Annotated in this window: 120 protein-coding genes and 1 pseudogene; 81 read left to right on the top strand and 40 right to left on the bottom strand. The window is 52.9% G+C overall.

Annotated features, from left to right (window positions below; translation table 11 throughout):
• Positions 1-79 precede the first annotated feature (79 nt).
• The gene (locus tag IV433_RS14735; RefSeq protein ID WP_195814763.1) at positions 80-2,413 is read right to left on the bottom strand and encodes a Tex family protein; all 2,334 of its coding nucleotides are present in this window, start codon (positions 2,411-2,413) and stop codon (positions 80-82) included.
• A 119-nt stretch (positions 2,414-2,532) separates the two neighbouring features.
• Positions 2,533-3,006 carry a transcription elongation factor GreB gene (gene greB / locus IV433_RS14730; RefSeq protein WP_165060991.1) on the bottom strand — a complete coding sequence of 158 codons (474 nt, stop codon included), beginning with the start codon at positions 3,004-3,006 and terminating at the stop codon, positions 2,533-2,535.
• A 272-nt stretch (positions 3,007-3,278) separates the two neighbouring features.
• Here greB and IV433_RS26475 point away from each other — a divergent pair.
• From IV433_RS26475 to envZ, 5 genes and pseudogenes are all read left to right on the top strand, one after another.
• Positions 3,279-7,863 (top strand): annotated as a pseudogene (locus IV433_RS26475) (MG2 domain-containing protein); the annotation flags it as partial.
• Positions 7,854-9,296: an alpha-2-macroglobulin family protein gene (locus IV433_RS26470; RefSeq protein ID WP_452597698.1), complete on the top strand. Its 1,443-nt coding sequence runs from the start codon at positions 7,854-7,856 to the stop codon at positions 9,294-9,296. The pseudogene IV433_RS26475 and the gene IV433_RS26470, both read left to right, overlap by 10 nt.
• A 58-nt stretch (positions 9,297-9,354) precedes the next feature.
• Entirely contained in the window at positions 9,355-11,724 is a 2,370-nt protein-coding gene (pbpC, locus tag IV433_RS14720; RefSeq protein ID WP_195814761.1) for a penicillin-binding protein 1C, read from the top strand.
• A 224-nt stretch (positions 11,725-11,948) separates the two neighbouring features.
• Positions 11,949-12,668 carry an osmolarity response regulator transcription factor OmpR gene (gene ompR, locus IV433_RS14715; protein ID WP_009635740.1) on the top strand — a complete coding sequence of 240 codons (720 nt, stop codon included), beginning with the start codon at positions 11,949-11,951 and terminating at the stop codon, positions 12,666-12,668.
• Positions 12,665-14,026, top strand: a complete 1,362-nt coding sequence (gene envZ / locus IV433_RS14710; protein WP_195814760.1) for a two-component system sensor histidine kinase EnvZ — start codon at positions 12,665-12,667, stop codon at positions 14,024-14,026. Before ompR ends, envZ begins: the two co-directional genes overlap by 4 nt.
• A gap of 605 nt (positions 14,027-14,631) precedes the next feature.
• Here envZ and IV433_RS14705 read toward each other — a convergent pair.
• The 7 genes from IV433_RS14705 to IV433_RS14675 all read right to left on the bottom strand — a co-directional run bounded on the left by IV433_RS14705 (position 14,632) and on the right by IV433_RS14675 (position 21,582).
• Positions 14,632-15,111, bottom strand: coding sequence for a PIN domain-containing protein (locus tag IV433_RS14705; protein ID WP_195814759.1), 480 nt, complete (start codon positions 15,109-15,111; stop codon positions 14,632-14,634).
• Positions 15,108-15,320 carry a FitA-like ribbon-helix-helix domain-containing protein gene (locus IV433_RS14700; RefSeq protein WP_195814758.1) on the bottom strand — a complete coding sequence of 71 codons (213 nt, stop codon included), beginning with the start codon at positions 15,318-15,320 and terminating at the stop codon, positions 15,108-15,110. Before IV433_RS14700 ends, IV433_RS14705 begins: the two co-directional genes overlap by 4 nt.
• Positions 15,321-15,432: 112 nt before the next feature.
• Entirely contained in the window at positions 15,433-17,055 is a 1,623-nt protein-coding gene (gene pckA, locus IV433_RS14695) for a phosphoenolpyruvate carboxykinase (ATP) (RefSeq protein ID WP_195814757.1), read from the bottom strand.
• Between the two features lie 239 nt (positions 17,056-17,294).
• Complete coding sequence (gene hslO, locus IV433_RS14690) at positions 17,295-18,179, bottom strand: Hsp33 family molecular chaperone HslO (RefSeq protein WP_152327523.1); 885 nt, start codon at positions 18,177-18,179, stop codon at positions 17,295-17,297.
• A gap of 21 nt (positions 18,180-18,200) precedes the next feature.
• A complete protein-coding gene (gene hslR, locus IV433_RS14685; RefSeq protein ID WP_195814756.1) occupies positions 18,201-18,605 on the bottom strand; it encodes a ribosome-associated heat shock protein Hsp15 in 405 nt (134 codons plus the stop codon).
• 24 nt (positions 18,606-18,629) lie between these two features.
• A complete protein-coding gene (gene yrfG / locus IV433_RS14680) occupies positions 18,630-19,319 on the bottom strand; it encodes a GMP/IMP nucleotidase (RefSeq protein ID WP_195814755.1) in 690 nt (229 codons plus the stop codon).
• Between the two features lie 121 nt (positions 19,320-19,440).
• On the bottom strand, positions 19,441-21,582 hold the full coding sequence (locus tag IV433_RS14675; RefSeq protein WP_195814754.1) for an intracellular growth attenuator family protein: 2,142 nt from the start codon (positions 21,580-21,582) through the stop codon (positions 19,441-19,443).
• Between the two features lie 442 nt (positions 21,583-22,024).
• On the opposite strand from IV433_RS14675, the gene nudE reads away from it, so the two are divergent.
• Positions 22,025-22,582: an ADP compounds hydrolase NudE gene (gene nudE, locus IV433_RS14670; protein WP_104923641.1), complete on the top strand. Its 558-nt coding sequence runs from the start codon at positions 22,025-22,027 to the stop codon at positions 22,580-22,582.
• Between the two features lie 97 nt (positions 22,583-22,679).
• Here nudE and mrcA read toward each other — a convergent pair whose 3' ends face one another.
• The gene (gene mrcA, locus IV433_RS14665) at positions 22,680-25,238 is read right to left on the bottom strand and encodes a peptidoglycan glycosyltransferase/peptidoglycan DD-transpeptidase MrcA (RefSeq protein ID WP_195814753.1); all 2,559 of its coding nucleotides are present in this window, start codon (positions 25,236-25,238) and stop codon (positions 22,680-22,682) included.
• 121 nt (positions 25,239-25,359) lie between these two features.
• On the opposite strand from mrcA, the gene pilM reads away from it, so the two are divergent.
• The 11 genes from pilM (at position 25,360) to trpS (ending at position 35,401) form a co-directional block, all read left to right on the top strand.
• Positions 25,360-26,199: a pilus assembly protein PilM gene (gene pilM / locus IV433_RS14660; RefSeq protein ID WP_195814752.1), complete on the top strand. Its 840-nt coding sequence runs from the start codon at positions 25,360-25,362 to the stop codon at positions 26,197-26,199.
• Positions 26,199-26,762 carry a PilN domain-containing protein gene (locus tag IV433_RS14655; protein ID WP_195814751.1) on the top strand — a complete coding sequence of 188 codons (564 nt, stop codon included), beginning with the start codon at positions 26,199-26,201 and terminating at the stop codon, positions 26,760-26,762. The genes pilM and IV433_RS14655 overlap by 1 nt, the downstream gene beginning before the upstream one ends.
• Positions 26,759-27,616, top strand: coding sequence for a DUF2531 family protein (locus IV433_RS14650; RefSeq protein WP_229893405.1), 858 nt, complete (start codon positions 26,759-26,761; stop codon positions 27,614-27,616). Before IV433_RS14655 ends, IV433_RS14650 begins: the two co-directional genes overlap by 4 nt.
• Positions 27,616-28,872: a DNA uptake porin HofQ gene (gene hofQ, locus IV433_RS14645; RefSeq protein WP_195814750.1), complete on the top strand. Its 1,257-nt coding sequence runs from the start codon at positions 27,616-27,618 to the stop codon at positions 28,870-28,872. The genes IV433_RS14650 and hofQ overlap by 1 nt, the downstream gene beginning before the upstream one ends.
• A 348-nt stretch (positions 28,873-29,220) precedes the next feature.
• Positions 29,221-29,742: a shikimate kinase AroK gene (aroK, locus tag IV433_RS14640; RefSeq protein ID WP_104923635.1), complete on the top strand. Its 522-nt coding sequence runs from the start codon at positions 29,221-29,223 to the stop codon at positions 29,740-29,742.
• Positions 29,743-29,798: 56 nt separating this feature from the next.
• On the top strand, positions 29,799-30,881 hold the full coding sequence (aroB, locus tag IV433_RS14635; RefSeq protein ID WP_195814749.1) for a 3-dehydroquinate synthase: 1,083 nt from the start codon (positions 29,799-29,801) through the stop codon (positions 30,879-30,881).
• Positions 30,882-31,010: 129 nt separating this feature from the next.
• Positions 31,011-32,069, top strand: a complete 1,059-nt coding sequence (locus IV433_RS14630; protein WP_195814748.1) for an SPOR domain-containing protein — start codon at positions 31,011-31,013, stop codon at positions 32,067-32,069.
• Between the two features lie 80 nt (positions 32,070-32,149).
• On the top strand, positions 32,150-32,965 hold the full coding sequence (gene dam / locus IV433_RS14625) for an adenine-specific DNA-methyltransferase (RefSeq protein ID WP_152327512.1): 816 nt from the start codon (positions 32,150-32,152) through the stop codon (positions 32,963-32,965).
• Positions 32,966-33,014: 49 nt separating this feature from the next.
• Positions 33,015-33,692, top strand: a complete 678-nt coding sequence (gene rpe / locus IV433_RS14620) for a ribulose-phosphate 3-epimerase (protein WP_152327511.1) — start codon at positions 33,015-33,017, stop codon at positions 33,690-33,692.
• Positions 33,685-34,383 (top strand): phosphoglycolate phosphatase, encoded by a 699-nt coding sequence (locus tag IV433_RS14615; RefSeq protein ID WP_195814747.1) that lies wholly within the window; start codon positions 33,685-33,687, stop codon positions 34,381-34,383. Before rpe ends, IV433_RS14615 begins: the two co-directional genes overlap by 8 nt.
• 1 nt (position 34,384) lies before the next feature.
• Positions 34,385-35,401, top strand: coding sequence for a tryptophan--tRNA ligase (trpS, locus tag IV433_RS14610; protein ID WP_152327509.1), 1,017 nt, complete (start codon positions 34,385-34,387; stop codon positions 35,399-35,401).
• An 81-nt stretch (positions 35,402-35,482) separates the two neighbouring features.
• Here trpS and IV433_RS14605 read toward each other — a convergent pair whose 3' ends face one another.
• The 5 genes from IV433_RS14605 to nirB form a co-directional block, all read right to left on the bottom strand.
• Positions 35,483-37,201 carry a ShlB/FhaC/HecB family hemolysin secretion/activation protein gene (locus IV433_RS14605; RefSeq protein WP_370530264.1) on the bottom strand — a complete coding sequence of 573 codons (1,719 nt, stop codon included), beginning with the start codon at positions 37,199-37,201 and terminating at the stop codon, positions 35,483-35,485.
• 88 nt (positions 37,202-37,289) lie between these two features.
• Positions 37,290-38,453, bottom strand: a complete 1,164-nt coding sequence (locus IV433_RS14600) for a collagen-like triple helix repeat-containing protein (protein WP_195814745.1) — start codon at positions 38,451-38,453, stop codon at positions 37,290-37,292.
• Between the two features lie 239 nt (positions 38,454-38,692).
• Entirely contained in the window at positions 38,693-40,075 is a 1,383-nt protein-coding gene (gene cysG, locus IV433_RS14595) for a siroheme synthase CysG (protein ID WP_195814744.1), read from the bottom strand.
• A 60-nt stretch (positions 40,076-40,135) separates the two neighbouring features.
• Positions 40,136-40,486 carry a nitrite reductase small subunit NirD gene (nirD, locus tag IV433_RS14590; RefSeq protein ID WP_195814743.1) on the bottom strand — a complete coding sequence of 117 codons (351 nt, stop codon included), beginning with the start codon at positions 40,484-40,486 and terminating at the stop codon, positions 40,136-40,138.
• Entirely contained in the window at positions 40,483-43,035 is a 2,553-nt protein-coding gene (gene nirB, locus IV433_RS14585; protein ID WP_195814742.1) for a nitrite reductase large subunit NirB, read from the bottom strand. Before nirB ends, nirD begins: the two co-directional genes overlap by 4 nt.
• 211 nt (positions 43,036-43,246) lie before the next feature.
• On the opposite strand from nirB, the gene IV433_RS14580 reads away from it, so the two are divergent.
• The 8 genes from IV433_RS14580 (at position 43,247) to argD (ending at position 51,268) form a co-directional block, all read left to right on the top strand.
• Positions 43,247-44,530, top strand: coding sequence for a cytosine deaminase (locus IV433_RS14580; RefSeq protein WP_195814741.1), 1,284 nt, complete (start codon positions 43,247-43,249; stop codon positions 44,528-44,530).
• Positions 44,531-44,675: 145 nt separating this feature from the next.
• Complete coding sequence (gene ppiA / locus IV433_RS14575) at positions 44,676-45,242, top strand: peptidylprolyl isomerase A (protein WP_152327502.1); 567 nt, start codon at positions 44,676-44,678, stop codon at positions 45,240-45,242.
• Positions 45,243-45,382: 140 nt separating this feature from the next.
• Positions 45,383-46,906, top strand: coding sequence for a helicase HerA-like domain-containing protein (locus tag IV433_RS14570; RefSeq protein ID WP_195814740.1), 1,524 nt, complete (start codon positions 45,383-45,385; stop codon positions 46,904-46,906).
• 242 nt (positions 46,907-47,148) lie between these two features.
• Positions 47,149-48,354 carry an aldose 1-epimerase family protein gene (locus IV433_RS14565; protein WP_195814739.1) on the top strand — a complete coding sequence of 402 codons (1,206 nt, stop codon included), beginning with the start codon at positions 47,149-47,151 and terminating at the stop codon, positions 48,352-48,354.
• A gap of 96 nt (positions 48,355-48,450) precedes the next feature.
• Positions 48,451-48,621, top strand: a complete 171-nt coding sequence (locus tag IV433_RS14560) for a YhfG family protein (RefSeq protein ID WP_152327499.1) — start codon at positions 48,451-48,453, stop codon at positions 48,619-48,621.
• Entirely contained in the window at positions 48,611-49,213 is a 603-nt protein-coding gene (locus IV433_RS14555) for a putative adenosine monophosphate-protein transferase Fic (RefSeq protein WP_195814738.1), read from the top strand. Before IV433_RS14560 ends, IV433_RS14555 begins: the two co-directional genes overlap by 11 nt.
• A gap of 91 nt (positions 49,214-49,304) precedes the next feature.
• Complete coding sequence (locus IV433_RS14550) at positions 49,305-49,880, top strand: aminodeoxychorismate synthase component II (protein ID WP_195814737.1); 576 nt, start codon at positions 49,305-49,307, stop codon at positions 49,878-49,880.
• A gap of 167 nt (positions 49,881-50,047) precedes the next feature.
• Positions 50,048-51,268, top strand: a complete 1,221-nt coding sequence (gene argD / locus IV433_RS14545; protein WP_195814736.1) for a bifunctional acetylornithine/succinyldiaminopimelate transaminase — start codon at positions 50,048-50,050, stop codon at positions 51,266-51,268.
• Positions 51,269-52,148: 880 nt separating this feature from the next.
• Here the strand turns inward: argD and IV433_RS14540 are convergent.
• Both IV433_RS14540 and crp read right to left on the bottom strand, forming a co-directional pair.
• On the bottom strand, positions 52,149-54,224 hold the full coding sequence (locus IV433_RS14540) for a YccS/YhfK family putative transporter (protein ID WP_195814735.1): 2,076 nt from the start codon (positions 54,222-54,224) through the stop codon (positions 52,149-52,151).
• Between the two features lie 61 nt (positions 54,225-54,285).
• Complete coding sequence (gene crp, locus IV433_RS14535) at positions 54,286-54,918, bottom strand: cAMP-activated global transcriptional regulator CRP (protein WP_013573634.1); 633 nt, start codon at positions 54,916-54,918, stop codon at positions 54,286-54,288.
• Between the two features lie 362 nt (positions 54,919-55,280).
• Between crp and IV433_RS14530 the strand changes: the two genes are divergently transcribed.
• On the top strand, positions 55,281-55,688 hold the full coding sequence (locus tag IV433_RS14530; protein ID WP_195814734.1) for an OsmC family protein: 408 nt from the start codon (positions 55,281-55,283) through the stop codon (positions 55,686-55,688).
• Between the two features lies 1 nt (position 55,689).
• Here the strand turns inward: IV433_RS14530 and IV433_RS14525 are convergent, their stop codons facing one another.
• Positions 55,690-56,601 carry a LysR substrate-binding domain-containing protein gene (locus IV433_RS14525; RefSeq protein ID WP_195814733.1) on the bottom strand — a complete coding sequence of 304 codons (912 nt, stop codon included), beginning with the start codon at positions 56,599-56,601 and terminating at the stop codon, positions 55,690-55,692.
• Positions 56,602-56,805: 204 nt separating this feature from the next.
• Here IV433_RS14525 and IV433_RS14520 point away from each other — a divergent pair, with 204 nt between their 5' ends.
• Together IV433_RS14520 and IV433_RS14515 are read left to right on the top strand one after the other, a co-directional pair.
• Positions 56,806-57,996 carry an MFS transporter gene (locus IV433_RS14520; RefSeq protein WP_195814732.1) on the top strand — a complete coding sequence of 397 codons (1,191 nt, stop codon included), beginning with the start codon at positions 56,806-56,808 and terminating at the stop codon, positions 57,994-57,996.
• Between the two features lie 15 nt (positions 57,997-58,011).
• Entirely contained in the window at positions 58,012-59,196 is a 1,185-nt protein-coding gene (locus tag IV433_RS14515; RefSeq protein WP_195814731.1) for an amidohydrolase, read from the top strand.
• A 6-nt stretch (positions 59,197-59,202) separates the two neighbouring features.
• Here the strand turns inward: IV433_RS14515 and IV433_RS14510 are convergent, their stop codons facing one another.
• From IV433_RS14510 to yiaK, 9 genes are all read right to left on the bottom strand, one after another.
• Positions 59,203-60,072, bottom strand: coding sequence for a phosphoribulokinase (locus IV433_RS14510; protein WP_104923613.1), 870 nt, complete (start codon positions 60,070-60,072; stop codon positions 59,203-59,205).
• A gap of 137 nt (positions 60,073-60,209) precedes the next feature.
• Positions 60,210-60,911: an L-ribulose-5-phosphate 4-epimerase gene (araD, locus tag IV433_RS14505; RefSeq protein ID WP_195814730.1), complete on the bottom strand. Its 702-nt coding sequence runs from the start codon at positions 60,909-60,911 to the stop codon at positions 60,210-60,212.
• Positions 60,905-61,765: an L-ribulose-5-phosphate 3-epimerase gene (locus IV433_RS14500; protein WP_195814729.1), complete on the bottom strand. Its 861-nt coding sequence runs from the start codon at positions 61,763-61,765 to the stop codon at positions 60,905-60,907. The genes araD and IV433_RS14500 overlap by 7 nt, the downstream gene beginning before the upstream one ends.
• Positions 61,762-62,421: a 3-keto-L-gulonate-6-phosphate decarboxylase UlaD gene (ulaD, locus tag IV433_RS14495; RefSeq protein WP_195814728.1), complete on the bottom strand. Its 660-nt coding sequence runs from the start codon at positions 62,419-62,421 to the stop codon at positions 61,762-61,764. Before ulaD ends, IV433_RS14500 begins: the two co-directional genes overlap by 4 nt.
• A complete protein-coding gene (locus IV433_RS14490) occupies positions 62,414-63,943 on the bottom strand; it encodes an FGGY-family carbohydrate kinase (protein ID WP_195814727.1) in 1,530 nt (509 codons plus the stop codon). The genes ulaD and IV433_RS14490 overlap by 8 nt, the downstream gene beginning before the upstream one ends.
• A 9-nt stretch (positions 63,944-63,952) precedes the next feature.
• On the bottom strand, positions 63,953-65,290 hold the full coding sequence (locus tag IV433_RS14485; protein WP_195814726.1) for an MFS transporter: 1,338 nt from the start codon (positions 65,288-65,290) through the stop codon (positions 63,953-63,955).
• A 108-nt stretch (positions 65,291-65,398) separates the two neighbouring features.
• Positions 65,399-66,373, bottom strand: a complete 975-nt coding sequence (locus IV433_RS14480; protein ID WP_195814725.1) for a DUF4862 family protein — start codon at positions 66,371-66,373, stop codon at positions 65,399-65,401.
• Positions 66,374-66,425: 52 nt separating this feature from the next.
• Positions 66,426-66,893, bottom strand: a complete 468-nt coding sequence (locus tag IV433_RS14475; RefSeq protein ID WP_195814724.1) for a YhcH/YjgK/YiaL family protein — start codon at positions 66,891-66,893, stop codon at positions 66,426-66,428.
• Between the two features lie 11 nt (positions 66,894-66,904).
• Positions 66,905-67,903: a 3-dehydro-L-gulonate 2-dehydrogenase gene (gene yiaK, locus IV433_RS14470; RefSeq protein WP_195814723.1), complete on the bottom strand. Its 999-nt coding sequence runs from the start codon at positions 67,901-67,903 to the stop codon at positions 66,905-66,907.
• A gap of 300 nt (positions 67,904-68,203) precedes the next feature.
• Between yiaK and IV433_RS14465 the strand changes: the two genes are divergently transcribed.
• Positions 68,204-69,010: an IclR family transcriptional regulator gene (locus IV433_RS14465; protein WP_195814722.1), complete on the top strand. Its 807-nt coding sequence runs from the start codon at positions 68,204-68,206 to the stop codon at positions 69,008-69,010.
• 2 nt (positions 69,011-69,012) lie between these two features.
• On the opposite strand, the gene IV433_RS14460 is transcribed toward IV433_RS14465, so the two are convergent.
• Together IV433_RS14460 and IV433_RS14455 are read right to left on the bottom strand one after the other, a co-directional pair.
• A complete protein-coding gene (locus tag IV433_RS14460) occupies positions 69,013-69,258 on the bottom strand; it encodes a YheU family protein (protein ID WP_195814721.1) in 246 nt (81 codons plus the stop codon).
• Entirely contained in the window at positions 69,255-70,283 is a 1,029-nt protein-coding gene (locus IV433_RS14455) for a hydrolase (RefSeq protein WP_195814720.1), read from the bottom strand. Before IV433_RS14455 ends, IV433_RS14460 begins: the two co-directional genes overlap by 4 nt.
• A gap of 100 nt (positions 70,284-70,383) precedes the next feature.
• Between IV433_RS14455 and IV433_RS14450 the strand changes: the two genes are divergently transcribed.
• Positions 70,384-70,986 carry a LysE family translocator gene (locus tag IV433_RS14450; RefSeq protein ID WP_195814719.1) on the top strand — a complete coding sequence of 201 codons (603 nt, stop codon included), beginning with the start codon at positions 70,384-70,386 and terminating at the stop codon, positions 70,984-70,986.
• Between the two features lie 51 nt (positions 70,987-71,037).
• On the opposite strand, the gene IV433_RS14445 is transcribed toward IV433_RS14450, so the two are convergent.
• From IV433_RS14445 to IV433_RS14435, 3 genes are all read right to left on the bottom strand, one after another.
• On the bottom strand, positions 71,038-72,090 hold the full coding sequence (locus IV433_RS14445) for a 5-bromo-4-chloroindolyl phosphate hydrolysis family protein (RefSeq protein ID WP_195814718.1): 1,053 nt from the start codon (positions 72,088-72,090) through the stop codon (positions 71,038-71,040).
• Positions 72,087-73,253: a toxic anion resistance protein gene (locus IV433_RS14440; protein WP_370530263.1), complete on the bottom strand. Its 1,167-nt coding sequence runs from the start codon at positions 73,251-73,253 to the stop codon at positions 72,087-72,089. The genes IV433_RS14445 and IV433_RS14440 overlap by 4 nt, the downstream gene beginning before the upstream one ends.
• Positions 73,254-73,404: 151 nt before the next feature.
• Positions 73,405-75,324 (bottom strand): ABC transporter ATP-binding protein, encoded by a 1,920-nt coding sequence (locus tag IV433_RS14435; RefSeq protein ID WP_195814717.1) that lies wholly within the window; start codon positions 75,322-75,324, stop codon positions 73,405-73,407.
• 129 nt (positions 75,325-75,453) lie between these two features.
• On the opposite strand from IV433_RS14435, the gene kefG reads away from it, so the two are divergent.
• The 4 genes from kefG to slyD all read left to right on the top strand — a co-directional run bounded on the left by kefG (position 75,454) and on the right by slyD (position 78,904).
• The gene (kefG, locus tag IV433_RS14430) at positions 75,454-76,008 is read left to right on the top strand and encodes a glutathione-regulated potassium-efflux system ancillary protein KefG (protein WP_195814716.1); all 555 of its coding nucleotides are present in this window, start codon (positions 75,454-75,456) and stop codon (positions 76,006-76,008) included.
• A complete protein-coding gene (gene kefB, locus IV433_RS14425; protein WP_195814715.1) occupies positions 76,008-77,816 on the top strand; it encodes a glutathione-regulated potassium-efflux system protein KefB in 1,809 nt (602 codons plus the stop codon). Before kefG ends, kefB begins: the two co-directional genes overlap by 1 nt.
• A 78-nt stretch (positions 77,817-77,894) precedes the next feature.
• The gene (locus IV433_RS14420; RefSeq protein WP_104923594.1) at positions 77,895-78,098 is read left to right on the top strand and encodes a YheV family putative zinc ribbon protein; all 204 of its coding nucleotides are present in this window, start codon (positions 77,895-77,897) and stop codon (positions 78,096-78,098) included.
• A gap of 200 nt (positions 78,099-78,298) precedes the next feature.
• Entirely contained in the window at positions 78,299-78,904 is a 606-nt protein-coding gene (slyD, locus tag IV433_RS14415) for a peptidylprolyl isomerase (RefSeq protein WP_195814714.1), read from the top strand.
• A 73-nt stretch (positions 78,905-78,977) separates the two neighbouring features.
• Here slyD and IV433_RS14410 read toward each other — a convergent pair whose 3' ends face one another.
• Positions 78,978-79,196, bottom strand: a complete 219-nt coding sequence (locus IV433_RS14410; RefSeq protein ID WP_112288598.1) for a protein SlyX — start codon at positions 79,194-79,196, stop codon at positions 78,978-78,980.
• A gap of 291 nt (positions 79,197-79,487) precedes the next feature.
• On the opposite strand from IV433_RS14410, the gene fkpA reads away from it, so the two are divergent.
• From fkpA to bfr, 11 genes are all read left to right on the top strand, one after another.
• The gene (gene fkpA / locus IV433_RS14405; protein WP_195814713.1) at positions 79,488-80,339 is read left to right on the top strand and encodes an FKBP-type peptidyl-prolyl cis-trans isomerase; all 852 of its coding nucleotides are present in this window, start codon (positions 79,488-79,490) and stop codon (positions 80,337-80,339) included.
• 264 nt (positions 80,340-80,603) lie between these two features.
• Complete coding sequence (locus tag IV433_RS14400) at positions 80,604-81,326, top strand: helix-turn-helix transcriptional regulator (protein WP_165061123.1); 723 nt, start codon at positions 80,604-80,606, stop codon at positions 81,324-81,326.
• Complete coding sequence (gene tusD, locus IV433_RS14395; protein WP_195814712.1) at positions 81,323-81,715, top strand: sulfurtransferase complex subunit TusD; 393 nt, start codon at positions 81,323-81,325, stop codon at positions 81,713-81,715. The genes IV433_RS14400 and tusD overlap by 4 nt, the downstream gene beginning before the upstream one ends.
• A 22-nt stretch (positions 81,716-81,737) precedes the next feature.
• Positions 81,738-82,097 (top strand): sulfurtransferase complex subunit TusC, encoded by a 360-nt coding sequence (tusC, locus tag IV433_RS14390; protein WP_195814711.1) that lies wholly within the window; start codon positions 81,738-81,740, stop codon positions 82,095-82,097.
• 13 nt (positions 82,098-82,110) lie between these two features.
• Positions 82,111-82,398, top strand: a complete 288-nt coding sequence (tusB, locus tag IV433_RS14385; protein ID WP_195814710.1) for a sulfurtransferase complex subunit TusB — start codon at positions 82,111-82,113, stop codon at positions 82,396-82,398.
• A 143-nt stretch (positions 82,399-82,541) separates the two neighbouring features.
• Positions 82,542-82,916 (top strand): 30S ribosomal protein S12, encoded by a 375-nt coding sequence (gene rpsL, locus IV433_RS14380; RefSeq protein ID WP_013573668.1) that lies wholly within the window; start codon positions 82,542-82,544, stop codon positions 82,914-82,916.
• A gap of 96 nt (positions 82,917-83,012) precedes the next feature.
• On the top strand, positions 83,013-83,483 hold the full coding sequence (gene rpsG / locus IV433_RS14375; RefSeq protein ID WP_005969574.1) for a 30S ribosomal protein S7: 471 nt from the start codon (positions 83,013-83,015) through the stop codon (positions 83,481-83,483).
• Between the two features lie 96 nt (positions 83,484-83,579).
• Positions 83,580-85,694: an elongation factor G gene (gene fusA / locus IV433_RS14370; protein ID WP_195814709.1), complete on the top strand. Its 2,115-nt coding sequence runs from the start codon at positions 83,580-83,582 to the stop codon at positions 85,692-85,694.
• A 71-nt stretch (positions 85,695-85,765) separates the two neighbouring features.
• Positions 85,766-86,950: an elongation factor Tu gene (gene tuf, locus IV433_RS14365; protein WP_165061132.1), complete on the top strand. Its 1,185-nt coding sequence runs from the start codon at positions 85,766-85,768 to the stop codon at positions 86,948-86,950.
• 146 nt (positions 86,951-87,096) lie between these two features.
• Positions 87,097-87,291 carry a bacterioferritin-associated ferredoxin gene (gene bfd, locus IV433_RS14360; protein ID WP_195814708.1) on the top strand — a complete coding sequence of 65 codons (195 nt, stop codon included), beginning with the start codon at positions 87,097-87,099 and terminating at the stop codon, positions 87,289-87,291.
• An 85-nt stretch (positions 87,292-87,376) separates the two neighbouring features.
• On the top strand, positions 87,377-87,856 hold the full coding sequence (bfr, locus tag IV433_RS14355; RefSeq protein WP_101080138.1) for a bacterioferritin: 480 nt from the start codon (positions 87,377-87,379) through the stop codon (positions 87,854-87,856).
• 9 nt (positions 87,857-87,865) lie between these two features.
• Here bfr and IV433_RS14350 read toward each other — a convergent pair whose 3' ends face one another.
• A complete protein-coding gene (locus tag IV433_RS14350; protein ID WP_195814707.1) occupies positions 87,866-88,363 on the bottom strand; it encodes a prepilin peptidase in 498 nt (165 codons plus the stop codon).
• Between the two features lie 752 nt (positions 88,364-89,115).
• Here IV433_RS14350 and rpsJ point away from each other — a divergent pair.
• The 31 genes from rpsJ (at position 89,116) to IV433_RS14195 (ending at position 104,043) form a co-directional block, all read left to right on the top strand.
• Positions 89,116-89,427, top strand: coding sequence for a 30S ribosomal protein S10 (rpsJ, locus tag IV433_RS14345; RefSeq protein WP_009639175.1), 312 nt, complete (start codon positions 89,116-89,118; stop codon positions 89,425-89,427).
• 33 nt (positions 89,428-89,460) lie between these two features.
• Positions 89,461-90,090, top strand: a complete 630-nt coding sequence (rplC, locus tag IV433_RS14340; protein ID WP_013573687.1) for a 50S ribosomal protein L3 — start codon at positions 89,461-89,463, stop codon at positions 90,088-90,090.
• 16 nt (positions 90,091-90,106) lie between these two features.
• A complete protein-coding gene (rplD, locus tag IV433_RS14335) occupies positions 90,107-90,712 on the top strand; it encodes a 50S ribosomal protein L4 (RefSeq protein ID WP_013573688.1) in 606 nt (201 codons plus the stop codon).
• On the top strand, positions 90,709-91,011 hold the full coding sequence (rplW, locus tag IV433_RS14330; protein WP_013573689.1) for a 50S ribosomal protein L23: 303 nt from the start codon (positions 90,709-90,711) through the stop codon (positions 91,009-91,011). The genes rplD and rplW overlap by 4 nt, the downstream gene beginning before the upstream one ends.
• An 18-nt stretch (positions 91,012-91,029) precedes the next feature.
• Complete coding sequence (gene rplB / locus IV433_RS14325) at positions 91,030-91,854, top strand: 50S ribosomal protein L2 (protein ID WP_152327227.1); 825 nt, start codon at positions 91,030-91,032, stop codon at positions 91,852-91,854.
• A 14-nt stretch (positions 91,855-91,868) separates the two neighbouring features.
• Positions 91,869-92,147 (top strand): 30S ribosomal protein S19, encoded by a 279-nt coding sequence (gene rpsS, locus IV433_RS14320; protein WP_004929772.1) that lies wholly within the window; start codon positions 91,869-91,871, stop codon positions 92,145-92,147.
• A gap of 14 nt (positions 92,148-92,161) precedes the next feature.
• Positions 92,162-92,494: a 50S ribosomal protein L22 gene (gene rplV / locus IV433_RS14315; protein WP_004391423.1), complete on the top strand. Its 333-nt coding sequence runs from the start codon at positions 92,162-92,164 to the stop codon at positions 92,492-92,494.
• 17 nt (positions 92,495-92,511) lie between these two features.
• Positions 92,512-93,210: a 30S ribosomal protein S3 gene (gene rpsC / locus IV433_RS14310; protein WP_004956187.1), complete on the top strand. Its 699-nt coding sequence runs from the start codon at positions 92,512-92,514 to the stop codon at positions 93,208-93,210.
• A gap of 12 nt (positions 93,211-93,222) precedes the next feature.
• A complete protein-coding gene (gene rplP / locus IV433_RS14305) occupies positions 93,223-93,633 on the top strand; it encodes a 50S ribosomal protein L16 (RefSeq protein WP_009639183.1) in 411 nt (136 codons plus the stop codon).
• Positions 93,633-93,824, top strand: coding sequence for a 50S ribosomal protein L29 (gene rpmC / locus IV433_RS14300; protein WP_013573692.1), 192 nt, complete (start codon positions 93,633-93,635; stop codon positions 93,822-93,824). The genes rplP and rpmC overlap by 1 nt, the downstream gene beginning before the upstream one ends.
• Complete coding sequence (rpsQ, locus tag IV433_RS14295; protein ID WP_014333604.1) at positions 93,824-94,078, top strand: 30S ribosomal protein S17; 255 nt, start codon at positions 93,824-93,826, stop codon at positions 94,076-94,078. The genes rpmC and rpsQ overlap by 1 nt, the downstream gene beginning before the upstream one ends.
• Positions 94,079-94,248: 170 nt before the next feature.
• On the top strand, positions 94,249-94,620 hold the full coding sequence (rplN, locus tag IV433_RS14290) for a 50S ribosomal protein L14 (protein ID WP_008457164.1): 372 nt from the start codon (positions 94,249-94,251) through the stop codon (positions 94,618-94,620).
• Positions 94,621-94,630: 10 nt separating this feature from the next.
• A complete protein-coding gene (gene rplX / locus IV433_RS14285; RefSeq protein ID WP_013573694.1) occupies positions 94,631-94,945 on the top strand; it encodes a 50S ribosomal protein L24 in 315 nt (104 codons plus the stop codon).
• A gap of 14 nt (positions 94,946-94,959) precedes the next feature.
• Positions 94,960-95,499, top strand: a complete 540-nt coding sequence (gene rplE / locus IV433_RS14280; protein WP_013573695.1) for a 50S ribosomal protein L5 — start codon at positions 94,960-94,962, stop codon at positions 95,497-95,499.
• Between the two features lie 13 nt (positions 95,500-95,512).
• Positions 95,513-95,818 carry a 30S ribosomal protein S14 gene (gene rpsN / locus IV433_RS14275; protein WP_013573696.1) on the top strand — a complete coding sequence of 102 codons (306 nt, stop codon included), beginning with the start codon at positions 95,513-95,515 and terminating at the stop codon, positions 95,816-95,818.
• A gap of 33 nt (positions 95,819-95,851) precedes the next feature.
• Entirely contained in the window at positions 95,852-96,244 is a 393-nt protein-coding gene (gene rpsH, locus IV433_RS14270; protein WP_104923581.1) for a 30S ribosomal protein S8, read from the top strand.
• A 13-nt stretch (positions 96,245-96,257) separates the two neighbouring features.
• Positions 96,258-96,791 (top strand): 50S ribosomal protein L6, encoded by a 534-nt coding sequence (gene rplF, locus IV433_RS14265; RefSeq protein ID WP_013573698.1) that lies wholly within the window; start codon positions 96,258-96,260, stop codon positions 96,789-96,791.
• 9 nt (positions 96,792-96,800) lie between these two features.
• Positions 96,801-97,154: a 50S ribosomal protein L18 gene (rplR, locus tag IV433_RS14260; RefSeq protein ID WP_013573699.1), complete on the top strand. Its 354-nt coding sequence runs from the start codon at positions 96,801-96,803 to the stop codon at positions 97,152-97,154.
• A 14-nt stretch (positions 97,155-97,168) separates the two neighbouring features.
• On the top strand, positions 97,169-97,669 hold the full coding sequence (gene rpsE / locus IV433_RS14255; protein ID WP_101080135.1) for a 30S ribosomal protein S5: 501 nt from the start codon (positions 97,169-97,171) through the stop codon (positions 97,667-97,669).
• 6 nt (positions 97,670-97,675) lie between these two features.
• Positions 97,676-97,855, top strand: a complete 180-nt coding sequence (gene rpmD / locus IV433_RS14250) for a 50S ribosomal protein L30 (protein ID WP_101080134.1) — start codon at positions 97,676-97,678, stop codon at positions 97,853-97,855.
• Between the two features lie 3 nt (positions 97,856-97,858).
• Positions 97,859-98,293 carry a 50S ribosomal protein L15 gene (gene rplO / locus IV433_RS14245; RefSeq protein WP_013573702.1) on the top strand — a complete coding sequence of 145 codons (435 nt, stop codon included), beginning with the start codon at positions 97,859-97,861 and terminating at the stop codon, positions 98,291-98,293.
• 7 nt (positions 98,294-98,300) lie between these two features.
• Complete coding sequence (secY, locus tag IV433_RS14240) at positions 98,301-99,632, top strand: preprotein translocase subunit SecY (RefSeq protein ID WP_195814706.1); 1,332 nt, start codon at positions 98,301-98,303, stop codon at positions 99,630-99,632.
• A 33-nt stretch (positions 99,633-99,665) separates the two neighbouring features.
• Positions 99,666-99,782 (top strand): 50S ribosomal protein L36, encoded by a 117-nt coding sequence (gene rpmJ / locus IV433_RS14235; protein ID WP_012768118.1) that lies wholly within the window; start codon positions 99,666-99,668, stop codon positions 99,780-99,782.
• Positions 99,783-99,930: 148 nt separating this feature from the next.
• Positions 99,931-100,287 carry a 30S ribosomal protein S13 gene (rpsM, locus tag IV433_RS14230; RefSeq protein WP_013573704.1) on the top strand — a complete coding sequence of 119 codons (357 nt, stop codon included), beginning with the start codon at positions 99,931-99,933 and terminating at the stop codon, positions 100,285-100,287.
• A gap of 17 nt (positions 100,288-100,304) precedes the next feature.
• Complete coding sequence (rpsK, locus tag IV433_RS14225) at positions 100,305-100,694, top strand: 30S ribosomal protein S11 (protein ID WP_004929731.1); 390 nt, start codon at positions 100,305-100,307, stop codon at positions 100,692-100,694.
• 32 nt (positions 100,695-100,726) lie between these two features.
• Positions 100,727-101,347 (top strand): 30S ribosomal protein S4, encoded by a 621-nt coding sequence (gene rpsD / locus IV433_RS14220; protein ID WP_095923750.1) that lies wholly within the window; start codon positions 100,727-100,729, stop codon positions 101,345-101,347.
• A 25-nt stretch (positions 101,348-101,372) separates the two neighbouring features.
• Positions 101,373-102,362, top strand: coding sequence for a DNA-directed RNA polymerase subunit alpha (locus IV433_RS14215; RefSeq protein ID WP_002919219.1), 990 nt, complete (start codon positions 101,373-101,375; stop codon positions 102,360-102,362).
• A gap of 40 nt (positions 102,363-102,402) precedes the next feature.
• Positions 102,403-102,792, top strand: a complete 390-nt coding sequence (gene rplQ / locus IV433_RS14210; protein WP_034793661.1) for a 50S ribosomal protein L17 — start codon at positions 102,403-102,405, stop codon at positions 102,790-102,792.
• A gap of 162 nt (positions 102,793-102,954) precedes the next feature.
• A complete protein-coding gene (locus IV433_RS14205; RefSeq protein ID WP_195814705.1) occupies positions 102,955-103,323 on the top strand; it encodes a DnaJ family domain-containing protein in 369 nt (122 codons plus the stop codon).
• Between the two features lie 2 nt (positions 103,324-103,325).
• Positions 103,326-103,742, top strand: a complete 417-nt coding sequence (zntR, locus tag IV433_RS14200) for a Zn(2+)-responsive transcriptional regulator (protein ID WP_195814704.1) — start codon at positions 103,326-103,328, stop codon at positions 103,740-103,742.
• Between the two features lie 100 nt (positions 103,743-103,842).
• Entirely contained in the window at positions 103,843-104,043 is a 201-nt protein-coding gene (locus IV433_RS14195) for an alternative ribosome-rescue factor A (protein WP_195814996.1), read from the top strand.
• A gap of 30 nt (positions 104,044-104,073) precedes the next feature.
• On the opposite strand, the gene mscL is transcribed toward IV433_RS14195, so the two are convergent.
• The 5 genes from mscL to def all read right to left on the bottom strand — a co-directional run bounded on the left by mscL (position 104,074) and on the right by def (position 108,889).
• On the bottom strand, positions 104,074-104,490 hold the full coding sequence (gene mscL / locus IV433_RS14190; RefSeq protein ID WP_101080130.1) for a large-conductance mechanosensitive channel protein MscL: 417 nt from the start codon (positions 104,488-104,490) through the stop codon (positions 104,074-104,076).
• A gap of 124 nt (positions 104,491-104,614) precedes the next feature.
• Positions 104,615-105,991, bottom strand: a complete 1,377-nt coding sequence (gene trkA / locus IV433_RS14185) for a Trk system potassium transporter TrkA (RefSeq protein ID WP_101080129.1) — start codon at positions 105,989-105,991, stop codon at positions 104,615-104,617.
• Positions 105,992-106,051: 60 nt separating this feature from the next.
• Positions 106,052-107,341, bottom strand: coding sequence for a 16S rRNA (cytosine(967)-C(5))-methyltransferase RsmB (gene rsmB, locus IV433_RS14180; RefSeq protein ID WP_195814703.1), 1,290 nt, complete (start codon positions 107,339-107,341; stop codon positions 106,052-106,054).
• Positions 107,342-107,415: 74 nt separating this feature from the next.
• Positions 107,416-108,375 carry a methionyl-tRNA formyltransferase gene (gene fmt, locus IV433_RS14175; protein WP_195814995.1) on the bottom strand — a complete coding sequence of 320 codons (960 nt, stop codon included), beginning with the start codon at positions 108,373-108,375 and terminating at the stop codon, positions 107,416-107,418.
• Between the two features lies 1 nt (position 108,376).
• The gene (def, locus tag IV433_RS14170; RefSeq protein WP_101080126.1) at positions 108,377-108,889 is read right to left on the bottom strand and encodes a peptide deformylase; all 513 of its coding nucleotides are present in this window, start codon (positions 108,887-108,889) and stop codon (positions 108,377-108,379) included.
• A gap of 128 nt (positions 108,890-109,017) precedes the next feature.
• On the opposite strand from def, the gene dprA reads away from it, so the two are divergent.
• From dprA to aroE, 5 genes are read left to right on the top strand one after another with little or no spacing between them, the layout of a single operon-like run.
• A complete protein-coding gene (gene dprA / locus IV433_RS14165; RefSeq protein WP_195814702.1) occupies positions 109,018-110,187 on the top strand; it encodes a DNA-protecting protein DprA in 1,170 nt (389 codons plus the stop codon).
• Positions 110,159-110,632 (top strand): DUF494 family protein, encoded by a 474-nt coding sequence (locus tag IV433_RS14160; protein WP_195814701.1) that lies wholly within the window; start codon positions 110,159-110,161, stop codon positions 110,630-110,632. The genes dprA and IV433_RS14160 overlap by 29 nt, the downstream gene beginning before the upstream one ends.
• Positions 110,633-110,656: 24 nt before the next feature.
• A complete protein-coding gene (locus IV433_RS14155; RefSeq protein WP_195814700.1) occupies positions 110,657-111,217 on the top strand; it encodes a DNA topoisomerase family protein in 561 nt (186 codons plus the stop codon).
• Positions 111,210-111,779 (top strand): L-threonylcarbamoyladenylate synthase type 1 TsaC, encoded by a 570-nt coding sequence (tsaC, locus tag IV433_RS14150; RefSeq protein ID WP_195814699.1) that lies wholly within the window; start codon positions 111,210-111,212, stop codon positions 111,777-111,779. Before IV433_RS14155 ends, tsaC begins: the two co-directional genes overlap by 8 nt.
• 12 nt (positions 111,780-111,791) lie before the next feature.
• A complete protein-coding gene (gene aroE, locus IV433_RS14145) occupies positions 111,792-112,610 on the top strand; it encodes a shikimate dehydrogenase (RefSeq protein ID WP_195814698.1) in 819 nt (272 codons plus the stop codon).
• A 49-nt stretch (positions 112,611-112,659) separates the two neighbouring features.
• Here aroE and IV433_RS14140 read toward each other — a convergent pair whose 3' ends face one another.
• Positions 112,660-113,199 carry a gamma carbonic anhydrase family protein gene (locus IV433_RS14140; protein ID WP_195814697.1) on the bottom strand — a complete coding sequence of 180 codons (540 nt, stop codon included), beginning with the start codon at positions 113,197-113,199 and terminating at the stop codon, positions 112,660-112,662.
• Between the last annotated feature and the right edge of the window lie 542 nt (positions 113,200-113,741).

Here is a 113,741-nt window from a genome sequence, read left to right as displayed (position 1 = left end):
TAAAAAGTGTCGAAAAAAAATACATAAAAAAAGCCGCTGGTTATCAGCGGCTTTCGTTTGAAAGGTGAAAAGGGAAAAATTAGCGTTTTTTACCCATCGCGGCGGCCAGTGCATCGGCCATCGCATTATTCCCGGCCGGAGCGGAATTACGTCCCGCCGGTTTATTTGCCGCAGGACGTTTTTGCGCATCACGGTTATTGCCTGCCGCCGGTGCAGAGGAGCGCCGTGCAGGGGCTTCACCCGGTTGTTCGTCCAGACGCATGGTCAGGGCGATACGTTTACGCTGTAAATCAACTTCCATCACTTTGACTTTAACGATATCGCCGGCTTTCACCACGGTGTGCGGATCTTCGACGAATTTGTTCGCCAGTGAAGAAATGTGTACCAGTCCGTCCTGATGAACGCCGATATCCACGAACGCACCGAAGTTGGTGACGTTAGTGACCGAACCTTCGAGGATCATGCCCGGCATCAGGTCATTCATGGTTTCCACGCCATCGGCAAAGGTCGCGGTTTTGAACTCAGGACGCGGATCGTGCCCCGGTTTTTCCAGCTCTTTGATGATGTCGGTAACGGTCGGCACACCGAATTTGTCGTCGGTGAATTCGCTGGCTTTCAGGCCGCGCAGCGCGTTGGAATCGCCCATCAGCTCTTTCAGCGCCAGCTGTGTGGCGGCCAGAATGCGTTCGACGACCGGATAGGTTTCCGGGTGAACCGTTGAGGCATCGAGCGGGTTATCGCCATGGTTGATGCGCAGGAAGCCCGCGCACTGTTCGAAGGCTTTTGGCCCCAGACGGCTCACTTTTAGCAGCTGTTCGCGGTTGCGGAACTGCCCGTTTTCGTCTCGCCAGTTCACGATATTCTGCGCCATCATGCGGGTCAGGCCTGCAACGCGGGTCAGCAGCGGAACCGATGCGGTGTTCAGATCCACACCCACGGCGTTCACGCAGTCTTCGACCACGGCATCGAGTTTTTTCGCCAGTAAGCTCTGACTGACGTCGTGCTGGTACTGACCGACACCGATGGATTTCGGATCGATTTTCACCAGCTCGGCCAGCGGATCCTGCAAACGACGGGCAATGGAGACCGCACCGCGAATCGATACGTCCAGATCCGGGAATTCCAGCGCGGCCAGTTCGGAAGCGGAATAGACGGACGCGCCTGCCTCACTGACGATCACTTTCTGCGCAATCACTTTCGGGAATTGTTTTTGCAGATCAAGGAAGAAACGTTCGGTCTCGCGGGAAGCGGTACCGTTGCCGATCGCCACCAGCTCAACGTTATGTTTGATGCACAGCGCGGCAACCTGCTGCGCCGCTTTCGCCGCCTGACCGGTGTGGGGATAAACCGTATCGATATCCACCAGTTTGCCAGTGTTATCCACAACGGCGACTTTTACGCCGGTACGCAGACCCGGATCGAGGCCCATGGTAGCGCGCATTCCGGCCGGTGCGGCCATCAGCAAATCATGCATGTTGCGGGCGAAAACGTTAATCGCTTCGTCTTCAGCGCGTTCACGCACGGTGCCCATCAGCTCGGTTTCGAGATGCAGCAGTACTTTGATGCGCCACGTCCAGTTCACCACCGCGCGACGCCAGACGTCGGCAGGAGCGTTGTTCAGACGCAGGCCCAGATGATCGATAATCAGCTGTTCGGCGTAGCTTTCTTTTGGCGGTTCATCGTGTTGCGGATCGGCATTCAGCGCCAGTTGCAGCACGCCTTCGTTGCGGCCGCGGAACATCGCCAGCGCGCGGTGCGAAGGCACCTGAGAAATGGGTTCATGGTGATCGAAATAATCGCGGAATTTCGCGCCTTCCTGCTCTTTGCCATCGACCATACGGGAAGTCAGATGCGCATTTTTCCACAGGTAATCACGGACTTTCGCCAGCAGAGACGCATCTTCGGCAAAGCGTTCCATCAGAATGTAGCGTGCGCCATCGAGCGCGGCTTTGGTATCGGCGACGCCTTTTTCGGCATCGACAAATTTAGCGGCAGTGGTTTCCGGCTCGTTCTGCGGTTCATTCCACAGCAGATCGGCCAGCGGCTCAAGGCCTGCTTCAATCGCTATCTGCCCGCGCGTACGGCGTTTGGGTTTAAACGGCAGATAAAGGTCTTCCAGCTCAGTTTTGCTCAGCGTGGTGCTAATTGCTTTAGCCAGATCGTCGCTCAGTTTGCCCTGTTCTTCGATAGATTTGAGAATGGTCTGGCGGCGGTCTTCCAGCTCACGCAGATACCCCAGACGTGTGTCTAACTGACGCAACTGGGTATCATCCAACCCACCGGTGACTTCCTTACGATACCGCGCAATAAAGGGCACGGTATTACCTTCATCCAGCAGACGCACCACGGAAGCAACCTGCTCCGGGCGAACCTGCAATTCACTTGCGATAATGCGGCTCAGTTGATCATTCATAGGTCTGGTATCAGTTTTTCGTTAGTGAGTGACGTAAATACAGGGCACCGTTATACGATTTGAAGGCTGAAAATGCCAGCCGTCGGGACGATGTGCCTCACGTTTTGGGCGTTATCTGATTATTTGCCGTAGTCGATTTCATTGACGTACCAGGTCGCATCGCCGACCGGCGTGGTGACCACCAGACTGTCGCCGACTTCCTTTTTCAGCAGCGCGCGCGCCATCGGGGAGTCGATAGAAATGTAGTCTTTACGGCCAAAGATTTCGTCATAACCGACGATGCGAAAGCGCTTGATATCGCCGTCGTCATTTTCCACTTCCACCCACGCGCCGAAGAACACTTTGCCGTCCTGCTGCGGTGAATAATCGACAATGCGCAGTTGTTCCAGGCATTTGGTCAGATAGCGGATGCGGCGGTCGATTTCGCGCAGACGTTTTTTGTTGTACTGATAATCGGCATTTTCACTGCGGTCACCCAGACTGGCGGCCCAGGTCACCTTTTTGGTAACTTCCGGACGCTCTTCTCGCCACAGAAAATCCAGCTCAGTTTTGAGCTTGTCGTAGCCTTCGCGGGTAATCAGTTTGGTCTTCATGTTACCTGTCGCCTTCCACACAGTTATCTTCCAAAATCCTTCGCCATTGTTTCACACAATTGCGCCGCTGACAGTGCAGAAATTGGTCGAAAAAACTGTCGGGCTGCTACGCTTTATATGATGGCTTTTTAGTCGGATAGTTATTATCCTTCGCCGCGCTTCTTGCGAATTTTATATTCCGTAACACATTTCGCAATATTCTGAATTTCAAAATATTTTTCTTAAATATCACTTCAGATTATGGGTCATAGGGATTAGGGGTACAGCTACAAATGGATTTACTCAGATTCTTACTTCGTTTGCCTTTTACATTGATAAAAGGCGTCCTTCGCGCGCTGGCTTTTATTTCAGGTCTGCTCGGGCGCGTCATTAAACCTGTTGTCGGCAATATCGACTGGCGTGCGCCGGTCTGGTGGACGGCAATGTCCGGCTGGCTGAAGCGCGGATTTACGCACATGGAAAGCGGCGTCGATAGACACCCGAAAGCCATCAGTCTGGCTATTCTGGTGTTGCTGTGCGCGGCAGGTGCGGGCGTTTACGGCTGGCACTGGTGGTTAAACCGTCCGCAGCCGATCGAACCGGCACCGATGGTGTATCAGGAAACCAGCGTGCGGGTCAGTAACCCGGAAGTGATTAATTATGCCGCGCAAAAAATTGCGCCTCAGCAGGCCATTTTTAATTTTAGAAATTCAGCTGCGCCGCTGACGGATGTCGGCAAAATCGTCGAAAAAGGCATCTCGCTGAAACCGGCAACCGAAGGTGAATGGAAATGGATCAGCGGTTTTACGCTGGTCTTCACGCCAAAAAATCCGCTGCCGATGGGCACAAAATACGAAGTGAGTTTTACGCCTGACGTACTGCTCGCGCCGCAAATCAAACTGGCGACCACGCGTTATGAATTCACAGCGCCGGCCTTCGACTATCAGTCCGGGACCGCCGAGTATTATCAGGACCCGCAGGATCCGCAAAAACGCAGCGCGATTTTCAACGTCAAATTCAATGCGCCGGTGGATGTGGCCAGTTTTGAGAAACAAATCTCTCTGGGCCTGAGCGAAGGGAAAGCCAAAACGGAATCCAAACTCAATTATTCCGTGGTCTACGACCAGAAAAAACTCAACGCCTGGGTGCATTCCGAACCGCTGAAATCGCTCGATCACGGCGGTTCTGTTCATATGACGATAGGCGAGGGCGTGAAGGCGTCGGTGGCATCAAACGCAACCACGCAGGCGCGTAACGTCTGGGTTTCCGTGCCAACGCTTTACAGCCTGGCCGTGAGTGACGCCAGCGCGCAGGTGGTCGATACCGACGGCGCGAAAGGTCAGCGTGCGCTGATCATCGGGTTCAGCGATGCGGTGAAAGATAAAGATATCCGCCGCGCGGTAAAAGTCTGGTTGTTACCGCAGCACGATCCGAACGATTCAGACGCCGCTGCCGGCCCGGATGATTACGCCAGCTGGAATGTGGACAGTGTCGAAAATAACGTGCTGGCGCAATCCACCCCGCTGAATATTCAGCTGAACGAAGCCGAAAGCGACTATCAGCCGCAGTTCAGTTTCCGCTTCGATGCGCCCGCGCACCGCGCCATGCTGGTGGAAATCGACAATGTGCTGACATCTTCCGGCGGCTATAAAATGCCGGAAAAAGTCTACCGCATTGTTGAAGTTCCGGATTATCCAAAGTCTCTGCAATTTATGTCGCAGGGTTCGCTGCTGTCGGTGAACGGTGACAAACAAATCAGTGTGGCCGCGCGTAACGTGCCGGGAATGCGTCTGGACATCAAACGCGTTATCCCAAGCCAGCTGCAACACATCGTGTCATTTAAAAGCCGTGAATATTCGTCGGCGGAATTTAACCGTCTGAATGACGAGTATTTTACCGAACATTTCAAATACCAGACGGCGGTGAATAACGACAAACCGGGTGAAGTGAATTATCAGGGCGTCGATCTTTCCCGTTATCTGTCCACCGATCCGAGTTCGCATCGCGGCGTATTCCTGCTGACGCTGTCGGAATGGGATCCGAAGAAGAAAGAAGAAAAACCGGCGACCGATGACGACGGTTATCAGTATCAGGATGACGATCAGAGCGGAGACGAAGCGCCGGTCGGCGATTCCCGCTTTGTGGTGGTCACCGATCTGGGGATTATTGCCAAGCGTTCGCAGGATAAAACCCGCGACGTATTTGTTCAGTCGATTCACAGCGGTACGCCGGTCAGCAACGCCAAAGTGTCGGTTATCGCGAAAAACGGCGTCACGCTGCTGACGCAAACCACCGGCGCTGACGGGCATGTGCGTTTCCCGGCGCTGGATGTTTACACCAGCGAGCGGCAACCGGTGATGTTCCTGGTCGAAAAAGAGGGTGATGTTTCGTTCCTGCCTGCCGACCGGAATAACGACCGCGGCCTCGACTTCTCGCGGTTCGACGTGGATGGCGAAGAAACCCCGAACGACCCGCGCACGCTGAGCAGCTATCTGTTCTCCGATCGCGGCGTTTATCGTCCGGGCGACACTTTCAATATCGGTCTGATCACCCGCGCCGCCGACTGGAGTATGGGCCTGGCCGGTGTTCCGGTGCGCGCTGAAATTCATGACCCGCGCGATAAGCTGATGAGCACAGTTCCGCTGACGCTCGGTGCCAGCGGTTTCAACGAGCTGAGTTATACCACCGACGACAATTCACCGACCGGCGAATGGAACGTTTATCTGTATCTGATCGGCAAAGACAACGAGTCTTCCGTGCTGCTGGGCCACACCTCAGTTAACGTGAAAGAGTTCGAGCCGGATCAGCTGAAAGTGAAACTGCAACTGACGCCGGAACGTAAGCAGGGCTGGGTGAAACCGACGGAATTGCAGGCCAATATCGACGTACAAAACCTGTTTGGTACGCCAGCGCAGGATCGCCGTGTGACGTCGAAACTGACGCTGCGCCCGATGTATCCGAGCTTCGACGCGTTCCCGGACTATGCGTTTTACGAGAATCGCCAGAACAGCGACGGGTTTGAAACCAATCTGGAAGACCGCACGACTGACGAAAAAGGCACGGCGAATATTCCGCTGGATCTGAAATCTTATGCCGATGCGACGTATCAGCTGCAACTGCTGTCAGAAGCCTTTGTGGCCGGTGGCGGGCGTTCAGTCTCTGCGACCGCGCGGGTTCTGGTTTCGCCGTACGATTATCTGATCGGCGTGAAACCGGACGGCGACTTGGGGTACATCAACCGCGGCGCGGTTCGTCATCTGAACGTGATTGCCGTTGATCCGACCCTGAAACAAATTGCCCTGCCTGCGCTGAAAGTGGCGCTGATTGAACAGAAATACATTTCGGTTCTGACTAAGCAGGATTCCGGCGTTTATAAATATCAGTCGAAAATGAAGGAAGTGCAGCTTTCGGAACAACCGCTTTCGCTCACCGCGCAGGGCAACGACCTGACGCTGGCGACCGACAAACCGGGGGATTTCGTGCTGGTAGTAGAAGACGCACAGGGCAAAGTGCTTAACCGCATTGCATACACCGTCGCAGGCAACGCCAACCTCAGCCGTTCGCTGGATCGCAACGCCGAGCTGAAGCTGAAACTCAATCAGGCGGAATATCAGCCGGGTGAGGAAATCGAGGTTTCCATCAACGCGCCTTATACCGGTAGCGGGCTGATCACCATCGAGAAAGACAAAGTTTACAGCTGGCAGTGGTTCCACACGGATACCACCAGTTCCGTGCAGAAAATCCGCGTGCCTGCCGGAATGGAAGGCAACGGTTACATCAACGTGCAGTTTGTGCGTGATGTGAATTCCAATGAAATCTTCATGAGCCCGCTGAGTTATGGCGTGATGCCGTTTAAAATCAGCACCAAAGCGCGCCAGAACTATTTGGAAGTGGATGCGCCGGAAGTCATCAAACCGGGTGAAAACCTGGCGATGACCGTCATGACCGATGGCCCGCAGCAGGTTGCGCTGTTTGCCGTGGACGAAGGTATTTTGCAGGTGGCGCGTTATCGCCTGAAAGATCCGCTGGAGTATTTCTTCCGCAAGCGCGAGCTGGGCGTGGAAAGTTCGCAAATTCTCGACCTGATCCTGCCGGAGTTCAGCAAGCTGATGCAACTGGCGGCAGCGCCGGGCGGTGACGGCGGTGAAGGGCTGGATCTGAACGTCAATCCGTTCAAACGCAAACGCGACAAACCGGTGGCGTACTGGTCGGGTATTACCGAAGTGAACGGCGAGAAGCAGTTTGATTATCAGGTGCCGGATTACTTCAACGGTAAAATCCGTGTGATGGCGATTTCCGTCACACCGGAAAAAATTGGCAAAGCGCAAACCTCGGCGACCGTGCGCGATAACTTCATCATGACGCCAAACGTGCCCGCAATGGTCGCGCCGGGCGATGAGTTTGATGTCAGCGTCGGCGTGAGCAATAACCTCGAAGGGCTGAACGGCAAGAGCGTGGCCATCGCCGTGCATCTGGCGGTGCCGCCGCAGCTGGAAGTGGTCGGTAAAGCGGATCAGAACCTGTCGCTGGCTGAAAAACGTGAAGGCGTGATTAATTTCCGCCTGCGCGCCAAAGCCGTGCCAGGCGATGCGCCGCTGGTCTTTGAAGCAACGTATGCCGATAAAACCAGCCGCCGCACCATCAGCACATCGGTTCGCCCGGCCATGCCATTCCGCACGCAGTCAGTGATGGGGCGCATGAGCGGCAGCAGCCAGACGGTCGATAATCTGCGTCAGATGTTTGATGCCTATGCGGTGCGCAAAGCTGCGGTTTCCAACTCACCGCTGGTGCTGACCAACGGGCTTTCACAGTATCTGGCGGATTATCCGTATTACTGTTCAGAGCAGATTGTCAGCCGTTCGATTCCGATGATCCTTGAAGGTCAGCATCCGGAAATGAAAGGTTCGCTGAGTCAGGCGGAGACCAGCAAAAAACTGAAAGACATGCTGGCGATCCTGCGTTCACGTCAGAACGACAGTGGCGCGATTGGCCTGTGGCGTTCATCGCCGCAAACCGATCCGTTCGTCACGCCTTACGTGGTGCAATATCTGCTGGAAGCCAAAGCCGCGGGCGTTGCGTTACCGGCCGGTATGCTCGATGAAGCCAATGCGGCACTGCGCGAGCTGGCGGCAAATCAGAGTGATGATTTGTACACACTGCGTCTGCGTGCCTGGGCGGTTTATCTGCTGACGCGTCAGGGCGAAATCACCACCAGTTCGCTGGCGTCGGTGCAGGACACGTTGCAACAACGCTATCCGGACACCTGGAAAACCGATCTCAGCGCGCTGTATCTGGCATCGTCCTACCGCATGCTGAAAATGGATGATGAAGCCAATACCCTGTTGCAGCCTACGTGGAAGCAGCTGAGTAAGGCGTATGACAAAGCCTGGTGGACGCAGAGTTACTTTGATCCTCTGGTTCAGGACGCGACGCGTTTGTATCTCATCACGCGCCACTTCCCGGAAAAAGTGTCAGCCATTCCGCCGCAGGTGCTGGAGAACATGGTCAGATCGCTGAAAGAGGAACGTTACACCACCTATTCTTCGGCAATGAGCATTCTGGCGCTGGAGAGTTATTCCGCACAGGTCGCGGCGCAGGCCACGGCACCGGACGCGCTGAAAATCACGCAGATCAGCAAAACCAAAAATGTTGAACCGCAGCTGATTTCCAGCGTTCAGGGGCTGTTTGCGAAAGCCAATTTCACCGCCGATGCGAAGGCATTGCGCGTGGAGAATGGTAACGACGCACCGGCGTGGTACGTGGTGACACAGGCCGGTTTTGACCTCGCCGCGCCGAAGAAAGCCATTTCGCGCGGGCTGGAAATTACCCGTGATTACACCGATGAACAGGGTAAACCGGTCACGCAAATTACGCTGGGGCAGAAAATTAACGTACACCTGAAAATCCGCGCCAATTCGAAAGAAGGGCAGGACAATCTGGCGATTGTCGATTTACTGCCGGGCGGATTTGAAGTGGTACAGCAAACGGCACCGGAACCGGAATCTGACAGCAGCGATGAAAACAGCGATGCAGAGGCTTCCGCATCCTGGCAGTCACCGCTGGCAGCCTCCGGCTCGACGTGGGCGCCGGATTACAGCGACATTCGCGAAGACCGCGTGGTGATTTACGGCAGCGCCAGCACCGATGTGCAGGAGTTTGTGTATCAGATCAAAGCCACCAACACCGGCAGTTTCATCATCCCGCCGGCGTATGGCGAAGCGATGTATGACCGCGAAGTTCAGGCGCTGTCCGTCAGTGATCAAAAACTGGTGGTCGTCCCGGCAGACGAAACGGCTGTTGTTAAAAAATAATAGACCGCAGACTACGCCCCGCTGTTTTGGCGGGGCGTAACTGACGCTGAGTAGCAAGATGAACACCTTTCCTCTTTTTTTCAAAACAGCCAAACGCCTTTTGCAAAATATCGCCATGGCGGGTTTTTTACTGGCGCTGCTGCTTCTGGCGTGCCGCCTTTGGCCGCATCCGCCGCTTTCTCAGGGGCAACCTTTTTCATCCGTTTATTATGACCGGCAGGGTACGCTGATGCGCATCACGCTGGCGAATGACGATCGTTATCGCGTGTGGACGCCGCTGGAACAGGTTTCGCCGCTGGCGGTAAAAGGCCTGCTGCTGCACGAAGATCGCTGGTTTTACATCAATCCGGGTTTTAATCCGTTCAGCCTGATGCGGGGTTTCTGGCGCAGTTATGTGGCGGGTGGAAAAATGCAGGGCGGTTCGACCATCACCATGCAACTGGCGCGGATGCACTGGCATCTCAATACCCGAACGCCGTCGGGCAAAATCATGCAGGTTTTACGCGCGATCCAGCTGGAACTGAGTTATTCCAAACACGATATCCTCGAAGCCTATCTGAACTACGCGCCTTATGGCCGCAACATTGAAAGCATCGGCGCGGCCAGCCTGATTTATTTCGATAAAGCCCCGAAAGACCTGACATTGCCGGAAGCGCTGACGCTGGCCGTTTTGCCGCAATCTCCCAGTTACCGCATCGACGCCAAAACCGGCGTGCTGGGGACGGCACTGACGCAGGCGCGTAACCGGCTGTTTAGCCGCTGGCAGGCTCATTACGCGACCGACAGCAGCCAGATTTCACTGTTCAAACTGCCGCTGGCGCTGCGTCAGCCGGAGCAGATGCCGTACATCGCCCCGCACTTTATCGAGCAGCTTCGCCAGCAAAATCAGCAGCTGGTTCAGACCGATAACCGCGTGGATACCACGCTGGACGCCGGTTTGCAGCGGTTGATCGAGCGGCAGGTCAACGCCTTTATCACCCGCAATGAAAGCCGCGGGATCCACAATGCCGCCGCTCTGCTGGTGGATACCCGCGACATGGGCGTGCGGGCGCTGGTGGGATCGGCGGATTATTACAACCGTGAAATTCAGGGGCAGGTGAACGGCACGAATGCCAAACGTTCGCCGGGCTCGGCGCTTAAACCTTTTATTTACGCGCTGGGCATGGAGCAAGGCGTGTTGCATCCGATGACCATCCTGAAAGATGTGCCTTCGGCGTTCGGGGCTTATGCGCCGGAGAACTTTGACCGCCGTTTTCTCGGACCGGTGACGGCGACCGACGCCCTGAACTTCAGCCGCAATATTCCGGCGGTTTACGTCGCGTCACAGCTGCGACAGCCGACGTTCTACCAGTTTCTGCGGTTGTCCGGCATCGCGGATATGTCGAGCGAAAACCACTATGGCCTCTCGCTGGTGCTGGGCGGCGGTGAAGTGACGATGCAGGAACTGGCAAAACTGTATGCGCTGCTGGCTAACCGCGGCGTGCTGCAACCGCTGCGGATGCAAAAGAGCGATCCGGCTGTCACGACGCCGGTCAGATTGCTCAGTGAGGAGGCCAGCTTTATGACGCTGGACATGCTGCGTCAGCACCGTCGCCCTGGTGATACGCTGGCTCAGCAACCTTCCTCGTTGCCGGTTTACTGGAAAACCGGCACCTCGTGGGGGTTCCGCGATGCCTGGAGCGTGGGGATTTTCGGGCCGTACGTTCTGGTGGTCTGGGAAGGTAATTTCGACAGCAAAGGCAATAACGTCTTTGTGGGCGCGGAAGCCGCTGCGCCGCTGTTCTTCAATATCATCGACAGCATAAACGCCAGCTATCCCGCTTTGCAGGAGCCCCGGCATTCGTTCCCGAAACAGTTAAAACGGGTCGACATCTGTCTCGCCAGCGGAGATTTACCGACGCCGTGGTGCCAGCAAAAAGGCAAAACCTGGTTTATTCCCGGAAAATCACCGATCAAGGTCGATACGGTTTATCGCCCGGTCAGGCTGGATAAGCTGACCGGTGAAGTCGCGTGCCCGCCTTATGAAGAAAACGAAACCCGCACGGAAGTGTTCGAGTTCTGGCCGTCAGATCTGGCCAATGTGTTCGCTCAGGCGGGGCTGCCAAAGCGTAAACCGCCGGTGAACCGCTGTAAAGATGAGGGCGTGGAGGTCAGCGGAAATCCGCCGCGCATTACGTCTCCGCTCAAAAATACGGTCTACACCCTGCGGCAATCGCAGCAAGGGCGCGACAGGATTTCGTTTAACGCGGTGACGGATGCGGACAGCAAAACGGTCTACTGGTTTGTCGATGATATTTACCTCGGCAGTTCCGCCAGTAAATCGGCCATCGACTGGCGGCCTATCAACAACGGGCAATATCGAATTCGCGCCGTCGATGATCATGGCCGCGCCGACAGCCGGTTAATCAGTATTGAGATTTTGAATTAGTTCATAGGGGGATTGCAGATGCATTCATTTGGTTACTCAGCGGCGACATACCGTAACAAACCAGTCTTAGGACGGAGAAGATTCCTCTGATATTGTTGATAAATTAGGAAATCCATAATCATTGTTACAATTTCGTCTAGAATATATACCATTAAATGCTGTCTGTTTTAGCCAGTATTTCTAACAATACAAGCTTCAGGCATTCACGCCTTTGGGAGAGTTACATGCAAGAAAATCACAAGATTCTGGTGGTCGATGACGACATGCGCCTGCGCGCACTTTTGGAGCGTTATCTGACTGAACAGGGCTTCCAGGTGCGTAGCGTTGCCAATGCTGAACAGATGGACCGTTTGCTGACCCGTGAGTCTTTCCACCTGATGGTTCTGGATTTGATGTTGCCTGGCGAAGATGGTTTGTCTATCTGCCGCCGCCTGCGCAGCCAGAGTAACCCGATGCCGATCATTATGGTCACGGCAAAAGGCGAAGAAGTTGACCGTATCGTGGGCCTCGAAATTGGTGCCGACGACTATATTCCTAAGCCGTTTAACCCGCGTGAATTGCTGGCCCGTATCCGTGCGGTGCTGCGTCGTCAGGCGAACGAACTGCCGGGCGCGCCTTCTCAGGAAGAGGCCGTGATTTCCTTCGGTAAGTTCAAGCTGAACCTCGGTACCCGCGAGATGTTCCGTGAAGATGAGCCTATGCCGCTGACCAGCGGTGAATTCGCCGTACTTAAAGCGCTTGTGAGCCATCCGCGTGAGCCGCTGTCCCGTGACAAGCTGATGAATCTGGCACGTGGTCGCGAATACAGTGCGATGGAGCGTTCTATCGATGTGCAGATTTCCCGTCTGCGTCGCATGGTAGAAGAAGATCCGGCGCATCCGCGTTATATCCAGACCGTCTGGGGCCTGGGCTACGTATTTGTGCCGGACGGCAGTAAGGCATGAGACGAATACGCTTTTCACCGCGTAGCTCGTTTGCCCGAACACTGTTATTAATCGTCACCTTGCTGTTCGTCAGCCTGGTGACGACCTATCTGGTGGTGCTGAACTTCGCCATTCTGCCAAGCTTGCAGCAGTTCAATAAAGTCCTGGCGTATGAAGTCCGTATGCTGATGACTGACCGGCTGCAACTGGAAGATGGCACGTTGCTGGCTGTGCCGCCTGCGTTTCGTCGCGAGATTTACCGCGAACTGGGCATTTCGCTTTACACCAACTCTGCGGCTGAGGAGAGCGGTCTGCGCTGGGCGCAGCACTACGAATTTCTCAGCCAGCAGATGGCGCAACAGCTTGGTGGCCCGACGGATGTGCGCGTTGAGGTCAACAAAAATACCCCGGTTGTGTGGCTGAAAACCTGGTTGTCGCCTGACATCTGGGTACGCGTTCCTCTTACCGAAATCCATCAGGGCGATTTCTCGCCGCTGTTCCGCTATACGCTGGCGATTATGTTGCTGGCCATTGGTGGCGCGTGGCTGTTTATCCGCATCCAGAACCGACCCCTTGTCGAACTGGAGCATGCGGCTTTGCAGGTCGGGAAAGGTATTATTCCGCCGCCATTGCGGGAATACGGTGCTTCCGAAGTGCGTTCCGTGACGCGTGCCTTTAACCAGATGGCTGCCGGTGTGAAGTTGCTGGCCGATGACCGTACGCTGCTGATGGCCGGTGTAAGCCATGACCTGCGTACGCCGCTGACGCGTATCCGCTTAGCGACAGAAATGATGAGTGATGGTGACGGTTATCTCGCCGAGTCGATAAATAAAGACATCGAAGAGTGCAACGCCATCATCGAACAGTTCATTGATTATCTGCGCACGGGGCAGGAGATGCCGACGGAGATCACCGATCTCAACGGTATTTTGGGTGAAGTAATTGCCACCGAAAGCGGCTACGAGCGTGAAATTGATTCCGATCTGGCCGACGGTGAATTGCTGGTGAATGCGCATCCGTTGTCCATCAAACGCGCCGTAGTGAATATGGTGGTGAACGCCGCCCGTTACGGTAATGGCTGGATCAAAGTCAGCAGCGGACGTGAACTGCAGCGCGCGTGGTTCCAGGTAGAAGATGATGGCCCGGGGATCGAGCCGGACCAGCTTAAACATCTGTTCCAGCCGTTCGTGCGTGGCGAAAGTGCCCGTACTACCAGTGGAACCGGCCTGGGGCTGGCGATTGTGCAGCGTATTATTGATGCACATTCCGGGACTCTGGATATCGGCCGCAGTGACCGCGGTGGATTGAGGATCAGGGCGTATCTACCATTATCGGTGGAGATGCTGCAGAAAGCTGCCGTAACCGTTACGGGTTCTTAAATTGGAAGAGTGAAGGTTTCGGTTTTTCACGTAAGGTGATCGCTTAACGCGCTGCGCCGAAACCGACAAGAGAGGGCCAGGACGGCCCCTCTCTTGACTCTCCCCGTTTTTTTACAACCCCGCTGTCGCTGGGTCGATGGACGTGTTCTGGTACTTCTGCTGGTGGCGCAAATTCTGGCACTTCGTGCTCCCTTCACTCGGTCTTCGAGCCTTGGGTCTCGAAGCCGCTCCGTTCAGCAGAATTTTGAGCGCGCCATATCACCATTTAAAAAACGGTCTGAGTAGAGCTTTCGAATTACATAGTCATTGGCCGCTTTCAGAAAGCTTGCCGAACGAAGCGTTTCGAGACCCATGGCTCGAAACCGAGTAAGGGGACCGCGCAGCGGCAAGATTTCGCGGCAATAGCTGGATTTTCTGAAACATAGCCCGCGAGCGACAGCGCGCATTGAAAAGACGCGAGAGATCCAAGAGAGGCCCGTCCTGGCCTCTTTTGGGCGGTTTCGGCGCTGTGAGTCAGGCGATCACCGTACGTGAGAAACCGAAATTTTCACCATACTGTAAAAGCTTCAGGTATAGCGTAAGCGTTACGAAACGCCTGCCCGCCTTTAACTCTTCCGACTCATCACATAATACTCCGCGGCTTCCTCCCGCCATCTTGGGGTCTCCGTCACATCCCACGGATTAACCAGCGTAATGCCGGTATGCGCAAACCTGTCACCGTGGTCTGTCGCCAGGCTGGCGTGATGTTGCAGGCAAATCGTTGCCAGTTGCGTCTCGCGTTCAGTCATCGCCACGTTCGCCTGTTTTGATAAAGCCGCTACGCGCGGGTAATGCAGCGCGCTGGCGGCGTCAAAGGACAACAGGCGGCCCTCAAAATCCTGATTCAGCATGCCGAGCAACGCGTCGGCGAGCCCGGTTTTCGGGGCATCTTCGGGTAAATTTTCCACCCAGAAAAAGAGTTCGGCGACCGTGAGGCTGGTCAGGTAAAGCTGAGCGGCGTCCTGCGCATCCAGCCACTGAAGAACGGCTTTCTGTGGTTTGGGGCTGATCATCTCAAGGATGATGGCGGTATTGAGAATAATCATTTGGGCGGCAGCTCCAGCGGTGGCGTATTCAGCGCAGCAAAACGCTGGCGGAGATGGCTGCCGAGGCCAAAATCAGGGGGCGTGCTGGTCAGTGCCTGCTTCAGAATTAAACGCGCCTCCTCTTCCATTGAATGGCCTTTTTTGGCGGCGGCGATGCGCAGCAATTCCTTCACTTCGTCGTCCAGATTGCGGACAGTCAGGGTAGCCATGTGAAATTCCTGTGAGAGCAGTGCAAGCATTGCTGTCATTCTGGAATGTGACCGAAAGGGATGCAATAAAAAAGGCGCGGAAGCCCGCGCCTGAGAAAGCAGAGATTATCGCTTAACGGTGCGGGCCTGCGCTCACCAGCGCTGCGCCTGCCGGAGTGTCCGTATATTTATCAAAGTTATCGATAAACAGCTGGGCCAGGTGTTCGGCTTTTTCCTGCCACTGCTCGCGGCTGCCGTAAGTATTACGCGGATCCAGAATATGGCTGTCGACGCCCGGCAGTTCGGTTGGCACTGCCAGATTGAACAATGGCAGCGTGAAGGTTTCGGCGTCGTCGATAGTCCCGTTCAGAATCGCATCGATGATGGCGCGGGTGTTTTTCAGGGAAATACGTTTGCCCGTACCATTCCAGCCGGTGTTGACCAGATAGGCCTGTGCGCCCGCTGCTTCCATGCGTTTTACCAGCACTTCGGAATATTGCGTCGGATGCAGCATCAGGAACGCAGCGCCAAAGCAGGCAGAAAACGTCGGCGTTGGTTCATTGACACCACGTTCGGTGCCCGCCAGTTTCGCCGTAAAGCCGGAGAGGAAATGGTATTGCGTCTGGGATGCGGTCAGCCGTGAAACGGGCGGTAATACGCCAAACGCATCAGCCGTCAGGAAAATGACTTTACTGGCGTGCCCGGCTTTCGATACCGGTTTCACAATGTTCTGAATGTGATAGAGCGGGTAGGAAACGCGGGTATTCTCGGTTTTGCTGTTGTCATCAAAATCGATTTTGCCGTCGGCGCTGACCACCACGTTTTCCAGAAGTGCATCGCGTTTGATAGCACCAAAAATTTCCGGTTCCGCTTCCTTGCTCAGTTTGATGGTTTTGGCGTAGCAGCCACCTTCGAAGTTGAAGACGCCGTCGTCGTCCCAGCCATGTTCGTCATCACCAATAAGTTTACGTTTTGGATCGGTGGATAACGTGGTTTTACCTGTGCCGGAAAGGCCAAAGAAGACGGCCACATCACCTTTTTCACCCACGTTGGCAGAGCAGTGCATCGACGCAATCCCCTGCAAAGGCAACAGGTAATTCATGACGGCAAACATGCCTTTCTTCATTTCGCCGCCGTACCAGGATCCGCCGATAAGCTGGATGCGTTCGGTCAGGTTGAAAGCGATGAAGTTTTCCGAGTTCAGGCCCTGTTTCTGCCAGTCAGGATTGGTGCATTTCGCGCCGTTCATCACGATAAAGTCAGGCTCGAAGCCTTCCAGTTCGCTGTCCGTTGGACGGATAAACATGTTTTTGACGAAATGCGCCTGCCAGGCCACTTCCGTAATGAAGCGGACTTTCAGGCGGGAGTTGGCGTTCGCGCCGCAGAATGCGTCGACGATAAACAGGCGTTTTCCTGAAAGCTGATGGCTGACCAGCGATTTCAGTGAAGCCCAGACTTCCTGAGAAAGCGGTTTATTATCGTTCTTTCCTTTGCCCTGATCGGCCCACCACAGCGTGTCGCGGGTGGTGTCATCGCGGACAATGTATTTATCTTTCGGCGAGCGGCCGGTAAAAATACCGGTATCGACATTCACTGCGCCCAGCTCTGTCACCTGCCCGCGTTCAAAGCCTTCCAGACCGGGCGCTGTCTCTTCTTTGAAAAGAAGTTCGTAATCAGGGTTATAGACGATTTCGCTGTTCTGATGGATCCCGTAACGGGCGAGTGTTTCGGCGGTGACCCCGATAGTGGTAGGCATTTCCCTGCTCCTTGGCCTGAATTTGAAACCCCAAAGCCTGACGCATTAGGGATAAACTAGTTGTAATTGTAGGTATTTATCGCTTTTGAACCGCGATAGAACTCAAAGAATAACGGGAGATGTGAATATTTTTCCATAATTGTGATGAAAAACTCGAAATATGTGCAACGTTGGTTATATATAAGCAATAAAAAAGGGACTTTTCGGTGAAAAGTCCCTCAGATCGCGTGGGTTAACAATCAATGAATATGATCATTTCCCGGATGAACGTCGCCGTCCGCTTTCAGGGTAGCCAGATCCATTGCGTCAAACTCGTAGTCTGAGCCGCAATAATCACAGTGCATTTCGATTTTCCCGTCAGCTTCCAGCATTTCCAGAATTTCTTCATCAGGCAGCGTCAGCAGGGCGCCGGCGCAGCGTTCGCGCGAGCAGGTGCAGCGGAAACAAACGTCCTGCGGCTCATACAGGGTGACTTCTTCCTGATGATAAAGACGATAAAGCACTTCGTTGGCCGGCAGGGTGAACAGCTCTTCTGCTTTGATCGTGGTAGTCAGCTGAGCAAGATGGCTGAATTCTTCCGGATCAGTATCTTCGGCTGGCAGCACCTGCAACAGCATGCCGCCTGCGGCTGGCTGGCCTTCAATTTCACCGGTACGGATGAAAATTCGGGTCGGCAGCTGTTCGGACTGCATGAAGTAGTTTTCCAGACACTCCGCCAGATTTTCGCCTTCCAGGCCGACGACGCCCTGATAGCGCTCGCCCACGCTTGGGGAAATGGTGATCACCATGTAGCCGTTGCCAATCATCTCTTTCAGCGAGCTGCCTTCAGCGATATCACCTTGCAGGCGCGCAATACCGCGGAGTTCCTGACGATTGTTCCCGTTGATCACCGCCAGTTTCAGCGGACCATCGCCTTGCAGCTGAACGGTAATGTCGCCGTCAAATTTCAGCGTGGCAGTCAGCAGGCTGGTAGCAACCAGCATCTCGCCCAGAAGATTACGGACTTCTGCCGGGTAATCGTGACCGGCAACGATCTGCTGGAAGGTTTCATTGAGCGCGACCAGTTCACCGCGAACGGCGTGGTTGTTGAACAGGTAACGGTGCAGTTGGTCATGATTGGACATAGTTTTCTCTCTCAGTGGCGATCACTCTTGATCGCCATATTTAAATTTGATCAGGTTGCGGCGTTCCTTTTTATCCGGACGTCTGTCCGGATGCGGCATCGCATTCATTTTCCGCGCTTCCGAGATTTTCTCCCGGCTGACGATGCTCGCGTCGGTTTCCTGATAAAGCGTCTGCGCTTCTTCCGCACTGCGGCGCTGAGTCGTCAGCCCCAGCACAATGATCGTTTTGGTGTCATTTCCCTGACGAAGGGTGATTTCGGCATTCAGTTCCATCAGCTTGCTGGGTTTTCCCCGCTGGCCGTTGTAATGCACTTTACCGCCGTCAATCATCTCGCGTGCCAGCGCGCGGGTCTTATAAAAACGAGCCGCCCAAAGCCATTTATCGAGACGTACTGCATTATCGTTTTCTTCCGTTTTGCCTTTCATTTTTCTCCCCTGAACGTGCCGGTATTACCTGGCCGGGCCTGCCACGGGGTCAATCGAAGGCAACAGGCTGCGGAAGTCATTAATCGAGGGATAATCCTGAAATGACTTGTCTGCCATGGTGGAATCCGGATTTTCTATACCCAGACAATAGCGGATACCGAAGGTTTTTGCCGCATTCAGGATAGGTTCGCCGTCGTCGACAAATAATGTTCTCTCAGGATTAAAACCGGTCTGCTGTTGCACCGCGGACCACAACCGCTGATCTTCCTTCGGATAACCAAATGTGTGGGTGGAAAGTAATAAATCAAGGTGCTGATCCAGACCGGTATGTTCAATTTTAACCGAAAGGCTGTGCGGATGCGCATTGGTCAGCAAAATGGTCTGGCGTCCGGATTGTCGCAAATGGGTCAGAAAAGGCACCGTATCGTCGCGTAAACGCGCATTTTTGCCGATGTTAGTGGTCATCTGGTAGATATCAAGATCTAACCGTTCGCTCCAGTAATCAAAGCAATACCAGTTCATGGTGTGCTGAACGGCGAGGTATTCGTCATGAATAATCTGGCGCGCATTCTCCAGCGGAATGGCGCGTTGCTGGCTGAGCGCCAGCGGCACATCCTGCAACCAGAACTGGCTGTCGAAAGCCAGATCCAGCAGCGTACCGTCCATATCAAGTAAAACGGTGTCGATGTTGTTCCAGTCAAAATCAGGGGGCATGACAACTCCATGTCCTGGCGCTGGATGCAAATCGGGCGGCGCAGGAACGAATGATGAAAAGCAGGGAAGGGCGTCAGGGTAACATAATCACTCACGGTGGCGCAGTGCCACCGTGTGTTTTTTAGCCGGGATTATGGACCGGCATCGGCATCAGCGTGGGGTGAAAGCAAGAGTTGTAATATTGCTGAATGTCGTCGATACGGCGTTTATCTTTCACGAAGCGGCGGACAAACAGCAGGGTATTCACCAGCAGGATCCCGATGAGCAGGAACAGCAGTAAACTGGTGCCCAGATAGCGCCATAGCGTCGAAATATCCGGCTCGCTGTGCAGTGAAATATGGCGGGTACCGTTGGCATCAATACTGATACTGGTAATCACGCCCTGCGCGCTGAACGGTGTATGCAGCAGCAGTGACGAGAGATGTTGCAGCTGTTTCCACTGATCCTGCGCCGGATTTCCGGACAATCCGGCTGGCGGCACCGGCATTTCAATAAGCTGATGTCCTTCATCATTGCTGATCAAAAAGCCTCCCGGCGGCGGGCTGTTCAGGCTGTCAGCGGCGCGGCGGGTTTCCTGAATGAAGAACGAAGACGTTGCGTTGTTAACCAGCTCACTCAGCGACTGCGCGCTGACCGGGCGCAGCAGGACATTAATCCCCTGCAAAGAACCAGCTTTCGCGCGTTTGACTAATGCGTTCCAGTTACTGGAGTTACCCAGATTGACCAGCGCATTTTTCAGACGCACACAGTCATTGCTCTTGCCGCATAGCGTTTCGGTTTTCAGAACGATATCCGCGAAATCATCGAGCAGGATCATGCCGGATTTTTCAATGGCGGTCGCCAGTTGCGGGTTGATGTTCTGCTCCGGGCTTTCCCCCGGATGCATCTGGTTATTGACCGTGGTCTGCAACGCGGTAGCGGCATCAATAATTTCGGACTGCGGAACCGGTAACGGCGTTGCGGTATTCCAGTAAATCCCTGAGCAGTCAAAAGGCATATAACCGGAGGCTGTCCGGCTGGCGGACGGCGGCACATAGCACATGCCGGTTCCCTGAACTTTCAGGGTATCGCCGACGCGCAATGCGGTTTTTTCCAGTTCCTGCACGCTGTTGACCTGAGAACTTTGTGCGCCCTGAAGCCACGCGACGCTGAGCTTTAAAGGCAATCCGAGCGGGACATAAACCAGTAAAACCAGCAGCAGGAGGAAAGCGCAGGTTGCCAGCACCAGATTTTTACCCCAAAGCTGGAGCGGGAATTTTTTCACTTCTTCATGCAACGACAGATAGCTTCCCTGACGGACAACCTGGCTGTTCATATACACTTCGACGTCGGTCGGTTGCCCTAAGTCACGGCCGATATAAGGCTGCCAGTGCGGCGGATAAATCAGATCGACTGCGCCCAGTGAAATATTACTGATATCGCCCTGCTTGGATTCACCAAACAGACCCCAGCGTTTAGGTAAACCGCGCAGGCAGTGGATTTCCTTGCGGTTTTTACCTAAACGTTCGGACACCAGCCGCCAGATGACCCATGCCACCAGACAGGCAGAAAGCGTCAATAACCAGGGCAGCAACATGACCGGGCTTTGCAGCGTGATAAATAACAGAAGAAGCGCGCCGGAGATAGCGAGCGCTTCTTTCACGCCGTTCGAACGGGTCAGCGCGTGCTCTTCCCGCGTTTCCCTGCGCACTTTCACCAGCTCGATATGTTCGCTTTCTTCATGACGAATCGAGGCATTTTGCGGCTGTGAGGGGATAACGGCAGAAACCGGCGCAGGGCCTTCGTAAACGTGATCGGCCAGCGTGTGACCGTTGAGTGAGATCACCAGCGGCATGGTTTGGGTTTTGATCAGCTCGACCTGATTTTCCTGGGCAATATACTGCTCCCAGAAAGGCGGAAGATGGATTTCAGTGGCGTCGAGAAAATAACGCCACTTGTTGGGATCTTCGCTGGCGACGCCATAGCGCGTGATCGCCCGCGTCAGGCTGTAGACGTTTTCACTTTTGGTGGTCAGCGTGAGTTTATCGCGCAGGATAATCAGATTGTTGCGATGAGTGATCGGCGTCTGGCCGAGCCCTTCATTCTGACGAAGATAGCGTTCGACGGCGTCACGCTCTTTCTGTGAAAGTTTCCGCTGGCTGGGTGTGGGGAATCGCACGACGGACTCGTCGCGTTGGCGACGACGCATTACAAGCCAAAAATAAGACCCTGTGGCAATGATTGCGATACACAACAAAACCAGTGTCACGACTACTGTGCTCATCCGATCCCCGTTCAGACGTGGGTGACTTACGTCAACTCTGTGAAAGTATTATACATAAACGAAATGCACATTCTGCGCGCGGCGGCCTTTTTGATAGGAATTTTATTATTATTTGCCTGAATGGTGTGCACAAAAACACCAATGTAAAGGATACCGGTAATTGTGAAGTTCAGGGTATCGGTATAATCCTATTTTGATGTGGGTGTGTTTTTGTTAAAGCAAAAGTGTGACACCGGTAAGTCAACGCGTCTTTTTTAAACCGGACAGGCGTACTTTTTAAACAAAAATTCTTGCTAAAGGGATCGGCGGCACGGATGTTATTCTGTAAATATTGCGATTCTGGCCCGCATTAACGCACAATGACTTCTGCAAGCGGCTTTTTAATCGTAAAACGAACCCATTAGAACGCCTCTGGTCAGGTGAATAATAAGCTGGGGATGAAATGACACAACACCTGCAAAAACCGAAAATCCTGAAGGTGGAAACCGTTGCCCGTTCGCGTTTGTTCACCATTGAATCCGTCGAACTGGCTTTCAGCAATGGCGCCGAGCGCGTCTATGAGCGCATGCGCCCTTCTGAACGCGAAGCGGTGATGATTATCCCGGTCATTGACGATGAGCTGGTGCTTATCCACGAATATGCCGTGGGGATCGAAAGTTACGAATTGGGATTTCCGAAAGGGCTCATTGATGCCGGTGAAGGCGTGCTTGAAGCGGCGAACCGCGAACTGATGGAAGAGGTGGGCTTTGGCGCGCGGCACTTTGATGTGCTGGCAAAACTGACCATGGCTCCGTCGTATTTCTCAAGCCGCATGAATATCGTCATCGCCAAAGATTTGTATCTGCAAAGCCTGGAAGGTGATGAGCCTGAACCTTTGCCGCAAACCCGCTGGCCGGTTTCGCGCATGATGGAACTGCTGCAACATCCTGATTTTTGCGAGGCACGTAACGTCAGTGCGCTATTCCTCGCGCATGATTTCCTGACGCGTAACGCACGCTAGACGGGAACCACATCCAAAAAAAAGCCGGTCGTGCATTATGCAGACCGGCTTTTTATTATCCGGCGGTTTGCACCGGACAACTTATTCTTTCACGCCATCAGAACAGTTCGTGTTCCTGACCATTATCCATAATGGTTGTCCCGACCTCATGAACCGCATGTTCAGTCGGCTGCGTTCCGTCGATGAAGTATTCCGGACGGCTGTTACCGCCGCCGTCGGACAACTTACCGGTGCTCTTATCGATGGTGACCGTGACAATGCCCGGAGGCGGCGTCTGCGGTTGTTCAGGTACGCCTTCCAGCACGGATTTCATGTAATCATCCCACGCTGGCTGGGCGCTCTTCGCACCACCTTCATAGCCTGAAATCTGATCCGGGATCGCACCAGAAGCCGTTGTGCGGCCTAAATCACGGCGATGATCGTCAAAACCAATCCAGACAGACGTTACTACTTCAGGGCCGCCGTATCCGGAGAACCAGGCATCTTTCGAGCTGTTGGTCGTACCGGTTTTGCCGCCAATATCATGACGTTTCAGGTCACGTCCTGCGCGCCAGCCTGTTCCCATCCAGCCCGGTTCCCCGAAGATGTTGGAGTTCAGGGCGTCGCTGATCAGGAATGACAACGGTGCGCTGATTACGTGTGGTGCGTATTGCTGCGCGGCATCAACCTGCGGCGAGTTCGGCGGAACCTGTTCCAGCTGCGGCGTGGGTACGCTGGCATTGTTGTTCGACGTAGACGTTGCCACGTTTTCAACATTGTCGTCCGACAGCACGGCAGATTTCTGCGTTTCGCCGTAAATCACCGGAATATTACAGGTGCGGCAGGCAATTTTCGGTTTCGCTTCAAACTGTACCTGACCGGATTCATCCACGATTTTGGTGATGAAATACGGATCAACCAGGAAGCCGCCGTTGGTCAGCGTCGCATAACCACGCACAACCTGGAGCGGGGTGAATGAAGCTGAGCCCAGCGCCAGTGATTCGGAGTGAACGATGTTCGCTGCCGGGAAGCCGAAACGTTGCAGATATTCTGCCGCGTAATCCACGCCCATCGCACGCATCGCACGCACCATCACCACGTTCTTGGATTCGCCCAGACCCTGACGTAAACGGATCGGGCCGTAATACGTAGGCGGTGAGTTTTTCGGACGCCAGTCCGTGCCCGCACCGGCATCCCAGCGGGTAATCGGCATGTCATTGAGGATAGTTGCCAGTGTCAGGCCCTTATCCATCGCGGCGGTATACAGGAACGGCTTGATGTTCGAACCGAGCTGACGCACCGCCTGATTAGCACGGTTAAATTTGCTCTGGTTGAAGTCAAAACCGCCGACCAGCGCTTCAATCGCACCGTCCGTTGAGTTCAGGGAAACAATGGCCGAGTTGACGTCAGGAACCTGCGCCAGCCACCAGACATCGCCCACTTTACGCACCCAAACCTGCTGGCCGGGCTGAACCACGTCGGCAACGCGTTTCGGCGTCGGGCCCTGCGCGGTGTCGCTGCGATAAGGACGCGCCCAGCGCATGCCGCTAAATGGCAGGCTGATCACGGCACGATTCGACATCGTGGCAGTGGCCTGAGCGTCATCCGTTGCCGTGATAACCGCCGGGAACAGCGGGCCATAAACCGGCAGCGTTTTCAGAGACTGAACAATCTTGTTCTCGTCCCACGCGGGCTCACCGACTTTCCACAACTGATTTGACGGGCCGCGGTAACCATGGCGCATGTCGTAGTTCATCACGTTGGTGCGCAAAGCTTCCTGCGCGGCCAGCTGCGTTTTTTTGGTGATGGTGGTGTAGACCATATAACCGTCGTTATAAGCGTTGTCGCCATAACGTTTCACCATCTCCTGACGAACCATTTCAGTCAGATACGGCGCGGAGAATTCAATGTGCGGAGCATGATAGTTCGCCACCAGCGGCTCTGCGCGTGCCTGATCGTACTGCGCCTGCGTAATGTATTTCTCATCAAGCATACGGGCCAGCACGGTATTGCGGCGGGCCAGAGAACGGTCATGGGAATAAAGCGGGTTGAAGGTTGACGGCGCTTTAGGCAGACCGGCAATCACCGCCATTTCACTGAGCGTCAGCTGATCGACGTTTTTACCGAAGTAAACCTGCGCTGCGGCACCGACGCCATAGGCGCGATAACCGAGGTAGATTTTGTTCAGATACAGCTCAAGGATTTCATCTTTGGACATCATCTGTTCGATACGGATGGCCAGAAAAGCTTCCTTGATTTTACGGGTCAGCGTGCGTTCAGGGCTGAGGAAGAAGTTACGGGCTAACTGCTGAGTAATCGTACTCGCGCCCTGTGAGGCGTGACCAGACACCAGCGCAACGGAAGCCGCACGGAAAATACCGATCGGGTCCACGCCGTGGTGTTCATAGAAACGACTGTCTTCTGTTGCGATAAACGCATGCACCATCTCCGGTGGGATCTGGTCAAGTTTCAGTGGGATACGGCGCTTTTCACCGTACTGGGCGATCAAATCACCTTCAGCACTGAAAACCTGCATCGGTGTTTGCAAGCGCACGTCTTTAAGCGTGGCGACGTCGGGAAGCTGAGGCTCGATATATTTATACAAACCGAAGATCGAGGCCGCTCCCAGCAAAATGCAACACACTGCAAGAATCAATAAATACTTTACGAACTTCACCTGAGATTTCCCATTAAGTGTCAATTGGGCAGTTTATAAACAACCGCGCGGTAGTATAAAGGCAAGCCAGCAACATGGATACGTTCTTTTATTTACCTGACAATATGGAGATTGGACGAAAATGCGACTACAAGCATGGCAGGTAGGTCTGGATATTCAAGCCGGTTTTGCCCGTGCGATTGCCGTTCAGCGGCGGCGGCATGGCTGGCAATTACGTCACTGGTGGCAACATCCCTTGCCCGATTTCACATTGCGGGAGGGGATATTACATGAGACCGCGCCGCTGATCGCCATTTTATCGTGCTGGCGAAAAACTCTGCCGGCGTTGATTTCGTTGCGAATAAGTCTTCCGGCACAACGGATTATGCAACAGCGGCTGGCCGTGCCGGACAGCCGTTTACGCGAACCCGCCCGCAGTGCATTTATCTTTGCCAGTGCCGCAAAGCAGTTCCCGCTGAGCATGGAACACCTGGTGATGGATTACCGCGCAGACCCTCATGGCGATAATCAGATCGTGGTGACGGCGGCCCGGCAGCAGGAAATTGAACAGTGGATGGCCTGCATGGCTCAGGCGCGTCTGTTTCCCGATACCATTGAGCTCGCACCCTGTGCGCTGCACGTTGCCGCGCATGCCGCCGGGCTTCCGGGCGATGCGTTGCTCGTCCATCCGATGGACGACGCTTTTCTGTGGGCTTCTCCGCACAGCCTGCCTTTTCAGTTTGGCCTGTTTTCTCACGGAGAAATTGAAACTGAATCCTCCCTGTTAGAAAAAGTACGTGCTCAATATCGCGCAGCCTCATTGTGCAGCCGTGAGGTGTTTTTCAGTGGTGAATCACCGCAACTACTGGTGCAGAACTGGTCGCCACTGAGTGCCATCGGTCAGCTCTCTGCGCCGCTTCCGGCCAACCCGGGTGCATTTGCTCCCGCCGTCGGGCTGGCGCTCAGGCAGGCAGATTACTGATGCTGCAAGTTAACTTCATGCCGTGGCGCAAATTGCGCCGTCAGCGTCTTTTGCGCTACTGGCTCAGGTTTTTCGTTTGCGTACCCGTCTGTGTGATGTGCGGCGTTTTTGGCCTGTCGCTTTTTATCCTTCAGGAGCGAACCCTGTTGCAGATGCATATATCTGCACTGACTTCCTGCGCGCAAAAACTGTCGGTTCAGCAACGCCGCGTGACCTCGGCGCTGGCTGAGCACAAAGTCATCGCCGAAAAACGTGCCGCGAGCCAGCAGCGCAGACAGGCCAGCCTGAACGATTTGCAACTTCTGGTGCTCCTGTCGGCGCAGATCCCGGCGGAAGTCTGGCTAAGCGAGCTGACTGAACATCAGGGGCAACTGACGTTAAAAGGAGAGGGGCGTTTTTATCACGACATTCTGGCCTTCAGCGAAGCGCTGACCTCCAGCCCGTTGCTGAGGGATGTTCATCTGTCGAACGTTGAGCAACAACCTGATCATGCGCTGAGTTTTGTGCTGACAACCCGTTTTCAGCCGCAGAATGCTGCGCCGGTTGATGGGGCGTTGCCATGATGACGACATTCTCCGCGCGCCTTGAACCGCTGATGGAAAAACCGGGCTGGCAACGTCTTGCGGCACTGGCAGGATGCGCACTGGTGCCCGTTCTGATATGTTATCAGTTTTTGCTCCGGGGCTTATGGCTGGAGCAAACAGAATTAAAGCAGCAAACCGAAGCGCAGCAACTGACGGTTTCGCGGGCGCAGATGGCATTATTACGCACTCCGGCGCTGGACAGTCTTGAGCCTTCGCTAAAGGAAAATACGCCGGAGCAAAAGCAAAGTTTGCCGCTAGAGCAGCAATTTTCGCAGCCGCTAAAAGATGCGCAGGCCACGCTGATCCGCTGGCAGCCTGCGGCAGAAATGTCAGCAGCGCCACAGGGAGAATTGCAGCTCAAATTATCCTTCAGCAGCCTGATAAATTTTCTGTCAGCACTCCAGCAGCAGCCGGAACAGCCCGCATTCAGTGAACTGATTTTGCAATCTGCCGGAAGTGAAATGACGGCGTCCGTTTTACTGACACAAACGACGGGTCTGGAATCTCTTCCTGAAAATGCAATCACTGCGGTAACACAGCGTGATCCGTTCGCGGCGGCCGTTTCATCGTCCTGCACAACAGCCGTTCAACCGCTTTTGTGGCGGTTCAGCGGTATCTCTTATGCCGGTGAGCAGCTTTCCGGCTGGCTGCTTTCGCCGGAGGGGCGATGGACCCGTATTGAAACGGGTACACAGCTCGGCACGCCTGCGTGGACCATCCACAATCTGGACAGCTCACACGCTGAGCTCAGCATGGCGGATCCTCGCTGTGGCGAGCAGCGGCAGACTCTTTGGCTTGGCAAAAACACGAATTCTCCAGGGAAAGGAAATTAATGAAAAACATCCGTTATCTCTTCGCAGCCTTAATACTCTGCTTCAGTGGGGTGAAAGCGGCAACGCTGCCACCGGTTTCACTCGAATTCCAGGCCTCCCCGGTTGCGATGGTATTGGAGGCACTTGCGGAAACGCGGGAGTTAAATCTGGTGATAGCGCCGGGTGTCGACAGCCAGATCAGCGTGAAGCTGAAAAATGTCCCCTGGCAGCAGGCGCTGGATATCATTTTGCAAATGAGCCATCTCACCAGCCAGCTGCAGGGGAACGTTTTGCTGGTGTCACCGGTTATCGACCCGCTATTGCAACAGCAGCAGCGTCAGGACGCCGCGGAGCAAATGGCGCAGCAAAGCCCCGTTCTCAGCCTGACGGTGCCGCTGAAATATGCCGATGCAAAAGAAGTTTCGCTCAGCCTGAACGCGCAAAAAGGCTCGCTGCTTTCGGCCAAAGGCAGCGCCACCGCCGATCCCCGCACCAACACACTTTTATTACGTGATACCCGCGAAGCGCTGGATGTTGCAGAGCCTTGGGTCAGGGAGATGGATTTGCCGCTTCAGCAGGTACAGCTGGCTGCGCATATTGTCACGATGAACAGCGAGAGCCTGCGTGAATTAGGCATTCGCTGGGGATTCAACGGTGAGGAAGCCATCACCAAAGCGGTACGCGTCAATAATTTCAGCATGGGGCTGCCGGTGGAGAACCCGATGTTTGCCGCAGGTTTTAATCTGGCGCACATCAGCGGCCGGATTCTGGATCTGGAACTCACGGCGCTTGAGCAGGAAGATAAGGTGGATATCATCGCCAGCCCGCGCCTGCTGACCGCGCACATGCAAACCGCGAGCATCAAGCAGGGCACCGAAATTCCGTATCAGGTTTCAAGCGGCGCCAGCGGCAGTACTTCGGTTGAATTTAAAGAGGCGGTGCTCGGCATGGAAGTGACACCGAAAATTCTGCGCGACGGGCGTATCGAGCTGGCGCTGCAAATCAGCCAAAATATGCCGGGGCGAAGCATCAAACAGGCCGAAGGTGAAGCGCTGGCTATAGATAAGCAGGAAATTAAAACGCAGGTGACAGTGAGAGACGGGGAAACCCTCGTGCTTGGCGGGATTTTTCAGCGCAAAAACCAAAAAACAGACACAAAAGTGCCGGTGCTGGGTGACATTCCCGTCGTCGGTTCCTTGTTCAAACACCAGTACACGAATGAACAGCGCCGCGAGTTGGTGATTTTCATCACTCCGACCTTAATCCGCACCCAATAAACGGGTATTCTGACTTAACTGAAATTGCACAATAACGTTGAGCGCATGCAACTTTTTGTGTCGTGAGAGACTTCTGAGTTTGACGCTGCGGTCGATTTAGCTTACAAGGGTTACCGAATTGAGCACCGTGATCTTTTTATTACGACAGACACGCCGATAAAAACGTACGGTTTCCCTCCTGCGGCGTGCAAAGTGATTTATTCGGTTGCCAAACTACCAAGAGTGTTGAGATAATTTTTTTCTGATCTCGCACTATATCGCTCATGAGGTTTCAGTTTAGGTCCCGCCGCTAATTTGATTGGCGGGGCGGGTTATCATCAACGAATTGTCTTAGTAATACCGAAAAACATGGCAGAGAAACGCAATATCTTTCTGGTTGGGCCTATGGGTGCCGGCAAAAGCACTATTGGTCGACAGTTAGCTCAGCAACTCAATATGGAGTTTTTCGACTCCGATCACGAAATTGAGCGACGTACCGGAGCTGATGTGGGCTGGGTATTTGATTTAGAAGGCGAAGACGGATTCCGCGACCGCGAAGAAAAAGTGATCAACGAACTGACAGAAAAACAGGGCATTGTTCTGGCAACTGGTGGGGGTTCCGTTAAATCACGTGAAACCCGTAACCGTTTGTCAGCGCGTGGCGTTGTCGTCTATCTTGAAACTACCATCGAAAAACAACTGGCGCGTACACAACGCGACAAAAAACGTCCATTATTACAAGTGAGTGCTCCGCCACGTGAAGTGCTTGAAGCACTGGCGAAGGAACGCAATCCTTTGTATGAAGAGATTGCCGACGTCACTATTCGTACCGATGATCAAAGCGCCAAAGTCGTTGCTAACCAGATTATTAACATGCTGGAAAGTAACTGATTATTGGTTCCAATCATTGCCTGAGGGTGTCAGCTAAAAAGGTTACAAAGCACGACATGGAGAGGATTACCGTAACGTTAGGGGAGCGTAGCTACCCCATTACGATTGCTGCCGGATTGTTCCACGATCCGGCTTCTTTTATGCCGGTAAAGGCAGGCGATCAGGTCATGATAGTGACCAATGAAACGCTTGCTCCTCTCTATCTGGACGCTATCCGTTCAGTTCTGGAGCAGGCAGGCGTTCGTGTTGATCAGGTGATACTGCCTGATGGTGAACAATACAAATCCCTGACTGTTCTGAATGACGTGTTTTCCGCGCTGCTCGAAAAGCCGCACGGACGTGATATCACGCTTGTCGCCCTTGGTGGCGGCGTAGTCGGTGATTTAACCGGCTTCGCTGCTGCCAGTTATCAACGCGGTGTGCGCTTTATTCAGGTGCCAACCACGTTGCTGTCTCAGGTTGATTCTTCCGTCGGCGGTAAAACGGCGGTAAACCATCCACTCGGAAAAAACATGATCGGCGCGTTTTATCAACCTGCGTCGGTGGTGGTTGATCTCGACTGTCTGCGAACGCTGCCTGCCCGTGAAATGTCATCGGGTCTCGCGGAAGTTATCAAATACGGCATTATTTTGGATGCCGATTTCTTTGTCTGGCTTGAAGACAACATGGACGCATTACTGGCGCTGGATATGAACGCGCTGGCTTATTGCATCCGTCGTTGCTGCGAGCTGAAAGCTGAGGTTGTGGCTGCCGATGAACGCGAAAACGGCATGCGCGCCTTACTGAATCTGGGCCATACTTATGGCCATGCTATTGAAGCAGAAATGGGTTATGGCAACTGGCTGCACGGCGAAGCCGTCGCGGCAGGTATGGTGATGGCGTGTTATACCGCGCATCGCCTCGGGCAATTTAGCCTGGGGGATATCGCCCGGGTCAAAGCGTTGTTAACCCGCGCGGGATTACCGGTTGCAGGCCCGCAGGTCATGGAAGCGCAGTCTTATCTGCCGCACATGATGCGTGATAAGAAAGTACTGGCTGGCGAGCTGCGTCTGGTTTTACCTAAAGCAATTGGTCAGTCTGAAGTGCGCTCCGGCGTATCGCATGAAATGGTGCTGGCTTCGATTGAAGATTGCCGTTAAGACTGCGGCCATGATTTTGGCCAGATAACGACCGATTTTACCAATGCCCAGCAAAGCTTTATTTTTTAGTCAGGATAGTTGCTCCGCGTAAAACCTGTTTCGGGTTTTTAGCCGGGTTGGAGGTTTTAGATGGATGATTTAACACCGGAAGACGATCTCAAACCAGACACCAGCGATCGCCGCCCACCGCGCGCGCGCAAACCGTCTCCTTCCATTCCAAAGGTTCCTGTTAATCGTCAGTACGTGATGATCGGCATTGGTATTGTGGTGCTGGTATTGCTGATTGTCGGCATAGGTTCCGCCATGAAGTCGCCAACGACTACCCCATCCGCGCAGCAGAACAACGGGCCTAAAGACATCAATCTTGCGGGCAACGACCTTGCCGGCAACAATGCGGCCGCTCCGGCTCAGCCTTCGGCGCAAGCTCAGGCGAATACGGCGCAGGCGGCTAACGGCCAGCAACCTCAGAGCATTGGCTTACCGCCAGTTTCTTCCACACCGACTGAAGCGCAGCCTCTGCCAGATACCGGGCAGAAAGAGCGTGTCGATCTGCCAGGCGATATGGGCGATGCCTTATCTTCCCAGCAGAATCAGGTGGATGGCGTAGCGCAGGGCAGCATGACGCCCGGTGCCCAGTCACTGACCTCTTTACCGACAGCACCGGCAACGGTGAACGGTTCGGCGCGGACTCAGATGCCTGCGGCCTCTCAGCCAGCAGCAACGCATACCCGTCCGGCACAACCTGCGCGTAATTCTCAACCTGCTCATAGCGCGAAACCGGCTGAACACAAACCGTCGGCAACGGCGTCGCAGACCGCGAAGTCTCAGCCTCAGGCGACGAAATCTCCTGCGACACATCCGTCAGCAGCACCGGCTGTCTCTGCCCCTGTTGTTGCTTCCGGCAGCGCATCGGCGATTAAGTCTGCTCCGGGTTCGCACTTTACCCTGCAATTAAGCGGCGCTTCTCAGTCCAGCACGTTGAACGCGTTTGCAAGACAGCAGGGTCTGAAAAATTATCTGGTTTATCAGACAGCCCGCGACGGGAAGCCGTGGTTTGTGCTGGTCAGTGGTAATTATGCCTCTTCCGCAGAGGCTAAACGTGCCATTTCCAGCTTGCCTGCGGAAGTTCAGGCGAAAAAACCGTGGGTCAAACCTGTACATCAGGTACAGCAAGACCTGAAAAAATGAATCTGATCTCAACGCGATTTGCTGTCTAAAAACAGGATACAATCCGCGGCTGTGAATTGTATAAGTAGCTAACTGACGGCATGAAGAAGAACCGCGCGTTTTTGAAGTGGGCTGGCGGCAAATACCCGCTGATTGATGACATCAGACGTCATCTTCCAGCGGGAGATTGTTTGATAGAGCCTTTTGTTGGCGCGGGTTCGGTATTTTTGAATACCGAGTATGACGCTTATATTCTGGCGGACATCAACAGCGACCTGATCAATCTCTATAACATCGTGAAAATGCGTACCGAAGAATTCGTACGCGACGCCCGTGTGCTTTTCACGCCTGAGTTTAATGAATCAGATCGTTTTTACGCACTGAGGGCTGAGTTTAATGCCAGCAGCGATCCTTATCGTCGTTCGGTACTTTTCCTCTATCTCAACCGCCATTGTTACAACGGCCTCTGTCGTTATAACCTCAGTGGTGCGTTTAATGTCCCGTTCGGACGCTATAAAAAGCCGTATTTCCCTGAAGAAGAGCTCCACTGGTTTGCGGAAAAAGCCCGCAATGCGGTGTTTGTTTGCGAGCATTATCAGGACACTTTGCTGAAAGCGCAGTCGGGTTCGGTGGTGTATTGTGATCCCCCTTATGCACCGCTTTCGGCGACGGCCAATTTTACGGCGTACCACACCAACAGTTTTAGTATGGAAGATCAGCGCAATCTGGCGCGGCTGGCGTATCAGCTTTCCCATGAAAATAATGTGCCGGTGCTGATTTCTAACCATGAAACACCGCTGACGCTGGAATGGTACGCAGAAGCGAAACAGCTGCACCGCGTCTCGGCGCGCCGGACCATCAGCAGCAAAGTTGCCCAACGCAGCATGGTAAATGAACTTTTAGCGTTATATCGCTGATTGCCGGCTAGCCGGTGATTTTCGGGAACCTTATCGTTTGGAGAAGCGGATGAAACAGTTTTTGATTGCACCGTCCATTCTATCGGCTGACTTTGCCCGTCTGGGTGAAGACACGGCGAAAGCATTGGAAGCTGGCGGAGATGTCGTCCATTTTGATGTGATGGACAATCACTACGTACCGAATTTAACGATGGGGCCGATGGTCCTCAAATCATTACGCAATTACGGCATTACGGCGCCTATCGACGTGCATCTGATGGTGAAACCGGTCGATCGTTTGATCCCGGATTTCGCAGAAGCCGGGGCGTCTTACATCACTTTCCATCCTGAAGCCTCCGAGCACGTTGACCGCTCGCTGCAACTGATTAAAAGCCACGGCTGTAAAGCCGGTCTGGTTTTCAACCCTGCTACGTCCCTGAGTTACCTGGATTATGTTCTGGATAAACTTGATGTGATTTTGCTGATGTCCGTCAACCCGGGCTTTGGCGGTCAGTCATTTATTCCCGGCACGCTTGATAAACTGCGCCAGGTTCGCAAAATTATTGATGACAGCGGTTACGACATCCGCCTTGAAATCGATGGCGGCGTGAAAGCCGAGAATATCCGCGAAATCGCCGCAGCCGGTGCAGACATGTTCGTCGCCGGTTCCGCCATCTTTAACCAGCCTGATTACCGCACCGTGATTGACCATATGCGCAGTGAACTGGCTAAGGTCTCCCATGACTGAGCCTCTTGTTGCACGCGGCATTGCGTTCGATTTAGACGGCACGCTGGTTGACAGCGCGCCGGGCCTTTCCGAAGCGGTTGATCTGGCGCTGCGTGATTTTGGTTTACCGGCCGCAGGCGTTGAGCGCCTGAGCACCTGGATTGGTAACGGTGCCGACGTGATGGTTGAACGCGCGGTTCGCTGGGCAGAAGGTGATTTGTCACCGGAATTTCTGCAAAAAGTACGCGATAAGTTTGACCATTACTACGCCGATACCGCCGCTTCAGGCAGCCGTTTATACCCGCAGGTGAAAGAAACGCTGGCTGTGCTGGCGGCTCTGGATCTGCCATTAGGGCTTGTCACCAACAAACCCACGCCGTTTATCGCGCCTCTGCTTGCCTCACTGGGCATCGACAGCTATTTCTCGCTGGTGATTGGCGGCGATGACGTCGTGGTGAAAAAACCGCATCCGGCACCGGTCTATCTGATGCTGGGAAAACTCGGTCTGCGTGCCAGTGAAATGGTATTTGTTGGCGATTCCCGCAACGATATTCAGTGCGCTCAGGCGGCGGGCTGCCCTTGTGTGGGCATGACTTACGGCTATAACTACGGTGAATCTATCGCGCTGACGAAACCCGATCGCGTGCTGGATCATTTCGCCGACCTTTTGCCCACTCTGGGGCTGTCATCTTTAAAAGATCAGGAAGCATAAAATGAGTAAACCCATCGTATTTAGTGGCGCACAGCCTTCCGGTGAACTGACCATTGGCAACTACATGGGTGCGCTGCGTCAATGGGTTCATATGCAGGACGATTACGAATGCATTTATTGCATCGTCGATTTGCATGCGATCACCGTACGTCAGGATCCCGCTCAGCTGCGTAAAGCGACGCTTGATACGCTGGCGCTTTATCTGGCTGTCGGCATTGATCCGAAGAAAAGTACCATCTTCGTGCAGTCTCATGTTCCTGAGCATTCCCAGCTGAGCTGGGCGCTGAACTGTTATACCTATTTCGGCGAGCTGGGTCGCATGACGCAGTTTAAAGACAAATCAGCGCGTTACGAAACGTCCAACAGCGAAAGCATTACCGCGGGTCTGTTTGATTATCCGGTGCTGATGGCCGCCGATATTCTGCTGTACCAGACCAACCAGGTGCCGGTCGGTGAAGACCAGAAACAACATCTGGAACTGAGCCGCGATATCGCCAGCCGCTTCAATGCGCTGTACGGCGATGTGTTTACCGTGCCTGAGCCGTTTATTCCGAAATCCGGCGCGCGCGTGATGTCGTTGCAGGAACCGACCAAAAAGATGTCCAAGTCGGATGACAACCGTAAAAACGTGATCGGTTTGCTGGAAGATCCGAAAGCGGTGTCCAAAAAAATCAAAAGCGCGATGACCGACTCCGAAGAGCCGCCTGTCGTGCGTTATGACGTGAAAAACAAGCCGGGCGTGTCCAACCTGCTGGATATTCTGTCCGGCGTGACCGGCAAACCGATTCCGGAACTGGAAGCCCAGTTCGAAGGCCAGATGTATGGTCATCTGAAAGGCGCTGTCGCTGAAGCGGTTGCCGGTATGCTGACCGAAGTGCAGGAACGTTATCACCGTTTCCGTAACGACGAAGCTTACCTGCAGGAAGTGATGCGTGAAGGCGCTGAGAAAGCCCGCGCGCGCGCAAAAGTGACGCTGGCAAAAGCCTATGAAGCTATCGGTTTTGTGACCGCGCCTTAATCGCTGAGTTTGTTTGCAAATGAAAAGCCACGCCTTCCGGGACGTGGCTTTTTTGTTTTGGATTACCGGGTGAAGAACGCGTTAAGAGCCGGCGCTGAGGTTGTAGGTAAATGTCGCGTTGTAGCGCCAGTCGCGGGAGTGGCTGTCGAGCGGCACATCGCCGATGGCCCGCGCGGCTTCGACCGATAACGTGTAGTGACGGTTATCGCCAAACATCACACCAATCGCATAAGACGACAGATTCTGTTTCGGTAATCCGGCCTGATTGAATTCGGTGTGCGCACCGTCGATCACCGTGTAAGGCTGGATGGTTTTCAGCCAGATCCCCTGTTCCAGATTGTGGATGTAGCGCAGCTCCACCTGGCCGCCGACGCCGTAATCGCCTTGCGCATCGCTGTCCGGATAACCGCGCCCGTAATGCAGCGCGCCAAAATTCACCCGTTCCGGTTCCGGCAAATCATTGTCTGACCAGTCACCTTCAACTGACGTACTGAGCCGCCATTTTTTGTCGAACAGATACGCGGCATCGCCGTTGAATTTCCAGCGGGTAAACGACAGATCGGCATTTGGCGTGGAATTCGTCGCGCCCAGCCCGTCGATCCCCTGGCGGACGTTAAATTTCGTGCTCCAGTATGACTGGTCATATTCGCGATAACCCGCCAGTGTGATCTCCGCCGCCGGGTAGCGTATGCGCTGGTTCACTTCCGGCAGCCGCACGCGCTGGTTTCCCAGACTCGCCTGCAAATCGTAATCATATTTTTTATCGAGATAATCCAGCCCGCCACTGATCGTCCATTGTTTTTTCCGCGTCAGCTCCAGCGGATAACTGAACACGACGCCGCCGTTGTATTGCGTCTGGGTATTTTGCGAACCGACGTTGATCCCGTTCGGCAGTGACAAAATGGTGTTGTAGTCTTTGTCTTTCTGCTGGTAATAACTGCCTTTAAGCTGCATCAGCAGCCCGTCGTCACCGAGATATTGCTGATAGTTCAGACCGGCGTAGGTTTTCCGCGTGTCGCTTTCCAGCGGAATTAAGGTCGCAATTCCCAGCTGTTCGCCGTAAGTGCTCAGCCCGCTGAGCGTGGCGTTGACCACCGCAGAACTGTCACCTTTGCGCGTATCGACCGCAGTTTGAATGTTCCAGTTACGCGGGCGCAAAGCCTGCACATTGAGCACGGTGGCGCCGTAGATATTGTCCGGATTGTTGGCGGAGGCGGTCACTTTGGTGTCCGGCGTGCGTTCCATCAGCAGGGTGTAGCGCTCGAACGTATCCTGCGTCAGCGGTTTATCCGCCATGATGTGTTGCGACAGTTTGCTCAGCCAGCGTCCGACCTGCTGATTATCGCTGTGGATCTGCGTGCCGGAAATATACCCTTCAACCAGCCCGATTTTCACCACGCCATCTTTGAAATTATCCGCCGGAATGTACGCATAAGAGAGCACGAATCCGTCCTGATGATAACGCCGGGTAATTCCGTCCGCGGCCGCCAGTAGCTGCGACAGCGGCACTTTCTTGCCGACAAAAGGAGCGAAAGGCGCGGCCAGAGAATCCAGCGGATATTGCGTGCCGCCGACAAACTGAATGTGCTTCACCTCTATCAGCGTCTGAGGCGTCAGGCTGGGGGCAGTTTTTTGTGCGGGTAGTTCGATTTTTTGCGTTTTAGCCGGAGGCTGTGAAATCGGCTGGGCCAGTTTGGCCGGGTTATTCGGGTCAATCAACGTAGGGAACATGTCTGCCGAACTGTAACCAACGACAGAACCCAGTAACGCCACTATGCAGGATTTTATTCTCATAAACATTCCTTTGAACGCACAGGCAAATGTGGGAACCCGGAGGGAGAAGCCCGCTCCCCGGATGTCCGGACAGCGGGCTTTTTACAACAACGTACTATGGTGTTTTATTCACCTTCAGGCCCAGCCCGCCGGTGACAGTCCCCAGCGTGGTCCCGACGCCCGCAATCAGGCCGCCTGATTGTGTGAGTGAAGCGCCTGCGCCTGCTGAAATACCACCGGAATTATTGGCGGTGGTCGTCGTTGTGCTGCTGGCCGGAACCAGAAGCGTACCGGTTTTAGACACTGCCTGGCCGGTATCCGTGACGGCGGTACCCAGACCCGCCAGCGCCGGTGTGCTGGTAGAAACCTGTGTCCCGACGGAGCTGACCGCGCCGCCCACCTGATTCAGCAAGCCGTTAACAGGCGTACCTAAACCGGTCGCGCCCCCCACGGTTTGCGTGGTGGTTTGTACATTGGCGACAACCGGCGTTACGATGCCAGTCGCTGCCGTCGTGACGCCGGAAAGCGCGCCGCTCTGCACGTTTTGCGCCAGACCGTTGCCGGTAGTGGTGACCAGTGATCCGACGTTATTCACCAGACCGCCCGTCGCACCGGTTACGCCACCCAGCGGCGTTCCGGCGGTGTTAGCCGCAATGGACGTTCCAAGGCCGGATACACCGGTACCTAAATCAGCCACGGCTTTTGGCACACCTGCGACCGTGGTGCCGATAGCATTAGGATTGGTGCCAAACTGGCCGACACCGTTTTGAATACCGCTGCCCACGGACGTCACCGCATTCCCGGCGCTGTCGACAATGGTCACAACGCCTGTGCCTGCGATCGGAATATTACTGACAGGTGTCTGGCTGGCGATACTGCTGACTTGTGTCCCCAGGCCACTGACTGCGCCACCCGCACTGCTCAGGATGGTGCCGGTAGTGAGTGTGGTGGATGTCGATCCGGTTCCTGTCCCTGTTCCGGTACCCGTACCCGTTCCGGTGCCTGTCCCCGTACCCGTTCCGGTGCCGGTTCCATTGCCTGCGGTGGTGGTTCCGTCACCGGTCGTTGTGGTGCCTGTTCCGGTTCCATTTCCGGCGGTCGTGGTGCCGTCACTGCCTGTTGTTGTCCCGTCTCCGGTCGTTGCCGAGCCGGTGGTGGACGTTTTTGCCGTATGAGAAGAACCGCCGCCGCCACTGCCGCTACAGGCAGCCAGTGACAGGGCGACTAAGATTGCCAAAGCAACCTTGTTAACATGACCAACATGAATGGTATGGCGCATGATTTGACCCTCCACGGGAGATTACGCCACAGTCGGCGCACTTAAAGTCTAAGTTGAAGATTCTGAATATTCCATTTGTGTGGGGTGATTATTTTGGTTTTAAGAGGGTGATTATCAAAATTCAGGAATTTTATTCTGTTATAAGAATTCTCTTATAATTAAAGGCAGAGAAGTGAAAGTCATATCACTTCTCTGAATTGATTAAAAAAATAAATGGAGTTTTCGGGCGGGGAGGTGCGTTACTGCGGCGTTTCGCTGGCAAACCAGTTGAGTTTATGGCGCAGGCTGACCACGCTGCCGACGATGATCAGGCTCGGGCTTTGCACCTGTTTAGCCAGATTTTCGAGGTCAGTCAGGTTTCCGGTGACCACGCGCTGCTGCTGGCTGGTGCCGTTTTCGACCAGCGCGACAGGCGTTTGTGCTGCCAGACCGTTTTCCAGCAGACGCCGTTGGATCTCGCCCGCCTGCGTCAGCCCCATATAAAACACCAGCGTTTGCTGAGCCTGCGCCAGACATGCCCAGTCGAGTGCGCCGTCCTGTTTGGCGTGGCCGGTGATGAGCCGTACGCTTTGCGCATGATCGCGGTGCGTCAGCGGAATGCCGCTGTAGGCTGAACAACCTGAGGCGGCCGTGATGCCCGGCACAACAGAAAACGCGATGCCCGCGGCTTTCAATGCTTCCAGCTCCTCGCCGCCGCGACCAAAGATAAATGGATCGCCGCCTTTCAGGCGCACAACGCGTTTACCCATTTGCGCCTGTTCCAGCAGAATTTCGTTGATGCGCTCCTGGGGAACACAATGATGCCCGGCGCGCTTGCCGACGAAAATGCGCTCGGCGTCACGGCGCACCAGATTCAGCACGCCGTCGGAAACCAGCCGGTCATAAACCACCACGTCTGCCAGCTGCATCTGCTGCAAACCCTTGAGAGTCAGCAGACCGGCATCGCCCGGCCCGGCACCGACCAGAATCACTTCCCCGTGTTTATCTACCGGCTCGCTGAATAATTCTTCGAGATATTGCCCGCTTTGCGCGTCGTCATTGTTGGCCAGTGATTGCGCCAGACGATGATGATTAAACAGCTTTTCCCACCAGCGGCGGCGGTCGGACATTTCGCTGAACTGCGCTTTGACCCGCGCGCGTAATCCGCCCGCGACCTGCGCCAGTTTGCCCAGATGTTGCGGCAAAATGGATTCCAGACGTTCGCGTAATAAACGCGCCAGAACCGGCGCATTACCGCCTGAAGAGACGGCGATCATCAGCGGTGAACGGTCAATAATCGACGGCATAATCACGCTCGCGCTTTCCGGCGCGTCCACCACGTTACAGAAAACGCGGCGTTGTTCGGCGGCTTCGCTGACTTCCTGATTCACTAAATCAGAATCCGTCGCAGCAATGACCAGCCACTTTTCATCGACCAGCAGCGGCGAAAATTCGCCTTTCAGCAGGCGCACTTTGCCTTCGTCTGCCCAAATCTCAAATTGCGACGTGAAGGTGAGGGCGTTGACCGTCAGTTTCGCACCGGCATCCAGCAGCAAACGGGCTTTGCGTTCGGCAACGTCACCGGCGCCCACCAGCAGACAGGCTCTGTTTTTTAACTGACAAAAGAGGGGCAAATAATCCATGACGACGTTCCCGAAAGCAGATAACAACGCCGCCCGAAGGCGGCGTGAAAGGCGCGGAGTTTAGCAGGTTTCTGCGTGAAGGCTGGCGGTATTGATTTCCACACTGCCGCCCTGTACACGAACCTCAAAGGCCGGAATCGAATGCGTATCGTCTTCCATACACAAACCATCCGTCAGGCGAAAATGCTGTTTTTTCAGCGGGCTGGCAACCCACAATTCGCCCTGATGTTCCGCAATAATCCCGCGTGAAAGCACGCTTGATTTTGCGAAGGGATCGATATTCGACAGCGCGAAAATCTGCTCATCAGCGTAAGGACGGAACAGCGCAACCTGCTGATCGCCCGCCAGTGCACAAACGCCGCAGCCCGGCAGGATTTGCTCAACAGAACAAAGCGTTAACCACTGGCTCATAATACTTCCTCCCCGTCGGCGATCATTTTCACCAGAATACGTTCGTCCGGGCGCGCCGGACGGTGCTGTTCGCGTTCTGACACGAACTGGACGTTCGGGTCGCGCTGCGCGCTGTTGATAAAGTGCGTGAAGCGGGTCTGCGCCGCCGGATCGTTCAGTGTTTCCTGCCATTCGCAAACGGCAGATTCACGCAGACGCGCCAGTTCGGCTTCCAGCTGATCGTTCAGGCCGAGTTTGTTATCGATAATCACTTTGCGCAGATAGTCGATGCCGCCTTCGAGGTTGTCCATCCAGACAGAGGTGCGTTGCAGCTTATCGGCGGTGCGGATGTAGAACATCATGAAGCGGTCGAGATAGCGCAGCAGCGTTTCGTTATCCAGATCGGCGGCCAGCAGATCGCCGTGTCGCGGTTTCATGCCGCCGTTGCCGCAGACATACAGGTTCCAGCCGTTTTCGGTGGCGATAATCCCGACGTCTTTGCCCTGGGCTTCCGAACATTCACGGGTACAACCGGAGACGCCGAACTTCATTTTGTGTGGTGTGCGGATGCCTTTGTAGCGGTTTTCCAGACTGATGCCGAAACCGAGACTGTCGCCAACGCCGTAGCGACACCAGGTGCTGCCGACGCAGGTTTTTGCCATGCGCAGCGCTTTCGCATATGCCTGACCGGTTTCGAAACCGGCGTTAATCAGTTTCTGCCAGATAGCCGGTAAATCGTCTTTCTGCGCGCCGAACATCCCGATGCGCTGGGAGCCGGTAATTTTGGTGTAGAGGTTATATTCCGCTGCAATTTCGCCAATTGCCATCAGGCCTTGTGGCGTGATTTCGCCGCCCGGTGAACGCGGGATAACAGAATACGTGCCGTCTTTTTGCATGTTGGCGAGGAAGACGTCATTGGTGTCCTGAAGCGGTGTGTGCTGTGCTTTCAGCACGTAGTCATTCCAGCAGGAGGCGAGGAGCGAACCGACAGTTGGTTTACACACTTCACAGCCATAACCTTTGCCGTATTTATTGAGAAGATCGTCAAACGAGCGGATGCCTTCAACGCGGATCAGGTGATACAGCTCCTGACGCGAATACGCAAAGTGTTCGCACAGGTGATGGTTTACTTCGATGCCCTGTTTGCTCAGCTCAGCGTTCAGCACCTGCGTGACCAGCGGAATACAACCGCCGCAGCCGGTCCCGGCTTTGGTTGCGGATTTCAGCGCCGCGACGGTGTGGCAGCCGCCCTGAACCGCTTTGATGATGTCGCCTTTGGTGACGTCAAAACAGGAGCAGATTTGCGCGCTTTCCGGCAGGGCGTCGGTGCCGATCACTGCGCCGCCGCTACCCGCGTGGGCAGGCAGGATCAGCGCGTCCGGATTTTCCGGCAGCTCGATGCTGTTAAGCACCAGCTGCAACAGATTGCCGTAATCGCTGGTATCGCCGACCAGAACCGCGCCGAGCAACGTTTTGTTGTCTTCGCTGACGACCAGACGTTTGTATAACGCTTTGCTTTCATCCAGATAGACGTAGCTGCGAGCGCCCGGTGTGCGTGCGTGTGCGTCGCCGATACCCGCAACGTCAACGCCGAGCAGTTTCAGCTTGGCGCTCATGTCTGCGCCGGTGAAGGTATTTTCGCGGCCCAGGAGATGGTCTGCGGTGACCTGCGCCATTTTGTAGCCCGGCGCGACCAGACCGAAGGTACGCTGATTCCACGACGCACATTCGCCGATGGCGTAAACGTCCGGATCGCTGGTCTGGCACTGGTCGTTAATGACGATGCCGCCGCGCGGTGCAATCTCGAGATCACACTGGCGCGCCAGTTTGTCCTGAGGACGGATGCCGGTAGAGAACACGATGAAATCGACTTCCAGCGCGGTGCCGTCAGCGAATTCCATGGTTTTGCGGGCAGAGCTTCCGCCCTGAACGATTTGTTTGGTGTTTTTCGCGGTGTGAACCTGCACGCCCATGCTTTCGATTTTCTGGCGCAGCTGGCTGCCGCCCATCACATCAAGCTGTTCCGCCATCAGGCCGGGTGCGAATTCAACAACGTGCGTTTCCACGCCGAGGTTTTTCAGGGCACCCGCCGCTTCCAGCCCGAGCAAACCGCCGCCGACGACGGCACCGCGTTTGCTGCGACGGGCGCAGGATTCGATGGCGTGCAAATCTTCGATGGTGCGGTAAACGAAACAGTCCTGGCCGTCAGAACCGGCGATCGGCGGCACCCACGGGTAGGAACCGGTCGCGATAATCAGTTTGTCGTAGTACACCGTGCGGCCGCTGCTGGAGTGAATCACTTTTTCTTTGCGGTTCAGCGTGATGGCGCGTTCACCAATCAGCACGTTAACGTTGTGTTTTTCGTAAAATCCTTCACGAACCAGCGACAGTTCTTCGGCGGTATGGTGTGAAAAGTAAGAGGAAAGATGGACGCGGTCATAGGCCACGCGCGGCTCTTCACATAATACCGTGATATCGAACTGACCCGGCTCCGCTTTATCCAGCAAATCCTCGATAAAGCGATGGCCGACCATGCCGTTACCAATAATCGCGAGTCTGACTTTGCTCATAATTGCCTCAATTTTGATTTTATGAGGCTAAACATAACCCGCGCGTAACAGGGGGTATTGATACAAATCAAGCCGCTCCCAATATACTCCTTAGGTGGTATTTGTCTGATTTCATTGGGTTTTTGTGTAACCTTTCGATTTATAAACACTTTCAGGCTATTGTTCTTCTATTGCTTTCTAAAACCGACTTTCTATAACGATGAGGTTACGCGTGACGAAAACCCCTTTACGGACCATCAAAAACGTACGCCTGCCCGGCAGCGAAGGATTGTGGCAGATCGATATCGAAGACGGTGTGGTTCGCCAGATCATCTCCCGGCCACAAAATAATGCGCAGGGTGAACATATTCTTGATGCGGAAGGCGGGCTGGCGATCCCGCCTTTTATCGAACCGCATATTCACCTTGATACGACGCAAACCGCCGGTCAGCCCGCGTGGAACCAGTCCGGTACGCTGTTTGAAGGTATTGAACGCTGGGCAGAACGCAAGGCGCTGCTCACGCATGAAGACGTAAAACAGCGCGCGTGGCAGACACTCAGGTGGCAGATTGCCAATGGCATTCAGCATGTACGCACGCACGTTGATGTCTCCGACCCGACGCTGACCGCGCTGAAAGCCATGCTGGAAGTGAAAGCCGAAGTCGCGCCGTGGGTTACGCTGCAAATCGTGGCGTTTCCGCAGGAAGGAATAATGTCGTATCCCGACGGCGAAGCCCTGCTGGAAGAGGCGCTGAAGCTGGGTGCTGACGTTGTCGGCGCGATCCCGCATTTTGAATTTACCCGCGAATATGGCGTGGAATCGCTGCACAAAACCTTTGCGCTGGCGCAGAAATACAACAAGCTTATCGACGTGCATTGCGATGAAATCGATGACGAACAATCGCGTTTTGTGGAAACCGTGGCGGCGCTGGCGCTGCGCGAAAACATGGGCGAACGCGTTACCGCCAGCCATACCACCGCGATGCACTCATATAACGGCGCGTATACCTCGCGGCTGTTCCGTCTGCTGAAAATGTCGGGCATCAATTTTGTCGCCAATCCGCTGGTGAACATTCATCTGCAAGGGCGCTTTGATACGTACCCGAAACGTCGCGGTATTACGCGCGTGAAAGAAATGCTGGAGGCGGGGATTAACGTCTGCTTTGGTCACGATGACGTTTTTGACCCGTGGTATCCGCTGGGCACCGCCAATATGTTGCAGGTCTTGCACATGGGGCTGCATGTTTGCCAGCTGATGGGATATCAGCAAATTGACGACGGCCTGAAGCTGATTACCACGTACAGCGCGCGAACAATGAATCTGACGGATTACGCGCTGCAAAACGGCAACCCGGCGAACCTGGTGATCCTGCCCGCGCAGAATGGTTTTGATGCTGTCCGCCGTCAGACGCCGGTGCGTTATTCCATCCGTCAGGGACGGCTCATCGCGCAAACGGAACCGGCAAAAACGGTCATCCATCTTGATAAAGATTACCCGGTAGATTTCAACAGCTAACACTCAGATAAACGCGCTGTAATATTATGAAATATCTGAATAATTTAGTTTTAAGCGTAAATAAAGGTAAAGGTCTGGCGCTGAGCCTAAAGCCTCTTTAGAATCAGTGGGATCTGTTGTTTGTATTCTGGAGAAAGGAACCGTCATGTTTAAACGTACTCTAGTGGCCTTAACTGCGCTGCTATCCCTGACTGCAATGTCACCGGTTTTCGCCGCCGGTCAAACCCACGTAATGCTGACCACTTCAGCAGGGAATATCGAACTGGAACTCGACAGTGCGAAGGCACCGGTTTCTGTGAAGAATTTCGTCGATTACGCGCAGAGCGGCTATTACAACAACACCATTTTTCATCGCGTAATCCCGGGCTTCATGGTTCAGGGCGGTGGCTTTACGACTGACATGCAGCAGAAAGCCACCAAAGAACCGATTAAGAACGAAGCCGACAATGGCCTGCGTAACCTGCGCGGCACCGTTGCCATGGCGCGTACTGCCGATAAAGACAGCGCGACCAGCCAGTTCTTCATCAACGTGGCAGACAATGCTTTCCTGGATCACGGTCAGCGTGATTTTGGCTATGCCGTTTTCGGTAAAGTCATCAAAGGCATGGACGTGGTCGACAAAATGTCCTCCGTGAAAACCGATAACGTCGGGCCATACCAGAACGTTCCGACCACGCCGATTGTGATTCTGTCTGCGAAAGTCTTGCCATAACGTTCAGCTTTCCGGTTCCTTTCTGCAAATAATCTAAGCCTCCTTTCGGGAGGCTTTTTGTTGGGTGTTTCTTGACGCCCCTTGTCCTGACTAATAGGTTTTAAAGAGCGTTCCCGCGTCCCACTTTCAAGGAAAAAGAAATGAGCGAACCCCGCCTGATTGCGAAAGCCATGAATGAAGGTCAGCCGGTTCAGGATCTGGTGATCCTGCCTGCGCTGGCGAACCGGCATGGATTAATAACCGGCGCGACCGGCACAGGGAAAACGGTCACGCTGCAACGCATGGCTGAACAGTTTTCGCGTATCGGCATTCCGGTTTTTCTCGCGGATGTAAAAGGGGATTTATCGGGGATTGGCGCAGAAGGCGTGCCTTCGGAAAAACTCGCCGCGCGCCTGAAGAATATCGGCGTCACTGACTGGCAGCCGCAGGCGTGCAGCATTATCCCGTGGGATATATTCGGTGAAAAAGGCCATCCGATCCGCGCCACGATTTCCGATCTCGGGCCGTTATTGCTGGCGCGGTTGCTGGATCTGAATGACGTGCAAAGCGGCGTGTTGCAGCTGGTTTTCAAGATTGCCGATGACAACGGACTTTTGCTGCTCGACATGAAAGATTTGCGCGCGATGGTGCAGTTTACCGGCGAAAACGCCAAACAGTTCCAGACCCAGTACGGCAATATTTCAACAGCGTCCATCGGAGCGATTCAGCGCGGCCTGCTGACGCTGGAAGGTCAGGGTGCGAATCAGTTCTTCGGCGAGCCGATGCTGGATATCAACGACCTGATGCGCACCGATAAAAACGGTCACGGGATCATCAATCTGCTGGCTGCAGATAAGCTGATTAATCAGCCCAAACTCTATTCTGTTTTCCTGCTCTGGCTGCTGGCGGAGCTGTTCGAACATCTGCCGGAAGTGGGCGACCCGGAACAGCCAAAGCTGGTGTTCTTCTTTGATGAAGCCCATCTGTTGTTCAATGACGCGCCTGAAGCGTTACTGACGAAAATCGAACAGGTGGTGCGTCTTATCCGTTCTAAAGGCGTCGGAATTTACTTCGTCACGCAGAACCCGCTGGATATTCCCGACAGCGTGCTCGGGCAGCTTGGCAACCGGGTTCAGCACGCCCTGCGCGCCTTTACGCCGCGTGACCAGAAAGCGGTGAAAGCCGCGGCGCAGACTATGCGCGCGAATCCGGCGTTTGACGCGGAAACGGCGATCAGCGAGCTGGGCGTCGGCGAAGCGCTGGTGTCTTTCCTCGACGTAAAAGGGCGACCGGAAATTGTGCAGCGCGCCATGGTCATCGCCCCGGAATCAAAAATGGGCATGCTGGCGGAAGATGAGCGCAATAAAGCCATCAATCAGTCGCCGTTGTATGGCCGCTACGAAGACAGCGTGGATCGCGAATCTGCGTATGAAAAAATCACTGCACAGGGTTTCAGTACCGTGGCTGTCCCGCAACCGGGCGGCGCGGCTAAACCCGCAGCGGAAGCCGGATCCGGCGGCGGCCTGATGGGCGGTCTCAATGAAATCCTTTTCGGCAGCACCGGCCCGCGTGGCGGTAAACGCGACGGCGTGGTGCAGGTTGCCGCCAAAAGTATGGCCCGCGATTTAGGGCGACAAATTCTGCGCGGCGTTTTGGGCTCCATTATGGGAGGGCGTAAAAAATAATCTCTTCTGTTCAACACACAAAGCTGAAACGCGTCAGCTTTGTGTGTGTTTTCCCTGCCTGACTTCTCATTATTTCCTGTAACAAATCCCGTTTCATTCTTCTTTTTGCCACCCCGAGCACGTTGTGACGGGTGGTTTTACTGCAAAACCTATCAAGGTGAAGGCTGTCACGTTTTTCACCCTGCGGGATTTGTAGGCTGAATTGCTTTTGGGCTAAATCAATTCAGCAAAAAGGAGTGGATGTGAAAAAATTACTCGTAACCGGGATCGTCATGGGGCTTTTTTCGTGGCAGGCTGCCGCACAAACTATCGTGCTGACGGATGCTGAAGCCGGTACTGAACTGGGAAACTGGAAAACTGACAGCAAAAAGCTGAATATTGGCGGTGCAGATTTCAGCATCGAACAAAAAGTTTTGCACGGCGGTAAACAGGAAGGGTCGAAAGTCATTACGATCACCAGCAAAGGGCTGACCATCGCCCTGAGCCCGACGCGTGGCATGGATTTGCTGCATGTCACCGGTGATAACATCCGGCTGGGCTGGGATTCGCCGGTGCAGGAAGTGGTGAATCCGGCGTACATCAATCTGGAAAGCCGCAACGGCGTAGGCTGGCTGGAAGGTTTCAACGAAATGATGGTGCGCTGTGGCTTTGAATGGACCGGCCATCCGGTGACCGCGGACGGCATGATTTATACGCTGCATGGCCGCGCAGGCAACACGCCAGCGTCGAAAGTCGTGGTGGAGATTTCAGAAAAAGCGCCGTACGAAATCACCGTGCGCGGGCTGCTCAAAGAAGACACCTTCAAGAAAGCCAAACTGGAAACCTGGACCGAGCTGCGTTACGTGCCGGGCAGCCAGTCGTGGACCATTCACGATGAACTCACCAACCAGTCGGATTATCCGCACGACTACCAGATTATTTATCACAGCAACTTTGGTCAGCCGATCCTTGAGCAGGGCGCGCGCTTTATTGCACCGCTGAAATCCATTTCACCGTTCAACGATTACGCCAAAAAAGGCCTGACCGACTGGCAGACTTACGCGGGGCCAACCAAAGGCTTCGATGAAATGGTCTTCAACATGGTGCCGCTGGCGGATGCGCAGGGTAAAACCATCGCGGGCGTCGTCAACAAAGCCGGTGATAAAGGCGCATCGATTGAGTTCGATACCCATCAGCTTCCGCTGCTGACGCTGTGGAAAAACACCGACACGCTGAAACAGGGATATGTCACCGGTATTGAACCGGGCACCAACTATGCGTATCCGGTGACGATTGAGCGTAAACAGGGCCGCGTGAAACAACTGCAACCCGGCCAGAGCACCGTGTTTGAGCTGAAATACTCGCTGCTGCCAGACGCTCAGGCGGTTAAGCAGCTCGAAGACCGGGTGAAAACGTTGCAGGGTGAGCATAAAACTGACGTCATCAGCCAGCCGATCGCTGTTGAATAATCCGAGTTTGGGGCACTCAGCCGGGTGCCCATTTTTCTCTGTCTATACTTACCTTCACAAGGTATGCGCCCGAATGGCCATATCCGGGGAGGAAATATGGCGAAAAAAATGACCCTCAGACAGCAGGAAAAACTCTTTCGCGAACGTCAGCGGGAGAACTTTCAGGCCAGCAGTCTGCTGGACGGTTTGCAGGTTGAAGCCGTCACGCTGGATAACGAACAAATTTCGCAGCGCTTGTCCGAGCTGAGGAGGCACTATGAACGATAAACTCGTGGCGGGCGCCGATCCTTACTACTATCCCGGCATTAACGTTCTGAAAAACAGCCTCGAAATCCGCGAGGAACATCGCCTGTTACAGGCCGAACTGGCTTTCACCGCACTGCGCGCCGCCGCTATGCCGCTCGGCCCGGCCACCATGGGCTTACCGCATCTGTGCGCTATCCATCTTTCCCTGTTCCAGGACATCTATCCGTGGGCGGGCAAGTTCCGCGAAATCGATATTTATAAAGACGACACGCAGTTTTGCCATTTCGGATACATCGAAAATGAAGGCAATGCGCTGATGCAGGAGCTCGAAGAAGAGGAGTTTCTGGTCGGATTGCCGCCCGATAATCTGGCAGAACGGCTGGCGCACTATTACACCGGCCTGAACCTTCTGCATCCGTTCCGGGAAGGTAACGGCCGCGCGCTGAGAATATTCATCGAGCAGCTGGTTATCCACGCCGGTTATGACATTGAGTGGGCCAACGTCGGGCGCGAGCGCTGGCTGGCCGCCAACAAAACGGCGGTGTTTGGCGATGAAACTGAACTGGTGGCAATTTTTAATCAGGTGATCAGTGAAATCGATGACGCACATTGACCGGCGCACTTTGACCAACAAAAAGGCTGAAGCCCGCACGTAAAAATGCGTAGAATCGCCCGGTAAATTTTCGACTTTACCGGGACTGACCATGCTGCTGCTGATCGACAACTACGACTCCTTTACCTACAACCTCTACCAGTATTTTTGCGAGCTGGGGGCAGAGGTCAGTGTGGTGCGTAACGATCAGCTGACGATTGCGGATATCGAACAGCTTTCCCCGTCACATCTGGTGATTTCGCCCGGCCCGTGTACGCCGGATCAGGCGGGGATTTCCCTGCAAGCCATCACCCATTTTGCCGGTAAACTGCCGGTTCTCGGCGTCTGCCTCGGGCATCAGGCAATGGCGCAGGCGTTTGGTGCAAAGATTGTCCGCGCCCGCCAGGCCATTCACGGCAAAACCTCTCCCATCCGCCATACCGGCAGCAGCGTTTTTAGCGGGCTGAATAATCCGCTGACGGTGACGCGCTACCATTCGCTGGTGATTGCGCCCGAAACGCTGCCCGATTGCTTTGATGTCACCGCGTGGACTGAGCGCGAAGGCCAGCGCGACGAAATCATGGGCATCATGCACAAAACGCTGCCGCTGCACGGTGTTCAGTTCCATCCGGAAAGCATTCTCAGTGAGCAGGGGCATCAGCTTCTGGATAATTTCCTTAAAATCTAAACACTTAATTGCACGGTAAAAATTACTTACGCGACGGGGGCGATTTCCGTTTGCCTGCGTGTGATTTTTTATGCATATTTTGTGATTATATTTTCACATCCATTGCGGCTGTGAATTCCAGTTCATCGTAACAACTCACTGGTAAGAATCAGAAAGGGAGAAGGGTTATGGCAGAAAAAGCAGCGGTAGATCGGGGTACGTTCGATAAAGTGATTTTGCCGGTTTATTCACCCGCGAAATTTATTCCGGTGAAAGGCAAAGGCAGCCGCGTGTGGGATCAGCAGGGCACCGAATACGTGGATTTCGCGGGCGGGATTGCGGTGACTGCGCTGGGCCATTGCCATCCGGCGCTGGTGAAAGCGTTACACGATCAGGGCGAAACCCTGTGGCATGTGAGTAACGTGTTCACTAACGAACCGGCGCTGCGACTGGCACAGAAGCTGATCGACGCGACCTTTGCTGACCGCGTATTTTTTGCCAACTCCGGCGCAGAAGCCAACGAAGCCGCATTCAAACTTGCGCGCTATTACGCTTCGCATCGCCACAGCCCGTACAAGAGCAAGATTATCGCTTTCCATAACGCCTTCCATGGCCGTACGTTGTTTACCGTTTCCGTGGGCGGCCAGCCAAAATATTCCGACGGCTTTGGCCCGAAACCGGCTGACATCGTGCATGTGCCGTTCAACGATCTGGACGCGGTAAAAGCGGTGATCGACGACCATACCTGCGCCATTGTCGTGGAGCCGGTTCAGGGCGAAGGCGGTGTAATGCCCGCCACTCAGGAATTTCTGCAAGGGCTGCGCGAGCTTTGTGACAAACATCAGGCGCTGCTGGTGCTCGATGAAGTGCAGAGCGGCATGGGCCGTAGCGGTAAGCTGTTCAGCTATATGCATTACGGCGTGACGCCGGACATTCTGACCACGGCGAAAGCCCTGGGCGGCGGTTTCCCGGTCAGCGCCATGCTGGCAACGGAAGACGTTGCATCGGTGATGGAACCGGGCAAACACGGCACCACCTACGGCGGCAACCCGCTGGCCTGCGCCGTCGCCGAAGCCGCGCTGGATATCATCAATACACCTGAAGTGCTGGCCGGTATTAACGAACGCCGAGAGAAATTCATCAGCGCGCTGGATGCCATCAACCAGAAATATTCTGTCTTCAGCGAATTCCGCGGCCAGGGGTTGCTGATAGGCGCCGAGCTGTCGGGCGCCTTTAAAAACCGCGCCGGAGAGTTTCATGCCGCCGCCGCTGAGTTCGGGTTGATGATGCTGGTGGCGGGCCCGAATGTGATGCGGTTTGCACCATCACTGGTTATCGACTTCGCGGATATTGAAGAAGGGATGGGGCGCTTTGAGAAAGCTGTAGCAAAAATTTGCGGGACACGCTGATTAAATCGGATGGAGAAAATTTCAGTTTCTCACTCACCGTGAGGGCTATGACCGAGAATATTTCGGTTTCTCACTCGCCGTGAGGGCTATGACCGAGAATATTTCGGTTTTTCACTCACCGTGAGGGTTATGACCGAGAATATTTCGGTTTTCACTCACCGTGAGGGTTATGACCGAGAATATTTCGGTTTTTCACTCACCGTGAGGGTTATGACCGAGAATATTTCGGTTTTTCATGTGCAGTGATCGCTCAGCGGCTCGCGCCGAAACCGACCAGAGAGGGCCAGGACGGCCCCTCTCTGGGCTCTCCGCGTCTTTTTACAACCAGCGCTGCCGCTGGGTTGATGGCCGTGTTCTGGCGCTCCCGCGTGTGGCGCAAATCCAGGCACTTCGTGCTGCCTTCACTCGGTCTTCGAGTCTCGGGTCTCGAAGCCGCTCCGTTCAGCTGGATTTTGAGCGCGCCATCTCACCTTTTGAAAAACAGCACGAAATACTCTCTTGAATTACATAGCCTTTGGCCGCTTTCAGAAAGCTTGCTGAATGAGTGTTTCGAGACGAAAGGCTCGAAGACCGAAATGAAGGTACCGCGCAGCGGCAAGATTTCGCGGCAATAGCCATTGTTCCTGAAACATAGCCAGCGAGCGGAGCGCGCAGTGAAAAAAGCGTGGGAGATCAAAGAGGGAGGCGCTTTTCCTCCCTCTTTGGCGGTTTCGGCGCAGCGAATTAAGTGATCACCGGACGTGAGAAACCGAAACTTTCTCGATCCAGCCCCACGACGAGTGAGAAACCGAAACCTTCTCGATCCAGCCCTCACGGCGAGTGAACCCCAATCCACGGTCAGTCGGCTGTAAGCAGGGGATATAAAAGGGGATCCCCCCTTTTACGCCCGCCGCGTCAGCCAGATCCCGTGGTGTGGTCTCTGCTTCCACGCCAGTGACGAAATGGTATGCATCACGCTCAGGTGTGAAATCACTCTCCGCAGGTGGCGCTCCATTTCGGTCAGCGGCATATCCGGGTGCAGCTCCGGAGCATTAAACAAGGTGTTCTCACTACCAGGCCCGTCGTAAAGCAACCGCTGCTGGCAGCTTTGCAGCGCGATTTCGCAGGTCTGCAAATACTCCGTCGCCAGCTTTTCCGGCAGCATGTAATGCTCGCGGGCGAGAATGGTCATCGCGTTGATGTGCTCAACGACAAACTGACTGTGCGTGACCCACAAACGCATATCCGCCAGATAATGCGAGTTAAAACCCGGTTCCTGCATCGCCTGGCTCAGCGAGGTGAACAGCTTGTTGTGCGCCTGATTGACCTGCATACGGGTGTACGCAAGTTGAGAGGCGTCGGGATTTTCTTGCAGAATCAGCCGGATGGCGTCCTGATAGGTTTCCAGCGCCTGATGGGCGTTCTGGCGCATCAGGCCGCTTTGCCATTGTGGCCACAGCCAGATGGTTCCGCCGAAGGCCAGCGCACAGCCAATCAGCGTATCAATCAGTCGGGGAACCAGAAAATGGATGCCGTTCATTGCCAGCAGCTGCAATGTATACACGGCTGTGACCGTCATGCCGACCATCGCCAGCCCGTAGTTTTTGCGCAGCACCGTATATGAAACCAGCGTAACCACCAGCATGCAAATCAGCGTGATGCCTTCCGGCAGTTCCAGTTTCAGTAATCCGGCTGCAATCAGCAGGCCGGCCAACGTGCCGAGTGCACGGTGCTGGATACGCACACGCGTGGCGTTATAACCGTTCTGGCTGACCAGCATGATGGTCAGCAAAATCCAGTACGGCTTGGGCAGATTGAAGAAAAGCCCGAGGCTGCTGCCGATCGCCAGAATCAGCCCGAGGCGCGCGGCATTGCGCAGGGCGGAGGATTTAAAGGACAGGTAGCTTTTCACCGCAGGCCAGAAAGGCAGGCGCGGTTGGGAGTTCATCAGATCGCGGCGATACAGCGGACGCTGCGTCCGCAGCAGTCGCGCGATACGGCTGAAATGGTAATAACAGAACTGGCCGACCGGATTCTGCGGGTTCTGCGCCGCAATTTTCTCAAGCGCCGCCAGCTCATTCGCCATGGTGAAGCGTTCGGAAAGGCGATGGTAGAGAATATCGTCCGCAATCACGCGCAGACGGGCGGAAATCACCTGCGCATTCCGGCGGATCACCGCTTCGGCGTGGCTTTCTTCCACCAGTTTTTGCACTTCTTCCGGCTGATGCAGGCTGACCGTAATGTGCTCCTGCAAATCGAGCGCCACCTGAAAACGCTGGAACAGCCGTTTGTGGTGATGATGATGTCCATGCTGCGGCAGCATGTGCAGTTGCTGATACAACAACGCAATCAGGTCGATAACCTGCTGCTGGCGTTTGAGCAGCGGCGGAAGTGCAGTTTCCGGATCGGTATGTTGCGTCAGCAGGCTGTACTTGGCTTCGAAATAATCGGCCAGCTGCAAATACAGCTGGCTGAGCGTTTCGCGCATCGGTTGTTCTTCGGAAATACGGAACCACGCCCAGTTAAACAGCCCGTACCAGGCGGTGCCGGCAGCAAACAGCGCGGGTGCCTGCCACATTGGCCTCACGCCGACCATACTCAGCGTAAAGATGGTGGCCACCAGCGCGCCGGGCAACAGGCGCGCATGCAGCGGACTGATTTCACCGGTGACGCCGAGCAGCAAAGCCAGCGTTAACATGATGAGCGGCAGAGGAATGTGCCAGTTTTCGAGCATCACCTGTAAAAGGATACTGCTGACGGCAAACAGCGAGCCGCCGATAATCAGGCGTTTGAAAAAGCGTTTGTGCGGGGTATCAAGGCCGGCGACGTTGCAGCAGGCCGGGCACAGGGAAAACAGCAGGCCCATTTGCAGATTGCCAAACAGCCAGCAAATACCGACAGGCAGGCACAACACCAGCGTCTGGCGCAGCGCGTAGTTAACTTCGGGATGATAGAACAGTCTTCGCCATAGCGTCATGGGTAAAGCTTAGCCCATAAAAAAGGCGCGACAGTAAGCTGTCGCGCCAATTTCTGAGGGATTAACGTGTGCCGTAAACGACAATCGTTTTACCGTGTGCGGAGATCAGGCTCTGATCTTCCAGCATTTTGAGAATACGTCCGACTGTTTCACGTGAACAACCGACGATTTGGCCGATTTCCTGACGGGTGATCTTGATTTGCATCCCGTCCGGATGGGTCATTGCATCAGGCTGTTTAGCCAGATTAAGCAAAGTTTGCGCGATACGGCCTGTTACGTCGAGGAAGGCAAGGTTGCCGACTTTCTCTGACGTCACTTGCAGACGGTTTGCCATCTGCGCGGAAAGACGCATCAGAATATCCGGGTTTACCTGAATCAGCTGGCGGAATTTTTTATAAGAAATTTCAGCCACTTCGCAGGCAGTTTTAGCACGAACCCAGGCACTGCGTTCCTGCCCTTCTTCGAAGAGTCCCAGCTCGCCGATGAAGTCACCTTGGTTAAGGTATGACAGTATCATTTCTTTGCCTTCTTCATCTTTAATCAGGACGGCAACCGACCCTTTCACGATGTAGTACAGCGTTTCGGCTTTTTCACCTTGGTGAATCAGCGTACTTTTAGAAGGATACTTATGTATATGACAGTGAGACAGGAACCATTCGAGAGTCGGGTCTGTTTGTGGCTTGCCGAGAACCATTTGCTATTATCCTCTGTTGTTATCGCTGCCCAAAATCACAGGGCTCAGAGTTCCCTGTACGGCACTTACTTTAAAAAGCGCCCTTTCAGCATATAACTCCCCAGAAATGCTGCAAGCGGATGTCGGAGTGAAACAGCCTGATTATTGCTGTTAACACCGTGGGTTCTGTTCTTAAACCGCAAAAACCGTCACCGCAATTTACTGGAAAGTATGTTTCGGCTTTGTTTGTAACACAGGTTTGCAATGCTGTCTTCTGTTGTCTCGCTTCAGCATGATGGCGATCGGGTTACGTTGCCAGTTTTTGGGTGAAAGGGTAGTCTGAGGGGAAAATTTGACGAATTTATCCACCGGGAGAAGAGCACATGCACGCACGCGTAAAATGGGTAGAAGGGCTGACGTTTTTAGGTGAGTCAGCGTCGGGCCATCAGATCACAATGGACGGTAATGCGGGCGACAAAGCCCCGAGCCCGATGGAAATGTTGCTGATGTCGGCGGGCGGTTGCAGCGCGATTGATGTGGTGTCTATTTTGCAAAAAGGCCGTAACGACGTGCGTGACTGCGAAGTGAAACTGACGTCTCAGCGCCGCGAAGAAGCACCGCGTCTGTTCACGCGCATCAACCTGCATTTCATCGTCACCGGCAAAGACCTGACGGATAAAATTGTGGAACGCGCGGTCAGCCTGTCTGCGGAAAAATATTGCTCTGTATCCCTGATGCTGGGCAAAGCCGCGACGATCACCCACAGTTTTGAAGTCGTGAACGCCGAATAAGTCACGACCAGCGATACGACTGGCACTGACTTCGCAGTAAATCCAGAAATCGCCGCGCGGCAAACGTCAGCGGCGATTTCTGCGAATAGAGCACGCAATATTCCGCTTCCGGCAGCGTATCGATATTGAGCAGGCAAAGTCTTTCCTGCAAGCCGAACGGCGCGCGCATCGCCTTCGCCACAATCGTCAGATAATCCGACTGCAACACCATATTCAGCCCGCACACTACCGAATCCGTTCTTACCGGCGTTTCACCGGCTGACGCATTAAAGCTGTTCATCGAAAGCTGAATCTGCTGGTAGTAACCCATATCCGTTTCCGGCAACACCCAGCGCGCGCCCTGCAATTCTTCGAGCGTGGTGGCACCTGCCAGCGGATGCCCTTGCCGCGCAATCACGCCAAACGGCGCGCTAAACAGCGGCTCACGCACCAAATCTTCCAGCGGAAAACCCGGCCCGGCGGTCCCGACGGCAAAATCGAGTTTCCCTTCACGCAGCGCCGGTAACAGCGTCGAAAGCTGGCCTTCCTTAATCAGCAGTTTGGACTGGGGAAACTGCGTTTTGAACGCTTCATTGAGAGCCGGAAACACCGTCAGCGCCAGCAGTGATGAAAACCCGATAGCCACCGAACCCTGTGAATACTGATTAATCTGCCGGATCTCATCCGCTGCGCGTTCAAGTTCTTCGAGAATAAACTGCATGCGCTGCGCAAAGGCGCGGCCGGTTTCTGTCAGCGCCATGCCCTGATTGCCGCGCACGATAAGCTGAGTTTCAAGCGTTTGTTCCAGTTCCCGCAAGGTTCTGCTGACCGCGGGCTGCGACTGATTCATCGCCCGCGCCGCGCCGCGAATGCTGCCGCTGCGGATAACCTGCTGGAAAACCTTGAGTTGCTGCAATTTCGGTAAATAACGCATGTCGCCTCGCTTGAAAGCCCTATCAGTAAAAAGCATCACCTGCCCAAAAATTGCATCTTATGGCAAACCTGTAAAGCTGATAGCTTCAGATTTGGAATAAATAATGTGTTGTTATTCAGTTGATTACGTGATGCATGTCGTATTTTACTTTTCGCCCGACAGTGAGAACTTCTGACGCGGTGATAACAAAAAGGGATATCCGCTATGAAAAGTCGTTCCCTGATGATCTTCCTGCTGTTCGTCGGTTATGCGGTGGTGTATATCGACAAAACGGTGATGGGGTTCGCGCTGTTGCCGATTGAGCGGGAATTTAACCTGCAACCGGAGCAGCTGGGTTACATCACCGGCATTTTTTTCCTGGCCTATTCGCTGTTTCAAATTCCTGCTGGCTGGCTGAATGACCGATTCGGCTACAAGAAAGTACTCGGTATCTCGCTGTTTTTGCTCGGCGGGTTCGCGCTCTGCTTCGGTTTGCTGGGATTCGGCCTCGGTTTACTGGTGACGTTTCGCTTTCTTTCCGGCGTCGGGCATTCCGGTTATCCGTGTTCCTGCGCCAAAGCGGTGGTCTCGAATTTCGATGTCGGGCAGCGCACTTTCGCGCAGTCCGTATTGCTGTCATCCGCCGGTCTGGCGATGACCGCCGGGCCGCTGATTGCGGTGTACGCACTCGATACGCTCGGCTGGCGCGGCTCTTTCTCCATTCTCGGTCTGCTGGCGTTTGCGATTGCCGTCGCGATTATCATTTTTGTGCCGAATCCCCCGAAAGCAGAACCCCGCACCGGCGTGGCGACCGGCTACCGTGAACTGCTGAAAAACCCGATTGTCGTGCTGCTGTTCGTATCCATTTTCTGCATCAACATTCCGTCCTACGGCCTGATGGCGTGGCTGCCTAAATATCTGGTGCAACAGCGCGGAATGTCGCTGGACGTTTCCGGGCTGGTGGTCGCCACTGGCGGAATGGGGATCTGGATTTCATCTCTCGCGACCGGCTGGCTGGTCGGCCGTTATATGCAGGGCAAAGAGCCGAAAGTGATTTTTTGCAGCGCACTGCTCAGCGCGTTGTGCATCTGGCTGGTTTACACCTCCGCGTCGGCGGTGACCGCCGGGCTGTTCCTTTTCCTCGGCTACATCTTCCTGATGGCGGCGTTTGTCACGGTGTTTACGCTGCCGATGAAACGCCTGCCGCCGGAAGTGATGGGTGCCGCAATGGGGATTATTAATACCGGCGGAACGCTCGGCGGATTCGTGGCGCCGATTGCGATGGGCTATCTGATCACCGTGACGCACGGGTATTTTTCGACATTTGTTTTTCTGGCGCTGGCGATGGTGGTTGCCGGGCTGGCCATTTTGCCGCTGACCCTGAAACCGCGCGCAGCGTTGCGCGACGTGGCATAACTGAGGAGAAGTCTGATGACATTTAATTTTGAAGCGATGCTGGCGGAAGTCAAAGCGGACGTTCTGCGCTGGCGCAGACATATTCATGCGCATCCTGAGCTGTCATTTCAGGAGCATAAAACGGCGGATTATATTGCGGAACAGCTGGAAAGTTTCGGCGGACTGACCCTGACGCGGCTGACGCCTAACAGCGTGGTTGCCGATCTCAAAGGCGCTTATCCGGGGCCGACGTATGCGCTGCGGGCGGATATCGACGCCTTACCGATTCAGGAAGAAAACGACGAGCCGTTCTGTTCGACGGTGCCGGGCGTTATGCACGCCTGCGGCCATGACGCGCACACCGCGATGTTACTGGGGGCGGCAAAAGTGCTGACGCAGTGTCAGTCCGCGCTGCACGGCTCGGTGCGGTTTATCTTCCAGCACGCGGAAGAATTACCGCCGGGCGGCGCACAGGAACTGGTGGATTTAGGCGTCCTCAACGGCGTGGAGAAAATCTTCGGTCTGCACGTTATGCCGAATTCCCCGACGGGCGAGGTTGGCCTGAAAGAGGGCGTGTTCTGCGCGTCCACCGATAACTTCGACATCACGATTACCGGCAAAGGCGGGCACGGTTCGATGCCGCATTTGTGCATTGATCCGGTGGTGATTGGTGCGGAAGTGGTGACGGCGCTGCAAAACGTCGTGGCGCGCCGCATCGATCCGCTTCAGGTGCCGGTGCTGACCATCGCCACCTTCCAGAGTGGGGAGAGTTATAACGTCATTCCGGAACGCGTGAAACTCGCCGGAACATTGCGCACCCATCACAGCAGTGTGCGCGAGCAGGTTCCGCAGCTGATGGAACAGATTATTTCGGGGATTACGGCGGCGCACGGTGCGCAGTATGAACTGCGCTGGACGCGGGGTTATGTGAATGGCGATAACCACCCCGACGCCTGTGCGATTGCGCGTCAGGTGATTGCTAATACGCTCGGCGGGAATGCGCTGCGGGAAGTGACCCAGCCGCTGTTTGGTGGCGAAGATTTCTCTTCTTATCAGCAAAAAGTGCCGGGCTGTTTCCTGTTTATCGGCAGCGGTAACGAGAAAATTGGCGCGACTTATGGCGTGCATAACCCGCGCTTCCGGCTGGACGAAGAGGCATTGCAGATTGGCGTGAAATTACACGTCGGATTCATTCAGCAGTTGCTGATGAACGACGCCTGATTTCACTTACTCGATTTTCTTCCCTTCCATCAGGCGCTGCACCAGCGGCGCCATAATCAGCTCCATCGCCAGCCCCATTTTGCCGCCCGGCACCACCAGCGTTTTGATGTGCGAGATAAACGAGCCCTGCAACATTGCCAGCAGATACGGGAAATCAATGTCGTCCAGCCCCTGAAAATGAATCACCACGAAGCTTTCATCCAGTGAAGGAATGGCTTTCGCGGCAAACGGGTTGGAGGTGTCGATGGTCGGCACGCGCTGGAAGTTAATGTGCGTGCGGGAAAACTGCGGCGTGATGTAGTTGATGTAGTCATCCATCGAGCGCACCACGGAATCCATCACCGCCTCACGGGAATGGCCGCGCTCGCCGGTGTCGCGCACCAGTTTCTGGATCCATTCGAGGTTAACGATGGGCACCACGCCGACCAGCAAATCGACATGCGCCGCGACGTCCGTTTTGTCGGAGACCACGCCGCCGTGCAGGCCTTCGTAGAAGAGAATGTCCGTCGGTTCCGGTAAGGCCTGCCACGGCGTAAACGTCCCCGGTACCTGATTGTAGGGAACGGCTTCGTCATAAGTATGCAGATATTTGCGCGAACGGCCTGTGCCGGTTTTGCCGTATTCTATAAAGCTTTTTTCCAGCAAACCGAAGTCGTTGGCTTCCGGCCCGAAGTAGCTGATATGACGCCCGAGGTCGCGGGCTTTGCGGATGGCCGCGTCCATTTCCGGGCGGGTGAAATGGTGGAAACTGTCGCCTTCCAGCTCGGCGGCACGCAGGCCAAGCTGTTGGAATATTTTCCGAAATGCCAGACTGGTGGTGGTGGTGCCTGCACCGCTCGAACCGGTAACGGCAATAACAGGATGTTTGGCTGACATAATGCGCTGTTCTCCATAAAGGTGAGGCAGGCAGGCGTGTCGCGGTCTTTTCTGTGGTCGAAGACCTGGCGGCATCGCTGCGCATAATTAAGCCTATTGTTACCATATTTATTCGAGAAGTGACAGGCGACGACCGGTTATTTCAGTTGTCCGTAATAGGCATTTTTCCCGTGTTTGCGCAGGTAATGTTTGTCCATCAGCGTCTGTTGCATATCGCCAAGTGCGGGCGTCAGCTGGCGGGAGAATATGCCCATGTAGGCACATTCCTCCAGCACGACAGCGTTATGCACGGCGTCGGCGGCATTTTTCCCCCAGGCGAATGGCCCGTGAGAATGCACCAGAACCGCCGGAACCTGCATGGCGTCCAGACCCCGCTCCAGGAAGGTTTCGATAATGACGTTGCCGGTTTCCAGTTCGTACGCTCCGTTGATTTCTGCTTCAGTCATCCGGCGCGTGCAGGGAATATTGCCGTAGAAATAATCCGCGTGCGTGGTGCCCCACGCCGGTAAATCCAGCCCGGCCTGCGACCAGATTGTCGCGTGGCGGGAATGCGTGTGCACAATGCCGCCGATTTCCGGAAACTGCCGGTAAAGCGCCAGATGCGTGGCAGTATCCGACGATGGATTTTTGTCGCCTTCGATGCGCTCGCCGGTATGCAGATCGACGACCACCATGTCACTGGCGCACATGTCGGTATATTCCACGCCCGACGGTTTGATCACCACCCGCCCATTTTCGCGGTCAACCGCGCTGACGTTGCCCCAGGTAAACGTCACCAGATGATGCGCAGGCAGCGCCAGATTGGCCTCCAGTACGGCCTGTTTCAGCTGTTCTAACATGCGAATTCTCCTTCCTGCATTTTGGCTTCAATCCACTGACGGGCTTTGATGATTTCCAGTACCGGCTCGGCGGCGGTTTCCGTCCACATTTCGATGAGGAATGCGCCGCGATAATTCAGCGCGCCCAGCGTGCGGAAAAAGCCGGTGAAATCGACACAGCCGTCGCCGAACGGCACATCGCGGAACTGGCCTTTAGAGGTTGCGGTGACCGGATAGGTATCTTTCAGGTGGATAGCGGCGATGCGGTCAATGCCCAGCGCCAGCTCCGACGGAATGTCGTTTCCCCACGCGCTGAGATTGCCGATGTCCGGATATACGCTGAACCACGGTGAATTCAGGCGCTCATCCCACGCTTTCCATTTGGTTATCGAATTCATGAATTCGGTGTCCATGATTTCGACCGCCAGCGTGACCTGCGCGGCGGCGGCCTGTTCCACCGCCCACGCCAGCCCTTCGGCAAATCGTTCGCGGGTACCGGCGTCGGACGCTTCGTAATACACGTCATAACCGGCCAGCTGTAAGGTGCGGATCCCTAAATCGCGCGCCAGTTTGATGGCTTTGGTCATCACTTCCCGCGCACGTTCGCGGATGCTTTCATCATGGCTGCCGAACGGAAAACGGCGGTGCGCGGAAAGGCACATCGACGGAATGGAGACGCCGATTTCCATCATCGCTTCGACCAGCGCGACGCGTTGCGTGATGCTCCAGTCGAGGCGCGACAGGCGCTCATCGGTTTCATCCACCGACATTTCAACAAAATCAAAGCCGCAGCTTTTCGCCAGCGCCAGCCTTTCCGGCCAGCTCAGGTGTTTGGGCAGCGCTTTTTCATAGATGCCCAGCGGATGTTTTCTCATGCCGTTGCTCCCCAGATTGCGCTGATTTGCTGTTGAAACGCCTGGGCGACCTGTGCGGGTTGTGTTGCGTCGGATAACGCGCGTCCGGCGATGAACGCCTGTACGTCGATATCGCGGAACAGCGATAAATCCCCAGGCGTGATGCCGCCGGTGACGGAAAGGCGCAGGCCGATATCCGACAGCTGTTTCATGCGATCCAGATCCTGCTGGCCCCAGGTTTGTCCGCTGGCCTGCGCGTCGCGTCCGCGGTGATAAATCGCCTGACGGATCCCCGCCGCGTGCCAGTAGCGAGCATCCTGCATCGTCCAGTTGCCGAAGAGTTCTATCTGGATTTCGCCCCGATATGTTTTTGCCACGTCGTGCGCTTTGATAACCGTCGCCAACGGTGCGGCGCAAATCACCGTCATCCAGTTAGCCCCGGCTTTAAACGCCTCCAGCGCCAGCGTTTCTCCGGCGTCGGCCACTTTCAGGTCGGCCACCAGAATCTTGTCCGGGCAAAGTTCACGCAGCATTTCCACGGCCTGTAACCCTTCGCAGAGACACAAAATGGTGCCCGCCTCGATGATGTCGACGTGATTTTTCAGCGCCTTCGCGGTGCGCAGCGCGGCCGGAAGGTCGGTGTGGTCCAGCGCCAGCTGGAGGAGAGGTTTAGTCATGATGAGATTTTCCCTGTGAGTCAGCCGCCGCGCAGCGGGCGTGGTAACCGCCCAGTGCGTCGATCAGGAACTGGTAACGTTGTGATTTTTTCTGATAGGCCATCTGCGCACCGGCGTCGGGTTCCAGACGCTTCACGGCAAAGTGCAGATGACGCTGGGCCTGCGCGAAAGTGGGATACACGCCGGTGCCGACCATCGCCGCTAGCGCCGCGCCCAGACAGCCGGTTTCTTCGATCTGAGGGAGTTCCACCGGCATACCGCTGACGTCGGCCAGCATCTGCATCCAGACCTCTGAACGCGCCGGACCGCCGGTGACGCGCAGGGTTTTCGCCTGCGGGAAGCGTTCGAGCATGCGGTTAAGGTGCGTCATATGGCTGAACACCACGCCTTCGTAAACCGCCTGCAACAAATGGCCGCGATGGTGCAGCGATTGCAGGCCATAGAATCCGGCGGTCATTTCCGCACCCTGATTGCTGCCATAAAGGAAGGGCAGGAATAAAACGTCGGTTCCGGCTTTCGGCAGGGCGCTGACGGCGCGGTTAATCTCGTCAAACGGCATACCGCCGGTTTGCTGGTTGAGCCATTCGAGATTGGCGGAGGATGTCGGGCTGGCTTCGTGGATGAGATAGCCTTCGCCACCGGCGTAGCGGCCATAAACGAACGGATGATTTTCCTGCGCGCCCATTTCCGCTGATATTCCGCTGGTGACCGCCCACGTACCCATCACCGCATTCAGGGTAAATTCGTCGTGAAGTCCGGCGCAAAGCGCGGTAGAGACCACATCGAATAATCCTCCAACCACCGGCGTTCCTGCGGTTAATCCGGTCAGCGCCGCGATGTCTGGCGTCACGGTTCCGCAGATTTCCGCCGAACCCACCACCGGCGGCAGCGCTGCGCTGATATCGGCAATCCCTAACATTTCTGCCAGCCGGGCGTCGTAACCGCCGTTTTCCATGTGGTACAGATTGGATTCGGAGATGTTGGTTTCTTCACAACCGCGCACGCCGGTCAGGCAATAACGCAGATAATCGTGCGCCATCATTACCGTGCCGATTTGCTGATAACGCTCCGGCTGATGCAGTTTTATCCAGCGCAGCAATGACACCGGATGCCCGGCCCACAGCGCCTGACGGGTCAGCGGATAGATTTGCTGATGCAAGCCGTCACGCTGCCAGGCGCTGATCACATCACCGGCGCGGCGGTCGGAGGACATAATCCCCCGGCCCAGCGGATTTCCGGCTTTGTCCAGCAGGAATAACCCTTTGCCCTGCGCCGAAATACCGATGCCTTTCACCTGATTGCCGCTGACGTTTTGCTGGCGCAGCAGCCCGGTAATACAGCTGACGCATGACGCCCACAGCGCGGGCATATCGCGCTCGGCCCAGCCGGGATGGTCGCTCAGCACCGGCAGCGACTGGCGGCATACGCCGCGTTCCTGCCCCGTCTGATCGTACAATCCCGCCTTGAGGTAGGTGCCGCCGCAGTCGATCCCTAACCAGTATTCTCCGGATGAAGCGTTCATCGTATTTCCTCAGGCTGCTGTCGGACGGCTGTCGGGTAATTTGTTCGCCGATTGCGCCGGAACGTCACACCGTGCGGGCAACAGCAATGCCATCAGTGCCGCCAGCGTGAGCGAGATCGCCAGACAATAAACACCGGCATCTTTGCTGTAGAACGTGATAAGCAAACCGACGGCATACGGCCCGCAGAATCCACCCAGATTACCCAGCGCGTTAATCACACCGCGTGCGCCACCGGCCATTTCCGCGCTGAAAAGTTTGGCGGGAATGGTCCAGAAAACACCGGCGGCGGATTGCAGGAAGAAGCCACAACCGACCAGCGCGGCGTAGGAAACCCAGATGTAATTTTTCAGCATCACCGACAGGAACATGCAGGCCGCGAAGCCCAGCAGAGGCAGGAACACGTAGAGTTTGCGTTTGCCGGTGCGGTCAGACAGCGAGGAGAACAGCAGCATGCCCGCGACGGCGCCGATGTAAGGCAGTATGGCGAGGACGCCGACCTGTCCCATGGTGGAATGCGTAAGTTCTTTCAGGATGGTCGGCAGCCACAGGGTGTAACCGTAAATGCCGGTCTGGTAGAAGAAATTCAGGGCGATAAGTTGCCACATCGTCCGGTTGGCCAGCACCGCGCCGAGCGAGGCGTTTCTGACTTCTTTCCCGGCAATGGCTTTCTGTTCAGCGGCCAGCGTCGATATCAGCCAGTTTTTCTCTTCGGGTGAAATCCAGCGCGCTTCCTGCGGACGGTCGCAAACGGTCAGTACCCACATCGCCAGAACGACGGCGGAAAGCAGGCCTTCAATGATGAACAGCCAGCGCCAGTCGAGTGCGCTGATGATCCAGCCGGAGAGCGGGGCGGTGATGATCCCGGCGATCGGCACGAACATGATCACAATCGCGTTCGCCCTGCCGCGTTCGGCATCGGGGAACCAGTTGCTGATCATCGTCAGTACGACCGGCAACATGCCGCCTTCTGCAACACCCAGCGAGAAGCGCAGGAAGAGCAGCTGATACTGATTGGTGACCAGGCCGGTGAGAATCGAAATAATGACCCACGCGACCAGTGACCAGCCGATGAATTTCTTACCGCTGCCGTGAACCGCAATTTTCCCGCCCGGTACCTGGAGGAATAAATAACCGAGGAAGAATATGCCGCCAGCCAGGCCGGCCATTGATGCGGTAATGCCTAATTCCGCGTCCATTCCGCCCGGCATGGCAAAGGCAATATTTACCCTGTCCATATAAGAAATAATACAGGCGATCAGGATCGGCGGAATAATTCTAAGCCAGCGCTGTTTGGGTATTTCTTTTAATAAACGATTGCTTTGCAGAGTATCAGAGTTTTTATTCATAACTTATTACCTTAATAATGAGTTACAGAGCCCGTTTAACAGACGAGCGGGGTTCCCTTCAGAGGAAAGGGATGTGGTGTAAAATAAGATGTCGCTATTTTAGGATTATTATTTTTTGTCGATCGCCAGATTCATGGCCTTAATACCGTCCTGCAAAATGGCAAATCGATGATCAACGCCGGCGCTGGCATTAATTTCCAGCAGTTTAATTCCCGAGAAGCTCAGTGATTCCGGTGACGCATGCCGGAACATTTCGGCGGCAATATCGACGGTCATCAGGCTTTCCTGACATCCCGCTTCACTGCCTGCGAACGGCGCAAACGGTGCGTGCAGATCCTGCCAGTCGCCATAAGCCCCTTCGCGGGTGGTGCCCGAGAACATCAGCGCCTGAAGAACACCGGCCTGCTGGCTGATTTGCAGATGTTCCAGCGGCAGGGAAGTATTGCGGCCTTCAATGGCGGAACGCGCCCAGTTGATACACATTCCGGCCGTTTTCCCGGTGCGGGCTTTGGCCTCAGCAATCGCCGTCAGTTCGTGCGCCAGCGGCAGGAAACCTTTGCGTGCAGCCGGTTTATCCAGCGCATCGCAATGCTCGATAATCAGCCCGCACGGCCAGTCCCAGCTCAGGATTTCCTGCAGAGACTCCGTGAAACAGCGCGCGGCAAGACTGATATTTTGTGTGCCAGCCAGCGGCGCGGACTGCAACTCCACGGCCAGCACTTTGTTTCTGCCAAAGCGCGTATTGGTCTGCTCAACCTTTTCGAAAATGTGGCGGTAAAAGCCGACACAGGCGCGGCGCTGTTCAGCGTCTTCAGACGCCAGCCCGAAGCCCGGCAAGGTTCCGCGCCTGCGCATGGTTTCCATCACGCCGGTCACCACGATGTCCCACTCGTCGGGCAGATGGCGGAATAACCATTCATCGCCATACGGATGTAATGTTTCCAGACAAGGTTGTTCTATTCCACGGATCCCCGGAATATCGGCCAGCCTGCGCCAGAATTCGGTTTCTTCGTTTTCATTTCGCTGATGAAAAGAGGGCGCGCAAGGATAAGCGCCGACAATAAAGCCTGCATGCTTTTGCATAAATATTTCCCCATTGAATTAACTGTCTTCCCGAACTGTTTTATCCTGACGGTTACCCGAGTTTATCCACTTTTACTTTGACGACAATTTTACGGATATTACTGACGGTATGATGAATACACGCCGGGCGGTGAACATCCTGCGGGAAAAATATGGCGTAGGTTCCCGGTGTCATGATGATTTCGGATTCGTCTTCCATGTCGTGATAAAAAATAATGTCGCGTTCTTCAAGCAATGACTGAGATATTAGATTATTCCCCCGGTCGGCGGCATAACCAATAATTTCATCGCCCCAGGCTAAAAATTGAATATCAATATAACGGCGGTGAACTTCGGGCTGATTTTCCGTTTTCTCTTTGGTCGTCAGATCGAGGATCTGTGCGTAAATATCCCTGCCTTCAATTTCGACGACGCCGGTTTCCAGTGCGCGAAAATCCGTGGTGCGCAGAAAATTCAGCGCCTTCTCAATCGCTGCGGGAAAAGTGCAGGGATTCGGGTTGCTGATATGTCCGGATATCATGAGCCAGCTCCTTATAAGGCCTGAATTTTCGCCCACACGCTGTCATCGACGGTGATCCCGTTGTGGCGGTTTTCTGCCAGCAGGCGGGTGAATTCGTGGCCCGGCAGGCGCACGGCTTCGTCCGGATTATTGCGTTCGGCGGTGGTGACGTAATCCATAATGCGCCGGAGTTTTGTATCGCGGGTCGCGCCGTCAATCAGGCGGTCAACTTCGATGGCGATGAAAATCTGCGAAATCCCGTATTCATCTGAGTTGTCTTCGGTGACTTCCGCCACGGACGCGCCGTCGGAAAGCAGGGTGGCAATCATGTCCAGCACAATGGATAAACCGGAACCTTTCCAGTAGCCCATCGGCAAAATGCGCCGGTTCTTTTCTATAACGCCGGGTTCGCGGGTCAGCTGGCCGTTGTCGTCGAAGCCGCCGTCGACCGGCAGTTCACGGCCTGCGAGACGGTTCACTTCCAGCATGCCGTAGGAGAACATCGACATCGACATATCCACCATGGTGATCGGCGAGCCGGGGATGGCAACGATCAGCGGGTTCGTGCCGATGCGGCATTCTTTTGCGCCCCACGGTGGCATAACCGCGATGGAGTTCGTCCAGCAAATCCCGATGTAACCTTTTTCTGCCGCCTGCCAGCCGTAACTTCCGCCGCGCATCCAGTGGTTGGCATTGCGTAACGCCACCAGCCCGATGCCGTGGTCGGAGGCCAGAGAGATGGCGCGATCCATCATTTTTTTCGCCGTCAGATTGCCGATTGAGCGCTGCGCATCCCACTGTTCAATGGCGCCCAGCGACAGGATTTTTTTCGCCACGGCGTCCGGGTGAATGTCACCCTGATCCAGCTGCTGAATGAAGCGAGGGAAGCGGTTTACGCCGTGGGAATACACGCCGGACTCTGTGGTTTGGGCAAACATCGTGGCGCATTCATCTGCGACGTCAGGTTTGACGTGACGCGCGATAAGCACCCTTTTGAACTCCTTTTGCAACGTTTCAAAGCTCAGTTTCATACCTTTCTCCGGTGAGATTGTTAAATATTTGGTTGTTTTTAGATCTCTATATTTCACTATGTGGAATCTGATTTCAAAAATTTACTCTTGTCCGGTACGGATCACAATCCATCCGGGTGTTTTTAAAACGCTTTAAAATCAGTTGGATAAAAAATTCATGTCCGGTTCGTGATGAAGGACACATTTTAGGCAGGGCAAAAAGGAGGCAGGGAAAAGGAGTTATTTCGCGTGCGAAGGAAGTTTGCTATACCATCGGTTCAGGATTGAAACGCCATCAGCACAACGGGAATTCTTCAAGGTATGAAAGACGCAGAGAACGAACAGGGGAAAGATAAACCAGCAGGAAGTCAGAGCCTGTTCCGTGGGTTACAGCTGATCGAAATCCTCAGCAATTACCCGAACGGCTGCCCGCTGGCGCATCTTTCTGAACTGGCGGAACTGAATAAAAGTACGGTTCACCGTTTACTTCAGGGGCTGCAATCCTGTGGTTATGTCACGCCTGCCCCGGCGGCAGGAAGTTATCGCTTAACCACCAAATTTATTTCTGTCGGCCAGAAGTCACTGTCTTCCCTGAATATTATCCATGTCGCCGCGCCGCATCTTGAAGCGCTGAATATCGCGACCGGGGAAACCGTTAATTTCTCCAGCCGTGAAGACGACCACGCCATTCTGATTTACAAGCTGGAACCGACTACCGGAATGCTGCGAACCCGCGCGTACATCGGCCAGCATATGCCGCTGTATTGTTCGGCGATGGGCAAAATTTACATGGCGTACGGGCATCAGGATTACGTGCCGGCTTACTGGGAGAGTCACAGCGAACAGATCCAGCCGCTGACCCGCAATACGATTGTCAGCCTGAAAGCGATGGATAAAGAGCTGGCGCAAATCCGCGAACAGGGCCTGGCGATGGACAGGGAAGAAAATGAGCTTGGCGTATCCTGTCTGGCGGTGCCGGTATTTGATATCCACCGGCGCGTGACCTATGCCGTCTCGATTTCACTCTCGACGGCAAAACTCGGTGTGATCGGCGAAGAAGCCCTGCTGAAACCGCTGAAAGAAACCGCGGCTGCGATTTCCGGCGAGCTTGGGCTGAAGGTGGGGTGAGATCACCCGTCCTGCGGCATTTCTTCCTGCCCGGCGCGGAACTGGCCGCGGGGCATGATATTTAACGTTTCATGCAGTTCTGACCAGACCAGCATGATGTCGCCGCTTTTCAGCTGGCGTTTCACGTCATCCACTTTTTGTTCAAGAGATCTTTCCTGCTCGCCGTAGTCGGTGCCTTCGCGTAAAACGAAAGATTCCACCACGCTGGTGAGCAGCTCTGCGTCCAGTTCCTGCCAGGGAATTATCACAACGTTATTTCCTTTGTTTTTTCTTCGGTCGGTTCAGTGATGGGTTTTGCTGCTGTTTCTAAGTGCGGCGCAATCCACGCCGGAATGCGCTGTTCCAGCCACATCTGCGGATTACGCAGGCTGCCGGATACGAAACCCACGTGGCCACCGTGTTCGGTCAGCTGGTATTCGACGCAATCCGGTAAATCCCCGGCTTTCGGGATCACGTCCGGTGTCATGAACGGATCGTCTTTCGCATGGATAATCAGCAGCGGGATCCTGACCTGCGCGAGTAACGGCATTCCGCTGCACTGGCGATAATAATCCAGTGCGTCGGCAAAACCGTGGGCCTTGGAGGTAATCGCATCGTCGAAATCGCGGATGCGGCGCATGGCCTTCAGCTGCGTCAGCGTGACGGGCAGGGTGCCGGGATATTTCGCCAGTTTCCGCGACGCATTTCCTTTGAGCTGATCGAGCAGGTAGCGCTGGTAAATCCGCGATGTGCCCTGTTCCAGCCGGTAAGCGCAAGGTTCGAGCATCAGCGGAGCCGACACCACGACGGCGGCGTTCAGCGTACAATTTTCGCCTTCCTGCCCGAGATAACACGCCAGCATATTGCCGCCGAGCGAAACGCCCACAGCCCCGGTCGGCACTTCGCCGTAGGTTTCATTCAGCCAGCGAATGAAAAAGCGGGCGTCTTCGGTTTCGCCGGAATGATAAATACGCTGAAGTTTATTGGGTTCGCCGCTGCATCCGCGAAAATGCATGACCACACCGAGCCAGCCGCGTTCTTTCCACGCCTGTAATAATCCGTGAGCATACGGGCTGTAAAAACTGCCTTCCAGCCCGTGAAACAGGATCATGCGGGGCTTATGGCGCGCCTGTTGCGGGTCCTCGCTCCAGGCTAAATCCAGAAAATCGCCGTCCGGCGTGTCCAGCCGTTGCCAGTGAGGTTTGAGTTTCGCATTGCGCCGGACCAGCCGCGGAAGCAGCGTCTGGATATGCGGATTGCTGGCCCCGCGCAGGGGGCGAAAGGATTCATACATAAGATGAATAAATTTCTCTTAAGAGGCTCTTGTGCGATCAATATCACGCTGTTAGCTTCAATGCTATCGCACATCTTTCGGGTCGGAGAACCCAAATTAAATGGAACTTGGTTTATTTTTATCGATGCTTGGATTTTTATGGGTCGCCGCTATCACTCCTGGCCCGAATAATATGTTGTTAACCACGTCAGGCGCTAACTTCGGTTTCTTCAGATCACTCTGGCTGATGGTCGGCATTATGCTCGGCATGCAAAGCATTTTGCTGCTGGTGGCGTTCGGCGTCGGCGGGCTGATTACTGTTTATCCTGCGCTGCACCTTTTCCTCAAAATCGCCGGGAGCCTGTATCTGCTGTGGCTGGCGTGGAAAATTGCAACGTCTGCGTATGAAACGCTGGAAACCGGCGCGCCGCCGCCGAAGCCGATTCGTTTGTATCAGGGGTGGTTGCTGCAATTTCTGAATCCGAAAGCCTGGCTGATGGGACTCGGCGCTGTCGCCAGTTTCAGTCTCGCCGGTGCGTCCTATAACCACTCGATTGCCGGGATCAGCCTGGGAATGTTTATGGTAAATCTGGTTTCCGGGATTATCTGGCTGGGCTTTGGCACCGTGATTGGCCGTCTGCTGCGCAGTAAGCGCGCGTGGTACACCTTTAACATCGCGATGGGGATCCTGACCGCCGCCTGTGTGTTGCTGATCTGGCACTGACAAAAAAGCCCGCCTCTGACTGAAAGCGGGCTTTTTATTTCCAGCTGTAGATTATTTGAAGCCGTCGGTTTTCATCAGGTTATCCAGTACACCCATTTCGGTATCCAGTTCAAGCTGGTCGTTTTCCAGCAGCCGCTGATGCTGCTGATCAAACATGCTGCGGATATCTTTCAGGGTTTGCAGCGTTCGCTCACCCGTTTTCACATCGCTGGCCTGCTGACGTCGTAAATTCAGATCTTTATCAATGAAGGTATTCACGGCGGGCATATACCGCTGGAAGAAACGGGTAGCCGGCGCTACGTCTTTCGGGTCTTCCTGCATGCACGTCTGAATACGGCGTGCTGATAACGCAATTTCAGCGATCTCATGACGTAATTCCGGTGGGAAATCGGTCAGCGCAGACTTATTTTCCAGCTGCGCAATTTCTTGATCAAACGCTCTTGCAGGGATGTACGGTTTTGATTTTCTGACCGGCTTATCATCCATCCAGATTTGATGCGACGTGTTCGCCTGTAAGCTTTCGGTTTTTACCGATGCTCTGGTGCGTAACGGCATGGGTTTCACGATATCCATCGGCGCAGTGACAGGTATGTGGCTCTGTTTTTCGATTTTGCGTAAATGTATTACCGCGCCGATAACGACAATGACAAACGCGGCATAGAAAACGGTATAAGGCGCGAAGCTGAAGAAATCTACATAAGCGAATAGGCCGATGATCCACGGGAGGAACATTCCGGTCAGGGATAAACGGAATTGGGTGAGTAAACTGAGCAGCATTGCCGTGGTGGCCATCCAGAAGGGGATTGCCAGCATATCGCCAGTGAAAGCCCAGAGAAGGCCCACCAGACAGCTGTAATACAGACTCAGACGGTCATAGAGAAATGTATGAAATAACAGAATGAAAGACATCCACACCAGAACGGAAGAGGCACCGCTCAGATCCTTCCTGGCGATGCTGTCCGCTACGTTGAGATATTCACCGGATGTCGCTTTCCCATAGATAATGCCCGCAATGATTAACAGAAAATGGATGAATATTCGTGCGCCCCGGGATTGCTGGTAGACGGAGCTGATCGCATCAGTATTGTGATTTATTGGCCTCATGACTGCGCTGTTGCCTTAATCTGTGGGTTATTCTCCGCCGCAATTGACGCCAGTTTAGTCCGCAGTTCCTGTTCCATTGTACACAGTTCTTTCTCCACTTCTGCACGGCGTGCGCGGGCATTGCTGGCGATATTCATCGTGTCTTCGAGGGTACTCAGCAAACGCCCCTGAACATCGCGCAGGGTTTCGACGTCAACAATAGAACGTTCAACTTCCGTCGCGGTTTCGATGCTGCCGGTTTGCAGCAATTCTGCATTGCGGCGCAACATAGCGTTAGTGGTATCGGCGACTTCTTTTTGCAGTTTCGCGGCCTGACGCTGTGAGTTCAGCGACAACGCCAGCACGATCTGGCTTTTCCAGACCGGAATGGTGGTGAGAATGCTGCTCTGGATTTTTTCTGCCAGCGACTGGCTGTTGCTTTGCATCAGGCGGATTTGTGGCGCGGTCTGGATGGACATGGTTCGCGTCAGCATCAGGTCACTCAGGCGGCGCTCGAAGCGCTGGATCCCTTCGAGCAAGTCACGCACGTTCTGGGCGTCCATGGCATCACCGGAAACCAGAGCTTTTGCCTGTGCCGCAGGAATGGCCTCAGACTGGATCTGCTCAATCTTCTTTTTACCCGCCATGATATGCAGGCTGATGTCTTTGAAATATTCGCGGTTGCGGATGAAAAGCTGTTCAAGCGTGGCGATATTACGTAGCAACTCCGTGATGGTGTCCTGCAATTTTTCGGAAAGTGTATCGACCTGCCGGGCCAGCGTCTGGTATTCCAAAAGCGTGCGCTCAACTTTATTAAACAACTTGCCGAGCAGCGGAACAGATTCCAGCAGGCCTTTTTTCTGGTCGAAAACGGTCAGGTCAATGCCTTTCACTTTGCTCAGTAAATCCGTGAGCTGCGCGCCCACTTCGCCCGCATCTTTGGCGCGGACTTCCTGCATCAGGGATTCATTAAACCGTGACATGGCATTCAGGGTTTTTGCGCCATAGGCAATCGAAATGACCGGATCGGTGATATCGATTTGCGCCGCAATTTCGTCTATTTTTTGCTGTTCTTCGGCGCTGATGGCGGGAATTTGTGTGTCCGGCGCGGCGGTCAGGTCGGTTGCCAGTTGTGTGGATAAAACAGGTTCTTCCAATGGCCGGGAAATAGGGGTATCCGTCACGTCATCATCCTTTTAAATTCAGGCGGGTTTCGATTAAGGAATCGAAGAGATGGACGAATTCTAACGCGCAAAACCAGTGACTGCCAGTGAACCGGGCATGAGAAAGGGAACCGCCTTATCCGGAAAGGATAAAGGCGGTTTTACAGCAAACTCAGCTTTCTATATCAAACGCTTTTGACATCTCTTCCAGCTGTTCCTGCGCATCGAGCCAGGTCATTTCGGTTTCATCCAGCGCGCCTTTCACTTTGGTCTGCTGTTGCAGACATTCGGTAAGATCGGCTTTACGGCTGATGTCGTAAATTGCCGAATCAGCCAGACGCTCTTCGATTGTCGCCAGTTCGGTGGTCAGTTTTTCCATCTGCGCTTCGAGTTTGGTGATTTGCTTACGCAGCGGCTGAGTCTGGTTGCGGAAATCGGCTTCGCGGCGCTTCTGATCTTTACGCGACTGCGCGCTGTTCACGCCACCGTCTTTGGCCGGTGCATCCTGCTGGCTTTCCTGACGCTGAACATCCACCAGCCATTGCTGATAATCTTCCAGATCGCCGTCGAACTGTTCCACTTTGCCGCCGTGAACCAGATACAAATCGTCAGTAGTCGAACGCAGTAAGTGACGGTCATGCGAGACAACAACCATCGCGCCTTCGAAGTCGATTAACGCTTCGGTCAGCGCCTGACGCATATCGAGATCCAGGTGGTTGGTCGGTTCATCGAGCAACAGCAGGTTAGGGCGCTGCCAGACGATGAGTGCCAGCACCAGACGCGCCTTTTCGCCGCCGGAGAAACGCCCGGTCGGATCCGTCACTTTGTCGCCGTGGAAACCAAATCCGCCCAGATAATCACGCAACTGTTGTTCCGTTTCGCGTGCGGCGAGGCGGGTCAGATGTTGCAGCGGCGATTCGTCGGCACGCAAAAACTCCAGCTGATGCTGGGCGAAGTATCCGAGTTTCACGCCTTTCGCCAGGCCGATGTCGCCCTGAAGCGGCGGCATGGTACCGGCGAGCAGTTTAATCAGCGTCGATTTACCCGCGCCATTACGGCCTAACAGGCCGATACGCGAGCCCGGCACCAGATTCAGTTTGATGGAATCCAGAATGGTGGTGTCGCCGTAGCCTGCGCTGACTTTTTCCATGCGCAGCAGCGGATCGGGTAAACTTTCCGGCGAGCGGAAGCTAAAATGAAAAGGATTGTCGACGTGCGCCGGCGCAATCAGTTCCATGCGCTCCAGCATTTTGATGCGGCTCTGCGCTTGTTTGGCTTTAGTGGCCTGAGCACGGAAACGGTCGATGTAACTTTGCAGATGCGCCACTTTTTCCTGCTGACTTTCAAACAATGCCTGCTGTTGCGACAATTTGGTCGCACGCTGACGTTCGAAAGACGAGTAGTTGCCGGTGTATTCGTTCAGCGATTGCTGTTCGATATGCAGAATTTTATCGACAATCGGATCCAGGAAATCGCGGTCATGAGAAATCAGAACCAGCGTCCCGGTATAGCCTTTCAGCCACTTTTCCAGCCAGATGACGGCGTCTAAATCCAGGTGGTTGGTCGGTTCATCCAGCAGCAGTAAATCAGAACGACAAATCAGCGCCTGCGCCAGATTCAGACGCATACGCCAGCCACCGGAGAAGGATTTTACCGGCTGCTGTAACTGATTCTGGCTAAAGCCCAGACCGCTCAGCAGGCTGGCCGCGCGCGCCGGGATCGTCCAGGCATTAATCGCATCGAGCTTGCCGTGCAGTGTGGCGATAGCGTGGCCATCATCACGCTCATTGGCGTGCTGTAATTCGGATTCTAACTGACGAAATTCGCGGTCGCCGTCGATAACATACTCTATCGCCGGCTCGTCGAGTGCCGGTGTTTCCTGATTGACCCAGGCCAGCGCCCAGTTACCCGGAAAAGTCAGGTTGCCGGCGTCGGCGCTCATTTCACTTTTCAGCAGTGAAATCAGGGTGGATTTACCGCAGCCATTTTTGCCCACCAGTCCGACTTTCTGGCCGGGATTGATGGTCGCAGACGCGTTGTCCAGCAGCACATTGGTGCCGCGTCGGATTTGTAAGGAGGAGAAAACAATCATAAAGCGCCGTGTTGAGAGTATGTTAAATTGTCATGATAATGATTTAAACAAGACGTATCGCGTCCCATTTAGTCTTTGCGAAGCATGGTAACGGAAAAACCGCACCCTGACGACGCTTTGGAGGTATTGATGTCGCAGCCACCAAAGGTTTTGCTGCTTTACGCTCACCCGGAATCACCCGATTCGGTCGCCAACCGCGTTTTACTGCAACAAGCCCGGCAGCTCGAACATGTCACCGTGCATGATTTGTACGCCCACTATCCTGATTTCTTTATTGATATTCATCGCGAGCAGCAATTGTTGCGCGAGCACAAGGTGATCGTTTTCCAGCATCCTCTTTATACCTACAGTTGCCCGGCGTTGCTGAAAGAGTGGATGGATCGCGTTCTGGCGCGTGGTTTTGCCAGCGGGGCAGGCGGGAATGCGCTGAACGGAAAATACTGGCGTTCGGTTGTGACCACCGGCGAACCGGAAGGGGCGTATAAGGCGGGCGGATATAACCGTTATCCGATGTCCGACATTATGCGTCCGTTCGAGCTGACGTCGGCGATGTGCCATATGCACTGGATGACGCCGATTATCATTTACTGGGCGCGCCGTCAGAAACCTGATGTGCTGCAAAGTCATGCCGAAGCGTATGGCGAATGGCTGAAATCCCCGCTGCCGAACGGAGGGATTGCCTGATGGACGGTTCAAATTTACCCGCCGCGATCCTGCTTTTTTTATTTGCGGCCGTGGTGGCGGTTCCCGTTGCCCAGCGTTTAGGAATTGGCGCGGTGCTCGGCTATTTGCTGGCCGGGATCGCCATCGGCCCGTGGGGTTTGGGTTTCATCCGCGACGTCGATGAAATTCTGCATTTCTCCGAGCTGGGCGTCGTGTTCCTGATGTTTATCATCGGGCTGGAGCTGAATCCGGGAAAACTGTGGGAGCTGCGGCGGCAAATTTTTGGCGTCGGCGCCGGGCAGGTGATTCTGACCGCGCTGGTGCTGGGCGGTTTATTGTGGCTGACGAAATTCTCCTGGCAGGCGGCGGTGATCGGCGGCATCGGGCTGGCGATGTCATCAACGGCGATGGCGTTGCAGCTGATGCGCGACAAGGGCATGACGCGTAATGAAGGCGGTCAGCTGGGTTTTGCCGTGCTGCTGTTTCAGGATATCGCGGTAATCCCGGCTTTGGCGCTGATCCCCATTCTGGCGGGCGGCTCAGAAGGCAGTAATAACTGGGAAATGATCGGCCTGAAAGTGCTGGCTTTTGGCGGCATGTTAATCGGCGGCCGCTATCTGCTGCGGCCGATTTTCCGGCTGATTGTGGCTTCTGGCGTCCGCGAAGTCTTTACGGCGGCGGCGCTTCTCGTGGTGCTCGGCTCTGCGTTGTTTATGGATACGCTGGGCTTTTCGATGGCGCTCGGAACGTTCATCGCCGGTATTTTACTGGCCGAAAGTGAATATCAGCACGAACTGGAAATCGCGATAGAGCCATTTAAGGGTTTACTGCTCGGGCTGTTCTTTATTTCCGTCGGCATGGCGCTCAATCTCGGCGTGCTTTACACCCATATTCTGCTGGTGCTGGCGGGCGTCATTATTCTCGTGACTGTCAAAGGCGCTGTGCTTTACGCGCTTTCGCGGATATTCGGATTGCGGACGTCGGTCCGGTTGCAGTTTTCTGCCGTTCTCAGCCAGGGCGGCGAGTTTGCCTTCGTGCTGTTCTCGGCGGCCGGGGCGCAGAAAGTCATTTCCTCTTCGCAACTTTCGCTGTTGCTGGTGGTGGTGACGTTATCAATGATGACCACGCCGCTGCTGATGCAGTGGGTGGACCGCATTCTGGTCCGCCGCTACAACGACGGTGAAGAAAGCGATGAAAAACACTTTGTGCAGGATGATGAACCGCAGGTGATTATTGTCGGGTTCGGGCGTTTCGGGCAGGTGATTGGCCGTTTGCTGATGGCGAACAAAATGCGGATTACCGTGCTGGAGCGCGATATCAGCGCCGTCGGCCTGATGCGGACTTACGGCTACAAAGTGTATTACGGCGATGCGACTGAACTGGAATTGCTCAGGGCGTCTGGCGCGGAAAAAGCGAAGTCGATCGTGATCACCTGCGATGAGCCGGAAGATACGATGACCATCGTGCATCTGTGCCAGCAGCATTTTCCGCATCTGAATATTCTGGCCCGCGCCCGGGGGCGTGTTGAAGCGCATGAGTTGTTGCAGGCCGGTGTGGCGAATTTCTCCCGCGAGACGTTTTCCAGTGCGCTGGAATTAGGGAAAAAGGCGCTTGTAACACTGGGCATGCATCCGCACAGCGCCTACCGTGCCCAGCAGCATTTTCGCCGTCTTGATATGCGGATGCTGCGTGAACTGGTGCCGCAAAACCGCGGCGACGTGGCGCAGATTTCCCGCGTGAAAGAAGCGCGGCGTGAGCTGGAAGACATCTTCCAGAGCGAAATGCACAACGAACGGCGTCAGCTTGACGGCTGGGACGATGATGAATAGTCCGGCAGACGAAAATTTTTTGTGCCGTCTGAATGAAAAATGACCGGAAGCAATGTCGAAAATTTCAGGAGAATTAACATGGCGTCTACCCGTAAACGTTTCATCGCTGGTGCGGTGTGCCCGAAATGTAAGGCGATGGATACACTGGCTTTATGGCAGGAAGATCAGGTCGAAGTGGTGGAGTGCGTAAAATGCGGACACCATCAGCGGCAGACCGACGCGCAGGTCAGTAAGAAGCTGCGCCCGGAAGAGCAGGTGATTGGTATTTTCGATCCGAAGTAGCGTTATCGCTCGCGTTTTTTTATGCTGTTAAGTACAGAGACGCGGATTTCCGCTACACTCTTCGCCAAATTTATCCGGCGGTGATTTTCAGGATGATCTCATCCAAAAGACGCCGTCACTGAATTAGCCTTAAGCGAAGTAGCGATCGTTCCCGAAACGTTCGCAGACAACAAATTGAGTATCCAACGGTAGGAGTTATCATGAAAGTAGCAAAAGACCTGGTCATCAGTGTGGCATATCAGGTACGTACAGAAGACGGTGTGTTGGTTGACGAATCTCCGGTGAGCGCACCGTTGGATTACCTGCACGGCCATGGTTCCCTGATCTCCGGTCTGGAAACTGCACTTGATGGTCATGCTGTTGGTGATGTGTTCGATGTGCATGTAGGCGCAAACGACGCTTACGGCAACTACGATGAAAACCTGGTTCAGCGCGTACCGAAAGACGTCTTCATGGGCGTTGACGAGCTGGAAGTAGGCATGCGTTTCCTGGCTGATACCGATCAGGGCCCGGTTCCTGTCGAAATCACTGAAGTTGACGGCGACCACGTTGTGGTTGACGGTAACCACATGCTGGCGGGTCAGGATCTGAACTTCCACGTTGAAGTGGTTGCTATCCGTGAAGCGACTGAAGAAGAACTGGCTCACGGCCACGTTCACGGCGAACACGGCCATGACCATGGTCACGACCATGAACACGGTGACGGTTGCTGCGGCGGCCACGGTCACAGCCATGATCACGACCACGACCATGACCACGGTAAGAAAGGTGGTTGCGGCGGTAACGGCGGCTGCGGTTGCCACTGATCGTTCTGTCCGCAGAGCGGTTAAAAACAAAAGGCGCCTTCAGGCGCCTTTTTGCTGCATGCCATAGCCCAAATCAGTAATGCGGCGGCGGCGTTTCTTCCGACTGATCGGCAATCATTGACGGCTGGCTGGCGCGCAGTTTGTCTGTCAGCAGGCGCAGGTGATCGTGCAATCTGCTCATTTCCAGCTGGTGCTGCGTCACAATCAAATTCAGTTCTTCGATGGTGATTTCCTGAAAAGCCAGTTTGTTTTCCAGCATCTCCAGACGTTGTTCCACGGTATTTGAGTCCATCATCATTCCCTCATTGTGCGTCCCAAGCCTCTCAGATTGAGCGCTGACCGGAACCTCATTCTGTATTGTAGACCGGCGATTCTACCCGTAAACCTGCCTGATTGCCTGACCTGCGGCGCTTTATCTGTCCGTCCTGATAATTTTAGGAAACTAATTGATGCAAAAAAGGTCGGAATAAGACGCTAATGGCGTGTATAGAGATTGTTTTGTCGTGAGACGGACAGTTATAGTAACCGCCGAACTTTCGTAATTATTACCAGAGGTCACATACTTCTGGTCTTGGAGAAATGGATGAAATCACTGTTTAAAGTAACTCTGCTGGCAACCACCATGGCGATCGCCCTGAATGCCACTCAGGTTATGGCTGCTGAAGCCACAGCACCGGCCGCTGCTGCCCCTGCGCCAGCCGCTGCAGCTGCACCGGCAGCAACAGATAAGACCAAGTTCAAAAGTGATGACGAGCAGGCAGCGTATGCACTGGGTGCATCTCTGGGCCGTTACATGGACAATTCACTGAAAGAACAAGAAAAACTGGGCATCAAACTGGATAAAGACCAGCTGATCGCCGGTGTTCAGGACGCGTTTGCTAACAAAAGCAAACTGTCTGACCAGGAAATCGAGCAAACTCTGCAAACCTTCGAAGGCCGTGTGAAAGCATCTGCACAGGCTAAAATGGAGCAGGACGCTAAAGCTAACGCTGAAAAAGGCGACAAATTCCGTGCTGACTTCGCCAAAGAAAAAGGCGTGAAGAAAACTGAATCTGGTCTGCTGTATCAGGTAGAGAAACCAGGTACCGGCGCAGCGCCGAAAGACAGCGATACCGTTGTTGTTAACTACAAAGGCACCCTGACCGACGGGACTGAGTTCGATAACTCTTATACTCGTGGCGAGCCGCTCTCCTTCCGTCTTGACGGTGTTATCCCAGGCTGGACCGAAGGCCTGAAACACATCAAGAAAGGCGGCAAAATCAAGCTGGTTATCCCAGCAGAGCTGGCTTATGGCAAAACTGGCGTCCCGGGGATCCCGGCTAACTCCACTCTGGTGTTCGATGTTGAACTGCTGGACGTGAAAGCAGCGCCAAAAGCTGATCCTAAAGCCGCTGAGAAACCTGCTGAAGCAGAAGCTGCGCCGAAAGCTAACTAAGCTGCCGCACAGTTGCTGCATAAAACCGTCGCTTAACGCGGCGGTTTTTTTTCGTCAGTAACTTTTATTTGAACCAGCCCCTCATTTTATTGCGGTTACTCTATGATGATAACTTGACGCTTTTGTCTGCCCGGCATAACGTCACAGATCCATATACTCGCAAGGCCGTTTTTTCTGTACTTTTGATACAGTAACGACCCTGGAACGATGAATAATGCGCTCTGACTCCCGTTGGAAGGCGCGATATAGAGGGTGGTAGCTTCGATGTCTAATTCGCTTATAACTGGCGAAACCGGCGATCTGGATTTGCTGGACCAACGTCCTTTCAGCCAGGTCGACCATGAAATCTTGTCTTCATACGAGGCCGTGGTGGACGGACTTGCAATGCTGATTGGTGAGCACTGCGAAATTGTGCTGCATTCACTGGAAGACCTGAAATGCTCTGCGGTTCGCATCGCCAATGGCGAACATACCGGCCGCAAAATCGGCTCACCGATTACGGATCTCGCGCTGCGCATGTTGCATGACATGACCGGCGCTGACAGCAATGTCTCCAAAGCTTATTTCACCCGTGCGAAAAGCGGTGTGCTGATGAAGTCGGTGACTATCGCCATCCGCAACCGTGAGCAGCGTGTCATCGGGCTGCTGTGCATCAACATGAACCTTGATGTGCCTTTCTCGCAGATCATTCAGACCTTCATGCCGCCGGAAACGCAGGAAGTCGCTTCTTCGGTGAACTTCGCGTCGTCGGTTGACGATCTGGTCGCTCAGACGCTGGAATTCACTATTGAAGAAGTGAATGCGGACCGCAATGTTTCTAACAATGCGAAGAACCGTCAGGTTGTGCTGAATCTTTATGAAAAAGGTATCTTTGATATTAAAGATGCCATTAATCAGGTGGCCGATCGTCTGAATATTTCCAAGCACACTGTGTATCTTTATATCCGACAGTTTAAAAGTGGTGACCTGGTGGGGAACGAACGTTGAAGCTCCGCTACTGCCTTTTGGTAACTGGTCCGGCGTATGGAACTCAGCAAGCCAGTGCGGCGTATCAGTTCGCACTGGCGCTCATTGCCAGCGGGCATCAGCTCGACAGCGTTTTTTTCTATCGTGAAGGCGTACTGAATGGCAACCTGCTTTCTGCTCCAGCCTCCGATGAATTCGATTTAGTGAGATCCTGGCAGCGAATGGCCGCCGATCATCAGGTGGCACTGAATGTTTGTGTTGCTGCTGCTTTGCGTCGCGGTGTGATTGACGAAACGGAAGCCGATAATCAGGGGCACGGTCAGACTAACCTGCAACCGGGTTTCCATCTGACCGGCCTGGGCAGTCTTGCTGAAGCTTCGCTGACCTGCGATCGTATGGTTCAGTTCTGATGTGCTATTGCAGAGAACAATAATGAAGAAGGTTGCGTTTATATTCACGCAGGGACCGCACGGTTCTTCCGCCGGGCGCGAAGGTCTCGATGCGCTGCTTGCCACCTCAGCACTGACCGAAGATATTGGCGTCTTTTTTATGGCAGACGGTGTTTTTCAGCTGATGCCTGCGCAGCAGCCTGAAAAAATTCTGGCCCGTAATTATATCGCCACGTTCGGTGTACTGCCCCTTTATGATGTTGACCAGTGCTTTGTCTGCACAGAGTCGCTGAAGGCTCGCGGTTTATCTGCCGGGCATGAATGGGTGCTGGACGTTGAGCCGCTGTCTGTGGCTGAAATCCGCGGCCGGCTGGCCAGTTACGATGTGGTGATGACGTTTTAGATCAGGAAATCCTATGCTTTTTACCCTTTCCAATTCCCCGCAACATTGTGATTTTTCATTGCTTCTTAAGATGGTTGCATCGGATGACGCGCTTTTGCTGATGCAGGATGGCGTACTCGCGGCGATCCATGACAGTGAAGCCTGTGGACTGCTGAGCCAGCTTGTTCAGTCAGTGTATGTATTAAGCGAAGATCTGGCTGCACGAGGATTGGTTGGTCAAATTTCGCACAAAATCACCCTGATCGACTATACTGGTTTCGTTGCGCTGACTGAGAAGCATGCCCAGCAAACGGCATGGTGAATCAACGATGTGCTGTATATTTCTTGACACCCTCTTAGGTCAGCCCTAAAATTCTGCGTCCCCATATTAGCTAATGCTTTTTATGGGGCGATTTATCACGCGTTTACAAAGTAGTTTATGAACCAAAATCCAGGAGCTTTTTAATGGCAACAATTAATCAGCTGGTACGCAAACCACGCTCTACGAAGGTTGCTAAAAGCAACGTTCCAGCGCTGGAAGCTTGCCCGCAGAAACGTGGCGTATGTACTCGTGTATATACTACCACCCCTAAAAAACCAAACTCCGCACTGCGTAAAGTATGCCGTGTGCGTTTGACTAACGGTTTTGAAGTTACCTCCTACATCGGCGGTGAAGGTCATAACCTTCAGGAACACTCCGTGATCCTGATCCGTGGCGGTCGTGTAAAAGACTTGCCAGGTGTGCGTTATCACACCGTCCGTGGCGCACTGGACTGTTCAGGCGTTAAGGATCGTAAGCAATCTCGTTCTAAATACGGCGTTAAAAAGCCGAAGTCTTAATGGTTCTCCGTTAAGTAAGGCCAAACATTTTCACTTTACTGTCAAAATAAACTCTTAGAGTTTTGGACAATCCTGAATTAACAACGGAGTATTTCCATGCCACGTCGTCGCGTCATTGGTCAACGTAAAATCCTGCCAGATCCTAAGTTCGGATCCGAACTGCTGGCAAAATTCGTAAACATTCTGATGGTAGATGGTAAAAAATCTACTGCAGAAGCAATCGTCTACACTGCTCTTGAGACCCTGGCTCAACGTAGCGGTAAAGGCCACCTGGAAGCTTTCGAAGTCGCTCTGGACAACGTTCGTCCGACTGTCGAAGTTAAGTCCCGCCGCGTAGGTGGTTCTACTTATCAGGTTCCAGTTGAAGTCCGTCCGGTTCGTCGTAATGCTCTGGCAATGCGTTGGATCGTTGAAGCTGCTCGTAAACGCGGTGATAAATCCATGGCTCTCCGCCTGGCGAACGAACTTTCTGATGCTGCAGAGAACAAAGGTACTGCAGTTAAGAAACGTGAAGACGTTCACCGTATGGCTGAAGCCAACAAGGCGTTCGCCCACTACCGCTGGTAATCACTTCGCAGTAGTTATGCTAACCAAGCGGGCGCTTCAAGAAGCCAACCCGCTTGGGTTAACCGAACTTGAACGTCCTAGTAATAGAGGAATCAAATGGCTCGTAAAACACCCATTGAGCGCTACCGTAACATTGGTATCAGTGCTCACATCGACGCCGGTAAGACAACTACTACCGAACGTGTTCTGTTCTACACCGGTGTAAACCACAAAATCGGTGAAGTTCATGACGGCGCTGCAACCATGGACTGGATGGAGCAGGAGCAGGAACGTGGTATTACCATCACGTCCGCTGCAACTACCTGTTTCTGGTCTGGTATGGCTAAGCAGTTCGAACCACACCACATCAACATCATCGACACCCCAGGGCACGTTGACTTCACCATCGAAGTTGAACGTTCCATGCGTGTTCTTGATGGCGCGGTAATGGTTTACTGTGCTGTTGGTGGTGTTCAGCCACAGTCTGAGACCGTATGGCGTCAGGCAAACAAATATAAAGTTCCACGTATCGCGTTCGTTAACAAAATGGACCGTATGGGTGCTAACTTCCTGAAAGTTGTTGATCAGATTGAAAAACGTCTGGGCGCGACTCCGGTGCCACTGCAACTGGCAATCGGCGCGGAAGAAAAATTCACCGGTGTTGTTGACCTGGTGAAAATGAAAGCTATCAACTGGAACGAAGCTGATCAGGGCGTTACCTTCGAATACGAAGAAATCCCTGCAAATATGCAAGAACTGGCTGAAGAATGGCGTCAGAAACTCGTTGAAGCCGCTGCTGAAGGCTCGGATGAGCTGATGGAGAAATTCTTTGGTGGCGAAGAGCTGACTGAAGAAGAGATCAAAACTTCTCTGCGTAAGCGCGTTCTGAACAACGAAATCATCCTGGTTACCTGTGGTTCTGCGTTTAAAAACAAAGGCGTGCAGGCAATGCTGGATGCTGTTGTTGAGTATCTGCCAGCACCAACTGACGTTGAAGCTATCAACGGTCTGTTGGACGACGGTAAAGACACTCCGGCAGTTCGCCATTCTGACGATTCTGAGCCGTTCTCTGCTCTGGCGTTCAAAATTGCTACTGACCCATTCGTGGGTAACTTGACGTTCTTCCGTGTTTATTCCGGTCTCGTCAACTCAGGTGACACTGTATTTAACCCAGTGAAATCTCAGCGCGAACGTCTGGGTCGTATCGTTCAGATGCACGCTAACAAGCGTGAAGAGATCAAAGAAGTTCGTGCAGGCGATATCGCTGCAGCGATCGGTCTGAAAGACGTGACTACTGGTGATACCCTGTGTGATCCGGATAACGTGATCATTCTGGAGCGCATGGAATTCCCTGAGCCGGTAATCTCCGTTGCTGTAGAACCGAAAACCAAAGCTGACCAGGAAAAAATGGGTCTGGCTCTGGGCCGTCTGGCAAAAGAAGACCCATCATTCCGCGTTTGGACTGATGAAGAGTCTGGTCAGACAATCATCGCAGGTATGGGTGAACTTCACCTGGATATCCTGGTTGACCGTATGCGTCGTGAGTTTAACGTTGAAGCTAACGTCGGTAAGCCGCAGGTTGCTTACCGTGAAGCAATCCGCGCTAAAGTTACTGATGTTGAAGGTAAACACGCTAAGCAGTCTGGTGGTCGTGGTCAGTACGGTCACGTTGTGATCGACATGTACCCATTAGAACCTGGCTCGAATCCGAAAGGGTATGAGTTTGTCAACGAAATCAAGGGTGGTGTAATTCCTGGCGAATTCATCTCCGCGATTGACAAAGGCATCCAGGAACAGCTGAAGTCTGGTCCACTGGCGGGTTACCCGGTAGTAGACCTGGGCGTGCGTCTGCACTTCGGTTCTTACCATGACGTTGACTCCTCCGAGCTGGCGTTTAAACTGGCCGCTTCTATCGCCTTCAAAGATGGCTTTAAGAAAGCGAAACCAGTTCTGCTTGAGCCGATCATGAAGGTTGAAGTAGAAACGCCTGAAGAGAACACTGGTGACGTCATCGGTGACCTTAGCCGTCGTCGTGGTATGCTGAAAGGCCAAGAATCTAACGCTACTGGTGTTGTGATTCATGCCGAAGTTCCGCTTTCCGAAATGTTCGGTTATGCGACTCAGCTGCGTTCACTGACCAAAGGCCGTGCATCTTACTCCATGGAATTCCTGAAGTATGATGATGCGCCAAATAACGTGGCCCTGGCCGTTATTGAAGCTCGTGGCAAATAAGCCACTGGTTTAAACACAATGATCCCGTGCTCTCTCTTTGAAGGGAGAGCACAAGAGTAAGGAATATAGCCGTGTCTAAAGAAAAATTTGAACGTACAAAACCGCACGTTAACGTTGGTACTATCGGCCACGTTGACCACGGTAAAACTACCCTGACTGCAGCAATCACTACCGTTCTGGCTAAAACCTACGGCGGTTCTGCACGCGCATTCGACCAGATCGATAACGCACCAGAAGAAAAAGCTCGTGGTATCACCATCAACACTTCACACGTTGAATATGACACCCCAAGCCGTCATTACGCGCACGTTGACTGCCCAGGGCACGCCGACTATGTGAAAAACATGATCACCGGTGCTGCTCAGATGGACGGCGCGATCCTGGTTGTTGCTGCAACTGACGGCCCTATGCCTCAGACGCGTGAGCACATCCTGCTGGGTCGTCAGGTTGGCGTTCCTTACATCATCGTGTTCCTGAACAAATGTGACATGGTTGATGACGAAGAGCTGCTGGAACTGGTAGAAATGGAAGTTCGTGAACTTCTGTCTATGTACGACTTCCCAGGCGATGACACTCCGGTTGTTCGCGGTTCAGCGCTGAAAGCACTGGAAGGCGATGCAGACTACGAAGCAAAAATCATTGAACTGGCTGGCTTCCTGGATTCTTACATCCCAGAACCAGAACGTGCAATTGACAAGCCATTCCTGCTGCCAATCGAAGACGTATTCTCCATCTCCGGTCGTGGTACAGTTGTAACCGGTCGTGTAGAGCGCGGTATCGTTAAAGTCGGCGAAGAAGTTGAAATTGTAGGTATCAAAGATACCGTGAAATCAACTTGTACTGGCGTTGAAATGTTCCGCAAACTGCTGGACGAAGGCCGTGCAGGCGAGAACGTTGGTGTTCTGCTGCGTGGTATCAAACGTGAAGATATCGAACGTGGTCAAGTTCTGGCTAAACCAGGCTCAATCAAACCACACACCCAGTTCGAATCTGAAGTTTATATTCTGAGCAAAGATGAAGGTGGTCGTCATACTCCATTCTTCAAAGGCTACCGTCCACAGTTCTACTTCCGTACAACTGACGTGACCGGTACCATCGAACTGCCAGAAGGCGTTGAAATGGTAATGCCAGGCGACAACATCAAAATGGTTGTTACCTTGATCCACCCAATCGCGATGGATGACGGTCTGCGTTTCGCAATCCGTGAAGGCGGCCGTACTGTAGGCGCTGGTGTTGTTGCTAAAGTTATCGCTTAATCGCTGATAATCAAGAGCAAAAAAAGGGTGCCTCGGCACCCTTTTTTATTTTCTAAATTTTGTGACAGAAAAGGGATAAACAGGATTTGCAATAATAACCATTCTCATTTACAGTTAATCTAAGATTTAGACGAAGTGTGGTTTATATGTACGTGTGTTTATGTAACTCAGTCAGTGATAAAACGATCAGACAGGCCGTCAGGAGTTACCAGCCACAAACTTTTCAACAGCTCAGAAATTTTGTTCCAGTAGGAACACAGTGTGGCAAATGTGTGCGGGCTGCACGACAGATAATGGAAGATGAATTACAACAAATCCCAGAGTTCAAAAACATCGCGTAAAAATACTTCGTTAAAAAGTGTGCCTTTTTTTTGACTTACTCTGTACCGGATCTACGCTTTAGATACCGGAACGGAGGAGTTACCTATGAAAGGCGATAAAAAAGTCATTGCTCATCTCAACAAACTTCTTGGAAATGAGCTGGTTGCTATTAACCAGTATTTCCTGCACGCCCGAATGTTCAAAAACTGGGGCTTAATGCGCCTGAATGGTATCGAATATCATGAGTCTATCGACGAAATGAAACATGCCGATATTTACATTGAACGCATACTTTTCCTCGAAGGCATCCCAAACCTGCAAGATCTCGGAAAGCTTAACATTGGCGAAGATGTTGAAGAAATGCTGAAGTCAGATTTAGTACTTGAACTTGATGGGGCCAAAGACCTGAGAGAAGGGATTGCTTACGCTGATTCAGTCCATGATTATGTCAGCCGGGATTTAATGATCACTATTCTTGCAGACGAAGAACATCATATTGACTGGCTTGAAACTGAGATCGAATTGATCGGCCGTATTGGGTTACAAAACTACATCCAGTCCCAGCTCAAAGAAGCATCTCAATAGCAGTACCGATTACATCAGCCAGACAATATCATTCCTCTGGCTGATGTAGATTAGAAGTCCGGATAATGAAAGGGCAGGGCCAAAAGGAATCAAACTACCCTGTCGGAAAATCCGACCCCAAACGATGGCATAAAAAATACCGATCAATGCAGCCAGCGTACATACAGCAGGTAATGCCTCCCAGCCTGACCAGGCGCCTATCGCCGCCAGTAATTTAAAATCACCGAAACCCATCCCCTCTTTCTTCATCAGAAACCTCAAACACCAATAAAGAGACCAAAAAGACAGATAGCCCGAAACTGCGCCAAAAATAGCAGACTCAACGGGGACGCCATAACCAAGTGCACTCAACATCAGACCGAGCCACAGTAACGGCAGTGTTAAGGCATCCGGTAAAATGAATGTTGAAACGTCGATAACACTCAATGCGATGAGAAAACAAGAAAACAGACAAACCACCAGCCAGGTCATAGGATTATCAAAGAGAAAGGACATACCCAAAAACATGAGCGCGCAGCTCCCGATGACAAAAAGGGATCGGTATGAAAGCTGGCTCCGGTAATAAAGGCTGGGCCTTCGAAAACTCATCTGTCTAAGCAATAGAGATTTCAGGTATAAACCGGGCCCATCAGAGCGCCTCGCATAAGAGACATCGGGCAGAGCGAACGGAAGCACAGGAGTCTCTGACGAGTCTGAAGCAAACTTTAGAATAAATCGGGTGACTACGACGTTGAGCACCATACCGGCTAAAAAGCCGATGAAAGCAGCTACAGAGTGGGCGACTCCCTGAAACGGGCCGTCTGATAAAATTGGATAGTACAAAGAATGTCCCCGGAACTAAGTCAAAGTCATAACACCTTTTATGAGGGATGATATTGGTACCTGAAGAGACAATGGCCTACTGAATTCATTATTAATCAAGACCGAAACAAGATGTTGATATCTCATCCAGTTGTAATACAGCCCGCCAATAAATGCAGATAAAACTCAGGCGATGGAACGAGTTGACGTTAGTGCAAAATAAAAGCAGTTCATTTGGCAATGACTGTTGCTTATTCTCCCTGTTTACGTATAATGCGCGGGCTTACCTAATCTTGGTAAGTCTGATTCGATAAGAATCAGCTGGCCGATAAGTTTACTTGCCGGTCGACAATACTCCCGATATGGGGGTTATGTTAAGAACGATTACACTCTCCCATCAATCGAAATGGGTATGAGGAGTAATCATTTACGTTTAAAATAATTGGAGCTCTGGTCTCATGCAGAACCAAAGAATCCGTATCCGCCTGAAAGCGTTTGATCATCGTCTGATCGATCAATCAACTGCGGAAATCGTTGAGACTGCGAAGCGCACTGGTGCGCAAGTTCGTGGTCCAATCCCGCTGCCGACCCGCAAAGAGCGCTTTACCATCCTGATTTCTCCGCACGTCAATAAAGATGCGCGCGATCAGTATGAGATTCGCACTCACAAGCGTCTGGTTGACATCGTTGAGCCAACCGAGAAAACCGTTGATGCTCTGATGCGTCTGGATCTGGCTGCTGGTGTAGACGTGCAGATCAGCCTGGGTTAATCAGGGTCATTGAGCGATTGAGAGGTTGAAACAATGATTGGTTTAGTCGGTAAGAAAGTGGGTATGACTCGTATCTTCACAGAAGATGGCGTTTCTATCCCTGTAACCGTTATCGAAATTGAAGCAAACCGCGTTACTCAGGTCAAAGACCTGGACAACGATGGTTACCGTGCTGTGCAGGTTACTACTGGTAGCAAAAAAGCTAACCGTGTAACCAAACCAGAAGCGGGTCACTTCGCTAAAGCTGGCGTAGAAGCTGGCCGCGGTCTGTGGGAATTCCGCCTTGCAGAAGGTGAAGAGTTCACTGCAGGTCAAAACATTAGCGTTGAAATTTTCGCAGACGTTAAGAAAGTTGATGTTACCGGTACTTCTAAAGGTAAAGGTTTTGCTGGCACAGTTAAGCGCTGGAATTTCCGTACCCAAGACGCTACCCACGGTAACTCCTTGTCTCACCGTGTTCCGGGTTCTATCGGTCAGAACCAGACTCCGGGCAAAGTGTTCAAAGGCAAGAAAATGGCAGGCCAACTGGGTAACGAGCGTGTAACCGTTCAAAGCCTGGACGTAGTACGTGTTGACGCTGAGCGCAACCTGCTACTGGTCAAGGGTGCTGTTCCGGGTGCTACCGGTGGCAACCTGATCGTTAAACCTGCTGTTAAGGCTTAACGTCGAGGAGATAGGAATGGAATTAGTAGTGAAAGACGCGCAGAGCGCGCTGACTGTTTCCGAAACTACCTTCGGGCGTGATTTCAATGAAGCGCTGGTACACCAGGTCGTTGTTGCTTATGCAGCAGGTGCCCGTCAAGGTACTCGTGCTCAGAAGACCCGTGCTGAAGTAACTGGTTCCGGTAAAAAACCTTGGCGTCAGAAAGGTACTGGCCGTGCGCGTTCAGGTTCTGTAAAGAGCCCGATCTGGCGTTCCGGTGGTGTAACCTTCGCTGCCAAGCCACAGGACCACAGTCAAAAAGTAAATAAAAAGATGTACCGCGGCGCGCTGAAAAGCATCCTGTCCGAACTGGTACGTCAAGATCGTTTGATCGTTGTCGAGACGTTCTCTGTAGAAGCGCCTAAAACTAAGCTGCTGGCACAGAAACTGAAAGACATGGCTCTGGAAGACGTGCTGATTGTAACTGGCGAAGTCGACGAGAATCTGTTCCTGGCCGCACGTAACCTGTACAAGGTTGACGTTCGCGATGTAGCAGGTATCGATCCAGTAAGCCTGATCGCCTTCGACAAAGTGGTTATGACTGCTGACGCTGTGAAGCAAGTTGAGGAGATGCTGGCATGATTCGTGAAGAACGTCTGCTGAAAGTGCTGCGCGCGCCGCACGTTTCTGAAAAAGCTTCTACTGCGATGGAAAAGAACAACACCATCGTTCTCAAAGTTGCCAAAGACGCGACTAAAGCAGAAATCAAAGCTGCGGTTTCGAAACTGTTTGAAGTCGAAGTCGAAGATGTGAACACCTTGCTGGTTAAAGGCAAAGTTAAACGTCACGGTCAGCGTGTTGGTCGTCGTAGCGACTGGAAAAAAGCTTACGTCACCCTGAAAGAAGGCCAGAATCTGGACTTCATCAGCGGCGCTGAGTAAGTCGGAGGAGTAAGAACAATGGCAATTGTTAAATGTAAACCTACATCTCCGGGTCGTCGCCACGTTGTTAAAGTGGTTAACCCTGAGCTGCACAAGGGTAAACCTTTTGCCCCGCTGCTTGAAAAACTGAGCAAAAGCGGTGGCCGTAACAACAATGGCCGTATCACCACCCGTCATATCGGTGGTGGCCACAAACAGCATTATCGTCTGGTTGACTTCAAACGCAACAAAGATGGTATCGCTGCAGTGGTTGAGCGTCTGGAGTACGATCCGAACCGTTCCGCGAACATCGCGCTGGTTCTGTACAAAGACGGCGAACGCCGTTATATCCTGGCGCCGAAAGGCCTGAAAGTGGGTGACCAGATCCAATCTGGTGTTGATGCTGCAATCAAGACAGGTAACGCCCTGCCTATGCGCAACATCCCAGTAGGTTCAACGGTTCACAACGTAGAAATGAAACCAGGTAAAGGCGGCCAGATGGCTCGTTCAGCCGGTGCCTACGTTCAGATCGTTGCTCGCGACGGTTCCTACGTAACTCTGCGTCTGCGCTCTGGCGAAATGCGTAAAGTTCAAGTTGATTGCCGTGCCACCTTAGGTGAAGTCGGTAACTCTGAACATATGCTTCGCGTTCTGGGTAAAGCAGGTGCTGCTCGTTGGCGTGGTATTCGTCCTACCGTTCGCGGTACTGCGATGAACCCAGTCGATCACCCACACGGTGGTGGTGAAGGTCGTAACTTTGGTAAGCACCCGGTAACTCCGTGGGGCGTTCAAACCAAAGGTAAGAAGACCCGTAGCAACAAGCGTACTGATAAATTCATTGTACGTCGCCGTAGCAAAAAATAATTAGAGGATAAGCCATGCCACGTTCTCTCAAGAAAGGTCCTTTTATTGACCTGCACTTGCTGAAGAAGGTAGAGAAAGCGGTGGAAAGCGGTGACAAGAAGCCTTTGCGCACTTGGTCCCGTCGTTCAACGATCTTTCCTAACATGATCGGTTTGACCATCGCTGTCCATAATGGTCGTCAGCACGTACCAGTATTTGTTTCCGATGAAATGGTCGGTCACAAACTGGGTGAATTCGCGCCGACTCGTACTTATCGCGGCCATGCGGCTGATAAAAAAGCTAAAAAGCGCTAAGGTAGGAGGAAGAGATGGAAACTATCGCTAAACATCGCCACGCTCGTTCTTCTGCTCAGAAGGTTCGCCTTGTTGCGGACCTGATTCGCGGTAAGAAAGTGTCGCAAGCTCTGGAAACTCTGGCCTACACCAACAAGAAAGCTGCTGGTCTGGTTAAGAAGGTACTGGAGTCTGCCATTGCTAACGCAGAACACAACGATGGCGCTGACATCGATGATCTGAAAGTCACGAAGATTTTCGTAGACGAAGGCCCAAGCATGAAGCGCATTATGCCTCGTGCAAAAGGTCGTGCAGATCGCATTCTGAAGCGCACCAGCCACATCACTGTGGTTGTGTCCGATCGCTGAGACTCTGGAGACTAGCAATGGGTCAGAAAGTACATCCTAATGGTATTCGCCTGGGTATTGTCAAACCTTGGAACTCTACTTGGTATGCGAATACCAAAGAATTCGCTGACAACCTGGACAGCGACTTTAAAGTTCGCCAATTCTTGACTAAAGAACTGGCGAAAGCTTCCGTTTCTCGCATCGTTATCGAGCGTCCAGCGAAGAGCATCCGTGTGACTATTCACACCGCTCGTCCTGGCATCGTTATCGGCAAGAAAGGTGAAGATGTCGAAAAACTGCGTAAGGTCGTAGCGGATATCGCTGGCGTTCCTGCGCAGATTAACATCGCCGAAGTCCGTAAACCGGAACTGGACGCAAAATTGGTTGCTGACAGCATCACTTCACAGCTGGAACGTCGCGTTATGTTCCGTCGTGCTATGAAGCGTGCTGTACAGAACGCAATGCGTCTTGGCGCTAAAGGTATCAAAGTTGAAGTAAGCGGCCGCCTTGGCGGTGCTGAAATCGCGCGTACCGAATGGTACCGTGAAGGTCGTGTTCCGTTGCATACTCTGCGTGCGGATATCGATTACAACACATCTGAAGCGCACACCACTTATGGTGTAATCGGCGTTAAGGTATGGATCTTCAAAGGTGAGATCCTGGGTGGTATGGCTGCAGTTGAACAACCGGAACCGGCTGCTCAACCTAAAAAGCAGCAGCGTAAAGGCCGCAAGTAAGGAGAGTCGCTGATGTTACAACCAAAGCGTACAAAATTCCGTAAGGTGCACAAGGGCCGCAACCGTGGTCTTGCGCAAGGTACGGATGTGAGCTTCGGCACTTACGGTCTGAAAGCTGTTGGCCGTGGTCGTCTGACTGCTCGTCAAATTGAAGCAGCACGTCGTGCGATGACCCGTGCAGTTAAGCGTCAAGGTAAGATCTGGATCCGAGTATTCCCGGACAAACCGATCACCGAGAAACCGCTCGAAGTTCGTATGGGTAAAGGTAAAGGCAACGTAGAGTATTGGGTTGCTTTGATTCAGCCTGGTAAAGTCCTGTACGAAATGGACGGTGTGCCTGAAGAGCTGGCTCGTGAAGCCTTCCAGCTGGCAGCAGCCAAACTGCCTATCAAAACCACCTTTGTAACTAAGACGGTGATGTAATGAAAGCACAAGAGCTGCGCGAAAAAAGCGTGGAAGAGCTGAACACTGAGCTGCTGAACCTTTTGCGTGAGCAGTTTAACCTGCGCATGCAAACGGCAAGTGGCCAGTTGCAGCAAACACACCTGTTGAAACAAGTGCGTCGTGATGTTGCACGTGTGAAGACTTTACTGACTGAAAAGGCGGGTGCGTAATGACTGACAAGATCCGTACTCTGCAGGGTCGTGTAATCAGTGACAAAATGGAGAAATCCATCGTTGTTGCGATTGAACGTGTGGTGAAACACCCGATCTACGGTAAATTCATCAAGCGTACGACCAAATTGCACGTACATGACGAGAACAATGAATGTGGTATCGGCGACGTTGTAGAAATCAGCGAATGCCGTCCACTGTCTAAGACTAAGTCTTGGACCTTGGTTCGCGTTGTAGAGAAAGCGATTCTGTAATACAGTAGCGCCTCTCAAAAATAGATAAACGGCTCATGTACGTGGGCCGTTTATTTTTTCTACCCATAATCGGGAACCGGTGTTATAATGCCGCGCCCTCATATTGTGGGGATTTCTTAACGACCTATCCTGGGTCCTAAAGTTGTAGTTGACATTAGCGGAGCACTAACATGATCCAAGAACAGACTATGCTGACCGTGGCCGACAACTCCGGTGCACGTCGCGTAATGTGTATCAAGGTTCTAGGTGGCTCGCACCGTCGCTACGCAGGCGTCGGCGACATCATCAAAATTACCATCAAGGAAGCAATTCCTCGCGGTAAGGTGAAGAAAGGCGATGTGCTGAAGGCGGTAGTGGTGCGCACCAAGAAGGGTGTTCGTCGCCCGGACGGTTCTGTCATTCGCTTCGATGGTAATGCATGCGTTATTTTAAACAATAACAGCGAGCAGCCAATCGGCACGCGTATTTTTGGGCCGGTAACTCGTGAACTGCGTAATGAGAAGTTCATGAAAATTATCTCTCTGGCACCAGAAGTACTCTAAGGAGCGAACCATGGCAGCGAAAATCCGTCGTGATGACGAAGTTATCCTGCTTACCGGTAAAGATAAAGGTAAGCGTGGTAAAGTAAAAAATGTCCTGTCTTCTGGCAAGGTCATTGTTGAAGGTATCAACCTGGTTAAAAAACATCAGAAGCCTGTACCGGCCCTGAATCAACCAGGCGGCATCGTTGAAAAAGAAGCTGCAATTCCGGTTTCTAACGTTGCTCTCTTCAACACGGCTACTGGCAAGGCGGACCGTGTAGGCTTTAGATTCGAAGACGGCAAAAAAGTCCGTTTCTTCAAGTCTAACAGCGTAACTATCAAGTAATTTGGAGTAGTACGATGGCGAAACTGCATGATTACTACAAAGACGATGTCGTAAAAAAACTCATGGCTGAGTTTGGTTACAATTCTGTCATGCAAGTCCCTCGGGTCGAGAAGATCACCCTGAACATGGGTGTTGGTGAAGCGATCGCTGACAAGAAACTGCTGGATAACGCAGCAGCTGACCTGGCAGCAATCTCCGGTCAAAAACCGCTGATCACCAAAGCACGCAAATCAGTTGCAGGCTTCAAAATCCGTCAGGGCTATCCGATCGGCTGTAAAGTAACCCTCCGCGGCGAACGCATGTGGGAGTTCTTTGAGCGTCTGGTCTCTATTGCTGTTCCACGTATTCGTGACTTCCGCGGCTTGTCTGCTAAGTCTTTCGATGGTCGTGGTAACTACAGCATGGGCGTGCGTGAACAGATCATCTTCCCGGAAATCGATTATGATAAAGTCGATCGCGTTCGTGGTTTAGATATTACTATCACCACTACTGCGAAATCCGATGATGAAGGCCGTGCATTGCTGACAGCCTTTAACTTCCCGTTCCGCAAGTAAGGCAGGGTTACTAATGGCTAAGCAATCCATGAAAGCACGCGAAGTCGTTCGCGTAAAACTGGCTGATAAATACCGCGCTAAACGCGAGGAATTGAAAGCTATTATCTCTGGTGTGAACTCATCCGACGAAGATCGTTGGGATGCAGTTCTTAAGCTGCAGTCTCTGCCGCGTGATTCCAGCCCGTCTCGTCAGCGTAACCGCTGCCGTCAAACTGGTCGTCCGCATGCTTTCCTGCGGAAGTTCGGGTTGAGCCGTATTAAGGTCCGTGAAGCCGCCATGCGCGGTGAAATTCCGGGTCTTAAAAAGGCTAGCTGGTAATTGTCACCAATTGAATCACGGGAGTAAAGACAGATGAGCATGCAAGATCCGATCGCGGATATGCTGACCCGTATCCGTAACGGTCAAGCCGCGAACAAAGTTGCGGTCACCATGCCTTCCTCCAAGCTGAAAGTGGCTATTGCCAACGTGCTGAAGGAAGAAGGTTATATTGAAGAATTTAAAATCGAAGGCGACGCCAAACCTGAACTGGAATTAGTATTGAAGTACTTCCAGGGAAGCCCAGTGGTAGAAAGCATTCAACGTATCAGCCGTCCAGGTCTGCGCATCTACAAGAAAAAAGATGAGCTGCCTAAAGTTATGGCTGGTATGGGTATTGCTGTTATTTCTACCTCTAAAGGTGTTATGACCGATCGTGCAGCTCGCCAGGCTGGTCTTGGTGGCGAGATTATCTGCTACGTAGCTTAATTGGGAGGAAAGAATGTCTCGTGTTGCAAAAGCACCCGTCGTCATTCCTGCCGGCGTAGAGGTTAAACTCAACGGTCAGGTTATTTCGATTAAGGGTAAAAACGGCGAGCTGTCACGTACTATCCATGACGCTGTAGTTGTTAAACAGGAAGAAAATACACTGACTTTCGCTCCACGCGAAGGCGCTGTAGACGGTTGGGCCCAAGCGGGTACCACTCGTGCACTGTTGAACTCTATGGTTGTAGGTGTTACCGACGGCTTCACTAAAAAGCTTCAACTGGTAGGTGTTGGTTATCGTGCTGCTGTTAAAGGCAACGTGGTGAATTTAGCCTTAGGCTTCTCTCACCCGGTCGATCATCAACTGCCGGAAGGCATTACTGCAGAATGTCCGACCCAAACTGAAATCGTGCTGAAAGGCGCTGATAAGCAGGTAATCGGTCAGGTTGCTGCGGATTTACGTGCCTACCGTCGTCCTGAGCCTTATAAAGGCAAGGGTGTCCGTTACGCCGACGAAGTCGTGCGTACCAAAGAGGCTAAGAAGAAGTAAGGTAACACTATGGATAAGAAATCTGCTCGTATCCGTCGTGCGACCCGCGCACGCCGCAAGCTCAAAGAATTGGGTGCGACTCGTCTGGTGGTACATCGTACCCCGCGTCATATTTACGCACAGGTCATCGCACCAAACGGTTCTGAAGTCATAGTTGCTGCATCTACTGTAGAAAAAACTATCACTGAGCAACTGAAGTATACCGGCAACAAAGATGCTGCCACTGCTGTAGGTAAAGCTATCGCAGAACGCGCATTGGAAAAAGGGATCACGAAAGTATCCTTTGACCGTTCCGGTTTCCAATATCATGGTCGAGTCCAGGCACTGGCAGATGCTGCCCGTGAAGCTGGCCTTCAGTTCTAAGGAAGAGGTTTAAGATGGCTCACATCGAAAAACAAGCTGGCGAACTGCAGGAAAAGCTGATCGCGGTAAACCGCGTATCTAAAACCGTAAAAGGTGGCCGTATCTTCAGCTTTACCGCACTGACAGTAGTTGGTGATGGTAACGGTCGCGTTGGTTTTGGCTACGGCAAAGCACGCGAAGTTCCGGCAGCGATCCAGAAAGCGATGGAAAAAGCCCGTCGCAACATGTTGAATGTCGCGCTGAATAGCGGCACCCTGCAGCATCCTGTTAAAGGTGCTCATACGGGTTCCCGTGTGTTCATGCAGCCGGCTTCCGAAGGTACCGGTATCATCGCCGGTGGTGCAATGCGCGCCGTCCTGGAAGTTGCAGGGGTACATAACGTATTGGCTAAAGCTTATGGTTCTACAAACCCGATTAACGTGGTTCGTGCAACTATCGACGCTCTGGCAAATATGAAATCCCCACAAATGGTCGCTGCCAAGCGTGGTAAATCCGTTGAAGAAATTCTGGGGTAATTAACCATGGCAAAGACTATTAAAGTTACACAAACTCGCAGTTCTATTGGCCGCCTGCCTAAGCATAAAGCTACTCTGGTTGGTCTGGGTCTGCGTCGTATTGGTCACACCGTAGAGCGCGAGGATACTCCTGCTGTACGCGGTATGATCAACCTGGTTTCCTACATGGTTAAGGTTGAGGAGTAAGAGATGCGTTTAAATACTCTGTCTCCGGCTGATGGTGCCAAACAAGCGCCAAGGCGTGTAGGTCGTGGTATTGGTTCTGGCCTGGGTAAAACCGGTGGTCGTGGTCACAAAGGTCAGAACTCACGTTCTGGCGGTGGCGTACGTCGCGGTTTTGAAGGTGGTCAGATGCCTTTATATCGTCGTCTGCCGAAATTTGGCTTCACCTCCCGCAAAGCTATGATCACGGCAGAAGTTCGTCTGTCTGAACTGGCTCTGGTGGAAGGCGACGTGATCGACCTGAACGCGCTGAAAGCCGCTAACGTAGTTGGTATCCAGATCGAGTTCGCGAAAGTAATCCTTTCAGGCGAAGTTGGTCGTGCGGTAACTCTGCGTGGTTTGCGTGTCACCAAAGGCGCTCGTGTTGCTATCGAAGCTGCTGGCGGTAAAATTGAGGAATAAGTAGCAGATGGCTAAGCAACCGGGATTAGATTTTCAAAGTGCCAAGGGTGGACTAGGCGAACTGAAGCGCAGACTTTTGTTTGTTATCGGTGCGCTGATTGTTTTCCGTATCGGCTCTTTTATTCCGATCCCTGGTATTGATGCCACTGTACTTGCCAAATTGCTCGAGCAGCAAAGAGGCACCATCATTGAAATGTTTAATATGTTCTCTGGTGGTGCTCTCAGCCGTGCTTCAATCTTTGCTCTGGGGATCATGCCGTACATTTCGGCATCGATCATTATCCAGTTGTTAACGGTGGTTCATCCAGCGTTGGCGGAAATTAAGAAAGAAGGGGAGGCTGGCCGTCGTAAGATTAGCCAGTACACCCGTTACGGTACGCTGGTATTGGCAGTGTTTCAGTCTATCGGTATTGCTACCGGTTTGCCGAACATGCCTGGTATGCAAGGCCTGGTGTTAAACCCAGGCTTCGCATTCTACTTTACTGCAGTTGTGAGTCTGGTTACCGGGACAATCTTCCTGATGTGGCTGGGTGAACAAATTACTGAACGAGGTATCGGTAACGGTATTTCGATCATTATTTTTGCCGGTATCGTAGCGGGTCTTCCGCCAGCAGTTGCCCATACTATCGAACAAGCTCGGCAAGGCGACCTGCACTTCCTCCTGTTGCTGTTGGTTGCAGTTTTAGTGTTTGCAGTGACTTTCTTTGTTGTGTTTGTAGAACGTGGTCAACGTCGTATCGTCGTTAACTACGCCAAGCGTCAACAGGGTCGTCGTGTCTATGCAGCACAGAGCACGCACTTACCGTTGAAAGTGAATATGGCCGGGGTTATCCCAGCAATTTTCGCTTCCAGCATTATTCTGTTCCCTGCCACGATTGCATCATGGTTTGGGGGCGGAACTGGTTGGAACTGGCTGACTACGATTTCGCTGTATTTGCAGCCTGGACAACCGCTTTATGTGTTACTCTATGCGACTGCAATCATCTTCTTCTGTTTCTTTTATACTGCGTTGGTGTTCAACCCGCGTGAGACAGCAGATAACCTGAAGAAGTCCGGTGCATTTGTACCAGGAATTCGTCCGGGAGAGCAAACGGCGAAGTACATCGATAAAGTAATGACGCGCTTAACCTTAATTGGTGCGATGTATATTACTTTCATCTGCCTTATCCCGGAGTTCATGCGTGACGCGATGAAAGTTCCATTCTACTTTGGTGGTACTTCACTACTAATCGTAGTCGTTGTCATTATGGACTTTATGGCTCAAGTGCAAACTCTGATGATGTCAAGTCAGTATGAGTCTGCATTGAAGAAAGCAAACCTGAAAGGCTATAACCGCTAATCTGGTGCGTTTGCGAAGTTACGGAGAGTAAAAATGAAAGTTCGTGCTTCCGTCAAGAAATTATGTCGTAACTGCAAAATTGTTAAGCGTAACGGTATCGTTCGCGTAATCTGCAGCGCAGAACCGAAGCATAAACAGCGTCAAGGCTGATTATCTCGCATATTTTTCTTGCAAAGTTGGGTTGAGCTGGCTAGATTAGCCAGCCAATCTTTTGTATGTAAGCAGCAATACTATTTGAGTATCCTGAAAACGGGCTTTTCAGAATGGTATTGCCGTATATAAATAGTAGGAGTGCATAGTGGCCCGTATAGCAGGCATTAACATTCCTGATCAGAAACATACCGTGATCGCATTAACTTCGATCTACGGCATCGGCAAAACCCGCTCACAGTCTATCTGTGCTGCATCCGGTATTGCTGAAAATGTTAAGATCAGTGAGCTGTCTGAAGAGCAAATCGAAAAACTGCGTGACGAAGTTGCCAAGTTCATTGTTGAAGGTGATCTGCGTCGTGAAGTCACCCTGAGCATCAAGCGTCTTATGGACCTTGGGACTTATCGTGGTTTGCGTCATCGTCGTGGTCTTCCAGTACGCGGTCAGCGTACCAAGACTAACGCACGTACCCGTAAGGGTCCGCGTAAACCGATCAAGAAATAATCGGGGTGATTGAATAAATGGCAAAGGCACCTGTTCGTACACGTAAACGTGTAAGAAAACAAGTCTCTGACGGCGTGGCTCATATCCATGCTTCTTTCAACAACACCATTGTTACTATTACCGATCGTCAGGGTAATGCTTTGGGTTGGGCAACAGCTGGTGGTTCCGGTTTCCGTGGTTCTCGTAAATCCACTCCGTTCGCAGCTCAGGTTGCAGCAGAGCGCTGCGCTGACGCAGTGAAAGAATACGGTATCAAGAATCTGGAAGTTATGGTTAAAGGACCTGGTCCTGGTCGTGAGTCTACTATCCGCGCATTAAACGCGGCTGGTTTCCGCATCACTAATATTACTGATGTGACTCCTATCCCTCATAACGGTTGTCGTCCGCCGAAAAAGCGCCGCGTATAACGCTGCTTTTTTAGGTTTGTTGGAGAGAGAAAATGGCAAGATATTTGGGTCCTAAGCTCAAGCTTAGCCGTCGTGAGGGCACAGATTTATTCCTTAAATCTGGCGTTCGCGCGATCGATACCAAGTGTAAAATTGAACAAGCTCCTGGTCAGCATGGTGCGCGTAAACCGCGTCTGTCTGACTACGGTGTACAGTTACGTGAAAAGCAAAAAGTTCGCCGTATCTACGGTGTTCTGGAGCGTCAGTTCCGTAACTATTACAAAGAAGCAGCACGCCTGAAAGGCAACACCGGTGCAAACCTGTTGCAACTGCTTGAAGGTCGTTTGGACAACGTTGTTTATCGTATGGGCTTCGGCGCTACTCGTGCGGAATCGCGCCAGTTAGTTAGCCACAAAGCTATCATGGTAAACGGTCGCGTTGTTAACATCGCTTCTTATCAGGTATCTCCGAATGACGTTGTCAGCATCCGTGAGAAAGCTAAAAAGCAATCTCGCGTGAAGGCCGCTTTGGAGTTGGCTGAACAGCGTGAAAAGCCGACTTGGCTTGAAGTTGATGCTGCTAAGATGGAAGGTGTGTTCAAGCGTATGCCTGAACGTACTGATCTGTCTTCCGACATTAACGAACACCTGATCGTCGAGCTTTACTCCAAGTAAAGCTTAGTACCAAAGAGAGGACACAATGCAGGGTTCTGTGACAGAGTTTCTAAAACCGCGCCTGGTAGATATCGAGCAAGTCAGTTCGACGCACGCCAAGGTGACCCTTGAGCCTTTAGAACGTGGCTTTGGCCATACTTTAGGCAACGCACTGCGCCGTATTCTGCTTTCATCCATGCCGGGTTGCGCGGTGACCGAGGTTGAGATTGATGGTGTACTGCATGAGTACAGCACCAAAGAAGGCGTACAGGAAGATATCCTGGAGATCCTGCTCAACCTGAAAGGGCTGGCGGTGAGAGTTCAAGGGAAAGATGAAGTTATTCTTACCCTGAATAAGTCTGGCATTGGCCCTGTGACTGCAGCCGACATTACCCATGATGGTGATGTCGAAATCGTCAAGCCGCAACATGTCATCTGCCACCTGACCGATGAGAACGCTGCTATTAGCATGCGTATCAAAGTTCAGCGCGGTCGTGGTTATGTGCCGGCGTCTGCCCGAATTCATTCGGAAGAAGATGAGCGCCCAATTGGTCGTCTGTTAGTAGACGCATGCTACAGCCCTGTAGAGCGAATTGCCTACAATGTTGAAGCAGCGCGTGTAGAACAGCGTACTGATTTGGACAAGCTGGTTATCGAAATGGAAACCAACGGTACGATCGATCCTGAAGAGGCGATCCGTCGTGCGGCAACCATTCTTGCTGAACAACTTGAAGCTTTCGTTGATTTACGTGATGTACGTCAACCGGAAGTCAAAGAAGAGAAGCCGGAATTCGATCCAATCCTGCTGCGCCCTGTTGACGATCTGGAATTGACTGTCCGCTCTGCTAACTGCCTTAAGGCAGAAGCAATCCACTACATCGGTGATCTGGTACAGCGTACCGAGGTTGAGTTACTTAAAACACCTAACCTGGGTAAAAAATCTCTTACTGAGATCAAAGACGTACTTGCGTCCCGTGGTTTGTCTCTGGGCATGCGCCTGGAAAACTGGCCACCAGCAAGTATTGCTGACGAGTAACCGGATCACAGGTTAAGGTTTTACTGAGAAGGATAAGGTCATGCGCCATCGTAAGAGTGGTCGTCAACTGAACCGTAACAGCAGCCACCGACAGGCTATGTTCCGTAACATGGCCGGCTCTTTGGTTCGTCATGAGATCATCAAGACGACCCTGCCGAAAGCGAAAGAGCTGCGTCGCGTTGTTGAGCCGCTGATTACTCTTGCCAAGACCGACAACGTTGCAAATCGTCGTCTGGCATTCGCCCGTACTCGTGATAACGAGATCGTGGCAAAACTGTTTAATGAACTGGGCCCGCGTTTCGCGAGCCGTGCCGGTGGTTACACTCGCATTCTGAAGTGTGGTTTCCGTGCAGGCGACAATGCGCCGATGGCTTACATCGAGCTCGTTGATCGTGCAGAGTCACAAGCAGAAGTAGCAACTGCTGAATAATCTGTAGATGCATGAAAAAGCCGGGCTCTGCCCGGTTTTTTTACGCCCAAATTTTGATGCTTTTAATTTCGTCACCTCCGGCACCATTCATCCTGAATTTCTCATCTTTCGCGCTATGCTGCCTTAAAGTTGTGAGGCTAACCGTTTGGCTGAGGCAAAATCATGTTTCTGATCGACCAGTGGGTTGAAAAACACATTAAAGAGGCCCGGGAAAAGGGTGAGTTTGATAATCTTCATGGAACTGGCCGACCTCTTATACTCGATGATGACAGCGGCATTCCTGAAGAGCTAAGAACCGCTTATCGTATTCTTAAAAACGCAGGTTATTTGCCTCCTGAGTTACAGGACCGAAAAGAAGCGATCGAGTTAGATCATATGCTTCATGTTCTAACGCGAGATGATCCTCAGTTTTCAGTTGTTGAAAAGCGTCTCAAAGTTCTCCAACTGCGTTTGCAGCAAGCGGGAATGAATATCGATTTTCTTCATGGGCGCTACAAAGATGCGCTCAAGGATAAATTTAGAGGTGAGTGAATATGTATAAAATTGGTGAGCTAGCTGCTTTGGCGGGGGTCTCTACAGATACTGTTCGTTATTATGAAAAACAGCAAATGATGGCAGCGGGTTTACGAACTACCTCCGGTTATCGTCAATATGATGAAAACGACTTACAACGGTTGCGTTTCATTCGGTATGCAAAGTCTACCGGGTTTACGCTTGAAGCAATTAAAGAATTGCTTTCGATTCGGGTCGATCCTGAACATCATACATGTCAGGAATCAAAGTCTATCGTTGATGAGCGTCTGGCTGAGGTTGAGCTCAAATTACAAGAGCTCACCCGGATGCGTGAATCTTTGAAAAGATTGAGTGCTGCCTGCTGTGGTTCTGCGCATACCAGTGAGAGTTGTTCAATATTAGAGGCGCTTGAAGATGGGGCAGGAAAAGTGATCTAATCTGCTCAAGAACTTTGAAAAGTGCTACCGGTTGGAAATTAAACGCAGTATTATGCGCTGGCAATTTAGCCATGTTGCATTTCTAAAGAACGAGGGAGTTATGACTCAATATAAGCACCAAAAAGGGACCATTCAGGATAATGCCTTGCAGGCTCTTCTTCATGATCCATTGTTTAAGCAGCGTATTGAAAAGAATCTAAAGGGTAAGGGAAGTTATCGTAGAAAAGAAGAAAATGGGAAAGGGAATTATATGGAGGGCAGTGTTGAGCGTTTAATCGAATATTCAACCCTGCCCTTCTAAAACTGAAAGCAATAGCAACTTTCTTCTTTGTTACAATCTCGGTGTTTGCTGCTCTTTAAGCAGATCACGAATTTCTGCCAGCAAAGTTTCTTCCGCAGTCGGTTTCGGTGGTGCCGCAGGAACATCTTCCTGTTTACGGCGCATTTTGTTCATCAGAGTGATTGCGCAGAAGATTGCCAAAGCAACAATGACGAAATCAAAAATATTTTGGATAAACACACCGTAATGCATTACGACTGCCGGCACCGTTCCTTGTGCGTCTCTGAGTACAAAAGCGAATTGCTTGAAATCGACTCCACCAATGAGTAAACCCAGTGGTGGCATAATAATATCAGCAACAAATGATGACACTATCTTGCCGAAGGCTGCACCAATGATTACACCGACGGCAAGGTCGACCACGTTGCCACGCATGGCAAATTCACGAAACTCTTTCATAAAACTCATAAAATACTCCTTGGCAAATTCATCAAATGTGTCCAACCAAGTAAAGACCATTTGTCGCGTCTTCGCTACAAAAGTTCTCTACTGAATCCTGCTTAACGCCATATATTATCGGAAATTCATCAATTTATAAGAAGAATGGGCTAGGTTGGAACAAACGTTCCACATCCCTGACAAATTTCTTATCTGTAATGAACATCACCACATGATCACCTTGCTGGATCCTGCTGTTTCCATTAGCAATGATGACGTCATTCCCACGGACGATCGCGCCGATAGTCGTACCTGGCGGCAATTTAATTTGCTCTACCGTACGACCAACAACTTTAGAGGTTGTCTCATCGCCATGTGCAATCGCCTCAATAGCTTCGGCTACACCACGGCGTAATGACGAAACGCTGACGATATCTGCTTTTCTGACGTGTCCAAGCAGTGCTGAAATCGTTGCCTGCTGAGGTGAAATCGCAATATCAATCACGCTTCCTTGCACCAGGTCCACATACGCGCTGCGCTGAATGAGAACCATCGCTTTTTTGGCACCCATACGCTTTGCAAGCATCGCCGACATGATGTTTGCTTCATCATCATTGGTAATCGCAATAAACACATCGACTTGTTCGATATGTTCTTCCGCTAACAACTCCTGATCAGAAGCATCGCCGTAGAAGACGATCGTGTCCTGCAGCAACTCGGCCAGTTCAGCTGCACGCTGCTGATCGCGTTCGATCAGTTTTACGCTGTAATTCTTCTCAAGCTTCTGAGCCAGCCCGGCACCCACATTGCCGCCGCCGACAATCATGATCCGCTTATACGGTTTTTCCAGCCGTTGAAGTTCGCTCATAACCGCACGGATGTGCTGAGAGGCGGCCACAAAGAACACTTCATCACCGGCTTCAATAATAGTTGAGCCCTGAGGACGAATCGGACGGTCCTGGCGGAAAATTGCCGCAACGCGAGTTTCGATGTGCGGCATATGTTCACGCATTGAAGAGAGCGCATTGCCTACCAGAGGGCCGCCATAATAGGCTTTCACCGCGGCAATGCTCACTTTCCCTTCTGCAAAGTTCACAACCTGAAGTGCTCCCGGATACTCGATTAATTTGTAGATGTAATCGGTAACTAATTGCTCAGGCGAAATCAGATGGTCAATCGGCACAGCTTCAGGATGGAAAAGCTTTTCGGATTCACGGATGTATTCCGTGGAGCGGATGCGTGCGATGCGGTTTGGGGTATTGAAAAGCGAATATGCAATCTGACATGCTACCATGTTGGTTTCGTCGGAATTAGTCACCGCCACCAACATATCGGCATCTTCAGCTCCGGCTTCGCGGAGTACACGTGGGTGAGAGCCATGTCCCTGCACAACGCGCAGGTCAAATTTGTCCTGAAGCTGACGTAACCGAACGGTGTTGGTATCGACAACGGTAATGTCGTTGTTTTCACCCACCAGATTTTCAGCGAGTGTTCCACCAACCTGTCCGGCACCGAGAATTATTATTTTCATATGACTCTCTGCTTGGCTTCGAAGATTTCAGCCTGAGTAAGTAGCATTAATAGTAAACAATCAGCTTTTGATCAGTTTAGCGTAATAGAATCCATCGCCATCTTCGGCGTGCGGAAGGTTTTGCCTGCCTGGTTTTTCCGTCGTGCCTGTCTCAACCAGCGCCGCATCCGGGTGAGATTTAAGAAATTCCGCTATTTGCAGGCAATTTTCTTCGGGCAAAACTGAGCATGTTGCGTAAACCATTACACCCTTGCTTTTAAGGCGTGGCCAGACGGCTTCCAGGATTTCTTTTTGCAAGCCCGCCAGCTCAGTAATATCGCTGTCTCTGCGTAGCCACTTTATGTCGGGATGCCGGCGGATAACACCGGTCGCCGAACACGGCGCATCCAGCAGAATGCGGTCAAAGATACGCTCGCCCGCCCAAGCTTGTGGCTCACGTCCATCGCCTTGCTTCACTTCCGCATTAAGTTTTAAACGCTGCAGATTCTCATGAACACGCTTCAGGCGTTGTTCATCCACGTCCACAGCCATCACATGAGACTTAGGCGCTGCTTCCAATATGTGGGTTGTTTTACCGCCAGGCGCGCAGCACAAATCAAGGATCATCTCGCCATCCTGCGGATCCAGCAGATCAACGCTGCCTTGTGCAGAAGCGTCCTGAACCGTCACCCATCCTTCGGAAAATCCTGGGAGCAGACTGACCTGACAAGGCGTGATCAGACGCAGTGCATCGGAATATTCAGGATGTAGAACGGCTTCAATCTGCGCTTCATTCAACAATAGAAGATAATCGTCGCGGGTATTGTGTATGCGGTTTACGCGTAGCCACATAGGCGGTCTTTGATTGTTGGCATCAACAATGCTTTCCCAGTCGTCGGGATAGGCTTTCTTCAGACGATTAAGAAGCCAGCTCGGATGGAGATAGCGGCTGTCGTTATTGGCCATACGTTGCAGTAATTCTTCCTGCTGACGCTGGAACTGACGAAGAACGCCGTTGATCAGACCTTTTAGCTGAGGGCGCTTTAGTGCCACAGCACCATCAACAGTTTCTGCCAACACTGCGTGAGCGGGAATGCGCGTGTATATCAGCTGATACAGGCCAACCATCAGTAAGTAATGCAGTGTCCGTTGCTTTCCCGTCAACGGTTTTGCCATGAGTTGTTGCAGGCACCATTCGAGCTGAGGCAATACCCTCAGTGTGCCGAAACATAATTCCTGCAACAATCCGCGATCTTTTTCTGAAATATTTTTCTGCAAACTGGGAAGGACCGTCGACAAAGACAGGCCTTTGTCTAAAACCTGACTGATGGCTTGAGCTGCAATACTACGAAGATTATAGGCTGTTTTCATTGTTCAAATGGCTGAATGGATCAGCATTATCAGAAAGATAAGGCCCGACGAAATATCGGGCGTAGTCGGAAGGGTCAGGCTAAACGAGAGCCTTCGATAAACCATTCACGACGAGAGTTCAGCAAGTCCTGTGCGGACATTGCTTTTTTACCTGAAGGTTGCAACTGGGTGATATTCAGGATGCCGTCAGACGTAGCAACCTGGATCCCCTTTTTATCTGCAGAAACAATGGTGCCGGGCAGGGTGCTATGGCTTGCAGGCAAACTTTCAGCTGACCAGACTTTTACGGGCTGGTCGTCAATCATAAAGAAACTGACAGGCCACGGATTAAATGCACGTATACAACGTTCCAGCTGGTCTGCGGAAAGCGTCCAGTCTAAGCGGGCTTCCTCTTTGCTCAGCTTTTCAGCGTACGTAACGAGCTCTTCGTTCTGAACTTCTGGTTGAGCCGTGCCGTTCGCCAGCTGCCCGAGCGTTTCAAGCATACCTTCAGGGCCGAGCTCAGCCAGTTTGTTGTACAGGGATGCACTGGTATCTTCCGGAAGAATGTCACATTCCACTTTATGCAGCATGTCGCCGGTGTCCAGACCCACGTCCATCTGCATGATAGTGATACCGGTTTTAGCATCGCCCGCCCACAAGGAACGCTGAATCGGCGCGGCACCACGCCAGCGTGGCAACAGGGAACCGTGCACGTTAATGCAGCCCAGTTTAGGCATATCAAGCACAGCTTTAGGGAGAATCAGGCCATAAGCTACGACCACCATCACATCAGCTTCCAAATCGGACACCAGTGTCTGGTTTTCTTCAGGGCGCAAAGATTTCGGCTGAAACACGGGAATATCATGAGCAAGTGCCAGCATTTTTACCGGGCTTGCCGTCAGCTTATTACCACGGCCGGCCGGGCGGTCGGGTTGGGTAAATACACCCACAACCTGATGTTCTGATGACAAAAGCGCGTCAAGATGACGCGCTGCGAAGTCTGGGGTACCGGCAAATATGATCCGCAAAGCAGTGTCCTGTGTTACTCGAATATTAGTCAGCCCGCGCGTTCAGCTTGGCCATTTTTTCCATCTTCTGGCGAATACGCTGACGTTTCAGTGGCGACAAGTAATCCACGAATAATTTGCCCACCAGATGATCCATTTCATGCTGGATGCAAATCGCCAGTAAGTCATCAGCTTCCAGTTCGAAGGTTTTACCCTCACGATCCAGAGCGCGGACTTTCACTTTCTCAGCGCGTGGCACAAGCGCACGTTGATCCGGGATCGACAGGCAGCCTTCTTCAATACCGGTTTCGCCGCTTTTTTCCAGCAGCTCAGGATTGATGAGAACCAGTCGTTCGTCGCGATTTTCAGAGACATCGATAACGATAATACGTTGATGAATGTCTACCTGAGTTGCAGCCAGGCCAATGCCTTCTTCTGCATACATGGTTTCAAACATATCATCCACGATCTGCTGAATTTCGGCGTTAACTTCTTTGACCGGTTTTGCAGTAATGCGAAGCCGCTCGTCTGGGAAATGTAATATCTGTAATACGGACATATTTTTCTGGATCTTTATTCAATTGATTGAAGATATATAGACTCTATTCTAGACATTTCCTGCTCCGATTGACAGCATCCTCTGCCAATTGAATCCTTCGTCGAAAGGCATTGAACAGAGGCAGGATAATGACATTACAGGAAGTATGGATACGTTTATCAGCCGTCAGGCGCCTTGATGCTGGCCATGCCGAAGGCATAATTCGGGCACTCTTCTGCCAGGGGCATTATGGCCCTTCTGAATTATTCTCGTGCGGGCTTAACGCGGAGCAAATAGAAGATTTCAGGAATATCAATCAGCAATGGCTATCCGCGTCGCTAAACTGGCTGGAAGGGGATAGCCGATATCTTGTCACATTTGGCTGTGCGCTCTACCCGCCTTTGTTAGCGCAGATTCCGTCTCCGCCATTGATTTTGTTCGCCGAAGGAAATCCGGATTTGCTGTTATCTCCTCAAATAGCGATGGTGGGAAGCCGTCACTACTCCCATTACGGTGAACAATATGCACAGGTTTTTGCCGGCGGGCTGGTAAGCAGCGGCTTTACCGTGACGAGCGGTCTTGCAATGGGAATTGATGGAATAAGTCATAAAGCTACATTAGAGGCGCAGGGAAAAACTATCGCCGTTCTTGGCAGCGGGCTGATGAAACGTTATCCATCCCGTCATTTGATGTTAGCCGACAGTATTCTTGAGCAAGGTGGGGCGCTGATTTCTGAGCATCTGGTGACGGCGCCGCCACTAGCGGCCAACTTTCCGCGCCGGAACCGCATTATCAGTGGTCTCAGCGCGGGCGTTCTGGTTGTTGAAGCAACGTTGCGTAGCGGGTCGTTGATCACCGCCCGTTATGCACTTGAACAGGGAAGAGAGGTTTTTGCTTTGCCCGGGCCACTAGGCAGCCCGACGTCAGAAGGAACCCACTGGCTTATCCAACAGGGCGCTTACCTGGTTACTGAACCTAACGATATTGCCGAGCATATTGGCAGCGGCTTAACCTGGTTTCCGACTCTGCCAATTCCCGAACGGCCAAAAGCACCCCGTGATAAGCCACCAAAGGCGTCAGAGGCGATTATTTGTGCACAAGAATGCGAAGTTGAATTGCCATTTGCTGATGTGTTGGCTAACGTAGAATATGAGGTGACATCTGTTGACGTCGTCGCCGAACGTGCCGGCCAACCTGTGCCAGAAGTGGTAGGTAAACTACTCGAGCTGGAGTTAGCAGGATGGATCGCAGCTGTATCCGGCGGCTATGTCCGAATTAAGAGGGCAAGCCATGTTCGACGTACTAATGTACTTATTTGAAACTTACATTCACAACGAAGCGGAGATGAGTGTTGACGAGGATAGGTTAACGGATGACTTGACCGAGGCTGGTTTTCACCGGGCTGATATTCACAATGCGCTGAATTGGCTTGAAAAACTTGCGGATATGCAAGAGGGTGGAACCCCATCTTATATGCTGGATTCAGATCCTTCAGCATTACGTGTTTACACCGACGAGGAAACGAGCCGGTTAGATAGCAGTTGTCGTGGCTTTTTGTTGTTCCTGGAACAGATAAAGGTTTTAAACTTCGATACCCGGGAAATGGTTATCGATCGTGTTATGGCTCTGGACACTGAAGAATTCGATCTTGAGGATCTTAAGTGGGTGGTGCTGATGGTTCTTTTTAATATTCCCGGATATGAAAGTGCATATCAGCAAATGGAAGAGCTGTTATTTGAAGTTAATGAAGGTTATCTGCATTAAGAGATAACAGGTAAAACGTAACATATGACAAATGCAGCACTTTTTGCTGAGAAGCAAAATGAATCCTGTCCGGAATGCGGGGCCGAACTGGTGATCCGTAGTGGTCGCCACGGCCCTTTTCTCAGCTGTTCATCCTATCCACAGTGCGAATATATCCGCCCCCTGAAATCACAGGCCGACGGACATATTGTGAAAATCCTGGATGGGCAGTTATGTCCTAAATGCAGCGCCACGCTGGTGCTTCGCCAGGGACGTTATGGGATGTTTATCGGGTGCAGCGAGTATCCGGAATGCGACCATATTGAAGTCATCGATAAACCCGAAGAAACCAGCCTCAGTTGTCCGCAATGCGGCAAAGGACATCTGCTGCAGCGTAAGTCTCGCTTTGGTAAGGTTTTTCACGCCTGCGACCGCTACCCGGACTGCCAGTTTGCCATCAATAATAAGCCCGTTGCCGGCGAGTGCGTGCACTGCCAATATCCTTTATTGATGGAAAAGAAAACGGCGCAGGGTATAAAACTATTTTGTGCCAGTAAACTGTGCGGCAAAGCCGTAGAAATAAAAGATAACGAAGAAAATGAATAAAGAAGCAGAAAACTCACTTGCAAAGGTACTTGAAGCATTACATCAACAGCAGGTTATCGCTTATCCGACTGAGGCCGTATTCGGGTTAGGTTGTGATCCTGACAGCGAGCAGGCGGTTGAGTCTCTTTTGGCTCTTAAAAAACGTCCTAAAGATAAAGGGCTGATTTTAATCGCCGATAACTATCAGCAACTTCTCCCTTATATTGATGATTCATCATTAACCCATCAGCAACTCGAACATATCTTGTCGTTTTGGCCTGGACCGGTGACCTGGGTGATGCCTGCAAAACCCTCTACACCTGACTGGCTGACTGGACGTTTCTCGTCGCTGGCGGTCCGCGTAACCGATCACCCGCTGGTTAAAGAGCTCTGTCAGCAATTTGGAAAACCTTTGGTTTCCACCAGCGCGAACCTGAATGGCCAGGAACCCTGCCGATTTGCTGATGAAGTCCGTCTCCAGTTTGGTGAGGATTTCCCCGTGCTTAACGGCCAGGTGGGTGGAAGAGAAAACCCATCTGAAATCAGGGATGCCCTCACCGGCGATCTCATTCGTCAAGGTTAAGGAACGAAAGTCATGCCATCTTTCGCGGTGTTCGGTAATCCAATCAGTCACAGCAAATCCCCCCGTATTCATGCATTGTTTGCCAGCCAGACAGGGCTTGAACACAGTTATGGACAGGTGCTGGCGCCAAATGAAGAGTTTGAAGAAGCGCTGCGATCCTTTTTTGAAAAGGGTGCCAGCGGGGCAAACATTACCGTGCCTTTCAAAGAGCGCGCATTTGCTGAGTCGGATGAACTGACCGACCGCGCAGCGATGTCTGGCGCTGTAAATACTCTCAAAAAACTTGAAGACGGAAGACTGCTCGGGGATAACACCGACGGCATAGGAATGTTGAGTGACCTGGAACGTCTGGCGCTTATTCAGCCCGGCGATCGGGTATTGCTGATAGGCGCTGGCGGAGCTGCGCGGGGAGTGATCCTTCCGCTTTTATCCTACGGGTGTTCTGTTGTCGTCACTAACCGTACTTTTGAACGTGCACAACATCTCAGTCATATTTTCGAGAGCAAAGGTGATATCCGGGCTCTTACGTTCAGCGATCTGGCCAGCGAGAAATTCGATCTGATTATTAATGCGACGGCATCAGGTATTAATGGTGAAATCCCGGCAATCTCTGAGCAGGTTTTCACTGCACAGACGCGCGTTTACGATATGTATTATCAGGCCGGTCTGACGCCTTTTCTTCAGTGGGTGAAAGACAACGGTGTGACGCACTATGCTGATGGTTTGGGAATGCTGGTGGGACAGGCCGCTCACGCCTTCTATTTATGGCACGGTATTATGCCGGAAATTGAACCCGTGCTGGCGCAGTTAAAACAAGATTTACTGGGCTAACTGAAAGAGCCTGAACAGTCTTGTTGCATAAGCTGTCCAGGCTCGTTAACTATTTACTCGCCAGATAGACATCTTTCCATGTGACATAGTTATTTGAAGAGTAGGTCAGCCCCGCAAGTTCATCGGCGGTCAGTTCGCGGATCTGCTTAACCGGGCTTCCTAAATAGAGATAGCCACTTTCGAGCCGCTTTCCTGGGGGAACCAGACTTCCTGCGCCAATCATTACATCATCTTCTATGATTGCTCCATCCAGCAGTATCGATCCCATTCCTACCAGAACCCGGTTCCCGATCGCACAACCATGCAACATTGCTTTATGCCCGACCGTGACGTCCTCGCCAATAATAAGAGGATGCCCTTCAGGATTCTGACGGGACTGATGAGTAACATGCAGCACGCTGCCATCTTGCACATTCGATCTGCAACCCACCGACACACTATTTACATCACCGCGTATGACAACCAGCGGCCAGATACTGACATCATCCGCGAGATCGACATCCCCGATAACAACACTGGAAGGATCCACCATCACCCTTTCGCCCAATGTTGGCGTTAACCCCTGATAAGAGCGCAAAGCCTGAGACATAGGTAAGTACCTCATAATTGAGTTTTAACCTTGGCAATATAGTCCTGGCTTTGGGAAATACCAATTCAGGGGCGGTAAGATCGGTGCCAAAACCAGCGGATCGAACGAGATCTCCGCGAAAGGGTCGAAAAATACGCAGTCGATCCTTTTATTCAAAAAAAGGCTTGTGCAAAAAAATCGGATCCCTATAATGCCGCTCCATCGACAGGGAACAACGTGAACAACATCACGAAGTGACCGGGTCGGAAAGATTAAAAACAGCGGCAACCGGATGAAATAAACGGTTGACACTGAGTGAGGAAAGCGTAATATACGCCACCTCGAGTTAGCAAGCGAAAGCGCGTAACTCACTGCTCTTTAACAATTTATCAGACAATCTGTGTGGGCACTCACAAGACGATATCAGCCACCTCGGTGGCAAAAAATATCAAGTCTTAGAGTGACCAAGCAGTAATTCATTTAGTTGAATTATTACGAAAGTAAACTTTGAGCACCGCTTAACTTGTTTAAGCAAATCGAACTTTTAATTGAAGAGTTTGATC

Source organism: Rahnella laticis (assembly GCF_015644585.1).
GTDB classification, from domain to species: Bacteria; Pseudomonadota; Gammaproteobacteria; order Enterobacterales; family Enterobacteriaceae; genus Rahnella; species Rahnella laticis.
This window is presented reverse-complemented; position numbering and strand designations above follow the sequence as displayed.

Bases quoted from the DNA above. Each gene is read 5' to 3' on its own strand.
- IV433_RS14735 (WP_195814763.1), bottom strand. From the start codon at position 2,413: ATGAATGATCAACTGAGCCGCATTATCGCAAGTGAATTGCAGGTTCGC.
- greB (WP_165060991.1), bottom strand. From the start codon at position 3,006: ATGAAGACCAAACTGATTACCCGCGAAGGCTACGACAAGCTCAAAACT.
- IV433_RS26470 (WP_452597698.1), top strand. From the start codon at position 7,854: ATGATCCTTGAAGGTCAGCATCCGGAAATGAAAGGTTCGCTGAGTCAG.
- pbpC (WP_195814761.1), top strand. From the start codon at position 9,355: ATGAACACCTTTCCTCTTTTTTTCAAAACAGCCAAACGCCTTTTGCAA.
- ompR (WP_009635740.1), top strand. From the start codon at position 11,949: ATGCAAGAAAATCACAAGATTCTGGTGGTCGATGACGACATGCGCCTG.
- envZ (WP_195814760.1), top strand. From the start codon at position 12,665: ATGAGACGAATACGCTTTTCACCGCGTAGCTCGTTTGCCCGAACACTG.
- IV433_RS14705 (WP_195814759.1), bottom strand. From the start codon at position 15,111: ATGATTATTCTCAATACCGCCATCATCCTTGAGATGATCAGCCCCAAA.
- IV433_RS14700 (WP_195814758.1), bottom strand. From the start codon at position 15,320: ATGGCTACCCTGACTGTCCGCAATCTGGACGACGAAGTGAAGGAATTG.
- pckA (WP_195814757.1), bottom strand. From the start codon at position 17,055: ATGCCTACCACTATCGGGGTCACCGCCGAAACACTCGCCCGTTACGGG.
- hslO (WP_152327523.1), bottom strand. From the start codon at position 18,179: ATGTCCAATCATGACCAACTGCACCGTTACCTGTTCAACAACCACGCC.
- hslR (WP_195814756.1), bottom strand. From the start codon at position 18,605: ATGAAAGGCAAAACGGAAGAAAACGATAATGCAGTACGTCTCGATAAA.
- yrfG (WP_195814755.1), bottom strand. From the start codon at position 19,319: ATGCCCCCTGATTTTGACTGGAACAACATCGACACCGTTTTACTTGAT.
- IV433_RS14675 (WP_195814754.1), bottom strand. From the start codon at position 21,582: ATGAGCACAGTAGTCGTGACACTGGTTTTGTTGTGTATCGCAATCATT.
- nudE (WP_104923641.1), top strand. From the start codon at position 22,025: ATGACACAACACCTGCAAAAACCGAAAATCCTGAAGGTGGAAACCGTT.
- pilM (WP_195814752.1), top strand. From the start codon at position 25,360: ATGCGACTACAAGCATGGCAGGTAGGTCTGGATATTCAAGCCGGTTTT.
- IV433_RS14655 (WP_195814751.1), top strand. From the start codon at position 26,199: ATGCTGCAAGTTAACTTCATGCCGTGGCGCAAATTGCGCCGTCAGCGT.
- IV433_RS14650 (WP_229893405.1), top strand. From the start codon at position 26,759: ATGATGACGACATTCTCCGCGCGCCTTGAACCGCTGATGGAAAAACCG.
- hofQ (WP_195814750.1), top strand. From the start codon at position 27,616: ATGAAAAACATCCGTTATCTCTTCGCAGCCTTAATACTCTGCTTCAGT.
- aroK (WP_104923635.1), top strand. From the start codon at position 29,221: ATGGCAGAGAAACGCAATATCTTTCTGGTTGGGCCTATGGGTGCCGGC.
- aroB (WP_195814749.1), top strand. From the start codon at position 29,799: ATGGAGAGGATTACCGTAACGTTAGGGGAGCGTAGCTACCCCATTACG.
- IV433_RS14630 (WP_195814748.1), top strand. From the start codon at position 31,011: ATGGATGATTTAACACCGGAAGACGATCTCAAACCAGACACCAGCGAT.
- dam (WP_152327512.1), top strand. From the start codon at position 32,150: ATGAAGAAGAACCGCGCGTTTTTGAAGTGGGCTGGCGGCAAATACCCG.
- rpe (WP_152327511.1), top strand. From the start codon at position 33,015: ATGAAACAGTTTTTGATTGCACCGTCCATTCTATCGGCTGACTTTGCC.
- IV433_RS14615 (WP_195814747.1), top strand. From the start codon at position 33,685: ATGACTGAGCCTCTTGTTGCACGCGGCATTGCGTTCGATTTAGACGGC.
- trpS (WP_152327509.1), top strand. From the start codon at position 34,385: ATGAGTAAACCCATCGTATTTAGTGGCGCACAGCCTTCCGGTGAACTG.
- IV433_RS14605 (WP_370530264.1), bottom strand. From the start codon at position 37,201: ATGTTTATGAGAATAAAATCCTGCATAGTGGCGTTACTGGGTTCTGTC.
- IV433_RS14600 (WP_195814745.1), bottom strand. From the start codon at position 38,453: ATGCGCCATACCATTCATGTTGGTCATGTTAACAAGGTTGCTTTGGCA.
- cysG (WP_195814744.1), bottom strand. From the start codon at position 40,075: ATGGATTATTTGCCCCTCTTTTGTCAGTTAAAAAACAGAGCCTGTCTG.
- nirD (WP_195814743.1), bottom strand. From the start codon at position 40,486: ATGAGCCAGTGGTTAACGCTTTGTTCTGTTGAGCAAATCCTGCCGGGC.
- nirB (WP_195814742.1), bottom strand. From the start codon at position 43,035: ATGAGCAAAGTCAGACTCGCGATTATTGGTAACGGCATGGTCGGCCAT.
- ppiA (WP_152327502.1), top strand. From the start codon at position 44,676: ATGTTTAAACGTACTCTAGTGGCCTTAACTGCGCTGCTATCCCTGACT.
- IV433_RS14570 (WP_195814740.1), top strand. From the start codon at position 45,383: ATGAGCGAACCCCGCCTGATTGCGAAAGCCATGAATGAAGGTCAGCCG.
- IV433_RS14560 (WP_152327499.1), top strand. From the start codon at position 48,451: ATGGCGAAAAAAATGACCCTCAGACAGCAGGAAAAACTCTTTCGCGAA.
- IV433_RS14555 (WP_195814738.1), top strand. From the start codon at position 48,611: ATGAACGATAAACTCGTGGCGGGCGCCGATCCTTACTACTATCCCGGC.
- IV433_RS14550 (WP_195814737.1), top strand. From the start codon at position 49,305: ATGCTGCTGCTGATCGACAACTACGACTCCTTTACCTACAACCTCTAC.
- argD (WP_195814736.1), top strand. From the start codon at position 50,048: ATGGCAGAAAAAGCAGCGGTAGATCGGGGTACGTTCGATAAAGTGATT.
- IV433_RS14540 (WP_195814735.1), bottom strand. From the start codon at position 54,224: ATGACGCTATGGCGAAGACTGTTCTATCATCCCGAAGTTAACTACGCG.
- crp (WP_013573634.1), bottom strand. From the start codon at position 54,918: ATGGTTCTCGGCAAGCCACAAACAGACCCGACTCTCGAATGGTTCCTG.
- IV433_RS14530 (WP_195814734.1), top strand. From the start codon at position 55,281: ATGCACGCACGCGTAAAATGGGTAGAAGGGCTGACGTTTTTAGGTGAG.
- IV433_RS14525 (WP_195814733.1), bottom strand. From the start codon at position 56,601: ATGCGTTATTTACCGAAATTGCAGCAACTCAAGGTTTTCCAGCAGGTT.
- IV433_RS14520 (WP_195814732.1), top strand. From the start codon at position 56,806: ATGAAAAGTCGTTCCCTGATGATCTTCCTGCTGTTCGTCGGTTATGCG.
- IV433_RS14515 (WP_195814731.1), top strand. From the start codon at position 58,012: ATGACATTTAATTTTGAAGCGATGCTGGCGGAAGTCAAAGCGGACGTT.
- IV433_RS14510 (WP_104923613.1), bottom strand. From the start codon at position 60,072: ATGTCAGCCAAACATCCTGTTATTGCCGTTACCGGTTCGAGCGGTGCA.
- araD (WP_195814730.1), bottom strand. From the start codon at position 60,911: ATGTTAGAACAGCTGAAACAGGCCGTACTGGAGGCCAATCTGGCGCTG.
- IV433_RS14500 (WP_195814729.1), bottom strand. From the start codon at position 61,765: ATGAGAAAACATCCGCTGGGCATCTATGAAAAAGCGCTGCCCAAACAC.
- ulaD (WP_195814728.1), bottom strand. From the start codon at position 62,421: ATGACTAAACCTCTCCTCCAGCTGGCGCTGGACCACACCGACCTTCCG.
- IV433_RS14490 (WP_195814727.1), bottom strand. From the start codon at position 63,943: ATGAACGCTTCATCCGGAGAATACTGGTTAGGGATCGACTGCGGCGGC.
- IV433_RS14485 (WP_195814726.1), bottom strand. From the start codon at position 65,290: ATGAATAAAAACTCTGATACTCTGCAAAGCAATCGTTTATTAAAAGAA.
- IV433_RS14480 (WP_195814725.1), bottom strand. From the start codon at position 66,373: ATGCAAAAGCATGCAGGCTTTATTGTCGGCGCTTATCCTTGCGCGCCC.
- IV433_RS14475 (WP_195814724.1), bottom strand. From the start codon at position 66,893: ATGATATCCGGACATATCAGCAACCCGAATCCCTGCACTTTTCCCGCA.
- yiaK (WP_195814723.1), bottom strand. From the start codon at position 67,903: ATGAAACTGAGCTTTGAAACGTTGCAAAAGGAGTTCAAAAGGGTGCTT.
- IV433_RS14465 (WP_195814722.1), top strand. From the start codon at position 68,204: ATGAAAGACGCAGAGAACGAACAGGGGAAAGATAAACCAGCAGGAAGT.
- IV433_RS14455 (WP_195814720.1), bottom strand. From the start codon at position 70,283: ATGTATGAATCCTTTCGCCCCCTGCGCGGGGCCAGCAATCCGCATATC.
- IV433_RS14450 (WP_195814719.1), top strand. From the start codon at position 70,384: ATGGAACTTGGTTTATTTTTATCGATGCTTGGATTTTTATGGGTCGCC.
- IV433_RS14445 (WP_195814718.1), bottom strand. From the start codon at position 72,090: ATGAGGCCAATAAATCACAATACTGATGCGATCAGCTCCGTCTACCAG.
- IV433_RS14435 (WP_195814717.1), bottom strand. From the start codon at position 75,324: ATGATTGTTTTCTCCTCCTTACAAATCCGACGCGGCACCAATGTGCTG.
- kefG (WP_195814716.1), top strand. From the start codon at position 75,454: ATGTCGCAGCCACCAAAGGTTTTGCTGCTTTACGCTCACCCGGAATCA.
- kefB (WP_195814715.1), top strand. From the start codon at position 76,008: ATGGACGGTTCAAATTTACCCGCCGCGATCCTGCTTTTTTTATTTGCG.
- IV433_RS14420 (WP_104923594.1), top strand. From the start codon at position 77,895: ATGGCGTCTACCCGTAAACGTTTCATCGCTGGTGCGGTGTGCCCGAAA.
- slyD (WP_195814714.1), top strand. From the start codon at position 78,299: ATGAAAGTAGCAAAAGACCTGGTCATCAGTGTGGCATATCAGGTACGT.
- IV433_RS14410 (WP_112288598.1), bottom strand. From the start codon at position 79,196: ATGGACTCAAATACCGTGGAACAACGTCTGGAGATGCTGGAAAACAAA.
- fkpA (WP_195814713.1), top strand. From the start codon at position 79,488: ATGAAATCACTGTTTAAAGTAACTCTGCTGGCAACCACCATGGCGATC.
- IV433_RS14400 (WP_165061123.1), top strand. From the start codon at position 80,604: ATGTCTAATTCGCTTATAACTGGCGAAACCGGCGATCTGGATTTGCTG.
- tusC (WP_195814711.1), top strand. From the start codon at position 81,738: ATGAAGAAGGTTGCGTTTATATTCACGCAGGGACCGCACGGTTCTTCC.
- tusB (WP_195814710.1), top strand. From the start codon at position 82,111: ATGCTTTTTACCCTTTCCAATTCCCCGCAACATTGTGATTTTTCATTG.
- rpsL (WP_013573668.1), top strand. From the start codon at position 82,542: ATGGCAACAATTAATCAGCTGGTACGCAAACCACGCTCTACGAAGGTT.
- rpsG (WP_005969574.1), top strand. From the start codon at position 83,013: ATGCCACGTCGTCGCGTCATTGGTCAACGTAAAATCCTGCCAGATCCT.
- fusA (WP_195814709.1), top strand. From the start codon at position 83,580: ATGGCTCGTAAAACACCCATTGAGCGCTACCGTAACATTGGTATCAGT.
- bfd (WP_195814708.1), top strand. From the start codon at position 87,097: ATGTACGTGTGTTTATGTAACTCAGTCAGTGATAAAACGATCAGACAG.
- bfr (WP_101080138.1), top strand. From the start codon at position 87,377: ATGAAAGGCGATAAAAAAGTCATTGCTCATCTCAACAAACTTCTTGGA.
- IV433_RS14350 (WP_195814707.1), bottom strand. From the start codon at position 88,363: ATGTTTTTGGGTATGTCCTTTCTCTTTGATAATCCTATGACCTGGCTG.
- rpsJ (WP_009639175.1), top strand. From the start codon at position 89,116: ATGCAGAACCAAAGAATCCGTATCCGCCTGAAAGCGTTTGATCATCGT.
- rplC (WP_013573687.1), top strand. From the start codon at position 89,461: ATGATTGGTTTAGTCGGTAAGAAAGTGGGTATGACTCGTATCTTCACA.
- rplD (WP_013573688.1), top strand. From the start codon at position 90,107: ATGGAATTAGTAGTGAAAGACGCGCAGAGCGCGCTGACTGTTTCCGAA.
- rplW (WP_013573689.1), top strand. From the start codon at position 90,709: ATGATTCGTGAAGAACGTCTGCTGAAAGTGCTGCGCGCGCCGCACGTT.
- rplB (WP_152327227.1), top strand. From the start codon at position 91,030: ATGGCAATTGTTAAATGTAAACCTACATCTCCGGGTCGTCGCCACGTT.
- rpsS (WP_004929772.1), top strand. From the start codon at position 91,869: ATGCCACGTTCTCTCAAGAAAGGTCCTTTTATTGACCTGCACTTGCTG.
- rplV (WP_004391423.1), top strand. From the start codon at position 92,162: ATGGAAACTATCGCTAAACATCGCCACGCTCGTTCTTCTGCTCAGAAG.
- rpsC (WP_004956187.1), top strand. From the start codon at position 92,512: ATGGGTCAGAAAGTACATCCTAATGGTATTCGCCTGGGTATTGTCAAA.
- rplP (WP_009639183.1), top strand. From the start codon at position 93,223: ATGTTACAACCAAAGCGTACAAAATTCCGTAAGGTGCACAAGGGCCGC.
- rpmC (WP_013573692.1), top strand. From the start codon at position 93,633: ATGAAAGCACAAGAGCTGCGCGAAAAAAGCGTGGAAGAGCTGAACACT.
- rpsQ (WP_014333604.1), top strand. From the start codon at position 93,824: ATGACTGACAAGATCCGTACTCTGCAGGGTCGTGTAATCAGTGACAAA.
- rplN (WP_008457164.1), top strand. From the start codon at position 94,249: ATGATCCAAGAACAGACTATGCTGACCGTGGCCGACAACTCCGGTGCA.
- rplX (WP_013573694.1), top strand. From the start codon at position 94,631: ATGGCAGCGAAAATCCGTCGTGATGACGAAGTTATCCTGCTTACCGGT.
- rplE (WP_013573695.1), top strand. From the start codon at position 94,960: ATGGCGAAACTGCATGATTACTACAAAGACGATGTCGTAAAAAAACTC.
- rpsN (WP_013573696.1), top strand. From the start codon at position 95,513: ATGGCTAAGCAATCCATGAAAGCACGCGAAGTCGTTCGCGTAAAACTG.
- rpsH (WP_104923581.1), top strand. From the start codon at position 95,852: ATGAGCATGCAAGATCCGATCGCGGATATGCTGACCCGTATCCGTAAC.
- rplF (WP_013573698.1), top strand. From the start codon at position 96,258: ATGTCTCGTGTTGCAAAAGCACCCGTCGTCATTCCTGCCGGCGTAGAG.
- rplR (WP_013573699.1), top strand. From the start codon at position 96,801: ATGGATAAGAAATCTGCTCGTATCCGTCGTGCGACCCGCGCACGCCGC.
- rpsE (WP_101080135.1), top strand. From the start codon at position 97,169: ATGGCTCACATCGAAAAACAAGCTGGCGAACTGCAGGAAAAGCTGATC.
- rpmD (WP_101080134.1), top strand. From the start codon at position 97,676: ATGGCAAAGACTATTAAAGTTACACAAACTCGCAGTTCTATTGGCCGC.
- rplO (WP_013573702.1), top strand. From the start codon at position 97,859: ATGCGTTTAAATACTCTGTCTCCGGCTGATGGTGCCAAACAAGCGCCA.
- secY (WP_195814706.1), top strand. From the start codon at position 98,301: ATGGCTAAGCAACCGGGATTAGATTTTCAAAGTGCCAAGGGTGGACTA.
- rpmJ (WP_012768118.1), top strand. From the start codon at position 99,666: ATGAAAGTTCGTGCTTCCGTCAAGAAATTATGTCGTAACTGCAAAATT.
- rpsK (WP_004929731.1), top strand. From the start codon at position 100,305: ATGGCAAAGGCACCTGTTCGTACACGTAAACGTGTAAGAAAACAAGTC.
- rpsD (WP_095923750.1), top strand. From the start codon at position 100,727: ATGGCAAGATATTTGGGTCCTAAGCTCAAGCTTAGCCGTCGTGAGGGC.
- IV433_RS14215 (WP_002919219.1), top strand. From the start codon at position 101,373: ATGCAGGGTTCTGTGACAGAGTTTCTAAAACCGCGCCTGGTAGATATC.
- rplQ (WP_034793661.1), top strand. From the start codon at position 102,403: ATGCGCCATCGTAAGAGTGGTCGTCAACTGAACCGTAACAGCAGCCAC.
- IV433_RS14205 (WP_195814705.1), top strand. From the start codon at position 102,955: ATGTTTCTGATCGACCAGTGGGTTGAAAAACACATTAAAGAGGCCCGG.
- zntR (WP_195814704.1), top strand. From the start codon at position 103,326: ATGTATAAAATTGGTGAGCTAGCTGCTTTGGCGGGGGTCTCTACAGAT.
- IV433_RS14195 (WP_195814996.1), top strand. From the start codon at position 103,843: ATGACTCAATATAAGCACCAAAAAGGGACCATTCAGGATAATGCCTTG.
- mscL (WP_101080130.1), bottom strand. From the start codon at position 104,490: ATGAGTTTTATGAAAGAGTTTCGTGAATTTGCCATGCGTGGCAACGTG.
- trkA (WP_101080129.1), bottom strand. From the start codon at position 105,991: ATGAAAATAATAATTCTCGGTGCCGGACAGGTTGGTGGAACACTCGCT.
- rsmB (WP_195814703.1), bottom strand. From the start codon at position 107,341: ATGAAAACAGCCTATAATCTTCGTAGTATTGCAGCTCAAGCCATCAGT.
- def (WP_101080126.1), bottom strand. From the start codon at position 108,889: ATGTCCGTATTACAGATATTACATTTCCCAGACGAGCGGCTTCGCATT.
- dprA (WP_195814702.1), top strand. From the start codon at position 109,018: ATGACATTACAGGAAGTATGGATACGTTTATCAGCCGTCAGGCGCCTT.
- IV433_RS14160 (WP_195814701.1), top strand. From the start codon at position 110,159: ATGTTCGACGTACTAATGTACTTATTTGAAACTTACATTCACAACGAA.
- IV433_RS14155 (WP_195814700.1), top strand. From the start codon at position 110,657: ATGACAAATGCAGCACTTTTTGCTGAGAAGCAAAATGAATCCTGTCCG.
- tsaC (WP_195814699.1), top strand. From the start codon at position 111,210: ATGAATAAAGAAGCAGAAAACTCACTTGCAAAGGTACTTGAAGCATTA.
- aroE (WP_195814698.1), top strand. From the start codon at position 111,792: ATGCCATCTTTCGCGGTGTTCGGTAATCCAATCAGTCACAGCAAATCC.
- IV433_RS14140 (WP_195814697.1), bottom strand. From the start codon at position 113,199: ATGTCTCAGGCTTTGCGCTCTTATCAGGGGTTAACGCCAACATTGGGC.